Genomic DNA, 115,343 nt, shown 5'->3' with positions numbered 1-115,343 from the left:
TCAGCATGACTTTCCAAGTAAACAACTCTCCTTTTGCAGGTAAAGAAGGTAAATTTGTAACATCTAGACAAATCAAAGATAGACTAGAAAAAGAGTTAATTCACAACGTAGCATTAAGGGTTGAACAACTAGATGATCCTGATAAGTTCAAAGTATCAGGTCGTGGCGAGCTTCATCTTTCTATTTTACTAGAGAATATGCGTCGTGAAGGTTACGAAATTGCCGTTTCTCGTCCGCATGTAATTTTTAAAGATGTTGATGGTGAAAAACATGAACCATATGAACAGGCTATTATAAATGTCGAAGAAGAACATCAAGGTACTGTAATGGAGCGCATGGGCTTACGTCAAGGCGAGCTTAAAAATATGGAACCTGATGGAAAAGGTCGTGTAAAACTTGAGTTTATTATTCCATCGCGTGGTTTGATAGGTTTCTATACAGAATTCCTTACTATTACATCTGGATCAGGTATATTAAACAAAGTGTTCGATCATTATGGACCAATGAAGAAACAAACTCTAGAAACTCGCCAAAATGGTACTCTAGTTTCTATGGTACCTGGTAAAGCATTAGCATATGCTCTTTGGAATCTTCAAGAGCGTGGTAAAATGTTTATCGGTCATGGTACTGAAGTCTATGAAGGTATGATTATAGGTATTCATAGTAGAGATAACGATCTGGCTGTAAATCCTTGTAAAGGTAAGCAGCTAACTAACGTTCGTGCCTCTGGTAAAGATGATGCTCTTACTCTAGTTACTCCAATCAAATTGACTCTTGAATATGCTCTTGAGTTTATCGAAGATGATGAACTTGTAGAAATTACTCCAGTGTCTATTAGGTTAAGAAAAAAACATCTAACAGAATCTGATCGTAAAAAAGCATCTCGTGGTACGCTTTAATAAAATATATTCTTTCAAACTAATTCTTTTCTTTTTTACCTAAAGCTTTTATCCATAAGGAATTTAATATGCAAAGATTAGAAAATAAAGTCGCTTTAATAACAGGCTCTGCTAGAGGAATAGGTAAAGCCATTGCAGAACTATTTGCTAGTGAGGGAGCTAATGTCATTGTTTCAGATATAAATGATAGCTTAGGTAATCAAACTGTTAATGACATTAACTCATCAAATTGTGAATATAAACACTTAGATGTTAGTTTTGAAGATGATTGGATAAGTATTAGCAAATATATTATATCTAAATTTGGTAAACTTGATATTTTAATTAATAATGCTGGTATTACAGGTTTTATAGAGAGTTCAGGTCCTCATGACCCTGAAAATTTAGATATAAATTCTTGGCGAAAAGTCCATGCTGTAAACGCTGATGGTGTAGCCTTAGGGTGTAAATATGCTATCAAACTTATGAAAGAAAATGGCGGAAGTATAGTTAATATTTCTTCCCGCTCTGGACTTGTAGGTATACCTCAGGCTGTTGCATATGCTTCGAGTAAGGCATCTGTAAGGAATCATACAAAATCAGTTGCTTTGTACTGTGCTAATATGAATTATGGGATTAGGTGTAACTCAATTCATCCAGGAGCCATATTGACTCCAATGTGGGATGAGATGCTACCAAAAGATGAAGATCAAAAACAAGCAGCTATTAAAACTATTGCTCAGGATATACCTTTGAAGAAAATGGGTGAAGCAAAAGATGTAGCTTATGCAGCTTTATATCTAGCATCTGATGAATCAAAATATGTTACAGGGATTGAATTAAATGTAGATGGTGGAATACTTGCGGGAAGCTCAGCAACTCCAAATAAAAATGACTAGTATTAGTTGTGATTTAATAAGTACTAAATAATCTTTAGATATTATTGCTTACTTTTACATCCGGTTCTCCATCTATTTCATTTATACTATCAAAGCTTCTCCAGCCCTCCTCTGAATTAACAGTAATATCTACATGTATAGGCTGATATTCACTAATAACTTCTCCTTCTTCAACAGTAACATTTGTACCATCTGTAAGGTCATAACTAGAAACTAATTCATTATAATCTCCTCTAATACATATATTCTCAGCTCCAGATCTAAGCTTACTTTCACAAGGTTCATCTTCATTTATTTTTGTAAAACGTATATTTAAAAATTTTTTATTGCTATCATCAATCACCTGAATCCAATCGTATGCCTCACCTGGATGATCATTATCTGCCGTCTCAATTACAAACTTGAGATTCCCTCTAGATGATATCCACTCCCTAGCAGATGTTGTTTTCATATCACCACTTCCACCAGAGCCACTACGTATCTGATTTGATAAATTATTTGTTATAGACACTACTGCTTGACTACCAGCTTTTTCAGCATATATCGGACTAATAAAACTAAATAATAAAATCCATATAATTCTTCTTTTCATATTACTAATCTCCTTAAATAATTTCTTATACTTACATGTCATCATTAGGAGCCCATATTACATAGGATACTGTGCCAGGTAAAATACCATTAGTACATATACCATCTGGACAATTAAGAGTATTTGTTCCAGATAAATCTTTAGATGTAGATAATTGTAAAGTACTAGTAGGGTATGTCCCATTTCTCCAAGATCTATCTTCTCTATAATTAGCTATTCCTTTCCAAGCTTTAAGCTCATAATTATGACCAGCTGGTCCACCTGTTCCTAATGAGATATGCGCAATATTTTGTTTTACAGGAGCATCATAACTAACTCGCATATCTATAGTGATGCTATCATATTCTGAAGTTACACATCTGGCACTAAATATATCAGAAGTAGAAATATAAAAATGAATCCCTTTACCTCGACCATTCTCAAAATTAGTACAGTTTAGCCCTTTATCTTTAACCTGTATATTCGCTACAATATTTCCTTTTTGACCAGCTACAGGGAAAGTTATTACATAAGGATTATTATTTGGCGTATCAGCACACCTATACTCATTTTGTATTACTTGAACATTATACTCATGCTCAGGCTTATCTTTTGAATAAACACAAAAATTTAATCCTCCTTCTAAGTCAGCCCATGCTAAATTCACAAAAAATATTGAAAATAATAAAGTTAAACTAGTCCTCATTCGTAACACCTCTATTTAATGTGATTAATAAATTCCAATTTTCAACTATATTGTAAATAAGAGTTCTTTAGGGTTGTATATAGACAAAAATAAATAGCAGATATCTATTTTTGCATTAGTAAAACCTAGTTTTGTAAATTAAAGAGATTAATAAATGTAAAAATGTTTTAAACATTGACCTAAATGATAAGAGGTATATATAAGATTTTACTGTCCAAAAGTATTATTAACCAATTACGTTAAAAACATAAATATCACCTTTAGTTGCTACAGCAAAAAATTTAGAGCAAAAAGTCATAACACATACATTCTCATCTATAACACTATTTGAACTATATCCGTTCATATTATTACGAACATTTAATGCAATTAATGTACCCTCTCTCAAAGGTTCAAGAGTTTCGGCACTCATGTATCTGTCACCGATAATCTTAAGTTTTGCTTTCTCATATAAAATCAGAGGCTCTTTTGCTACTCTATAAACTACTTTAACTGGTACTCTGTCAAGAGATTCCTCTTCTTGAAGCTGCACAAAACCATCTAAGTTATATAATCTATAAACGCCATGTTCTTGATTATTAATCGAATCTACTTTTCTAATTCCTACAGCTAATTTAGCTTTTGTATCAGTATCTTCAGTAATATCAAAACTTTCGAGTACGCCATCATTGATAGATACAACTCTCTCACTTTTATTAATATCTTTTTTTAAGTCAAAACTATATCTATAAATCTCTTTATTACTTGATATATAAATATTATATTTGCCTAGCATCATCTCAATAGGTTTAAAATTTAGATATTCTTCAGAAATTTTGTCAAACTGTCCATTTTTATCAACTTTATAAGTTAATAGCTTCCCTGAACTTGAGTTTTCAGATGATGTAAGGACATAGATAAAATCTAAATTCATAGAAGGAATAACCTGAATAATATTCGAATCAATATGATAGTTAAACAATCTACCTTTGATCTTGTCTGAAATGGGTGAAATGTTATAAGCTGTAATATCATGCTTTGAAAATAAATAAAAAGCATTTCCAAACTTATTTATTAGCATATCAACAATATGATTGTCTTCACTATCAATACTATCAAAGCAGTTGCTATGAGTACTAGCTGAACTAATAGAAGCTGATAACTTAGTAATATTGACGCATAACTGACCAAAATTATAGTAAATTGAATATAGCTTTGTACTATCACTATTGATAGCCATAGCTTTGACATTTGGTTGGTGTATAGTAGCAATATAGTTGATATTATTTTCAGATAATGTAAGTTCTTTATCTACTTTTATAATATTTGAATATGATAATTGATAAAGAAATATTGACATGACTCCTATTACAACAACCCTAAAGATCGATGAACTAAGCTTATTAAATATCAATATACTTTCTCCTCTATTGAAAAACTAAGTCTAAATATAAGATTTTATTTATTTTTAACATGATATTTCGATCAATAACCTATCGCTAAAGCATTACCTCTACGTGGATCTGCAGCACCATAAACATACTGTCCATCAGACATTACAGACTCAGCAGCACCCATAGCAGCATAAAGAGTTACAGTATTACCCATTTTCTTAAGTAAATTGATAGTATCTACAGATATACCCTGCTCTACACCTATCTCTTCTGGCCATAGTTGACTATGCATACGAGGATTGTTAACTGCTGATTGCAAATTCATATTATAATCTATGATATTTAAAATCACCTGCAATGTTGTTGTAATAATACGACTTCCACCTGGTGAGCCTGTAGCTAAAAACGGCTTACCATATTTATCAAGAACAATTGTTGGAGTCATTGAACTTAATGGTCGCTTATTTGGAGCAACTGTATTAGCTTCACCTTGAACTAAACCAAACACATTTGCAACACCTACTTTTGCTGCAAAATCATCCATTTCGTTATTTAATAGAATGCCTGTTCCTGGTACAACAATACCATTCCCATAAGAGTAGTTAAGTGTGTAAGTATTAGATACCATATTGCCATCTTTATCAACTACACTAAATTGAGTAGTCTGAAGTTTTTCACGGTTTTCTGGATTAACTGTACTTATATCTTTACTTGGAATATGCTTGTCTGTAGTGATTTTTTGTGCAATCTGTTTTGCATATTTTTTAGATAAGAACTTAGCTAAATCCATCTTAACAAAATCAGGATCCCCTAAGTCAGAATTTCTATCATTATAAGCATAGCTCATTGCATTACTCATAAGATTAATAGTTTTAGCACTATTGTTACCATAATCAGCTAATGGGAAGTTTTCTAGAATATTTAATAACTCTATCAGGATCACACCACCTGAGCTTGGTGGAGGCATAGAATATATTGTATAACCACGATATGTCCCTTTAAGTGGCTTCATTTCTTCGACATTGTAATTTTTCAAGTCTTGTAATGTTATTAGACCACCATTTTTCGCCATACTATCTGCTATCTTATGAGCGATATCTCCCTCATAGAAAGCTTTTTTACCTTGTTTTGCTATTAGCTTCAGACTATTAGCAAGTTCAGGCTGTTTTAAGATTTCTCCAACAGCATAAGCAGAGCCATCTTTCTTGTAAAAAATTTTCATAGCCTCTGGTGATTTTTCAAGCCATGGTTTTGCAGTTATAAGCGACTGATTTAGGTCATAGCTTACTGGGATACCATCTTCAGCAAGCTTGATAGCTGGAGCAATAACTTGTGATAATTTCAATTTACCATATTTTTGTTGTACATCCACTAAACCAGCAACAGTGCCAGGAACACCTGAAGCGCTATATGAACCAGAAACTTTAGCATAATCAACATCTCCTTTATCATTTAAAAACATATCTTTAGATGCTTTTGCAGGAGCTTTTTCACGATAATTTACAGCTATGTTCTTATTGCCATTTTGTAAGTGGACAATCATAAAACCACCACCACCTATATTACCAGCTCTAGGTAATGTAACAGCCAAAGCAAAGCCAACCGCAACAGCTGCATCTACAGCATTACCACTTTGTTTTAGAATATCTAAACCGACTTGACTCGCTAAGGCCTCTTGAGAAGAAACCATACCATGGGTTGCAACAACTGGTTGAGCAATTTGCATCTCTTCTTGAATAGGGATAAAATCATAACCTGTTGGTACTGGAGCAGCAACCAAAACTAAATTTGGCAAAAAAATTACCAAACACATTAAACTTACAAATAGTTTTTTCACTAATGAACCTCAGTAACTATTTTTTAAACATATTACATATAAGATAACAAAAAACGATATTTTAAAAAAACCTTTTAAGCTAAACAAAAGATATTTTTTAAAACTTGTGTATAACTTTAGACTAGACTTCAGCAACCTTATTTACATTAGCAAGACTACTTTTTAGGACTGGTGGAGTATCTTGAGATGCCTGAACAAAACTCTCATCACTATAGGCAACCTCTGATTTAGCATTAGTGTTGTTGATACCCAAAACGCTTAGTATTGCTTTATCATTTTGAGATCCATCAAGTGAAGGATCTTTTTGTTTGAGAACTTTTGCCATACCATAATCATAATTTTGGATATAAGCATTTCTCATAGCTGTATATGGATCTACCGATACTTCTTCTAAATTTGAATATGCTGGCAGATATGAAACACCTTGATTTGTATAGTATAAGCCATAGACACTATAGTTTACAGCATACGCTGTAAATGTACCTACTCCTGGAGCTAAAAATAAATACGAAAGTGGATTAAACATAGCATCAACACCATCACTAACACCCTCTATAGTACCTGGTCCAAAAATTGGCCAAACAATATATGGTGATGCATATCCTTTTTTATATACACCCCATTTATGGAGGGTAACTGCAAAATCTTGATGATAGCGCATTGGCAATCCAAACCTACTACCAGCTACATCAAAAATACCTACCACTCCAAGAGTCGTATTTTCCAAAAATCTCATACTATCATCACCCGCATATCCCCACTCACCTTGGAAAAGATCATTAGCTACTCGACTAGGCTCAAAAAGATTTTGAAAAAAATTAAATATACCTGTTTGTGCTGCTTCTGGCATAATGAAATTATAAGCTTTTGCTACAGGAGTTAGATCCTCATATAATTCATTATTCCAATGAAACATCTTACGATTATAGTTCTCATAAGGATCTCTATCATTAACTGATGTCTCCCATTTAATTGAACAACCTGATAATGCTATGATAGTGGCGAGTAACAAAATACTCTTTTTTATTTTTAATTTCATGAACTTATTAAATTGATTTTAAAAAATCTCACAATTATAGCCAATAATCGCTATATAAACACAGACTGAAGTAATATTTTATGAAAATTTTATACCTTTTTTGAAGCTTCTAGCCCAAAAACGCTCTATAGCAAGTGCTTCTAATAATTTATCCGAGTATTTTTGATTTTGATTTGTTATGTATGCTGTGATAATTTTAGCCGCTAATAATGATGAACATAAACCTTTTGAGCCAAATCCTGAAGATACATATAAGCCTTCTTGATACTCAATCTTTGGCATTTTTGATTTTGGATAGCCTTTAGACAGAGGCTTATAAAAAACTTGTTCGAAACTATTATAATCTGCCAACCTACCAATAAGTGGTAAATGATCAGAAGTTACACATCTCGTAGCTACTCTTGAATTAACGATTTCAACATTGTAACTTTTATCATCAAATATTTGCTTAATTTGATTAATATTAAAAGTATTATCTTTTTGTCTTATATCTCCACTAGTATCATTATTATCTCGAAATGTTGCTCCAATAACTTGTAGATTATCTTTATAATTAGGGATTATATATCCTTTATCCATAATATTATTTGAGATATCAAAGCATCTTTTGATAACTGTTAACTGTCCTTGTGATGGATATACTGGAATATTTTGTAGCAGAGAAATATTTTTAAATAATGGATACCCTCCCGCAAACACTACAATATCAAAATCTTCAGTAAAATTATTAAATTCTAATCGCCAAGTATTACTCTCTAATTTCTTAATATCTAAAAGCTCATTATCTAATTTTAATTTAGCATTTGATAATTTAAGCCATAGCTGACAAATACTTTTAGGTACCACTGATACAGCATTAAGATAATATACAGCTTTGTTAGGAGTATTTTTACCAAGCAATTCTGAAAGCTCTTGAGGAGATATTAATCTAGCTAAATCATCATCTATCTCTCTTTTTGTAAAAATCTTTTGATATCTATTTAGTTCTTTTTCATCACTTAATATTTGCAAGACACCCTGATTACAAATTTCTATATCATTACGATACTGATTTATAAACTCTAATAATATACTATAACCTAGTGTATGAAACTGATCTGAAAAATTATTATCTGAAGTTAAATAAGGTTCTAAAATTCCCGCAAAGTTCCCAGAAGCTTCGATTGCAATATCAGAATTTTTATCAAATAAAGTTATATCAAAGTTAAGGATTCTACTTAATTCATAAGCTAATGAACAACCTGCTAGTCCAGCTCCTACAATAGCTATTTTTTTATTACGCACCAAAACCTCTGATGCCTTCTCTTTTACGCTTTTGTTCTGCTCTTAGCATACGGGCTTGTTTTGGATCAATAGTTAGATTTCTGTATATTTCAACTCTATCTCTAGCCTCAAGAACATGATCTAAATCGACTATTTGTCCATAGATACCAATTTTAAGATTTTCAAGACTCTCTAGTTCAAAATAAGTATCTAAGATTTTTGACTGAATAATCGCCCGTCTAACAGTCAGAGAATCATCAGATTCAACATAAAAAGACTTCTGCTCATTCGGTAAAGCATAAATGACTTCTACTTTCACTATTTATAAACCTCTTCTGCACGTTTACAAAATGCCCCTAACATCTTATCTGCCAGCCCACGAAATATTGGTCCAAGAGCCATTTCAACAAATTTATTTTCAAAGGTAAACTCCATGTCCAATGATACCTTACATGAATTTTCATCTTGAGGTTCAAATTTCCAATCACCTGTTAAACTTTTGAATGGACCATTCATAAGATTTAAATGAATATGCTGATCTTTAACCATTGTATTATGTGTAGCAAAATCCAATTTCACAAATCCAGATTTGATTTTTAGAGATGCTTTTGCTTCTGTTTCTGTATGCTCAAAAACTTCTATATCATAGCACATTGGTAAAAACTGAGGATAGCTTTCAATATCATTTACAAGATCATACATCTGTGAAGCAGTATAATTAACAATTGCAGATTTATTAACTTTATTCATTTATTTAATCTTTTGTGTTTTGCTGATAATATATAGCGTTACATTGTATATCTTTTACAAAAAATAATAAAGTTATGAGTAAACATAAGGTTTCTCCAGCAACTATTGCTAGAAATAAAAGAGCCTTCCATGATTATACTATTTTAGAGAAGTTTGAAGCTGGGATAGTACTACAAGGATGGGAAGTAAAAAGTATCAGAGCTGGTAAAGTACAGATGATAGATAGTCATGTGCATATCAAGCGTAGCGAAGCTTGGCTTTTTAATTGTCTAATAACTCCTCTATTGTCCGCATCCACTCATGTGGTAGCTGATGCTTCAGCAAATCGTAAACTGCTACTTAATCGCCGTGAGATAGACAAGATCATGGGACGAATTGAGCAAAAAGGATTTACATGTGTGCCTTTGGCTATGTATTGGAAAGGTCCTCGTGTAAAAGTTGAAATAGCTCTCGCTCAGGGTAAAAAAGTTCACGATAAGCGCCAAGCTGAAAAAGATAAAGATTGGGCTCGCGAAAAAGATAGAATCTTTAAGAAGGCGCATAGATAAAATGACTGAAATAAAAATAAGCAAAACTGAAAAAAAATTACGTCACTATATTACTAAGGCTATAGCTGATTATAAGCTTATCGAAAAAGGTGATAAGGTTATGCTATGTCTATCAGGAGGTAAGGATTCTTTCGGATTATTAAAAGTTTTGCATGGGCTAATCGAAGATAAAACTTATGATATAGATCTTCATGTGTATACATTAGATCAGTCTCAACCTGGTTGGGATGATAGTCAACTTAGAAAATATCTTGATAATCTAGGTGTATCCTATGAGATTGAAACAAAAAATACTTATGGTGTAGTGATAGATAAAGTTCCAGAGGGTAAGACTTATTGTTCATTATGCTCGAGGCTTCGCCGTGGTAACATCTATAGATATGCAAAAGAGCATAAAATGGATAAGGTCATTCTAGGACATCATCGCGATGATTTGATCGAATCATTACTAATGTCGATTCTATATCAGGGGCAAATTAAATCTATGCCTCCTAAGTTTATTACTCAAGATGGTGAAAATACTGTAATCCGTCCAATGGTATTAGTTCAAGAGCGTGATCTCATAGAGTTCGCTGAAGAAGAAAATTTCCCAATAATTCCATGTAATCTATGTGGATCTCAAGAAAATCTTAAAAGAAAGAAAGTTAAAAAACTTATCCAAGATTTAGCACATGAAAATCCAAAGGTACCAAGTAATATTCTAAACTCTCTATCAAATGTATTACCAAGTCATTTGATGGATAAAGATTTGATAAACAGTAGTTTATTGACTTAATATAACTATTCTGATTTACTTTTGGTTGTAATCAACAAGATCTTAATTTCAATGTATAAAACTTCAATCTCAATCATAATAGTACTCTTATTCTGTAATTTAGCTTTCGCAACTGAAAATAACAAAGAGCTCAAAGAGTTTATTAGAAATGCTGACAATATCTATTATAAGGTCAAAACTAAGCATACAGATATTAGTAATCCAGCAAAAGATACTTCTATATATACGGTATATTTTTGTAAAGAGCATTTATGGAACAGTAAACAAGATTGCTATTATACAAATTTAGAGGCTGGTAATAAAAATAAAGAAGTTTCTTCTGAAGACTTCTTGAACTTAAACTTTAAGAAATTACATATAATATCTCTCACCAAAGTAGATAAAATTACTGATAATATTCATTATGAATACATAGCAAAAACTCAAAAACAAAATAATATTTTGCTAAATACTACAAATAATACTCGTTATAATTATTATTACAATAAACCCTATAGTGTAGCTCTAGCTAATTTAGAAAAAAATGAAAGCATTAAAGCATACTTAGTTACCTCTGCACCAAAGCTAAATAACACTATAATTAACGTAAAATCTCTTTATCAAACTAAGTATATGTTTTATACCTTCAATGAATTAAATAATGAATCAGCATCTTTTTCTTATAAATTAAAGCGAATTGGAACAAGAATCATTCTAGTACCCTTTTTTGCACTTTTAATATTAAAGGAAATTACTGTTGGCTTATAATACTGTTCTTTTGAGAAAAAATGTTAATTATAACCTTATTTCAGAAAAACCTAACACTTGGTTTTATTTATTAATTAGACTAATTTATTGAAACAATTTTAATCTAAATACAAGAAAATCCAAAAAGAAAAAGGTTAAAAAGCTTATTCATAATCTAGCTCACGAGAATCCAAAAATTATAGAAAAAAATTATACTTTATCAATGGATATTACGGTCAAAGCCGTAGTATGACTAACAAGTTTGATTTCGGTCAAATACTTATTATGGATATTATAAGACAGTACAATGTGCTATCACTACAAAACTATAAAGATAATATTTTATAATAGAACTAATTCACACTAATGAGAAAAATTAGAAATTTTAAATGTATTTGGACATGTACTTTGGTTAGCATTTGGCGCATTAGCTAGCAAAACAGACAAATCTTTTTGGTTTGGCTCATCAGCATTTTTCGGTAACGATATATACACATCAACTAGCATACCATCTTTACAATTTAAATATACTTTACTACTAGTACCAACCCCAAAACTTTGATTAAAAGCATTATCAAACTGTTCAATAGTTATATCTTTACCAATATTTTGGCTAAATAACTGCTCTAATTTCGAATCATTTATTTGATTTACAAAAGTAGCTGCTTGAGTATAGTATTGGTTTTGATCATGTAATTGACAAGTTCCATGCTTATACCATTCATGGCGTTGTAAACATGAAGAGTCATTATATCCTGGCATCACACTATGCAGTAACTCTACAGTTTTATCATCTAAATTTAATGGAGCATAATTACAAAAATCAGATTGTTTCTGAGTACCACAAAAACCATAATTTGTACCACAAGTATCTTGATTTGGCCAAAATCCATGTAGCGAAAAACTCTTAGCCGCTACACTATCTACAGGTAGATTTTTACACTCTTGTTTTCCAGCATTTAAGCCATAAGTCTCACAAAATGCCGGCTGCCAACTTAAAGCTAATACATAGCTATCAGCAAGTCCAGGCTCTTGGACACATTGTTTAGCAGGAGTATCGCCTCCTTCTTCAATATCCGCTATACCGCAACTACTACTTACCCAGCGTGACTGACTTTCGCTAGCATTTGAAATAAATACTCTAAACCAATCTGAATTAGTATCTTTATTTTTTTCCTGAATAGAATAAGTTTGCCCTGCAATTACATAAGTATTATCAGGATTAGTCATTTTGTTTTTTGATATATATGCTTGACACGATGACTCTGCTGTAAATGTACCTTTAGCAGGCACTGCGTACACTGATGTAGTAATTAAAGCCAAAAGTGTAATCGTTAAGATACGAATTATTATTTTCATATAAGTAAATTTTGGGTTAGTTTCAAATAGCAATTATAACTTAATTAGAAGTATTTCGAGAAACCAACTTCTGACAAACTTGCTCTAATGAAATCTCTTTCTCCTTCAATAGAACTAATAAATGAAATAATAAGTCTGCTGTCTCAGAAATTAGTTCGTCTTCTGAATCTTGCTTCATTGCAGCAATTACAACTTCTACACCTTCTTCGCCAACTTTTTGAGCAATTCTTGGTAATCCTTTTTTAAATAAACTAGTTAAATAACTATTCTCAGGTAAATAGTCTTTTCTTTCAGCAATTAATTTTTCTAATTTATCTATTATATACAAAGAGCTATTTTCTTCATCTTGAGTAAAACATGATTTACTACCAGTATGGCAAGTTGGACCGTATGGTATAGCTTTTATAAGTATAGAATCATTATCGCAATCGACTGCTATATCTTTTAGCTCAAGAAAATTACCACTCTCTTCGCCTTTAGTCCATAAGCGTTTTTTACTACGGCTATAGAAAGTAACTTTGCCGATTTCTAAAGTCTTTTCTAAAGACTCTTTACTCATATAGCCTAGCATTAAGACACTATTATCAATTGCTGATTGAATAATAGCTGGAACTAAATTATCCATTTTTTGCCAAGCTATAGACTCTATAATTTTGTTATCCATTTTGTATCCTATTTTACTATTCTTGTAGGTATATTGTTTTTAAAAAGCTCTTGTTTTAATTCAGGTATAGCAATAATATCATCATGAAATACACTTGCTGCCAAAGCACCATCTATATCTGTGTACTTAAATACATCGATAAAATGCTGAATCTGGCCAGCGCCACCAGAAGCAATAACAGGTATTGAGACATTTGATTGGACTTCTCTGAGATGCTCTAGATCATAACCACCTTTAACACCATCTTGATTCATACAATTAAGAACTATCTCGCCAGCACCACGAGATTCTACTTCTTTTGCCCAGCTAACTGGATCTAATAATGTCTGTACAGTTTTATCAGCACTACCCGTATATTGGCAAACTTTAAATTCACCATCAATAAATTTACTATCTACACCAACCACTACACACTGTGTACCAAACTCATAAACTAACTCATCTATCAAATCAGGTCTAGCAAGTGCTGCAGAGTTGACAGATATTTTATCAGCTCCTTCATTTAGTATAGCTCGAGCATTCTCTACAGATTTAATTCCACCAGCTACACAAAATGGGATATTTATCTTTTTGGCTATCTCTTGTATCCACTTGATAGAAAGTAGCTTATTATCAGGACTTGCGCCAATATCATAAAATACTAGCTCATCAGCTCCTGCATCTGAGTATTTCTGTGCCAGCTCAATAATATCGCCAATAATTCTATGGTTTCTAAACTTTACACCTTTGACAACTACACCATCTTTGACATCAAGACATGGAATTATTCTTTTTGTTAACATTTTAGAGCCTCTTGTAGTGTAAATTTATTTTCATATAGAGCTTTACCAATGATAACACCATAAGTATTTTGCTCTTTTAGAATTTCTAAATCTTCTAAGCTACCAACTCCACCAGAAGCCATAAATTGAATATCTGGATATATAGATGAATAGATTCTATATAGCTCAAAATTTGGACCTTGTAGCATACCATCTCGAGAAATATCAGTACATAAGACATACTCAAGACCATCACCAAGATAAGTTTGTAATATCTCATCTAAAGTTGTTGTGCTTGATTCTTGCCAACCATGCGTTGCTATATAAGGTATTCCTTCTTTGATAAATACATCTAAAGCTAAAACTATCTTCTCAGCACCATATTTCTCAAAAAACTTCTTTGTTAATGCTATATCCTTAACAGCTAAACTACCAACAACTACCCTATCAACTCCGATTTCTAAAAGCTTCTCAATAGTCTCAAAATCTTTGACACCACCACCAACTTGTAGCGTCATATTACAGTTCTCTCTAATCTGCTGAATAGTTTCAAATTGACAAGTTTGACCTTTTTTAGCACCATCTAAATCTACGACATGGATAAACTCTGCACCAGCTTGTTGATATGACTTTGCAACATCTTTTGGCTCAAGTTCATAAGTAGTAGTTTTATTAAAATCACCTTTTTCTAAACGAACACATTTGCCATTTATTAGATCTATCGCTGGAAATATATTCATTTACAAAGCTCCTTGTATAAAATTCTCTAAAATCTTCATGCCAACCCTACCGGATTTCTCAGGATGAAATTGTATTCCATAAAAATTATCTTTATTTACCATCGCAGTGAAATCATTTATATAGTCATTAGTAGCTATGCTAAATTGATTAAGCTCAGCATAAAAACTATGCACAAAATATACATAATCATCTTCTGCAATATCTTTAAATAGAAAATGATCCTTATTTATCTTTTGTAAGCTGTTCCAACCCATGTGTGGAATGCTAAAACCTTGAGTTTTCTTAAAAGCTTTTACTTTTTCAGGAAAAATATTCAAACAATCTGTATTTCCTTCTTCAGAAAAACTATACATAATCTGCATTCCTAAACAGATTCCTAATACTGGTTGTGTCAGCTTTGGAATAAGCTTATCTAAATTGTATTTTTTTAGATTTGCCATTGCTGATTTAGCATGTCCTACACCTGGTAAAATTACGCAGTCTGATTTTTTGATAACTTCAGCATCATGTGTTAGGACTATTTCTTGCCCTAATTTCTCAAAGGCATATTTTATCGAAGCAAAATTACTCCCACAACAATCTATTATCGCTATCATAACACTCCTTTTGAACTAGGAATCTCATCTATACCATTTTTGGCAATTGCTTGTTTAAGTACTTTTCCTAAGCCTTTAAAACACGCTTCTATCATATGATGCGTATTCTCACCTGTTACTTTAATATGTAGTGTTGCTTTTAGACCTTCAGCAAAAGATACAAAAAAATGCTTCACCAACTCTACTGATAAATCCCCAACCATCTCTCGATCAAAATTCGCTTCAAATGAGCAATAATTTCTGCCACTTAAATCTAGAGCAATCTCAACTAAAGCCTCATCCATTGGTAGCAAAAATCCATAACGATTAATACCATATTTATCGCCAAGAGCTTGAGCTATTGCTTGTGAAAGAGTAATTGCAACATCCTCAACACAATGATGATCATCAATGTGAAGATCACCTTTTGCCTGAATTACAGCACTTATACCAGCATGTTTTACAATCTGATCAAGCATATGATCAAAGAAGCCAAGACCTGTATCGATTTCTCGAGTTCCAGGAGCATCTAGATTAACTTTTACGATAATATCAGTCTCATTAGTTACACGCTTGATTTCAGCTACTCTAGGTTTATTTAATATCGCTGTAGCAATATCATCCCAAGATTGATAATTTCCAACACCAAATTGAATAGGATTGACTTTTATATTGTGAGCCAACTGTACATCCGTTTCTCTATCTCCTATCACATAGCTATCTTTTAGAGAGATCTTTTGCTCTACTAAATAATCCATCAATAAACCAACTTTAGGTTTACGACAGTTACAATTCTCATGAGCGAAATGTGGACATATTAAAACATCCTCAAATTCTATCCCTTGAGATTTAAATATCTTCATCATCAGATCATGAGGAGCATCAAACTCTTCTTGTGGAAAAGACTCTGTGCCTAAGCCATCTTGATTTGATACCATTACAAGTTTAAAGCCTGCTTTTTGTAACTTTATAATAGCTTCAAAAACACCCTCAAAAAACTCAAGCTTCTCAATACTATCAACCTGCTTATCTATAGGTGGCTCAACTATTAAAGTACCATCTCTATCAATGAATAAATATTTATTTTGTTTCATATTCGCTACTTAATTTTTGTAATACTTCGATTAATCTTTTATTTTCAGATACTGTCCCAATGCTAATTCTTAGAACTTTTTCATCATTGAAAAAATGAGCCATAGAACGGACTACTATCTTATTACATATAAGTTTATTAAAGATACTCTCTCTAAATCTAACTAATATAAAATTAGCATCTGATGACCACAATTTATCAACAATCTTCATTTGTGATAATACTTGATATAGATGTTCTCTCTGCTCTTTTACTTCAGTAATTTGACTAGCTATATTTGCCAAATTCTCATCATCAAGCATTTTTAATATAGTATTTTCTGTAGTTTTTGGGATTGGATATGGTGCTAATATTTTTCTCAACCAAACTATTCTATCTGAATTAGTAATTACCGTCCCTAGCCTAAGACCTGCCATACCAAAAGATTTTGACAAGGTTCTTAGCACAACTAAATTTTCATATTTATTAATAATGCAAGAAACAGATTTTTCATTACTAAATTCAATATATGCCTCATCAACTACAACTACACACTTGCCAGCTAATTCACTTAAAATTTGCTCTATATCAGCTAATGGTATAGATTTACCCGTAGGATTATTAGGAGTACATAGAAATAATAACTTGCAGTTATCAGGAATATTTACTAAAAGCTCTGTAATATTAATCTCAAAGTTATTTTCTTCTTTTAGCTTAAGAGTCTTATAATCAACACCCTGTAATTGAGCAGCTATTTTATACATCCCAAAAGTCGGCTCAACTGCAAAAACAGAATCTTTTTGATACTCACAATATAATCTAAATAACAGATCAATCCCCTCATCACTACCTCTAGTAACTAATAGATTGCTTGCATCAACATTATATATATTTGCTAGCTTCTCCACTAATTTCCTTGGTTGTGGCTCAGGATAGCGATTATATAAATATTCATCATTATATGGTGATTCATTAGCATTTAACCAGATATCTCCATCTACTTTTAAAGAACGTGCAGATGAGTATGCACTAAATTTTTGTAAATCTTTACGAATAAGACTTTCTGTAGTTTGATTTTGCATAATGTTATAAACTCTCCAAACGAATAGCTATTGCATTTTCATGAGCTTTGAGACCTTCTATATCAGCTAATCTCATCGCTGTTTGTCCTATGTTTTTTATACCTTGTTTTGATACATTTTGAATACTTATCGCTTTCATAAAATCTATAGTTGCTAAACCGCTATAAGCTTTTGCGTATCCATAAGTAGGTAGTACATGATTAGATCCTGTAATGTAATCACCTAATGCTTCAGCCGCCCAAGGACCTACGAATACAGCCCCTGCATTTTCGATACTATCTATATAATTATCAGCATTTTCAATATTTAAAATAAGGTGCTCAGAAGCATATTCATTAGCTATATTAATTGCGTGGCTAAGTGTATCTACAACAATAATTGCACTATTTTCTAAAGATTTCTCAATAATAGCTTTTCTTTGGGCTATACTAGTTTGCTTAAAAACTTCATCTCTAACCTTATCAGCTAGAATTTGACTAGTTGTGATTAATAAAGCTTGTGAATCTATGCCATGCTCAGCTTGAGCTAACAAATCTGCAGCAACAAATCTAGGATCTGCGCTCTCATCAGCAACTACTAAAACCTCTGAAGGTCCAGCAGGCAAATCTATTGCTGCACCTTGGCTATCATTAGATACTTGTTGTTTTGCCTCTGTAACCCAAGAATTTCCAGGACCATAAATTTTATTAACTTTAGATACAGTTTCTGTACCATAAGCTAGAGCAGCTATAGCTTGAGCTCCTCCTAGCTTATAAATCTTTGAAACCTTACAAATATCAGCTGATATTAAAATTAATGGATGAACATTACCATTTTTATCACAAGGTGTAGCCACATAAGTTTCTTTACAACCTGCAATTTGTGCTGGAGCTGCTAGCATTATTAGTGTAGAAACTAAAGGAGCTGAACCACCAGGTACATATAAGCCAACCTTTTCGATAGGTTTATAAACTTTTTTACAAACCACACCATCATTAGTATCACAAACAGTAGTTTTTGGCTTCATTACTTGATGATAGTTAGATATACGCGCTATCGAATTTTTGATTAAATTAATATCATCTTGTGAGGCTAGTGAGTAAGCTTCTTTAATCTCATCTGCTGAGACTTCAATATTATCTAAATCAACACTATCAAACTTAGAAGTAAATTCAAAAAGTGCTTTATCACCGTTCTGCTTAACTTCATTTAAAATATCTCTAACACCTGCAACTAAGCTAGCTTTATTAGCAGAAACTGGGCGAGACAGAAGCTCTACTTGCTGAGTGGTGCTAAGCTCTTGCCAATTATATATTTTAATCATTGTTGCTACTTACTCCAACATCTTCTCAATTGGTAAAACTAATATAGAACTAGCACCAGCTGCTTTTAGCTTTTCTAAAGTTCCCCAGAAAACACCTTCTTTGGTAACTAAATGTATCGCAACTTTAGTATCACCATATATCGGCATAATAGTTTGACCTTCATGTCCTGGTAAAATATGGGTAATTGTATCAACAGCATTTTTATCTATATGGAACATAATATACTTACGCTCTTGAGCATGTTTGACACCTTCAATCCTTCTAAGTAATAACTGATAATACTCTTCAAGCTCTGCTCCAAAACTCTCATTTGAGCGAATTAAAATAGCTTGGCTTTTCATGATAGTATGAATTTCTTTAAGATTATTCTCTTCTAATGTTCGACCTGTAGAAACCAAGTCACATATTGAGCTCGACATCTGCAGGTTCGGAGCTATCTCAACTGATCCAGAAATAGATAATGGATCTAGATTTAAATTATTCTCATCTGAAAACTTCTGTACTAGATGAGGATATGATGTCGCAATACGAGTATTTTTAAGTGTCCCAATATCATCGCTAGCATCATTAGGAACTGCTATAGATAATCTGCAATAACCAAATCCTAATTTCTTAGTTTTAATAATGTCATTCTTCTTAGTGGTATTTTTGATACTTAATAAATACTCTTCTAAAACATTTTCGCCGACTATTCCAAAATCACAAACATTACCATTAACTAAAGTTGGAATATCATCATCTCTCACAAAAAGAAAATCAATTGGAGCATTTATTGAATGACATAATAAGTTACTCTTACTTGAAAACTCAACCTTAATACCTATTTTGTTGAATAATTCCATAGAATTGTCATATAGTCTGCCTTTTTTTTGTACAGCGACTCTTAATCTTTCTCTCATTTTAGCTCTCTTTATTGATTTTATTATAGATGATATTGTAACCATTAGTTCCATAACTAAGGCATCTTGCGACTCTACTAATAGTAGTTAAACTAACTCCTGTTTCAGCATGTATCTGCCTATAAGGTTTGTCTTTTTTTAGCTCTTTGACTACTCTCCAACGTGCAGCCATAGCCATTAAGTCTACAGGAGTGCATAAATCTTCCAAAAAAAGCTTAGCTTCTTCAGCAGACTCAAAGCTTTTGAAAACTTCATATAAGTTTTGAAGATTTTCTTCATTATTTTTTATTTCAGACATTAGGTGAAATAGAATAAACTAGTTTATTAATGTATTAACATATTAGTACATGATAACAATAAATACAAATAAAAATATTGTCTAAATTAATATATTTATTTATAGAGAAAAAATATTATAGAACTAAAACTTTATTCTTCTAACTCAATACCTTTAGTCTCAGGCATTGTTGCTATGATAATAACTATAACCACAGAAGCTATTAAAGCATAAAAACTAGGAGCAACATTACCAAAATACATAACTAATGCTGCTGATACCATTGGTACAGTTCCTCCTAATAAAGCATTACTTATATTATACCCAGTTGCTACACCACTAAATCTTAGATGTGTTGGAAATAGCTCATTGATTGTGACTACAAATGTCGCTGTAGCTGCCGATATTAACAACATTATCACAGTCATAACTAATGTTATAACAATTTGTGAATCTGTATTAGTCATAATATAAAATGCTGGTGTTATTAAAACTCCAATCCCAATACAAGATATTAACAATACTTTTTTTCTACCAACCTTATCAGATAAGCCACCCCATATTGGCGCTGTTGCAAAGTAGAAAAATGCTGCAACCATAGACATCAACATAGCTGTATGTACAGAATAACCTAAATCACTTTTTAGAAATGTTGGTATAAATCCAGAAACCATATAATATACAATTCCCAAATATCCAGCTAAAGCAAATACAATAAAGATTTGATACGGATATTCTTTAACTGCAGATACTACAGGAGTATCATCTAACATCCCATCTTCTTTTGATTTAAGATACTCAGGAGACTCATCTGATGCAAACTGAAGTATCAAAACGATAACAGCAAGTATCGCTCCAATAATAAAGCAAACTCTCCAACCATAAGCATGCATCTGATCAGAATTTAAAAAACTTGTTAAGATATACACTATAAACGTGCCTAAAAAAACACCTAAACCTGAGAAAAACGTACCAAAAGCAGTAATCAAACCACGCTTACTATCAGGAGCGCCTTCACTTAGTACTGCAAGTACACCGTTATATTCACCACCTATTGAGAATCCTTGAATCATTCTAGCTAGGAGTATAATTATTACTGAAGCTATTCCCAAGCTACCATAGCTAGGAGTAAATGCTATCATAGCTGTAGATATAAACATTAGTGCCACAGTAAATATCAATACATGTTTGCGCCCTTTTTTGTCGCCAAGATTTCCAAAGAAAATCCCACCCAAGGGCCTCATTAAGTATCCAGCAGCAAACAATCCAAATGTTTTTAATATAGCAACTGAAGAGTTATTATCTGGAAAAAATGTCGCAGATATATAAATAGTTACATAAGTAAATAGAGCAAAATCAAAATACTCTACTGTTGTTGCAAAACCTGCAAATATTATATTTTTTGGGGATACTATTTTTTGCATTTCATCAATTTTAAATTTATTTTTAACTATTATGATGAATAATAATTTAATTTGCAAAGATACTCTTATATTATTACCTTATAAAAACTTTTTATTTTTTATAAAAATGAAATACATAAATATAAAATTTACAATTATTATATTTGTCATATTAAGCACATTAAGTTTAAGTTTTGGTGATAAGATTACTCCCACAAGCATAGCAAGTATTAGTCTAAAACAGAAAGCTATTGAAAATGTTCAATATAGTGTTTTTCACCAACAATCCGCAGATACATATTTACATAATGCTATAGATGCTCTTGAATTAGCAATGAAGCAAACTGATCCAGATAGTAAGGAACTTTTACAATTGGGACTATCATTATTTTCTCTTCAAATAGAAACAAAAGAGTATAATCAGGCTGGCGAAACTTTAGATATGCTTGTAGAGAACTTCCCTGACAATCCTATTGTACAAATATATGATTCAGCATACTCATATATTTTTGATTTTAGTAACTTTAGGAAAGCATTTGCGAAATTAGAAACATCCAAATGGTCTGATATGCCCGTATATGTGAATGCTTTTGATATTATCAAAAGAAGTTTTAACTTACATATAAACACTAGTGCTAATCAAATACAACTCGAGCGAGGCTCTATACCCGTAATTGTAATTTTAGGATCTCCATTAAATTCTAATGCTAGTATGAATGAATATTTAATCAAAAGACTTTATAAAGGATTAGAAGCTTATTTTAGATTCCCAGATGCAACTATTATAGTAAGTGGTGGTCGAGTAACAGCTGGCAAAACTGAATCATATCAAATGAGACAATGGCTAATTAATAGTAGTGTGCCTTTGAACAAAATCATATTAGAAGATCAATCATTTAACATGGTATGGCAAGGTGTTAATACTTTTATGACAATAAAAAATATGAACCCTAAACCTACTGATATCATTTTAGTTACTTCAACAGCCGATATTAGAAGAGCTAATGCAATATTTAAACAAGAAGCTTTTGATAATAATATGATTGATATAAAAATTCATAACTTAGCTTCTGAGACTAAAGGATACAATATAATGTATCCTCTTACAGATTATGAAAAAGTAATGATTATCAAAGATACTCTTAGAGCTGCTGGTATATGGCAAATGCCAGGAATGATTTTTTAAATCTTATAAAGAGATTTAATTTATAGTAATTTTTTTATATTATCTTGTAATATTCGTTAACAAAAACATAGATATGAAAATCTCAAAAAAATTTGTCTTAAGTTTACTAATTATAGCTTTACCTATTTTAACATTTGCAGGTCGATCAAATAATTTCAATCTTGATATCCTCAATAACCAACAAACTGCAATAGCAAATATCCAGTATGATTTGAGTGTTTCGACTGATGATAAAAATGACGGTTCAATTACCCAAAGAGGTGACTTACAAGGCTCAATCAACTCTTTAAAGGATGCTCTTAAAGAGTCTAAGCCTAATAGTTATATCAATACACAGCTTATCCTTGCATTAGCATCTTTAGAAATATCTAATAATTCAGTAAATGATGCTAGAAAAACATTAAGCTCTCTTGGTACGATAAAATCTTATAATAATCCGATATTACAGATATTCTTAACTGCATATTCTCTGATTTGGAACCCTAATAATTTTGATCAAAATATTGCTATTCTTAAAGAATCTAAATGGTCAAAAATGCCTCACTTTATACAAGCGATACAAACTGCTAAAACTAACTTCAACTTAGGCATAAACTCAAAATTAGATCAGTTAAAAGATATTGATCAAAACTCTTTAGCAATAGTTACATTAGGATACTCATTAAATGATGACGGCTCCATGAGCAATATATTAGTTGATAGACTAAAAATAACCCTAGCAGCATATAAGAAATATCCTAATGCGATAATTATAGTATCAGGTGGAGTTGCTCATGAAGGTGTGACGGAATCATACCAAATGAAACAATGGTTAATTAAGCATAGTGTTTCTGCACAAAGTATAATACAAGAGGATCAATCAACTAGCACCGTCACCAATGCTATCAATACGATAAATATAATCAAAAAAATAAATAGACCTGTTAAAAATATTTTACTAATAAGCTCTGACTCTCATATCCGTAGAGCAAACTCTATTTTTGAGCAAGAAATTTACAATGCTAAACTACCTATCAAAATGTTTAACATAACTGCTAGAACAAATTATGATATTGATAAACCGGCACAGCAACAAGAAAAAATACTAATAATTAAAGATACTCTTAGAACGGCTGGAATATGGCAAATGCCAGGAATGGTTTTCTAGTCATTACCTTCAAATTCATCTATAAACTTCTGAGCTGCCGCGATTCTTTCTTTACATAACTGATAACTTTTTGAGGCTTGTTCTAGCATTGGTGCTAACTCATCTAACAGAGCAGGATTATCTTGTTGCTCTTGAAGTTTTTCATTAATTTCTTCTAATATTTGATAATTTTTTGCAAATTTTTTACTTTGAGTTGCCATTTTTTTTCACCTCTACTTGTATATGTCCATCGGCATAAACTATCTCTAAATCTGAGTATGCTTGTGCTTGTTTTTGAGTTGTTATATATTTGCCATCTGTTGTCTTTGTCAAACTAAAGCCTCTTTTAAGAGTTGGCTCTATTGATACTGATAATATTTGTTTATAAAGAGACTCACTAGTTTGATTATAATATTTTAAAATATTTTGAGCCTTATTAATTGATTGATTATATAAGTTATAAACATTATTTTCATAACTTCTCATCAAGCTTTTTGAACTTAGTAATATACTTTGATATACAGTATCCATAGATTTGGCATATAATTTAGAGACTCCTCTAGCTATAGAAGTTGATTCTTTATAGTTATGATCCACACTTTGATTCATCTGATAGAGATAATGTTCTAAACGTGTTTTAAAGTTATGATACAGATTATCTAATTGATGTTTATTTTGTCTAGCTAGATTTTTAGTGATTCGCACTATCGATTCATAATTATATTTAGCGTTTAAAGCATTATCAACAATTGTATTAGCTATATAATTTATAACCTTAGATGGTGTATCAAATCTTTTTGTACATATCTCATCTAAAACTGTAATATCTCTCTCATGTCCTATACCAACTAACACTGGAATTTTACTATTACAAATGCTTTCAGCTGGTAGTATATTATTAAACCAGTCAAGATCAGCTTGAGAGCCCCCTCCTCGGATTAATACTATTGCATCATATTTATCAGCGATTGCTGATATTTTAGTAAATGCTGTTGAGACACTTTTCGCACATTCTACACCTTGCATCTTTGCTTCATATGTATCAAAGTTACATAGATTTAAATCTTGTAATTTATCAGCCTCTTCGAAGAAATCTCCTTTACCTGCAGCAGTCATACTTGTGATTACTGCAACATTGGTAAAATCACTTGGCATATTAAGAACTTTATTTTTCTCTAGAATGCCTTTTTTAGATAAATTTTGTAGAATCTCAATTTTACGAGCTTGCCTAGCACCAAGTGTAAAAGCAGGATCTATATCTATTATATTTAGACTAAGACCAAAGCTAGTATGATAATTTACAGCAACTTTAAACAAGACTTTCATATCTGTTTTTAGAGTTTCACCAGTAGCTTGACTAAATTTACTATAGATATAATCAACTTTATTTGCCCAGCAATTACATCTAATTTTAGCTATAGGAAATTTACTAACCCCATCATGCTCTATAAGCTCACCATAGTAATGTTTACCAGATCTACGCCATTCAGATAACTCTGCAACTACCCAAAAGCCTTCATATCCAAAGCTCATTTCTATAGTACTTTTTATAAGCTCAAGAAATTCACTAAGTTTCAATGATTCTTGCATGATAATATTAACTAAAAATCTTGATTTTAATAAATTCTACATTTACAGAACTAATATACAACCGTTATTAACATTTATAATAGAAAGACAGGTTTTATAAAGAATTTGTTTTATAGTGCTGATCTTAATGCACCTCTAACTTTAAAACTACACTCCTGAACACTTGATTTTAGTTTTTCATAGTTTTCTTCTGAACAATTATCTGGCTTTTTTGATGGTAAACATGTTTTTATTTCCCCATGATGTTTTTGTTCCTGTAAACAATTTAAATCACCACTAGTTAATTGTTCATCTGCAGCATATACTGAAGCAGAAAAAATAATAAATACAAAAATAAAAATAAATTTTTTCATAGTAAACATCCTTAAGATTAACTTTAAACATACTTGCGATGAAACTTCAAAAAATCAAATAAATGGAGTTTGATCACATTTTCATTATAACACTTAGTTTGTACTATTTATCTATTTTAATATGTTTCATAAAAAATTTTAATTTTCATTAGACCTAACTATTTCATAGACATCTACACTATCTTTATTAGCCACTCCCATGAAATGAGTATCTGGACTAAATATAAACTGAAGAGGCTTATCTTTTAGATATAATGCTTGAGATAATACAAAGCCATCAAATACTTGTATTGCTGCCTCACTCATTACAGATGTGAGTTTATCACTATATTCTATATCCACAAGCGAAGCTTCAAAACCTCTTTGTAAAACAAGTTTATCTTCTATTGCATTCGTTTTTCTATTAATTGCTCTAATGTCAAAGCTATACTCATACGCTACCATAAACATTTCTTTCTCATCATATGCTTGTATTTTATATGGCTCTAGCTCTAGATTAACACTTGATGTTAATCTCACTCCCACACCATTAAGTATATATAGTTTCAAAGCACCTTGGCTAAGGCCAGAGTCACCATTTTTTAAAGCCACCACCATTCGTAGTGTTTTTTTATCACTATCTTTTAGTATTCCAAAATCCTTAATTGTATTACCTGGATAATCCACTAGCTTACTAGAACGATTAATTGTGCCATCATTCAAAATATCATATTTATATATCTGCTCTTTAGATCTAACATAAACATAGTCAAAGCCTGCATCTTCATAGAATTTAAATCCAGTTGGAGTATAGCTCAAAGACCTAGAGTCTGTCTTATCTAAAACACCATCATTTCCTATGGTAAATATAATTAAGGAACCTTTATTGCTATCTTCCTCATGTGTGAGAACATAAATTTTATTTTTAAACATCTCAACAGCTATAATATTTTGGGCTATATGCTCACTTGATATTTGCGAATTAACTTTGTTTGAGATTGGTGACATACTATATTCAGAAATAATATGCTTTGAGAATAAATATAAACGATCACCATTTTTAGAGGCGAGCGCTTTTATAACTTTACTTCCAACATTTGTTTCACTATCAAAACAGCTAGAAAACACAGCACTATTATTTATCGAATAGCCCAATTTTATAGCACTAATACAATATTGTGGACCATCACGATATATTGAATATAATCTAGAATTTTTTCCTTCGGATATAGCTAAAGCTTGAACATTTGATTCATTTATTGTGCTTATATATCCAGGTTGTGCCTTATGATTATCTTTGCTCGTACGAACAAAACTCGCTTGAGCATTAATACCAAGAAATATTAATAATACGCTTATACAAAAATTTTTTTTCACTAAATTCATAACTTGTAATATTTACATGATTTTATTAAATAGTATTTGCAAGTATACATGACTATGAAAAATATTTAAGTTTATGTAATAATTTAAGTTATAACTACATATAATAAAATACAAGATGATTAATATATCGAATAATGCCATTGAAGAACTTCAAAGAATTCGTCAACATATACATCAGCACCCAGAGCTTGGTTTCGATGTATATAATACAGCTGAATATATAACTAAAGAACTAGAGAAAATAGGTTTAAAGGTTCAAAAATCAATTGGAAAAACTGGATTAGTTGCTGATTTAATTGTTCCAAATGCAAGCAAAACCATTGCTTTTCGAGCTGATATGGATGCTCTACCAATTCATGAACAAAATAGCTGTCAATATAAGTCAAAAATAGAGGGTAAAGCACATATGTGTGGCCATGATGCTCATTGTGCTATGGTTTTAGTAACTGCGCAACAGCTTGTTAAAAATAAAACTATGCTAAATGTAAACATTCGGTTTATATTTCAACCTTCTGAAGAGATCTTGCCAGGTGGTGCTCCGGCAATGATTAAAGACGGTGCTTTAGATAATGTAAATGAAATATATGGTATTCATGTTTATCCTATTATCAATGAGGGATGTATACAAATATCAACTCCTGTAGCTATGGCTGGTGTTGATCTATTCGAAATAATATTTCACGGTAAAGGTGGACATGCTAGTACTCCCATAAAGGCTAATGACCCTATCATTATGGCTGCTCAATTTATCAATCAAGCTCAAACAATTGTTTCTAGAAATGCCGATAGCTTTGACCCAATAGTAGTTTCTGTAACTGCAATAGAATCTGGGGCAGCATTTAATGTAATTCCGGATCAAGCAAAACTAAAAGGCGCTGTTCGTTTTTTAAGTTCTTTTGGTCAAAATATTGCAAAAAAACGTATACATGAAATAGCTAAAGGGATTGCAGACACGTACAAAGGTAAGGCAGAAATTAACTACATTCATGGCTATCCTGAAACTAGAAATAATGAAAAAGTTGCTACTAAGTGCATAGCTAGTGCGAAACATGTATTTGGTGAAGATAATGTTATAAGAGCTAATCATCCATGGATGGCATCAGAAGACTTCTCTTATTTTGCTAAAAAAGTTCCTGCTTGTTACGCTCTTTTAGGAGTAAAAAATGAAGCAAAAGGTTTTACATCTATGGTACATGAACCAACTTTTGACCTCAGTAATGAGGCAATGCTATATGGAGTAAAATATTTTATAAATATCATAAATGATTTAGTGATACAGAAAGAATCATGAGCAAAATACTAATTAGCTTTGCAAACATAAACAATATAACTACGAAAGAGATTAATGATCTTGTAAAAATTATCAACGATGCTTACAAAACTGCTGAAGGAGATTTATGGATAAATTCAGCTAAAAGAGTAACTTTTGATGAGCTGCAGACTTTAATTAATCAAAATCAGATAATTATCGCAACAAATAATAATGAAATTGTTGGTTCTGTAAAAGTTGCGAGACTCTCAAAAGATGTTGCTGAATTTGGGATGCTTGCAACTAATTTTAACTATAGAGGTCTTGGCATTGGTACTAAGCTTGTCAATACCGCAGAAGATTGGGCAAAGAATAATGGCTTTAGGATAATGCAGCTTGAGTTACTCACGCCTAAGCATTACATTAATCCGAGCAAAGAAATCCTTAAAAAATGGTACACAAAATGTGGATATAAACATCACTCTATCGAGCCATTTAAAAGCTTATTCCCAAATACATACCATTTATTAGCTGTAGAATGTGATTTTAATATTTATCACAAGAATCTTTTTTAGATAAAACTATAATATCCCAGTAACATCAAAGACTTTAACATTTATGGATAAAGACTCTGTACCACCTCCACGATAAATTGTTCCGGCTGTTGGTGTAGCATCAATATATGTTCTGCCACAAGCAATACGCACGTGATCACTATTAACTTCACAACCATTTGTAGGATCATATCCTATCCAGCCAACCCAAGGTATATATACTTCAACCCAAGCATGAGTTGCATCACTCATTTCAGTATTGCTATAGTGACCGCCATTAAATATATAGCCTGAGCGATAACGAGCAGGCACACCCAAAAGCCTTGCTAAGCAAATAAATAAATTTGAGAAATCTTGACAAACACCCTGTCTAGTAATATAAACATCATAAGCGGTTGTAGCAAAATTAGTAGAGCCTGAGGCGTATTTATATTCGTAATAGATCGTTTTATTGATATCATCGAGCACCGCCATAATATCACTGTCATTTCTTTTGACAAAAGATACCGCATAATCCATCAGCTCCTCAAGCTGAGTCTGTGGTAACTCTACAGATAATAGATATGGTGTCATCATTTGTCTTTGCCATGGCATCCAAGAAATTGGCATAGTTGTCCGTGAGTTTATTGATCTCTTACGTACACTATGATCAGTACTTACAGCCACTTTAGTTTTCATTTCTATAGTAAACTCTTTATAAGACTCTTTAGTCTTCAGAAAAACAACATCATTACCGAAAACATCTGTATACTCCTCTTTTTCACACGCAACAGATATATTAAGATCATAATTAAGTATACGCTGCTTTGTATCTACAATCGGCCTCATCCGAATGTTATGTTTACTTAGATTAACTGGAATTTCATAAGTATATTTTGTAGTATGAATTATATCTAAAATTCTTTCTGAACTCTTAAATGTTTTAATTTCTGTTGGAACATTTAGCAGATCGGGCTGATAGGTATGACCACCATAATTACTACTATTCTTATCGCTATTCCATATAACTCGTCCATGAGAAACAGCCACCATCTGAGCTGGCAATAATTTTCTCCATGTATTATCTACATTAGTATTATTAGAGAATATTGTATAAGTTCTAAGCTCATCCTCATATAATCCTGTGGCTACATTTACATAACCGATATCAAGATTATTACTATTTGATGGAGGAAAGAACTTTTTATAATAAATCGGATTAAAATCATCCTTATCTTGATAAACTATTGTTACATCTCCATTAGAGAGAACTAAGTTCACTTGTCCAACCTGATTTATTTGTTTAAGTAGATCATATAAATAAAACAAATTATCATCATTTAACTCTCTGATATTTTTTTTTCTTAATTGAGAGAGAATCCAACATAATATGTATTCTGAATCAGTTTTACCAACAGGCTCATAGTCAGAGAAAGTTAAGGTCAATGTATTTTGATACATTCTATTTAAATCACCATTATGGACTATAGTCCATTCTTTGCCCGCATGAGGCTTCATAAATGGCTGAAGATTTAAATTAGTTTTATCAAATAAACTATGACTATAAATATGTCCAATGAAAGTACTTGAACAAAAATTTGGATTGCCATCGAATAAAGCGCGTAATGCCTCTAGATTTTCAACATGATTATCTTTCATAATTGATACAGCATTATGATTATCATGATACCATCCTATACCCCACATAAACTCTTGTAGAGTTGCGGTATCATCTGCTAAAAAGTTAATTCGTGGAGATATTGGACAATCTGAAGATATAGCCAAGATATTACTAAACATTAAATATTTTTCCTTTTTATTTCTACCCTTCTAACATTGCTATGTAGAAATCAACATCAGATATAAAGAATTCTTTTGAAATAATAGTTGTAAGTTCTGCCATTGATTCTATCAGATAAGTAATAAAATCATGATTTTTTTCTAGCAATGATTCTGTAGAATTACTTTCAAAGTATTTTATAATTTCCTCTACTTTTGTTCTAGACTGCATACCAACTCCTGTTGAGTGATATGACATCCTTTTTAACACTGCAAGACAATCATTTAAACAAAATGTAACAGTTCTAGGATAATCATCTGATTTTATCAAAAACTCTGCTACATCTTTCCTATTAACATCCAAATCTGCTTTGCGCATAAAAGCATCTTTAGACATTGTATTTAACAACATTTCTTGCCAATATTGTGATTCATCTGTAGTTTCATTCTTTGATGCAAGACTTATATGTCTATGATGATGGATATCTCCCAGCCTTAATGTAAAATCAACTCTCTCAATAAGCATACCTAACTTCATAAAATTATAAGTATCATTTCTTAAGATGAAATTGTGATAAAAACCTATCCATAAGAAACAAAACTTAATAATTTTCTTACAGAATCCATCCAAATTCACTACAGAAAACCTATGAGTTTCAGCTGAATTAATCCATAACCATAACTCATTAATTTCTTCCCACATATCTGCAGATATAAGATCTCTAATTATCCGAGCATTTTCACGTGCAAAAGATAGTGATGAATATATTGAGGATAGATTTTCTTTATCCCAAATTAGAAACTCTTGTATTTTTCTAGCATTAGATTTTGCACTATAGCCGTACTTTTTAATAAAAGCTTCTTTTCCACCCGCTACTACTACTAAAGGATACCAAATATCTTCAGCATCACCATATATTTCAAGTTCTACATTGTATGCTACATCTATAGCATTAGTTAGCATTTGAACTCTTTCAATATTTCTACTTAACCAAAAACAATTTTCTGCTGTACGAGATATCATCATTTTTTATCTCTCCCTAAAACCCAAGTATCTTTTGAACCACCACCTTGACTAGAATTCACAACATACGACCCCTCTTTAAGAGCCACTCTTGCGAGCCCACCAGGCAATATCCATGTATCTTTACCAGTAACTAAAAATGCTCTTAAATCAACTCTTCTTGGTAATACTTTACCATCTATAAATGTTGGACTTGTGGATAACTCTACTAGTGGCTGAGCAATGTATGCTCTAGGCTTTTCTTTTATCTTAGTTGCAAACTCTTGTAACTCTTCTGCATTAGCCTGAGGTCCAATCAACATTCCATAACCACCAGAGCCATTAGCTTCTTTAACAACTAATTTATCAAGATTACTCAAAACATAATTTCTATCATCTTCCTCACTACAGAAATATGTTTTTACTTGAGCTAATATTGGCTTCTCTTTGAGATAATATTCGATCATCTTATGAACATAAGGATATATCGCTTTATCATCAGCTATACCATTACCTACAGCATTTGCTAGAACTACATTACCAGCCTTGTAAGCTTCTATTATACCTGGCACACCTAACATACTTTCTGGATTAAAGAACTCTGGATCTAAAAACTTATCATCTATTCTTCTATAAACAACTGTTACAAGTCTAGGACCTTTAGTTGTTTTGAGATATACATAATTATTATGTACAAAAAGATCAGAACCTTGAACTAGTTCACATCCCATCTTACGCGCCAAATAACTATGCTCAAAATATGCTGAATTATATTGTCCTGGTGTTAAAACTACAGTTAAGCCTTTTTTTCCATCCACTACTGGAGAGATGCTTGAAAATGCTTTTCTCAATTCAGTTGGATAATCTACCACCTTTTTGATATTAGCATTTGCAAATGCTTCAGGAAGTACTTTCATTAGAGAATTACGATTCTCCAACACATAAGAAACACCTGATGGAGTCCTTACATTATCTTCTAGAACCATAAAACCACTTTCATCTTTGATAAGATCAAGTCCTGCAATATGGCAATATACACCATATGGAGGCTTTACACCTCTCATCTCAGGTAAATACTCCTCAGATGATTCTACAAGCTCTCTTGGTATTACACCATCTTCTAGTATTTTTTGCTCATCATATATATCGTTTAAAAAAGCATTCAGTGCTTTAAGTCGTTGTTTCAACCCCTTTTCAAGTTCTTGCCATTCCTTTTCTGAAATTATTCTTGGAATTAAATCAAAAGGGAAAATTTTTTCTGTGCCTTGACTATCACTATAAACAGTAAATGTAATTCCATTCTTCAAAAAAGAAGCATCAACAAATTTCTGCTTTTCATATAAAGATTCTACACTTAACTCATCTATGGTTTTGATTGCCTGAGAAACATCACTACGTACATGACCTTCATCAGAAAAAATTTCATCATACACTCCCGAATAAGGAGCATAGCCTGAAAAAATATTATCATTAGACATATATGAAAGACCTCCAAATAAAATAATCTAACAAATTCATAGTATAATAAATACTTATTTTTGTATATAAAAAACTTACTTTTACATAAACAATATATTAAATTTCAGCTAATCTTTATAGCTTAAAATTGAAAACCTTTGAGATCTACAACATGATAAAGATATATAGATTAGCTTTAATAGATTTAGATTTGGAAAATATTGACATTATCTTTATTACCAAATCCCATAAAAGATTTAGATACAAATGAGCTATTATCATCAATCTTAACCATTTCAGGCTTAAAGCTTAAAGTACTATTGAAATTTTCTTTAATGTACCTACAGGATTAATCTCGTAGATAAAAAGCTTACCACTTTGATTCGTATGACTAGCTGTTATAAGATACAGATACTTATCATTATCAACTAATTTTGCATCTATTACCTTCTGAGGGTAGTTCTAAATATACACTTTTGACTCAATACTCAATAGTATTAGTAGCTACTGAAATGTTATATCCGAGAATTTTATTATCAGATAAAGTATAAAAAGTTTTTCCTTTATCAGTCAGAATTATTTTTTTGACTTTATTCCCTACTGTATATTGATTATCAAAACAGCTAGTGAAAGAATCTGCTTTATTTATTATAGATGATAACCTTACAATTATGCTTTATAAGCTTTGTAAAAAAACAAACTTAGAAAAGTAAAAATTATATTTTTCATAACAAACTATCGAAATATGTCGTCTTTAAATATTTATACTAAAATAACGAGCCAATATTTCTTTTGTCAATTTTTGACAACTAATATCAAAAATTAAATACCTTAGTTATGTAATATTTTGTTTATAAAAACCTAACCTTAGTTTTTTATATAAGAAGATTGCAAATAACGCTAATACTAAGCAAATTAAACTAATAGTAACAGGGCCTAGCCAAATAACCCCAGTTTTAGAGATAACTGTTGAACTAATTATTGGACAAATACCTCCTACAAAAGCTGAATTTAAACTATAACTCAAAGCAACTCCTGACAACCTAAACTCTGTTGGAAAAATATCACACAAGAAAAATAATGTTGTGGATGCTCCTATTGAATAACAAATAATTAAAAAAATCATTCCCATAAAAACACTATAAGTATCTGACATCAAGTAGAATGTTATAGGAATAGCTATCAATAAAACAAAACAACCCAAAATATACATTTTACTAAGTCCGACTTTGTCTGACATATATCCGAATGTTATTACAGATATTAAAACTATTATCTGCACTGGAATCATTATCAAACTCGTATTGCTAGTATTTAGCAGTTTTGCAATATAAAAATTAGAATACTGAAGCAAAATTATTGCGCCAAGAGCAAATAGCATCGCAAAACAAAAACCAATAAATATATTTATGTAGTTTTGTTTGAAAAGAGCAATAACACTTTTTTTGTTTCTACTCACAATTTTTTTAAACAATGGCGTTTCCGTTAATTTTAGTCTAGAGTAGTAGCCAAATACTGCTAAAAAACCACCTAATACAAAACCAATTCTCCAAGCATAATCATCAAATAAATATTCAAGAATCAGACATACTGTTGTTGCAAATAAAAACCCTGATAAGACAAATGCAAACAAAATACTTAGTTTAAATCCTATATTCTTTGTACTTGTTTCATAAACAATCACATACGCTGCAGGCAACTCTCCGCTTAGAGCAAATCCCTGTAATATCCTAAATATCACAAAAGCTATACTTGCAAACACCCCAAAAGTAGCATAAGAAGGCATAATTCCCATTAGTAATGAGGATATTCCCATAAGAATTATTGTAAATGTAAATATTTTCTTCCTACCATATCGATCACCCAATATTCCTAAGGTAATAGCGCCTAAAGGTCTAACAATATATGTTAAAGAAAATATAGCTATAGCAATGAAACTTTTGATTACTGAATCATCAATTCCTACAAAAAATGTATTTATAATTTGTACCGAGAATAACACATATAATAAAAAGTCATAAACTTCTAAAACTGCGCCTATGCCTGCAATTGATACTACTTTAAAATCTTCTTTCATCACTAAAATCAGTTATAGTTTCACTATCATGTCTTTGTTATTCTTATGATATCCACCTCTTTTAGAATAAACATAAACACCTAGTAGCCCAATCACACCGCAAACAATACCAACAATAGATGGACCTAAAAAATTATATGCTGTCATTGTAATTATCGTTGTACTCACTAAAGGAGCAATTCCTCCAACTATAGCAAAAGCAAGATTATAACTGAGACCTACGCCTGATAATCTAACATCTGTAGGAAACAAATCACAAAGCAAGAATATAAAGGTAGCCGCAACTAATGAATAACAGAGCATGATAGCTATAGATGCAAAAACAATTGCAGATACACTACCTATATAACTCATCAAATAGAATACAGGCAATGCACAAACTACAACGAGCCCAGCACCTGCTATAAACATTTTTGCAATACCAACTTTATCAGATAGAAAGCCAAAGATAAATGTAAAACAAGTAAGTGTTAAAACACTTGGAATTAGAATCAAAGAAATCTGACCAGAATTATATCCAGTTAAAATATCTTCAACAAATTTATGTATATAAAGAGTCAACATTACACCACCAAAGGCTACTATAATAACTATACATATCCCAGCGAACAAATTTGGACCATAAATAGAGACTAAAGAACCAAAAGAATGTCTTTTCTGTTTATCAATACTTTCAAACTCTGGAGTTTCATGAAGATTACGACGCACATAATAACCAACAAATCCTAACAATCCACCAATAATGAATCCTGCTCTCCAAGCAAAATCACCAAACACATACTCAAGAGCAAAACCTACAAAATCAGAAAATAAAAATCCACCCGTTACAAATGTGAATAATATAGCAGTAGCAAAACCGATTTTACCCTTAACTGATTCATATACAATAACATAAGCCCCAGGCAACTCCCCACCCAAAGCAATACCTTGCATAATACGTAATAACACAAACACAAAGCTTGCATATAATCCCCATTGCGCATATCCAGGCATCAACCCCATACACAATGAACAGCTTCCCATTAGCAGTATTGTAAATAATAGTAGACGTCTTCGTCCTATTAAATCACCAACAATCCCCAAGATAGTTCCGGCGAATGGTCTGACAAGGTAAGCTATTGAAAATATTAAAACTGTTAAAAAAGTTTTAATTGTTGGATTTGTAATTTGAGCAAAAAAAGTTGCTGAGATTTCTTTAGAAAAAATCATATATAGAACAAAATCATAAAACTCAAGAATTGCACCAATTCCGGCTAATAAAATAACATTTCTACTATCTTTATCGTACATTTATAATACTTACTTTAAAAATTCAATTTAGCAAATCATACATTTTTTTAGCTTTATTTAGAAGAATATTTAAGCCATACAATAGACTTTTTAGTAATTGTCTAAACTAACTATTTCAAGATGTTGCATCTGAGTCTGTAAAAACATCTCTCCAACAGATCGAAACTTCAAAGGGATATCTGTAACATAAAACTTATACTCTGGATTAGAATTGTTTTTATTCAAAAGATTATTTTCAATTAGTAATTGCTCTAACATCTTACTAGCTTGTAATGAAGGGTCTATAAGCTCTACATTAAGAATCTTAGCTATACTATCTTTAATGATAGGATAATGTGTACAACCCAAAATCAGAGCTTGAATGTTTTTATCATTAAAATACTCAAGATATTGTCTAGCTACTAACTCAACAACTTCTCCTTCTATAAATCCTTCTTCAATCATGGATACAAAAAGGCCACATGAACTACTATAAACTTCTGTATCAGGATTATTTTTGTGTATTTGTAGTGCATATGCATTACTATTAATAGTAGCTGGAGTTGCGATGACACCAACGGTTTTAAGTCTATCGACTAAGCTAACTCCAGCGCTTATCACATCAATAACAGGAACTGTTTTTGCAATCTCTTGAACGATATCTTTTGCAATAGCTGATATTGTATTACAAGCAATAATTATTGCTTTGACTTCTTGATCAATTAGAAATTTAGCTGTTTGGGCTGCAAACTTTTGAATAGTCGCTCGTGATTTAGTTCCATAAGGTATTCTAGCAATATCACCAAAATATATAATATCCTCATTTGGTAATATATTCATCAAGTTCTTGACGACAGTTAAACCACCAATTCCTGAATCAAAAACACCTATAGGTCTATTATTGAGCATTATTTTTTCTCTATTTTACGAATTATCTTTCTACGTGAACGCGTAGGTATTTTCTCTAAATACTCTTCTTTTGCTTTGATAAAAGGTATTAGATTTCCTAATGATAAAACTGCTTGATTTGCATCATCTGCAATAAAATTTTCACTTAACTGTGCGTCATCATTAGCAAAAATAACTATCGTTACAACTGGGATACCTTTTATATATATTTTTTGTTTATAAAGATATGTTTGCAGTACTTTTTTCTGTGCAAATGTTTGTCTAATCGGATTTTTTATTGTTTTTGCATAGACTTTATTGTTTTGAGAAGTTTTTGAGACATTCCAACGTTCAGCCATATTTTCTACTTCAATATAGCCACGATTATTCTTAACTTCGATTATATATATACTTTTACGAGATATTGCAATAAAATCAATTTCTCTATTACCTACTGTAGATTTCTCATCTGGTAAAACCACTCGATTAAATAATACAAAATTATTATCTAATTTTTTTAGCTCATCTAAAACAGTAGTTTCGCCTTCTGCACCTGAAATAATTATATCTACAGGATTATCATCTTTTGTTATTAAGAAAAAAAATACAAATAATATAAATGCTAGAGTAAATCCAACCTCTAACGATTGAGTAACAAATTCAATATCTCCTAGATATAGATCAACACCAACTATTAAACCACATAGAATAATAGATGCATATAGACTTTTTTTTGCTCTAATTAGGTAGTTCCTTAACCTAGCCCATGTAAAGCGCAAAAAGAGCCTGTCTTTTTTTAATTTACTTTCAATAGCCATAATACCAATATACTTTGTTTAAAAATCGTAAAATTATAAATTAATAAACTTCTGCTTTATTTCAGTTATCTTATCTCTAATTGCTGTTGCCTGCTCGAATTCAAGCTCTTTTGCATAAGCCCTCATTCGTTTTTCTAGAGCTTTAATAACCTTCGAAGCTTCAGTCATACCTAGTATAGCCGAAACATCTACATCATCAACCTTTAAGCGCGAATTATTTTTATATGCACGTTTTTGCATCTCTGGAGAACTATCTAACATATCATCTATACTTTTGATGATTGTCTTAGGCGTAATATTGTTTTTCTTATTATGTTCATCTTGAAGTTGACGACGACGTAGAGTTTCATCCATAGCCTTTTTCATAGATTTTGTAACAACATCCGCATACAAAATAGCTCTACCATTTTGGTTTCTAGCCACACGTCCAATAGTTTGAATAAGAGATTTTTCAGAACGCAAAAACCCTTCCTTATCAGCATCAAAAATTAATAAAACTCCAACCTCCGGCATATCAAGCCCCTCTCTAAGAAGGTTAATACCTACAAGCACATCAAATACACCATGACGCAAATCATGAATAATTTGGACTCTCTCAACAGTATCAATATCAGAATGTAGATATCTGACATTAACGCCATGCTCAGATAGATACTCTGTTAAGTTCTCTGCCATTTTTTTGGTTAAAGTTGTTATCAAGATTCTTTCTTCTTTGGCTATAGCTTTATTTATCTCTGATAAAGCATCTTCTACTTGTATAGCTACAGGTCTTACAGAGACTTCAGGATCTAATAAACCTGTTGGTCTGATTACTTGCTCTACAGTGTTTTGAGACTTTTCAAGTTCATAATTAGCAGGTGTTGCAGATACATATATTGTCTGAGGTAACAAACTCTCAAACTCATTAAATTTCAAAGGTCTATTATCCAAAGCAGAAGGTAACCTAAAACCATAGTTAACGAGGTTTGATTTACGAGATAAATCCCCTTTATACATTCCGCCAAACTGTGGTAAGGTCACGTGCGACTCATCAACTATAACTAAGGCATTTTCTGGTAAGTAGTCAATCAATGTTGGTGGTGGATCACCAGGAGCTCTACCTGATAATAATCTTGAATAATTTTCGATACCTGTACAGTAACCAAGTTCTTGAATCATTTCAATATCATACTTAGTACGTTGCTCTATTCTTTGAGCTTCAAGTAATTTACCTTCTTCTTCAAAATATTTAACTCTTTCTTTCAGTTCTGCTTTGATCTCTTCTATAACTATATCTTTACGCTCTTTTGATGCAACATAATGTGTACTTGGGAATATTGTTGCTCTATGTAATGTTTTAACTTTTTTGGAGGTTAATGAGTCAATAACACTTATTGTTTCAATTTCATCATCAAAAAACTCTACTCTAATAGCATCTTTTTCAGAGTCTGCCGGGAATATATCTAATACTTCTCCTCTAACTCGAAAACTACCTCGACTGAAATCCATATCATTACGCGAATATTGCATTTCTACTAACTTAGTTTGAGCTTTTTTTAGCCCTAGCTCTTCGCCTACTTTTAGGTGCAAAAGCATCTGCATATACTGCTCTGGATCGCCTAAACCATAAATAGCTGATACCGTTGCGACTATAATTACATCATTACGCTCAAGTATTGCTTTTGTAGCTGACAAACGCATTTGTTCAATATGCTCATTTACAGATGAATCTTTTTCTATATAGGTATCTGATGCTGCTACATAAGCCTCTGGCTGATAATAATCGTAATATGACACAAAATACTCAACTGCATTATCTGGGAAATATTGCTTAAACTCTGAATATAATTGAGCTGCCAAAGTTTTGTTATGTGCAACAATCAAACATGGTTTTTGTGTTTGTTGAATCACATTTGCCATAGTATATGTTTTACCAGAGCCTGTAACTCCTAGCAAAACCTGATGCTGTAAGCCATTATTAACACCTTCAACTAAGCATTTAATTGCCTTTGGCTGATCTCCAGCTGGAGCATACTTTGTTACTAGGTTGAATTTATTCATCTAAAATAAATACTCCTCTAACTCATATAGCAAAGCTTGTTGTTCTTCTGTTAGATCACGATTCATGCGTAAATCTTGCATTTCTTGATAGATATCTTCCAAAGTTTTGCGAGTTCTACCTTTATGGTCAATCAAAAGCTCATCATTATCTAAGCTAACAATCTTATTTAGATAATCTTGAAACTCCATCTGTGCTTTATCAGGTAGTTTTGAAAAGTCTAATCTACCAATTATCCTAACTGCTCTGTTATAATAAGATTTTGGTAATTGATTTAGCATTTGTGCTTTTTGATAAATTTGTGAAGTATGAAATTTATCACAACCTCTTTCATCAGCAGCACTCATAAAGTCACTTTGATAAATTGCTGCATCTATATCAACATTTTCAATCTCTGGATACTTATATTCCAATATATAATCCACAAAATTAGCAAATATTTCTGGATTGTTTTTTATAAATTCCTTATTTGTCTTTATCAAATCTAGTCTATCTTTAGGCAATCTCCCCACAAAACGAGTTTTAGCAGGTAATATTAGCGGAATATCACCCCATTTTTTATTTACAGTCAAACGCCAATGCTCAGCTTTCAAACTGCCAAACTCTTCTATAAATTCACTAAATAGATAACTATCTAAGCGAAGAAATATCTCTTGATTTTTATAATGTCTATGCTGACCAATATCAAGTATTGCCGACATAAAATTATTTTTAAAGCCAAAAACTCCACTTACAGCAATTGCTTGTCTATACCCAATACCACCGACTTCTAAACCAATATCTAATTGTGCTAGAGTATTTTCATCATTTTGCTTATTAAACTTTGCTAATAGAAACTGCCACATTTTAGGATTAGCTATTCTTAATTTCTTTGCTAACTCTACTGTAACAATTACATCTGTAATAGCATCATGAGCTCTACCACCACTATAGAGATTGTTTTCAGTATTTAAATTTTCTAACTTCAAAGATATTTTTTGCTGTCCTTCTTCATCAAGAACTTTAGGCCACTTAAGAACATCATTACAAAATAAATAATAGCAAGTAACAATCGGAAACAAATCAGCCCTAGAACAGCCATTTTTAAACTGATGATTATAAGGAGGCAGCATATTCTTATAAAAAGCAAATCTCAAAAACTCATCATCAAAACCAAGGGTATTATAACCAATACTAATAGTCCCTGGAGTATTTATGATTTTATGAATTTTTCTAATTGCCTGATATTCTGACACACCCGTATTTGCTTGAGCAATAGAAATATGATGCGTTATCGTTGCAATTGGAGATGGAGTTGTATCAGGGTTTAGCTTCACAAAAAAATTAAACCTTTCAATTTCATTAAAGTCCAAATCTGTACGAATCGCAGCAAATTGTAATACTTGGTCAAAAGAATTATTAATACCAGTAGTTTCTAAGTCATAAAATAAAAAAGTTTGATTTTGAAACATTAAAGAATAAGCTCATATTTAATTAAATTATTGGCTTAGAATTTTAACATACCTTTATAATGATTAATAATTTTGAATATTACAAATAATTTTGATTTAAAAACTTGATAGAAGCTCTAAAGAATAATTTTTATATTTCCAAAGTAACATTATGCAGGCTGTCTAGTTGCAGCAATTACAACTTCTCGTATATTTATATTTTGTGGTTGGCTAAACATAAACATAGCTGTACGAGCAATATCATCTGCTGCTAAAACCCCACCCATAGACTCTTTCCAGTTTTCATAATCTGATTTAATTTGATCGGATGTTGTATGACTTAAAAGCTCAGTTTCTACAGCACCTGGACAAATTGTCATTATTCTAACATTATCATCAGCAACTTCTTCACGTATATTCTCACTCATTGAAGATACTGCAAATTTTGTACCAACATATGCAGCGTGATTAGGGAACGATTTCTTGCCAGCAATTGAGCTGATATTTATAATTGTCCCACTTTTTCTTGCTTTCATATCACCTAATACAGATTGAATACCATTCAATAATGCCAATACATTAACTTCGTACATCTTTTGCCATTCAATAGGGTCTTGTGTATCGATTTGACCAAGCAACATTAAACCTGCATTATTAACCAATAACTCAACTGGACCGTATTCAGCTTCAGCTTCTTTTATAGCACTTTTTAGAGCTTGAGCATCTGTCACATCTACTTTACGAATCATTGTGTTAGGTAAATTTAATTCTTGTATCTTTTCTATTCTTCTACCTATTAGCAAAAGCGAATGACCTGCTTCAGAAAATCTTTTTGCAATTGCCGCACCAATTCCAGAACTTGCTCCTGTGATTACCACTAATGATTTAGCCATGTTATTTCTCCTATATTTTTGTTTTAATTTTCACATCGTTTTAATGATTGTAAATTCTATATAAACTTATTAAACTGATAAATACCAACAATCATAAAACATTGTTATTAAATAATGAACAATATTCATTGGCGAGGTATTCACTGTTTCATTCACGTCGCTGAACAGCAAAGCTTCACAAAGGCAGCAGATATATTAGGAATGGCTAAATCAAACCTAAGCCAAAATATTAAAGACTTAGAAAACCATCTTAAAGTTCAACTACTATATAGAAGCACTAGACATGTTCGTCTTACTGAAATAGGACAAGACTATTATAAGAAATGTAAGAAGGCTCTCCAAGACCTTGATATAGCAACACAATTAACTAGCCAAGAACATAATGAAATAAGTGGTAATATAAAAATCAACTGTGTTGGAGGAATTATTGGTGAAGATGTTATTGCTCCTTTAGTTTTGAAATTCCAGCAACTACATCCTAAAGTTAGTATCCATTTGGATTTTTCTAGCAACAGAATCAGCCTTATAGATAGTGATTATGACTTAGTTATCCGGATGGGTAATCTGCCCGACTCAAATTTAATAGTCTCTCCTCTTCGAACAGTTTTTACTAAATATGTAGCTAGTAAAGATTTTATTGAGAAATATACCAAAATATCTGATCCAAGACAGCTTGAAGCTATGCCTCTAATTTACGGCAGTATCAAGCAATGGAATTTCAAATCTATAAATGATAAATATACTCTACATATTCATAATAATGGTTTTCATGCAACTAATGGTAGAGTTATGAAACAAGCTACTCTTTTAGGATTAGGAATCACAAGGTTAGTTGATATCTATGTAGATGCTGATATCAAAAATGGTAAATTAGTCGAAATACTATCTGAATATAGAGAGGAAACAAAACTTTCTGTTGTTTCACTACCTGTAAAATATCAACTCAAAAGAATCAGCTCATTGATAAGTTATCTCAAAACTAATTTCAATAAAGAATACACTAGTAAAAGTGAGCGAAACTAAACTTATTTTTGAGCTAATAATCTATCATATCTAATAGTTATTTTTTTAAAATTACTTTGAATTTGCTCTTTAGTAAAATGCACAAATTCCTTATATAAACTATCATCATGCTTTTTTTGTTGCATAAATAGAGTTCGATACGTTCTCAAGTTAATGAGCAATTCATCTATAAGTATCAATATTTTCTTATATTCATAATATTTTTTCGTATCAGAAAACTCATACTTAGCATTCACTAGCATTTCATTAAGTTTAATATTTTTTTCGATTAAAAAAATAATTTTTCTATTTTCAACACTACGATCAACTTTATTCACAAGATCTTTAAGTTCAGAATAAATTCTATACATATCTCTACTAAAAAGTACTTTATTTTTTCGTCCTCTAGTGAGGAAGGTTATCAGAACTATACTTAACGTCCCTATAGCTACACAAGTTACTCTAACAAAGAATAATTCTTTATCCCAGCCAATAAATAATCCAAAATACATTACTAAATAAACATGTATAAAAAAAACACTAGTCGCATAATTTAAAAACATAGTGTACACATACAATGCTAAAGCAAAGCAGCATAAACCAGCAACCAATGTAAAGTTATATGGTATATTTTTTTGGATTAGTAACAATACTACAGATCCTATTGAAGTACCTAATAATGAGAAAATAACAATCGCTTTAGCTCTAGTATAAACCACACTAGTACTCGTACTAGCGGCAACACTTACTACTGCGATAACTACCCAGTATATTCTATCCCTAAAGCCATCATCGCCACTTAAACTAAATATTAAATAACAAACTATTAACCCCACGATAGATGCCACAAAAACTCTTATAGCCAATAATGTTGTATCAGAGAGTTTATCTATATACCTATCTTTAAATAAGATCATAGTATGCCTCTCTAATATTTTCTAAACTAATCAGCATATCATCTAAAAATAATAAACTACTAAACAAAAGCTTCCTTTTTTGCTTATCATTTTGATATTTATGGATATAGTTCATTTCAAACTTATATTTAAGATGAGATATATCCTCTGACTTTTTTTCAAAAATCTCAGTAGACTTTTGTATATATAACATCAAAAACATTGTATTTTTATAAATTTTCTCCAAATCTTGTGATAGATTTTTTGCCTCATTTTCTTCAAATTCCAAACGGACATAATCAACAGTAAGTTTTTTATAAACTAATAGAAATTTTGATGTTAAACGATTAAAAACTATCAAATTATGACTTAAATAGCGCCACTGCTCCTGATGACTTTTACGCAAGAACATCAAACCATGATTTTTAAATGAATTTATATTTTGATATTTCAAATTACTTACTTCAACGATATTTGATTGAGTAAATCTTCTATATTTTGACTTTTCAAATGTATCAATATAGTTACGCACAAAATTTTTCAAAAACTCATTAAATACTTTACGAACATCATCAGCTTTCATTAACTTGTAGTTTCTGATAATCACTAGATAAACAATCAAACCAATCACAATAGCTGTAAGAGTAAAATGTAAGTGATTATCTTTTTCCAACGGATAACGCACAAAACAGATACAAGTTATAACAACAATCATCATAGGAAATACAGCAAATGCTTCTCCAAACCTTCTAAACCAAAATGCTATAAAAGCAACAAATACTATTAGCATAAAGTTAGTTTCAAAAAGAGGATGGACATATGGAGATATATTGACGATGACTATAGCTATAATCATATATAGTGCAAAGGCTAAACGTTTGGCTTGTATACTTCCTAATAGAATACTTCCAGCCAAATTAGCCATAAATAAGATAATTATAATAACAAGATTTTTGTCGATATCAAAAAATGCTGTAATACCTAAAAATGAAAAAAGTATAATTGCAGATTTGATAGCCCCATCTTGAAATACTTTCATAGGATCTTGGTCAACATATTTATGATATATTTCACTGATGCTAAGCACTTATAAATCAACTTTTAGGATACCTAATATGGTAAGAATTATATTGTAAAAGTTGCTTAATTAATATCATTAGAGTAGTTATTTTTGCTTTAAAATGTAGTAAAATTTAGTAGCATTTAAATAAAATACATACTTATATCTTTATGATTTATAACAACACTTATGATGTTATTGTTGTTGGTGGCGGTCATGCGGGCGTTGAAGCCGCGGCTGCTTCGGCACGTATAGGCGCAAAAACCCTATTACTTACTCACAATATTGACACAATTGGACAAATGTCTTGCAACCCTGCTATTGGTGGAATTGGTAAAGGCCACCTTGTTAAAGAGATTGATGCTATGGGTGGTATCATGGCAAAAGCTATTGATATGGCAGGTATCCAATTTAGAATTTTAAATTCTCGTAAAGGTCCAGCTGTAAGAGCAACAAGAGCTCAAGCAGATAGAATACTATATAAAAAAGCTATTAACTCTCTACTAAATGATCAAGAGAATTTAGATATTTTCCAAGACTCCGTAGACGATTTGGTCGTTGAGAATAATACAGTATGTGGAGCCGTAACTAAAACAGGCATCACTTTCAAGTCAAAAAAGGTTGTACTCACGGTAGGTACATTCTTAGGAGGTAAAATACATATCGGCAAAGTATCTAAGGAAGGCGGTCGTGCAGGAGATCAACCATCAAATGCATTAGCTGCTCGCTTAAGAGCATTGCCATTTAGAGTTGATAGACTTAAAACAGGTACCCCTCCACGTATAGACTGCCGAAGTGTCGATTTTAGCGTTATGGATGTACAACACGGTGATACTCCAACACCATATTTTTCATTTTTTTCAAAAGGAAAGATTGAGCACCCAAGACAAATACCTTGCTATATAACCTACACCAACTCAAAGACTCATGAGATTATTACAAATAATCTCGATAAATCGGCAATGTATGGTGGACTAATAGAAGGTATAGGTCCTCGTTACTGTCCATCTATTGAAGATAAAGTGGTCAGATTTGCAGAGAAAGACAGACATCAAATCTTTGTCGAACCTGAAGGGTTAAATAGCATTGAACTATATCCAAATGGTTTATCAACTAGCCTACCATTTGAAGTACAATGTGACTATATACGCTCAATTAAAGGCTTCGAAAATGCCTTTATTATGAGACCTGGTTATGCAATCGAATATGACTTCTTTGATCCTAGAGATCTCAAACCCACACTTGAAACTAAACATATCAAAGACTTATTTTTTGCAGGACAAATCAATGGCACTACAGGCTACGAGGAGGCAGGTGCTCAAGGTTTAGTAGCTGGAATTAATGCTGCAATTAGTATAGATAGTGACAAATCATGGTATCCAACGCGCTCAAATAGCTACATGGGTGTTCTAATAGATGATTTGATAACAAAAGGCACCAAAGAGCCTTATCGTATGTTTACATCTCGTGCCGAGTATAGACTAATTTTACGTGAAGATAATGCGGATTTAAGACTATCAGATAAAGCATGTGAACTAGGGCTGCTAAACAAGCAAGATCAAGAGTTTTTTATCAATAAAAAAACATCTATAGATGAAAATATAACTATGATGAAAAATACTTGGATAGGTCCTCAAACACAAAAAGCTCGTGATTTAGAAAAATTTTTAGATAAAAAAATGACTCGAGAAAGCACTCTTTTTGATTTGTTAAAACGTCCTGAATTAGACTATAAAAAATTACAGCAGATTCCTGATATAAACTTAAAGCTAGAGAATGAAGATATAATTGAACAAATAGAAATATCTGCCAAATATTCTGGCTATATAGAGCGTCAAAATAAAGATATAGCTAAAATTTCAACACTAGAATTAAAAGCGATACCAGAAAACTTCAATTATTCACAAGTTAAGGGTCTATCTAATGAAGTGCTTCAAAAATTAACAGAACAAAGGCCTACCACTCTTGGTGAAGCATCTCGAATTCCTGGAATCACCCCTGCAGCTGTGTCATTATTGACTATATACATGAAAAAAACTGGTTTTATAAAATAGGAAGTATTTATTATGATAAAAGACTTTTTTAAAATAGTAGTTTTAACAGTATTAGCATCAGCACTTCTTTCATGTGCTACAAAGCAAAAATATATAGATCAACAAAAAGCATGGATTGGTAAAAATATCTATTCCTATACCCAAGAGTTCGGCATGCCTAATAATGTAATTCAAGTCTCACCAGATCCTGATGTCGAGACTTATGTATATGTACGCAAAGCGGTTAACCCAAATACTCCTGCTTATGCTGGAAGCCCAATGAATAGCTTAATAATGGCAAACAGAAATCCTCATTTTGTTCAATTTGGGGCTTTAATGTGCACGACTTGGGTTTCATATAACAAAAACACTAAGCTGATCATAAACATAACATTCCGCGGTAACTACTGCGCTATCAACTAGCATCAAACAGGAAGATTTAATGAATATCAAACAGACTTCAACACCTCTAGTTACAGGACTTGTATCTGCCTCTATATGTTTCAGTTTTGGATTTTTTTCAAATGTTTTTAAATACAATGGATTAGAGTTTTTTTATGCCTATATAGCATTTTTAGTGCTACTATGCTATCCAATGAACCTAATAGCAATATATTTTCAAAAAGCTTATCCTGACTTAAATTCACATAGTAAATTAGTTTATAAAATTACTGGCAGCTCTAAATTTAGACCTATTAGTATATTATTAACCGGTATAATGATTATTCTTGTAGCTCTTGTTATGTTTAACATGTCTACTTATGTTTTAGATTTTTTTGATAATATACCTGCAATAGATAGATTAAGTGACCAGAGCCTTCAGTTTAGTAGTAATTTTCCAATATACACATCTCTACTCGCTGTATTTGCTGCCATTTTTTTGATGTTCATACTTGCTGATAAGCAAAAGATAAACCTGAATGAGACGCTAAAAACCACAGCTCATATATCACTATATTTAGTAACTATTCTAATGTTAATTGTAATATATACACCTCAAGGAATTATTGGAATAAAGGATTTTCTTTTTGATATAAATTATCAAAAAGTTGAGCAGCTTCGCTCCATGTTTGGACTAGCTTTAGTTTATGCAATACTAAGCAACTTTATCTCCATAGCATTTTATAAAAACATTATAAATATTGGTGACAATGATTTTGGTAAGTTAAAAACCAGTGCCTTTAAAAGTATATTCTACAATATAGTCTTTTCATTTATGATATGTATAACTATATATGCTATATTAGGCGACTATAGAAGTTATCTTCAACCTACAGAAGGTTTACAAATCACAACTATTTTCACAATAGTTAAAACAAACTATCCTATGTATTATCTACTACTTGAAGTAATATTTACAACTCTTAATCTTGTTGTTTTTGTTACATCCTTGAAGTATATTTTCCAAATTGGTACTAAGCTATATACTAAGCTACTAATTCTATTAATTCCTTTTATTATAACTACATTTTTTATAGAGTCAGGTATTGCTTATATTGATTTTTCTAACATGATTGCTCTCCACATCATCATCATTTTCATTTTCCTATTTGATGTATTTATCACTGGCTGGATTTATGATGCACAAAGACTTAGTTACGAGATACTCAAAAATACAAATACTAAATTATCACCTATATTTAATATAACACTAAGAATTCTCATACCATTTATATGCATCATTATAGCTATTGGCTATATATTTTTACCAATGCCTATTCTATGGCAGTTTATAGCAGCTATCGCATGTACTATTGTATATATAGTCAAAGGAAGTGTTTTTAGTAAAATATTTAACAAGAGAAAATTCTAAAATGTTTTTTAATAAAAAAAATAATCAAGATGAGTTAAAAAAAGCTGCGGCTATTGAAGCTGCTAAACATATAAAATCAGAAATCACTTTAGGTGTTGGTACAGGTAGTACAGTTGGCTTTCTTATACAAGAATTAGTCAACTATAAAGACAAAGTAAAGACCGTTGTATCAAGCTCTGAAGACTCAACAAAAAAGCTTAAAGAACTAGGTTTTGAAGTAGTTGATCTTAACTATGCTGGAGAAATTGATTTATATATTGATGGTGCTGATGAATGCAACAGCTATAAAGAGCTTATTAAAGGTGGCGGAGCAGCTCTTACACGTGAGAAAATATGTGTTGCAGCCGCAAAAAAATTCATCTGCATTATTGATGAGTCTAAAAAAGTAAATACTCTAGGGGAGTTCCCTCTTCCTGTAGAAGTTATCCCAATGGCTAGAAGCTATGTAGCTAGAGAAATAGTTAAATTAGGCGGCCAACCTGTATATAGAGAGCAAACTATTACAGATAATGGCAACATTATCCTAGATGTATATAATCTAAAAATAGACAACCCATTAAAGCTTGAAACTGAACTAAATCAAATAACAGGAGTTGTCACTAACGGCATTTTTGCTCTTAAGCCTGCTGACACTGTTATTATGGCTAAGAAAGATGGAGAGATTGAGAGTTTTTAATTTTTTTATTGCTTTTTTTAGCAAAAAGCTTATCTAATTTACTTTTCTGACCTTTATATAAAATGCGCGATAAGTAATTTTTCAAGTATTTTACTGTACTCTTAGCTTTAAGAATTAACTCTCCTCTATTATCATTATTTTTTTCACATTTAGGATTCCATTTATAATGAATGAAAGCATTTCTATTATCAGCTAGTTCTTGAATATTTTTTGCATGACTCCTATTAAAATAGGGTAAATCTAATACCTCCAATAACCACCCACATTTACCAGCAATATTTACAGATCTAATTAATTCATTTTTAGCTTTTTTACTTATATTCTTTTCTCTTAGCTGATAATCAATTAATTTATTTAATGAATGCTCAAAAAATATTACAAAAAACACTATTGATAAGTCTAAATCCCCAGATTTTTCAAAAGAATATGCTTTATCTAATATATATTCACTATGGTCAATTACAAAATCTATATCAATAGTCTCAGAGTCGAGAATTTCTTGCATTTTATCTATTAGAGTGTTTTTACTTTCTATATCTTTCTCATCTAAGTATCCATGAATAAAAAAAGATTCAGCTACTATTTCAATCATTCTTTCAGCAAATTTTATATCTATTTTCATCGAGAAACATCTAGTTTTTAACCTGACATATGACCAATAATATCAATCTAGCAATATAAAATATTCAATTTTGATAAAAAAATCAAAAAATAATGTATTCTTATTCAAAATTCAATCTTACTCTAGACATATTCTAAAAAAATTTTTAAGTATATAAGTAAGATTATGTAGCTATACTTTCAATAAACTCATCAACCTTTTCTTCAAGCGTAGCCCAAGAAGTAACTAGTCGTACCATAGAGCTTTGTTCATCAACTTCATTCATAACAAAAAATGTAAACCTCTCTTGAAGAGTTCTAATTAAAGTATTTGGAAAAATAGCAAAAACCTGATTACTTTGTGTAGGTTGCAATAATCTAAAACCAGCATCAATTATTGCTTGCGAAAGCTTTCCTGCCATTTTATTAGCATGACTAGCTAGATCAAAAAAAAGATTATTAGAAAATAATTCCCTAAATTGAAGTCCTAACACTCTACCTTTTGCTAATAGCGCTCCTCTTTGCTTAATATTAAAACCAAACTCTTCAGCTAGATTCTTATTTGGAATAACTATTGCTTCTCCAAACAAAATTCCAGCCTTAGTCCCACCAATCCAAAATATATCTGAAAACTCTGCAATATCAGCTAAACTTAAATCACTATCTTTAGCAGTCAATGCAGCACCCAATCTTGCACCATCAATAAATAATAATAAATTATTTTGTTTACAAACCTCTGATAGCTTCTGTAATTCTTCTTTTGTATATATAGTTCCTAATTCTGTTGAATTAGAAATATATACTAATTTAGGTTTTGCCATATGAGGAGCATGAGAGTTATTTTTAATCACTTCTTTGATATCATTAGATGTTAATTTACCATTATCAGAAAAAACTGAAATAATCTTATGTCCTGTAGCCTCAATTGCACCAGCCTCACGTAAAGCAATATGCCCACTACTAGCAGAAATTACAGCCTCATATGGCTTCAAAATACTTGAAATACATATCAGGTTAGCAAGAGTTCCTTCAGCAACAAAATATACCTCTACATTATCTTTATTAAGGTGTTTGCAGATTAACTCCCTTGCCTGACTAGAATATTCATCATTCCCATAAGCCATCTGTTGAATTAAATTTGTATCCTCTAATGCTTTAATTATCTTAGGATGACATCCTTCACTATAATCATCAAGAAAACTATATCTAAACATATAACACATCTCATTAAATTTAAAAGTAAACTTCCTTTTAGTATATGGTATATATATTTATTTTGAGATATCTTATTACATATTATTCAATTATTTCTAAAAAAGAAATTGAATATAAACAAAGATTCTATACTAACTTAGAAAAGTTGATATACCAGAATTTACGATAACTCATGAGACGAATTTAGGTAACTATATGATTTTTTTAGAAAAACAAAATGATAATGCAGAAACTTTAGCATATATTGGTCATGTTGATAATGTAATTCATGGTATTGTACCAGAAGAGCTAAAATACAGACGCTTTCTTGCTAGTGATTTTGATTATGGCTTTGAACTAGGATCACCACAAAGCATTTATAACCTTGGCGAATGTATTTTGCTCAATAACATGATTTATTCATCAAGAACAGATGTGAGTAGATCAGAAAGAGACCCCCTAATGTGGGGACCTGAATTTGTGACGACAGGCATATTCATTATTCCTAAAAACACTCCTGTAAGCTATATAGCAAAATATTTCTCATTTGATACAGAAAGTACTCTTGCAGATATCTATAAACAAATTTATACTCAACTTAAATCTCCTTTTGCTGTTGTAGGATGTGTTCAGTTTTCACAAGTGAATGCAGAAGCTATAACTAAAGCACCTATAAATAGTGAAAATATCTTTACAAATAGTCAAAATTATTATGATGAGAAAAAATATGAAGATACAGATGTAAACTTTGCTATTATGGGTGTAGTAAGCAATCCTTATGACAAAAAATTAGAAAAAATTAATCAAGAACTCTCATCTGTTTTATATCACAACCCTTTTGCAAATAAAAATAAGCTATTAACTCACACACATGGACTGATGCTTAATAAATCTATTATTGATATTGAAAAAGTACATCCGCGCAATGCTAAAGAAGTCTTGCACATACAAGACCGATCATTAGTTCGTTATATCAAGCTTAAAGTTTATAAAATAAAAGGACTTACTAAATATGCTTAAACTTATGAATAATAATCTAAGTACTTTTTTTCCGCTCTAAAATAAATTTAAATATAAAAGGAAATAATGCCAATATTAACAAGACTATAATGGCTATTATAAATTTGTAGTCAAATAAATTAGCTTGCCCCTGCTGAGAACTCTTAAAATGAACTCCAAACCATACATATATAAATGTTATGGGAATAATGCCAATCAAAGTAGTCAAAAAGAAGATACTGTTTTTAACTTTTAAAATTCCTGCCAGAATATTTGGAACAAAAAAAGGAATTGGTAAAATTCTAGAAATCAACAATATAGACACAGGATAATTTTCTACCAAAAATTTAAATCTTGAAACAATCTTAAATCTTGGGTTTGTCTGCACTTCTCCCCAATTGTATTTAATGATTAAAAAAGCCAACATAGCTCCTAATGTAGCTGAGAATAGACAAATAAAAAAGCCCAATACTAACCCAAACAAAAGTCCTGCAAGTATTTTTAAAAATGGTTTGATTGGAACAGAAAAGAACACTGTTAAAATATATATACAAGCATAACTTAAAGACGCAAGTACTATATGGCCATCTATATAAGAACTAGCATTATAGTATGCTGAATTAATCTTATCTATATCTAGATATTTATAACCATTAAAAATTAAAAACACAAAAATCCCCAGACTTAAAAAAAAGACTAAAAAAAGCCTTTTAACAAGTAAGGAATTTATAAATTTCACAAGATTTTATAAAGAAAAATTTGATTAGAATACTCAATTAAGCTAAAGCAGCTTTAGCTTTTTCAACTACTGCAGCAAATGCATCTTTGTTATATACAGCAAGCTCAGCTAATGCTTTTCTATCTAATTCAACACCAGCTTTATTTAAACCGTTGATTAATTGGCTATAGCTAATATCGTGTTGTCTAGCAGCAGCATTGATACGAACAATCCAAAGTGATCTGAATGTTCTTTTCTTAACTTTACGGTCTCTATAAGCATATTGACCTGCTTTAATTACAGCTTGTTTAGCTACTCTATATACTCTTGAACGAGCACCATAGTAACCTTTAGCTTGTTTTAAAACCTTCTTATGACGTGCGCGTGCTGTTACGCCTCTTTTTACTCTTGACATGATTTAGTCTCCACTTTAAAAATTGATAAACAAACTTATGCGTAAGGCATTTGTTGAACTAAACTAGCAGTATCAACTTTAGCTACTTGATTCATACCTCTTAAATGACGCTTTCTCTTAGTTGTCATTTTAGTATTGATATGAGCACGATTTGCACAACGGTGCTTGAAACCACCTTTACCAGTCTTTTTAAAGCGCTTAGCAGCACCACTCTTAGTTTTTAACTTAGGCATTTTTAAATACTCCGCATTGTATTTGTTGTTATTATTTTGATTTACTACTTTTTCTTTGGTCCTAAAACCATAATCATTTGACGACCTTCCATTTTAGGTTGGTGTTCCACCACACCATACTCAGCCGCATCAGTTGCCATACGCTGAAGCATTTGCATGCCTAGCTCGTTATGTGACATTTCTCTGCCTCTGAATCTTAATGTGACTTTTACTTTATCGCCTTTTTCAAGGAATTTTATCAGGTTGCGTAGTTTTACCTGGTAATCCCCTACATCAGTCACAGGTCTAAGTTTAATCTCTTTGATCTGTGTCTGCTTTTGGTTTTTTTTCGCTTGTGCTTTTTTCTTGCCTTGTTCAAACAAGAACTTACCGTAGTCCATCAAACGACAAACTGGTGGATTAGCATTTGCTACCATTTCAACCAAATCAACATTAGCCTCTTCAGCCAATGCTAAAGCTTCATTGATAGATACAACACCTATTTGCTGACCATCAACACCAACTAGGCGCACCTCTTTAGCTTTAATTTGCTCATTTATAGGTGCTTTTTTATCCGTTGTTTTAATAACTTTTTTCCTCCACAGAAATTATTATTTTTTAGCTTCAATTTGTTCATTCAAGAAAGCACAAAAATCACCTATAGACATCTGTCCTAGATCTTCACCATTATGTTTTCTTATTGTAACAATCTCTTGCTCCTGCTCACTTTTACCAAGTATAACAAGGTAAGGCACACGCAAAAGAGTATGCTCACGTATTTTAAACCCTATTTTCTCATTTCTCAAGTCTAATTTTGCTCGAATACCATTTTTTTCTAGGGTTTCAAAGACTTTTTGACAGTATTCATCTTGATGATTACTAATACCCATTACAGCAATTTGCACTGGAGTTAACCATAGTGGCATATTTCCTGCATAATGCTCTATTAGCATACCAATAAATCTTTCTAGCGACCCTACAATAGCTCTGTGTAACATTACAGGAACTTGCTTGTTACCATTCTTATCAATATACGTAGCTCCTAATCTATCAGGCATAGAAAAATCTAGCTGTATAGTGCCACATTGCCAACTTCTACCTATAGCATCTTTTAGATGAAACTCAATCTTAGGTCCATAAAATGCTCCTTCACCTGGTAGTAGCTCATAAGCAACATTGTTAGCATCAAGAGCATTTTTAAGCATTTGCTCAGACTTATCCCAAGTCTCATCATTACCTATCCTATTCTCTGGTCTAAGCGCAATTTTGACAGTAAAATCATTAAAACCAAAATCTTTGTATACTTCAAAACATTGTTTGACCATTAGGATCACTTCTTCTTCCACCTGTTCTGGAGCGCAAAATATATGCCCATCATCTTGTGTAAAACTTCTAACTCTCATCAAACCATGTAAAGAACCAGAAGGTTCATTTCTATGCACTATACCAAACTCTGCCATTCTAATCGGTAGATCTCGATAACTATGTAATTTAGTATTATAAACTTGTACACAAGTTGGACAATTCATTGGACGAATTGCAAAATCTCTATTTTCAGACTTTGTTGCAAACATATTCTCAGCATACTTCGAAGCATGTCCTGACTTTTCCCATAAACTAAAATCTGCTATTAATGGAGTACGAATTTCACCACAACCATATTTCTTGTTAGAAGCTCTCATATAATCTTCTACTTCACGCCAAATTCTCACACCATTATCATGCCAGAATGCAATCCCTGGCGAGTCTTCTTGGAAGTGAAATAGATCTAAAGCTTTGCCAATTTTTCTATGATCACGTTTCTCTGCTTCTTCTAACATATGCAGATATTGATCTAAATCTTCTTTAGTAGCCCAACAAGTACCATATATTCTTGTGAGCATTTCATTATTCGAATCCCCTCTCCAATAAGCACCCGCTAACTTCGTTAACTTAAATGCTTTAATAGCTGCTGTGCTTGGTACATGAGGACCACGACATAGATCACTAAAATCACCTTGAGTATAAATCTTGATTTTTTGATCTGCTGGAATACTATCAATTATATCAACTTTATAATTTTCTCCTTGTTCTTTAAAAAACGCTATAGCATCTTCTTTAGACACAACTCTGTAACTTATAGAAGTCCCTTTTTTAGCAATTTCTTTCATTCTCTTTTCTATGTTTGCTAAATCTGCTTCACCTATAGTCTCTTTAAATGAAAAATCATAGTAGAATCCGTTATCTATAACAGGCCCTATAGTTACTTCAGTATTTGGATATAGCTCTTTAACAGCATTAGCTAAAAGATGAGCACATGAATGCCTTAAAATTTCTAGACCTTCTGTATCTTTTGTAGTTATAAGTCTTAACTCACAATCATGATTTATAACATCTTTTGCATCAGATAACTGATTATCGATATAGGCACCGACTGTTATCTTAGCTAAGCTTGGAGAAATAGATTTTGCTATTTGTAAAGAATTAACACCACTTTCAAATTCTCGTATAGATCCATCTGGAAATTTAATATTTATCATACACACTAAGTCTTATTTATTTAATAAAGTTATCGAAATTTATACAGCGTATATTATATGTTATAGGCTATGTTATGTAAATTATTTATCATTTCAGGCACTGAAATATTTAATCTCAAAATATATAAACATATTCCATATAAAAATATTATTAAAATAAAATATCTAATAATATATAGTTATTATAAATTATAAAATTCAATTTCAAGTCAACAGATAATTTGTGAAATTATAAAACATTAAAAAAATATTAAAACAAAGATATATTTTTCTCCCAATCATTATTAACCATACATAAAACAGCTGTATTTATTAAATTTTTGTAAACTAAAATTAATAACTTTACTATGTTTTGATTTTGTAGAAACAATTGATAGGATTGTAGTTGCAGGTATTAATTTTAATAACTGTTTTATTAAAAAATATAGATAAGGAGCCTTATCATGAAACTAAATAAAATCACTTTAGCTACTGGATTAATCTTATTAGCTAGTACCCAAGCATATTCACACGGATATGTTGAAAGCCCTGCTTCTCGTGCCTTACTATGTAAGGAGGGAAAAAATAAAGATTGTGGCTCAAGAGCTCAATATGAACCGCAATCTATAGAACAAGTAGATGAACTATTTAACTTAGGTGCTTTAGATAATAATATAGGGAGTGCTGATGTTGCTGGTTTTGAAGCATTAGATGAACAGCAACAAAGTCGTTGGGCAAAAACTGTTGTCCAGCCAGGACAGCCATTAAAGATCAAATGGCAATTCACAGCTAATCATAAAAGTAAACATTTCAAGTTTTATATAACTAAACCTAACTGGAACCCAGATAAATTACTTACTCGTGATAGTTTTGAAGAACAGCCTTTGAACTGTTATGATCCACAACCTACATGGATAGCTCCTAATCAACCACCTCAAGATGGCTTAACGTTTACATGTACATTACCAAATAGATCAGGTTATCAAATCATAATGGCTGAGTGGGATGTGGATGATACTAGAATGAGCTTTTATAATCTATTAGACTTAGATTTTACAAATGATAAACCAGCTGGTACTGTTATCCTACCAAATGGTGATATTACTGATCCTAATAATGACTCGGAGGGATCTGGCATACCAGCATACGATGCTACTAAGTCATATCCAACTACGGGTACCAAAGTAGTATTTGAAAATAAGATATATCAAAATAAGTGGTATGTAAATCCAGGTCAGCAACCAGGAGCTGAGCAATGGGGACCTTGGGAGTATATTAAAGATGCAGAACAGCAAACTGATCCTACAGATAAATTTCCAGTAGAAGCAACTAAATTTACTATAAACCCGTTGAATATCAAAGAAGGTGATAAGATCACGTTACAATTATTCAAAGATGGTACCATGTATGAATATCCTCTACTAACAGTTCCAAAAGCAATAAGTACAAACGACTTATTCATTGAATTAACTAATAAAATAAATACTCTTAGCTCCTCTGATTTAGATAATCAAATAATTGCTGGAGTCAAAAATAATAATAATGAGGTCGTTCCAAATGGTAACTCTCTTTATATTTATCAAACTACTGATAAACCATATAGCCAAATTAGTTTTTACTATCAGCAAGCTAGTCAAAATATTAAAAATGAGCTACACCTAATGGACTTTGAAAATGAGTATTCTATCGATTCTAATGGTAAGCTATATATTAATGCTAAAATAATGTCTCATAGCTCAGCTAATGCCAAAGTATCTGTTGTACTACAAGATGAAAATGGTAATCAAGTTTATAGAAAATCTGATATAGAAATATCTCCTATGGATACATATGACTTGGCATTACAGCTTGAGAATATCAAAGCAGGAAACTATAAACTTATCATCTCTAGTGAAATTACTGGAGCAGAAGCTTGGCAGAAAGATCTAAATATTAAAGTATCTAACTCAACGCAGGATCCAGATAATCCGCCAATTGTTGACAAAGATATAAATGTAACAATTAATGCCAATACCCCTTTCTATCAAGTCAACTCAGATGACACTGTAACAGCAAGAGCTTGGTCTAGTAGTTTAGGTGATGTTAACCTAGCAAATAATCAAATAACTATCATACCATGGAGTAAGACTACTACAGCCAAAGGAAATGATAATTCAGCGTATGTAAAATGTCCTTTACCTACAAATAACCAGACAAGTGTTACATATTTAGTCAGTGGTGACCTAAACAGTATAAATTGTGTAATAAAATAATTTTCTCTTATAATTTCTTATTTATCTAACTACATTTATTATTAAATTAACTATATTTTGGATGAATCATATATCTCTTGTAACTATAAATCTAATTTGGTAACTTGATTATGTTAGCCTGATTATTATAATTCACTAGACCAAAATCAAAGTATTATCTATTTAAGCCCAAAAAATCTATTTCAACATACTCGATAACTCTTTTAAGATAAATTTAGTTATTTGAATTATCTAAATCATCACGATATATTACGTGCATTGTCGCTAATGCGTTATTTGTATTATACAGTCCTTGATAAGCATTCATCTTTGCATCACATTTATTATTGTATTTTTTATTACATATATCTAAATAATAAAGACAAAAATCTAATGATATCTTAGTATGAGTTTCATATTCTATACCTTTTTTAGGATTGTATATTTTACAGTAATTAAGGTATTTATCACTCGCATAACTAGATAATGAAAAGAGAAACAAAAATACAAATAAAAAATTTTTATTCAACATGGCTCCTATAATCTTCTGGTGTTAATAATTCTTTTATTTCTTCTTTTCTGCTTACTTCAATTTCAAATAACCACCCTTTTATGTAGCATGATTGATTGATCAGTTTTGGATTGTCTACTAGCTCTTTGTTTACGCTTACAATTTTTCCAGATAATGGTGCGTAAATATCAGAAGCTGTTTTTACAGATTCAATCACACAAATCTCATCTTCTTTAACATATTCATGATCTAATTTAGGTAAATCAACATAAACGATTTCTCCAAATTCGTTCTGAGAATAATCATCTATACCTACTCTTGCTATATCACCTTTAATTTCAACCCATAAATTAGAATCTGTATATAAGTAGTTTTGATTTATTTCAGCCATAATTCCTCTTCGACAAAACATGTTTATTTTTAGCTAATAGATGATAATAACATAAAAATCCTTTAAAATTAATTTGTTAAATCAAAAGTTAATACGTAGATATTTATGGACTTAAAAGATAAAAATATAATTATTACTGCTGGTGGTACAGGTGGACATATCTACCCTGCACTTGCAGTTGCTGAAATGCTAAGAGAGAATAATGCTAATGTCACGTGGGTTGGTACTCCTAATAGCATGGAAGCCAACATTGTACCTGAATATTTTAATATGCAATATATTAAATCTTCTGGTGTTAGAGGCAAAGGACTTAAAAGAAAAGTAGCATTCCCATTTACACTTATATCAAGTACACTAAAAGCGCGTAAGATACTCAAAAAACTAAAAATTGACTTAGTCATAGGTTTTGGCGGTTATGTATCTGGACCTATATGTCTTGCTGCTGTACAAAAGGACATACCTATAATAATCCATGAGCAAAATGCCAAAATAGGTTTAACAAACAGAATATTAGCCAAACTCGCTACAAAAGTATGCCTAGCATTTGATGTGGAAAATATACAAAAAAGACTTAATACTAAGCAATTAGCTAAAACACAGGTTGTAGGAAATCCTATCAGAAAAGAGATTATAGCTCTTAATGATAAAACAAAGAATATAACCGAGAAAGGTGAACTAAAACTTCTTGTCTTAGGAGGTAGCCAAGGAGCCAAAAGTATAAACAATATTATCCCTGACCTTATTATCGAAACAAATAAGCAAGGAATAAATATAAAAGTATGGCATCAAACAGGCAAGCTTTCTTTTGAAGAAACTAAAAATAATTACAATCAAGTACCCTCAACTCATATCAAAGATATATCAGCGTATATTACTGATATGACCGACGCTTATGAATGGGCTGACATACTAATTTGTCGAGCAGGAGCTCTAACGGTATCAGAATCAGCCACAGCTGGAGTTCCTGCAATATTTATACCATTACCGTCAGCTGTAGATGATCATCAATTTTTTAACGCACAAAATATGGTAAAAAATAATGCAGGATTTTGTATTAGGCAAGATCAAATGACTTTGGAGAATTTAATAGATATAATTAAACCTCTTTATGAAGATAGAGACAAACTTAAAGAAATATCACAAAAAGCAAAAAATACATTGATAAAAGACTCTAGTGAACAGATATTAAAAGCTGTAGAACAAATTTTGAACAAAAAATAAGGATTTAGAAATGAACTTTGATATGTCAAAGCTAATGCAACAAGCGCAAAAAATGCAAGAACAAATGAAAAAAGCTCAACAAGAGCGTGAAAATATGGAAGTAATAGGCGAGTCTGGAGCTGGACTTGTCAGCGTAACAATGACTGGCAAATATGATGTCAAAAAAGTTACTATAGATGATTCTTTAATGTCAGAAGATAAAGAAATGCTAGAAGATTTAATTGCTGCTGCTGTAAATAGCGCAGTTAAGAAAGTAGAAGATAGCTCATCCTCTGCGGATATTGGTAAAATGGCGAAAGAAGCTGGTATTGACTTACCTAATGGATTTAATTTTCCTTTTAAATAATGAACAATCAAATTTTCTCTCCCAAAATTACTGCTGTAATAGAATCTTTGCGTAAATTACCGACTATTGGTAAAAAATCGTCTCAAAGACTTGCATTATATTTGCTTGATAAATCTCCAGAAACTGCTATTACAATTGCTAACTCTCTGTTAGACGCAGCTGAAAATATTAAAAAATGTAAATATTGCCAATCTCTTACTGAAAAAGATATTTGTGATATCTGTAATAGCCAAAATAGAGATGAATCTAAATTATGCATAATTGAAAGTATGCTAGATTTAATAGCTATTGAAGAAGCAGGCTTTTTCAAAGGAAAATACTTCGTACTAAATGGCAGAATATCTCCGCTTGACGGTATAGGACCAAATGAACTAAAACTTAATATTTTAGAGCAAATAATTATAAATAGAGAAATAAGTGAGATTATATTAGCTATCAGTCCTACTGTAGAAGGAGAAACAACCGCTCACTTTATTTCTCAAATGATTGGTAAGGATATAAGAATCTCTAGAATTGGCTTTGGAGTTCCTTTTGGTGGCGAATTAGAATATTTGGATCAACAAACATTAATTCACGCTTTTAATGCTAGAACTAATATCAAATAATTTATTTATTTAATATTCTTTCGATATCAACACAAACATCTATTTTTCTAACTAAGCGAATTAATAAATATAGCTCTCTTCTATTTCTAACTACTACTACACAAGCAAGTTTTGCATGTTTATTATCTACAAACATCATATCAAAGCTTCTGATATTAACTCCCTCTCTTGCAAATGTAGCTGTTATCTTAGCAATTGCGCCCGGAATATTTTTGAGCATAATAGATAGCCTAGCTCTAAAACTAGGATCATCATCAGCATTTGTAAACCAATCAGCATTGATTTGTTTAATTTTTCCATCTTTAATTTTAGAGTACAGCTCATTACAACTTTTTCTATGAACCTCAACATTTCCTTCCTCATTAACGATGCCAACTATTTCATCATTCGGCAATGGCAAACAACAGTCTGCTATACGTGAATCATCTCCATAACGAATTTGTATTTTAGCCATTGCTGATTTCTTATAGGCACTACGCATATCATTGAAATTCTTAACAATAAAATCAATGAAGTTGTTAGGATCAATTAAACCAAGCCCAGTATCCAAATAAAAACGATTTATAGTATCTATACCTTCATAATTAAATAAAGCTCCATCAACAATCTCATTCGGAACTTCTTTTAAATCTACACCAAGTAGTCTGAGTTCTCCTTCTACAATATCTTTACCTCTGATATAATCAATATTTCTATATTGTTGCTTCAAGAAATCTTTGATAGCAGATTTTGCCCTACTGGTCTCAGCAAATTCTAACCAAACTGGATTAGGATCTGCAACTGCAGAGGTAATAATCTCGACATTATCACCTTGTTTTAGACGATAATTAAGTGGTACTGGCTTTCTATTGACTTTAGCTGATATACACTTATTACCAATATCAGTGTGAATAAAATAAGCAAAATCTATACATGTCGAATTAACAGGTAGTTCGACAATATCACCCTGAGGAGTAAAGACAAATACATCATTACTAAATATATCTGATTTAACATTTTCTAAAAACTCTACAGAACTAGCAGTATATACATTTATATCTGATATTTTTTTGAGCCATCTTTGCAATGCTTTGTCTGTTTTTTCACCTATTTTATAACTCCAATGAGCTGCAATACCATATTCTGCTTGGCAATCCATATGATCAGTTTTTATCTGTATTTCTAAAGGAATATTATATGGACCTAAAACAACCGTATGGATAGAGCGATAACCATTAGCTTTTGGTGTTGCGATGTAATCTTTAAATCTTTGAGGAATAGGCTTATACAACTCATGAACTTTGCCTAGAGCAATATAACAATCGATACGATTTGGAACAATAACTTTATAAGCATACATATCCATTATCTCATCAAATGATATTCCCTTTTTACGCATTTTATTATAAATACTATATAAAGTTTTCTTACGTGCTTTAATACCATCATCTATAACGATACCACTTAACTTATCAACCAGGGCATCTTTAACCTGCTGAAAGACTTTTTCTTTATTTTTCTCTACTCTCTTAACTTTTTCTTCCAAAATATGATATCGATATGGATTCATTCCTTCAAATGCAAGAGTCTCTAATTGCTCCTTGAGAGTGTTAATACCTAGCCTATGAGCTAAGGGAGCAAACACATCTAATGTTTCTTTAGATATCCTACGTTTTTTCTCTGGCTTTAAAGGAGCTAAAGTCCTCATATTATGTAATCTATCAGCTAATTTAATGAAAATAACTCGAACATCTTTAGTCACAGAAAGCAACATTTTTCTAAAATTTTCTGCTTGTTGTTCTATTTTATTTTTATGTCTAATCTGTGTAAGCTTAGTTACACCTTCAACTAGTTCTGCCACCTTATCACCAAAAAGAGTCGCAATATCTTCTGCTGTATGATCAGTATCTTCAACTACGTCATGCAATAAAGCAGCTATAATGGTATCAACATCCATATGAAGTTCTGCCAATATACAAGCTACAGCAATAGGGTGTGTAAAGTATGGCTCACCTGAACTTCTAACCTGAGTTTCATGAGCATCCGCACCAAATATAAATGCTTGGGCTATCTTAAGTCTTTCCTCTGCAGGTAAGTACTTAGAAATTAATTGATTTAAACTATAAAAACAAAACATATTTAATTAATATTTTTTACTAATATTTAATTAAATAATAAATTGAATTAAAGACCAAAGCAATTTATAACTACTTTGATTTGAAAGAAATTAGATATTTTCTTGAAATAAATGCCATAAATACTATTAGCGCAATATCTATAATAAGTAATGCAGCTGCTAAAGTTGTATTATACTTCTTTTGAGAGAAAACCGCACCCTGTCCAGGTGGTACAACTGTTGTCGGATTATAAGCCATGCCATATGTTTTAATAATACTAGAGTTTATATCTCTTACATTTACTACAGGAATATCTTCTTTTAAAAAGTTAACTGCAACAGAATTTACACTACTATATTCTGGAGGAAGTTTAGTAGTAACACCAGTAGGAAAACTATGTATTTTCAAAACTTGATCATTAGAAGCTACATTAGTTGCTTTTTTATCAGTTTTTAACTTCTTATCAGATTCTTCAACTTTGACTGTTGGTTGTTTCAAACCTATCGACGCCATATTACCACCGACATTTATATAGGCTTTTATAGTATCATCACCAGCAGCTTCTTTGTACATCTCTAAACGTTTTGCAACAGATGTATTTGTAGAGTCTTTATATGGAATATTGATTACTTTGAAGTTATTTCTTTTAATAGCGTCGTTTAATTTAAGTATAGCTCCTGGAGTCATTCCATAACCATTATCATGAGATCCTCCTAGAGTAATTCCTAAAACATCAAAATCAAATATTCCTTTTTCAACTAAGTTTCTATATATATCAGGCCATGTAAATCCTGGTCTATTTGCACCAAATTGTGAAGCCCCTGCTGAAAATATAATCAAAGGTTTAAGCTTTAATGTTTTGATAGCTGATAACATAGCTATATCTAATGCAGGGTAAGATCCTGTTTCTTGTACAGCAACAGTATCGCCCTCTTGAAGATTAAGCTGACTTAGCCATTGAACAAAAATAGCTGCCATATTTGGATTTACTGAAGATCTTTTTGCATATAAATCACCAGAATCTGTAGTTATCTCCGTCATCGACAAACCTATTAATCCAGTACAAGATACATCACCCATTGACTTACACAAATAACCTTTTGACATAAAATATTGTTGTGTCAGGTCGAATGCTTCTTCTGTCAATTCTGCTGCTTGTAACTTTTGTGTATAACCTTTAGTTTCAACAACTAGATTTTTCTCGACTATGTACAAAGATATAAGCATAAAAGCACTTAAAAACAATATGATATATCTAGATAAAAATTTACGGTGCCAATACATCGTTTTCATATTATATTCCTACTATTTGAGGTCCAATCAAAACTATTAGTAACAAACGTATAATAATAGAGGCGATTAATAAAGATCCTATTGTTTCTATAAGACCTTGTCTATCTATTGATAAAGTTATAAGTCCTGGAATAATATATCCAATGACCTGAATCTGGTTAGAGTAAAAGCTCGTAGTTAAGTATTGTGAAAACAACATATTACAAACTGTACCCAATATAAATGATAAAAGAACTGTTATAGCTATCCTTCTTCTACCATAGATAATCATAAATTTTGACATAAGCCTAACTATGCCAAATATTATGATCGAAATAATAATAGTTACTATAACTCTATCAGGAGCACCCATTTCTAGCGCAAAATAACCGGGTACAACCATACCACCAGTAGATAATCCTAACAGTGATACAAAAACCAAACCAACAATAAGACCAATGCCTATCGAGAGCGTTAATGGATCCATACTTTCTCCTATTTATTTAAAAACTATAAACCATGTTTTTGTTTGTGACTCTGATCACAATAATCAACTAAACTCATACCAATATCTTTAATATTACCAACACCTACCAGCATATATGTATCAGCAGGTTGAGTTACATTAATTTTTTCTAGAATCTCTAGCGGCTGCATATCTTCACACACTATAACTTGAGCTGGCTTAATCCCCAAAGATTTAGAATATTTTTTATAAAAAGACACAAACACATCTGTACCTGTGCCAATAAGAGTTACCAAATCAGGCTTCTCCCAGTTTAGTATAGCTTCAGCAATCTGCTTAGATCTATCTTCTCTATCGTCTCTACAATTAACAACTAATACTTTTTTATCACAATACTGATATTTGCTGTATAACTTATCCCATAGCATTTTCGTTGATACAGGATCATTAGCAGCAAAAGCATTAGCAAAATTCATCTCTGAATTATTAATGTCAAAGTTATACTCAGTCATAGCACCAGGATCTGGAGTCGCCTCCCACATGCCTTTAAGAGCAATATCTCTAGGAATTCCTAAATCATCAGTTACTTTTAGAGCTAAGGCAACATTTATCTTAAATTCAGAATATACAAATTTATTGATTTCATCATCTGAAACTAATTCAGCATCTGCTGCTGTAGCCACAAAAAGCTCTGTTGCTCTATCCTTACAAGCGTATTCAAAAAAATCAATATGTGTATCTTCTGCTGTGAAATACTTAGATTTTACAGGAACTGTACCTGCCAATGCCTTAGCAACATCTCGCTCTGTTGGTCCCATCACATCTAAATGATCTGGGCGAGCATTTGTCAAAACACCATGAGTCGCTTTAATCAATTTCAATTCACATAACGATTGAAGCAATGGTTGAAGAGCCATACATTCAATTATTATAGCATCTGCTTTCGCACGTCTTGCTTTGAACATTATTTTAACTTGTTCAGCAATATTGCTAAAACCAATTCTAAAAACCGGCGTTTCTGTTCCATCTACATCAATATATCTAGCCAATGTACCTGTAGTTTTTGCTACAGTCCTATACCCTCCAGCTCTAACTCCTGCAGCAATTAATCTTGCAACACTTGATTTACCTCTAGTGCCATTTACATGAATCCTAATAGGAATACTCTTGATACTAGCGTTATGTACAATATTTTCTACTATCAGATACAAACATAAAATTACAAATACTATTATGATTAACCAAAAATCCAAAACAGCTACCTCATTCGTAACACAAATCAACCATAATTATAACATCCATATTATTAAATATATACAGTAACCATGTTGAACTTAATTTTATTTAGACATCCATATACCTTGTCTCAGGCATAAAATATATTATAGGTATCATGATTATAGAAGCTACAATAAGGAGCCATGCAGGCGCTAGTAAACTGCCTGTAGATACAACTAATGATGTGGCTACAAATGGTATAGTCCCACCAAAAAAAGAATTACCAATATTATAACTCAGACCATTTCCACTATAACGATATTTTGTATTAAAGAGTTCAGGAGCTGCTGCCCCATATGCACCCCATATTGCCATCAAAGGCACGCTTAGAACAATCATTGCAAGAATAAGTGATGCAGTACCCATTCCCATAATCATAAAACTAGGATATGAAAAAATTAGATAAATAATAATAGAGAACTTTATTAATGGTTTTCTACCAAGACGATCACTTAAATATCCCCACAAAGGTGCAGAAAAAGAAAAAATTAGACTAAATATAGTTACTATTGCTAAAGAAAAAAATTCTGAATAATTAAGCTCAACAAAGTAACTACTCAGATATGAAAGTACTAAGTAATACATGATATTCGCATATGCCGATAAAGCAATCGCAAAAAACAAAGGTTTTTTTTGTATACTAAACATTTCTCTTACTGGCTTTGCTGAAACATCTCCCTGAGCTTCTAACTCCTCAAAAGAATAACTCTCAGGTATTAGCAATCTCATCACTAAAGCAAGTAAAGCAAGAATCAGACCGATTATATAACCAATTCTCCACCCCCATAAATCAAGGATTTCTTGACTAAAAACACCAAATAAAATCATCGCAACCAGTGATGCTAAAAAAACACCTGTACCAGAAGACATAGTAGCAAAACTTGCAATAAACCCACGACGATCAGGTTTTGTAGACTCGATCATAAAGACCATAACACCACCATACGATCCTCCGATAGAGAATCCTTGAAGTAATCTCATCAAAACTAATATAGTTGGTGCCAACACCCCAATACTTTGATATATTGGTAGTATAGCAATCACAAACATTGGTAATATCATCATAACTACAGAGATTACCAATGCTTTCTTACGACCAAAGCGATCACCAAAACTACCCATGATCACACTACCAATAGGTCCCATAAAAAAACCTGCAGCAAAAACACCAAAAGTCATCAATATAGCAGTATATTTACTAAAACTTGGGAAAAATACACTAGCAATAACAGGTGTTAAATATGCAAAGAGCATAAAGTCATACCATTCAACAATGGTACTTGCTGAAGCAAAAAAAACGTGCCTTTTTGAAAAACGATTCATTTATTATAAATAATTTACACAGTTGAGAATTATACTTTATATTTAAAAATGAGACATTTCAATCACAAAAATTGATTTTAAAAAATCAGATCAATAATAGGAAAATAATAATTGTGGTGCGGACGGGGAGACTCGAACTCCCACGGTTGCCCGCTGGAACCTAAATCCAGTGCGTCTACCAATTTCGCCACGTCCGCAATATTCTGGGGTGATTGATGGGACTTGAACCCACGACAACCGGAATCACAATCCGGGGCTCTACCAACTGAGCTACAACCACCATTACAAATTGCTATATTTTAACAATGTAATGGCACGTCTGGCAGGATTCGAACCTGCTACCCTCGGCTTAGAAGGCCGATGCTCTATCCAGATGAGCTACAGACGCATCAAAAAATGGTCGGAGCAGAGGGATTTGAACCCCCGACCCTCTGGTCCCAAACCAGATGCGCTACCAAACTGCGCTATGCTCCGACAATTTTAAATTAATGGTGGCCTGAGGCGGAATCGAACCACCGACACGAGGATTTTCAATCCTCTGCTCTACCGACTGAGCTATCAGGCCAATGACAGGTATTATACATACATATATATGCTTAAGTCAACACTTTTGTATGTATTTTATTACATTTTTTCTTCATAAAAAGTTTTTATATATTTACCATCTGCGTAAGCATACAATGTCTGTGCTACTGAAGTAGATTCTGAACAAATATTTCCTTGCTTATCAATAGCTATAAGGCCTACATAATCACCATGAACATCACTCTCTGCTATAGATTTATCTACTGCTTGTGATAATGACATTCCATCTTTAACTCTAGTTGCTATTTTTGCCGCTACTGCTTGGTTGATAATATGCTCGCCAATACCCGTACATGATATACCCATAGACTCATTAGCAAAATTACCTGCAACAGTTGGACTATCGCCGACTCTACCAGGATATTCAAAGCCTGCCCCTCCAGTTGAAGTAACTGCACAGATCTTACCCTTAGAATCAAGAGCAACAACTCCTATTGTTCCTGTATAACCCTTTTTAAGTTGTAAATATTCTTGGTATCTTTTTTCTGTCATTGGATTATATGTTGGCAATCCCATCACATCATGGGCAAATGTAGTTGCTTGATCTCCACCTAAAATACTATGATGTTGTTGCATTAATTTATTTGCAACTTCTATAGGGTTTTTTATATTTTGAATATTTATCACACCTGCAAACTTTTGTTTTTGACTATCGATTATAGATGCCGACATTCTGATTTGTCCATCTTGCTGTACCCTTGAACCTGTACCGGCATTAAATATCTCATCATCCTCAAGAAGTTTTGCTGCGAAAACTGCTGCCTCATTTGCATCATCTATATCTTTTAGGTAATTGTAGGCTTTTTGAATAATTGGTAATAAATGTTGATGATAATCGCCAAATGATGTGTTTTTATCCTCTCTAGCTCCACATCCGCCATGAATTATAATCTTTTGCATAACAGCTCCAATTTTAAATTAATATTGTGTATCTAAATATGATTATATCTAAGATGCTCAAAATCTCATACAACAAATATAGTTGAAGTTAATTAAATGATTAGGATGTAAACAGATTAAAAATAAAAAAATATTAGAACTCTACTAGACAAGTATTAAGATCAAATTTCTGACCTTCTAAAAGCATATGCATACGAATATCGATCAAACTAATAGGAGCATTATTACGAGCATTATGTAACGATGAATGCTTAAGGTGAGAGAAGTCTATAATGGTTACCATACCTGAGCCAACAACCTCTATCACATTCTCAGAATTTAGTAATGCTGATGTATCCTCATCAATACCAACACCGACCATATAAGGGTTGTACGATAACGCTGCTAAAAGTCTACCAAGTCTATCTCTTTGAGAGAAGTGCTGATCTACTAGTAACTTGTTAGTTAAACCCAACCCAGGAGCAAGGTTAACCATATTACATCTAGGCATAAGACCCGCTTGACCACCAGCAATCATAAAGCCAGAGATAAAAGCAGCTCCTGCTGATGTACCTGCAACATTAACGCCTTTTGCATTCAATCTACGAATAAGTTGCGCTATCGGAGTGCCTCCAAGGGTAGTAGAAAGTAAAAGTTGATTACCTCCTGTCATAAAGATACCCGTACTTTGTGCAAGTAAATCCTGATAATCTTTGTTAGTAGTCGCATCTAAGCGAGTTTCTATCTTTAGATTATAGACATCTTTGACTCCCATTTTAGAGAAAATATCAACATAGATATCACCTGTATCTGAAAGTTTTGAAGCTGTTGGAATAACAGCTATTTTTGCTTCGCTTCCACCTGAAAGCTCAACAAATTTTTCTAATACCGTAGGGCTTGCAAACTTATCTTCGCCACCACCAATTGGCATAATATAACCACGGTGATCTTTTTTCACTGGTTTAGAAGGCATCTTAGAAATCTCCTTTATAAAAAATTAATTATATATAGTAAATAATATTAGCAATAATATTTTGTTGAAATAATACTAATTAATTAGAAACATTTCTATAAAAAAGGTTTATTTTTAGCATATAAATTGATATGCAGTTAATATTATTTACCCTGATAGCAATTGATGATATGCTATGCGATAAATATTATTACTTAAATTAACTATCTTAAGATGAAAAATATCAAAGCACTGACAATTGGTGGGGCGACTCTTGACACTATCATAGAATATGAAGAAATGTTCACTATGAATATGCAAAAGAAAGATACCACTCAATCTTTTATGCTACTTGAAGAAGGTGCAAAAATTGAAGTAACTGAACAAAAATCTTTTTCTGGTGGTGGTGCAACTAATGCTGCTGTTTCTTTCAAAAAACAGGACATTGACGTTAGTTTCTTTGGCAAAATCGGTAAAGATATAGCTGGTGAACAGATAAGCAATGAGCTTAAAGACCTTGGAATTGATATCTCTAACATTCGCTACTCTGATAAATATGGCACAGCTACATCTTACGTAGTACCGACACTAAGTGGGGATAGAACAATTTTTGCATACAGAGGTGCAAACAAAGATATCCTGCAAGATGATTTGCCTTCTAAAGCAATTATAGAGAGTGACTTTATTTATATTACATCTTTGAGCAAATCTTCTGCTGCTAGACTACCCGAAATAGTTAAATTAGCAGCTGATAACAACACAAAAGTGGCTATCAATCCAGGTTCCAGCCAACTTAGCGTTGGAGAAAGTTTTATCAAAGATTCAATGTTTGGCATAGATATTCTTGTATTAAATTTTCAAGAAGCTCAAAAACTAATGTTATCGTTATTATCATCTAATGATAAGGATATTGTAGAATCTAAAGACAGACTTGAAACTCCTCTTGATGAAGGAAAAAGTGATTTTTTAAATGCTACTTTTAGATTGAAAGATTTCTTTAGAATCTGTTTAGATTTGGGTGTAAGAATAATTGTAGTGACAGATGGCGCTAATGGTGTATATGCTGCCTCTAAAGATAAAATATATCATAGTGAGTCTTTGAGAATTAATAACGTTGTCAACACTCTTGGTGCAGGTGACTCATTTAGCTCAACATTCTGTGCAAATATTTACAAAGGTAAACCTATAGAAGAAGCTATCAAGTATGCTCTGATTAATTCTAGCCATGTGATACAGCATTCTGATGCAAAATCTGGTCTACAAACATCTGAAAGTCTTGAAAGAATAAAGTCTAAAATGAATTGTGGGTTGGATAAAAAAATTACAGTTACACCGTGGTAACTTAATTTTAAAACTATTCACTCATCCCTCTATTTCGCTCCGTCATTCCCATGAAGATGGGAATCTCATTAACCAGAACCATCAACTAAAAGATACCCACCTGCGCTGGAGTGACAGCAGAATTATAAGCTGAAAACAATAATAACAAAATTATTTATTATTACCTCCTAGCTAAATAATCGCTCTCAAAAAATGACTCAACATCGGCAACATAATAATCAATCTCTTGATTATCATAAAAATTAGCCTCCGATTTATGATCATCTGCATGAACTAATACAGTTTGCATCCCTAAATGCTTGGCAGGTACTAAATTGTGTGATGAATCTTCAAAGAAAATTGCATTGGCAAAATCAATATCAAACCTCTCTCGTCCTATTTCAAAATATTTAGTCTTTGGCTTGGAAACTAAGCCTGTATCCTCTATGGTTAAGATACCATCAAAACTATCATCTAAACCTAACTGTTTTAAAACTCTATAAGTATGAAAATTAGAAGCATTAGTAAAAATATAAGTACGATTTCCTTTTCTTAGATCATTTATATAATTATTTAGTTTCTCGTTTGGTTTAAAGTGACTAATCTCAATATTATCAATATAATCAAGGAACTCTTTTGGCTCAATATTGTGATAACGCATCATCCCAAGCATAGTAGATCCAAACTCATAATATAGTTCATCACGAATTATATTAGCTTTGTCGGTATCTGAGATATTTAGTTTTAGTTTGATATAATCACTCATTCTCGCCATTTGGCTATCAAATAGACCATTTCTGTAAGAGTAAAGAGTATTATCTAAGTCAAATATGTAGGTTTTCATTATTCTAAAGCCTTTTTATAAACATTATCAAGTGATACTATCATCTTATCTAGAGTAAAGAAATTTTCTTCATCTAGATACTCTTTTGTATTCATTGCCTCTATTTTATCTGCTAAATCCATATAATCGTCTAAAGATAAGAGTTCGACATTTTTGCTATATCTAGCAACAGTTCTATTTCCGTAAGTATCAGAAAGTAGAAGCTTATTTTTTGCTCCCAAGGACTGTAATGCAGCTATTGACATCCCTTCCCATCTAGAAGGTAAAATGAATATATCTGATGCTTTTAATAGATTATAAATATCTCTTCTAGTACCTAAAAAAATAATATTTTCTATATTCCTAGATTTAACATAACGCTCTATCTCTAACTTAGTGTCCCCATCTCCGACAAAATAAAATATAAAATCTTTATATTTTGTATTTAAAAATTCTATGGACTTTACTAGAGAAAGATAATCTTTCTGAAAATCAAATCTTGAAATAGTAATACAGATTGTTTTATTTGGTAAAAAACCTAGTTCTTTTCTTAATAGCTCTTTAGGCTTAAGGCCATCTATCAAAGAATAGTCAATGCCATTATATATTTTTATTGAATTTAGCTTATATAGCTTGTGTAGTGTAACCTCATCTTCATCAGATGTAGTTATGATCTTGTCAGCTCTCTTATATAAGAAAGATTCTAATTTCTTTCGTAAAATGTAGCTAATTTTAGCAATTAGTCCTTTTTGAAATTCATACTTATGAACATGAAAACCATGAATGCTTATGAGCTTAAAAAATTGTAGTTTATACAAAGACAAAAAAGGCTTCATACTATGAAAGTGCACAATATCTGGCTCATATAATTCAATATCTTTCTTCGCATATCCATTGTTTATTTCTACGTTTTTCAAATCTTTGAATTTATCAAAGTTTACACCCCCCTTAGCAAAGATTTTAAAATCGTAGTGAGGCATGTTTTTACATATTTGAAAAAGATGTTCTGGACCACCACCAATTGATAAATGCTCTGTTACTAAAGCTATTTTCATCTAGATCTCTTCAGTACTTTTGTGAGCAATATTTTTACTATATTTACATACATAAAAAACTTACCTTTATTTGTATTTGTTATATTTTTAAAAAACTTATTTATTACATTACTAATTTTTTTTCTTTGCGCAAAAACAGCTTTATTAAAAACACAGCAACTACATGCTAAATAATATTTATATAAAACTGATGCTTGATATATATAAACAGCATCAGATAAACAGAAATCTTTTTCTATTAAAAATTTATTTTGTGAAACAAATATATCAATATAAGTATCGGATGTTTTAACAATATTTCTTATATTCTTAGCTGTCCCCATAATACTTGATTTTCTTTGAAAGTAAAAATACTTAATTGAACTATTTCTCACAATCTTGTTAGCTGATAAGAATAACTTGTACATAATATCTAAATCTTCAAAAATAATTCCTTCTCTAAATCTATTTTTTTTATATAAGAAGCTATTAAATAATTTACCCCAAGCAGATGTTTCTAATTTATTTAAAATAAGTTTATTAACAGCTTCTTTTTGAGAGAATATTTTAATTTTATTAGTATTAGAAATATCTTCTACATTAAAATCATATACATTTTCAAACCCTACTATTGAAATATCAGCATTATTATCGATAATATTTTGATATAAAGTATTAATGTAATCTAGAGCAACCCAATCATCACTATCAATAAAAGTAATATATTTACCTTTATAGATGTCTAATCCTGCATTTCTGGCACTAGACAGTCCACCATTCTTTTTATTTATTAAAATAATACGGCTATCTTTATTTATATATTGTTGACATATCTCTAACGAATTATCAGTAGAACCATCATTTACAAGTATAATTTCTAGACTTTTATAAGTTTGATTAATAACAGATTCTAAACATCTAACTAAATAGTCTTGAACATTATAAACTGGTATTATTACACTTATTAAAGCTAACTTATCATCCATCGCTATTCCTTAATCACTCTGTATTTACGTAGTAAAAAACTACAATACTTTCTAAAAAGAATATAGAAAACCCTGCAATTCCTATGTATAAAAAGCATTTTAAATACCTTGCTTAAGGTGAGAAATTCTCTATTATAATCATACAGGTGTGACTTTAAGATCTCAGATTTTTCTTTACCTAAATTATATTTCTTTACAAAATATTTATAGGTTTGATATGCTTTCTTAAATTTAGCTGTTGTTATTCTTTCATGAGGATGACTAATGTCAACAATATAGTTTGCTTTTTTTATATTTAATCCAATTTTATTATTATCTAAAAGCCTATACCAACAATCAAAGTCTTGCCACATTTTTAATTTGATATCAAAGAGATTATTTCTTAGATTTTCAACTCTAGTAAAAATTTGATTACCAATATAGTTTGTATGCATTATAGACCTTTTATCAACCACAGTGGGCATATTTGAAGGAGATGATATTCCAGAATTTTTTAAATAAAACCTTTCAGCAAATAGACAAACCACGTTTTTATCATTTATATTTTCTTGCCAATATTCAACAAAATCAGCAATTCTTGACTCTAGAAAATAATCATCATCATCTAAACCAGTGATATACTCTCCCTTAGCTTCAATAATTGCTTTATTTCTAGATACACAAGCACCACTATTTTTCTGATTTTGAAAAAACCTAACTCTAGCATCGGTTTCTGAAAGAGCTTTAAGATAAGATATTGTTTCATCTGTTGAACAATCATCAACAACTATTAACTCAATATTCTGATAAGTCTGTTCTCTAACTGAATTAACTGCTCTTTTCAATAGCTCTATTCTATTATATGAGGGGATATATACTGTTACTAAAGGGTTATTCTTCATTATTTAAAACTTAGTCACATTGAAATAAATCTCTTGTGTAGACTTTATGCTCTACATCAAGTAAATTTTTATCATTTCTGTTAGTGATAATTAAATCACAAAGACTTTTAAAAGTCTTTAAACAATCTACATTAACAAAGTTATTATCATCAGAATCTAGTATTGGCTCATATACTATGACTTTAATATTAGATTTAACTAACTTATCAATAATATCAAAAACTGCGGACTTTCTAAAATTATCACTTCCCTCTTTCATTACTAATCTATATATACCGACAACATTTGGTTTTTTATCTAATATTTGTTGTGTAATAAAGTCTTTGCGTGTTTCATTAGACTGTACGATCGCACTAATTAAATTATTAGGTATGTTTAAATAATTTGCTTTTAATTGCTTTGTATCTTTAGGTAAACAATAACCTCCGTAACCAAAACTAGGATTATTATAGTAATCGCCTATTCTAGGATCTAAACATACTCCTTTGATAATATCTTGAGTATTCAAATTATGTGGTTCAGCATAGGTATCAAGCTCGTTAAAATATGCTACTCGCATTGCTAAGTAGGTATTAGCAAAAAGCTTCACAGCCTCTGCTTCTGTAGAATCCATATACAAAATTGGAACATCTTTTTTTAATGCTCCTTTTTCTAACATCCTAGCAAAACTCTCTGCAGCTTTTGACTTCTCTCCTATTATAATCCTACTAGGATAAAGATTATCGTATAGTGCTTTACCTTCTCTAAGAAACTCTGGTGAGAATATAATATTACTTACACCTAACTCCCGCTTTAATAAGCTTGTAAACCCTATTGGAACTGTTGATTTAATTATAATAGTGGAGTTTAGCGATATCTCTATACAATCTTTGATAACAGCTTTCAGAATAGAAACATCAAAAGTATCTGTAATATCATCATAATCTGTAGGTACAGATATAACAATATATTCAGCATCTTTATAGGCTATACGCTTATCAGTAGTCGCTATATAGTTAAGCTCCTTTTCTTGTAAATACTGCTCTATATACTCATCTTTTATTGGTGATATTTTATTATTAAGTAAGTCAACTTTGGCTTGATCTACATCTAGAAGACAAATTTTATTATTTTGTGCTAGTAAAATACCATTACTCAGACCCACATAGCCTAAGCCTACTATTGTTATTTTCATTTCTTTCTCACAATCACATAATTAACATTGAGATGCCGCCAACTAACTTCTATCTAAATTATCAAAAGCCATACATAGGCTTCTATTAGTATGTTTTACACTATTTTTCATAAAATAGCTTTTCACAACATTTATAACAAAATCGGTATTTTCAAAACTCAAATCAAAATACATAGGCAACCTAACTATTTTTTCACTTTCAGATGTTGTAAATATATCATCTCCAAAAAAATTACCATATTTTTTACCCGCTATAGATGAATGTAATGGAATATAATGAAAAACTCCTAATATAGAATTTTCTTTTAAATATTTTAAAAATAAAGATCTTTCATTTAAATTACTTAACTTTATATAAAACATATGTCCATTATGTTTACAGCCTCTAGGAACAATTGGCAAATCTACGAATCCTTTATCTAGGAGAGGTTTTAATCCATTATAATATCTATCCCACAATGCAAGACGTTGATTATTAATCTTATCGGCTATTAGTAATTGGGTATATAGATAATAAGCTAAAATATCACTTGGTAAATATGATGACCCTATATCAACCCAAGTATATTTATCAACTTCACCTCTAAAGAATTGTGTTCTATTTGTACCTTTTTCTCTAATTATCTCTGCTCTTTCTATAAATTTTTCATTATTAATAATAATTGCTCCACCCTCACCCATGGAGTAATTTTTTGTTTCATGAAAACTATAACAACCTATATCACCTATAGTGCCTAATGCCTGCCCTTTATAGCTAGACATAACACCCTGAGCAGCATCTTCAACAACAAAGAGATTATGTTTTTTAGCAATTGTCATAATACTATCCATATCACATGCAATACCTGCATAATGAACTGGAACAATAACTTTAGTTTTTGATGTAATAGCAGCTTCTATTTTTGTTTCATCTATATTCATGGTATCTGGACGAATATCAACAAACACTATCTTCGCACCTCGCAATACAAATGCATTTGCTGTCGATACAAAGGTATATGAGGGCATAATTATTTCATCGCCTTCTTTTATATCAAGCAATATAGCCGCCATCTCTAAAGCATGAGTGCATGATGTAGTTAATAGAGCTTTTTTGCATTTAAACTTAGCTTCAAACCATTTATGACATAATTTAGTGTATTTATTATCACCACATGTTTCTATTTGTTTGAACAAATTATCAAACTGATATGGAGTATTAAATTTGATCATGATAATTTCTCAATTTCAATATATTTTTTTTCAAGCTCTAACAAATCTTTTTTTCTGTTTTTTAATTTTCTTGCTGGACATCCTATATATATTGCCCAAGCTTCGGTTGATTTATTAATTAGGCTCATAGCTCCAACAGAAGTACCTTCGTTTAAAACGACACCTGGCATAATTGTAGAGCCAGCCCCAATAATTGTATGTTTTTTCAATATTACTTTAGAAAATAATTCTTTTTTGTAAATTTTAGGAATAGTTGAGTTTGTCATGGTTTTTCCACTGTAATCATCTGATTGTGTGAAAATTTTAACTCCGTAAGCAACTGTAGTAAAATCCTCGAAAATAATCCCTTCGACTCCACCGGCAATTAAACATTGAGGTGTTATATGAACATTTTTACCAATTTGTAATTTTCCTGAGATAACACAAAAATCATCTATTCTTGAATTATCTCCCACTTCGATTTGATCATGATTATAGATACTTGCCTTATCACTAATTTTTACATTTTTACCAACATACTTAAAACCTAACTTGCCTAACTGTTCCTCTGTATAGTATGCCATATTAATCCTTAAATAAATTCCGTAGTTGCTTTATGTAGTTTTTCTTAGAAAAATATGCTTTTACCCTTATTTGATTCTCTTTTTTTATTTTATTATTTATAACGTTAATATTTATTTCATTAACATCAAATATTTTAATTCCTAAATCATTAAATAATTGCCATTGAGTCGTATTATTAGTTATATAAATTTTTTTTCCCAATCCCAATAATGTAATAATATTCCCCATAGCTTGCTGACGATTATTTGCAAATATTCCTATATCTATTTTTGATAAAAAGCTTAAGTATTTATCAAAAGGCAAAAATTCTGTAAGTGCTTCAAACTTTTCTCCAAAAAGCTCTTTTCCTCTGCTTATAACTCGTATAGCATATTGATCATCACCATATGATAATGGACAAAATATTTTTATATTCTCATTTTTATATTTATAAAGCTTTTCTAAAACATCTAAATGATCATTTGTTTCAGTCGCAGAATTCCCTAGTTGTATATTAACTGTGCTTAAGTCATCTTTTCTATCTTCAACATCACATTTTTTATAGAGATTACTAGGATAAACTAAACATTCATTGTATTTACCTTTTGCACCATACCATTTTTTCACAAGTAAATAATCACCATAAATATATGTCATTAGATTACGAATTTTTCTTATAACTCTTCCTCTTAAAAAACTCTGTTTCTCTGGGAAATAAAAGTCTCCTCCCCACATTACCCAATAACATTTTTTATATAACCATGGTTGCATAAAAAGAAGTTGATCAATTCTTGGTGAAAAAAGTCCATGTAAAATAATTTTATCTGCTTTATTCATTACAGCAATTAAAGAGATAACTTGCCTTTTACTATTTAAAAAAACTACCTTTTCTTTATTTTCAAAGCCTTTATCATCGCCAAACAAATAAAATTTGTGATCGTCAATATTAAAATGCTCTTTTAAGAAAGAGTAAAAAGGAGGCAAAAATTTACCCTCATTGACCCCTATATGCAATATCATTTTTAGTTAATAATCCCATCATCTAAGCTATAAATCTTGTCATACCCCTCTATAGTAGAAAGTCTATGAGCTATTGTTATTATAGTTATATCCTTTAACTCTTTTATCACATTTGTGACCTCTTTTTCTGTTTCAGTATCTAAAGCTGATGTTGCTTCATCCATCACTAATATTTGTGGATTTTGGTATAGTGCCCTAGCTATGCCAAGTCGTTGGCGTTGACCACCTGATAGTCTAATACCATTTTCGCCAACAAAAGTATCTAAACGTTTGTTTAAATTACTAACGAAATCATCAAGTTGCGCCATCTCTAAACACTTCCAAACCTTAGTTTCATCTATACTTGTCTTTGGCTCACCAAAAGCAATATTCTCTTTGATAGATGTATCATAGAGTATAATTTGTTGCGGAATATATGCAAATAACTTTTGTAAAGCTTGAACACTACTTGTCTGCTCATTTTTTTCAATCGGCACTTCGACTCTGCTCAGTGGCCTTGGATTATTGTTGCTGTATGTTACTTGTTTATTATCTATGTAAATACTGCCACTTTGTGGGATATAAAATCCCATTAGCAAATCAACTAAAGTACTTTTACCAGAACCTGAAGGACCTATAAAAGCTGTTTTTTTACCCTTTTCTATAGTTACAGAAATATCTTTTAGAGCTTGAGTACCATCACGATAGCTATAACTAACATTATCTAAGCAGATATTTTTTTCAAACTTTATATCCAAGTTAAAATTATCTTCTACACTATCTGAATAGCTTTGATATTTGCCTAACTCTTCATATATTACTTTTAAAGCTGGAAGAGAGTATCTGATACTGGTTATCGCTTGCATAATCCTATTAAGTGCTGGTAGTAGCTGTGTTGCAGCAACCCCAAATACAGATAATAATATAAAAATCGAATTTGTCGACTCACCAAAGGCTATTAAAGCTAACAAAGTAACCAAAACAAAGGTAATCGCTATAGCCTCTATAAAAAATCTTGGTAGAATTTGAAATATTTGATTAAATTGTAATGATCTATTAAGCATGGCCGCCTTTTCATCAAACTCATTTATAAATACTTTTTCTTTATTATAAAGTTTTATTTCCTTTATCCCTGATAAACCATTCATAGTTGTTTGAGTCATGCTTTTCCAAGCTTCTGCTCTTTGCTTACCGTATTTAGTTAAAATTCCTTTTATTCTTAACATGAAGATAAATAAAGAAACTCCTAAAATTAGCAAAGTAAAAAAGCTAAACAAAAAATTTATGTATAACAATAAAGCAACTATAAAAATACATGAAAATAAATCAGTCATTAATATACCCAAGGGATTAATAACTCCATTAGATAACTGATTAGTTTCCGCGTTTATATTACGTATAAGTGTTGGTGTACTTCTAGTTAAATGAGATTCATAATCCATCGATATATATAGTTTAAATAGCTTTTTTTGAATACTAAGAACTATAGAGTTTAAAAATTTGGTTTGAAACCAAAATAATACCACACCAATTATATTCTTTATCCAAAAAGCTAAGATCAATAAAGCTATGCTTATAAGCACTATTTGAAAATGGCTAAAACCACTCAGAAAATGTATATTATCAAACTGATTTGGATTAACTAACACACTCACAAAAGGAATAACAGCTCCAACACCTAGCATAGAAGATGTAGAACCTAAAAATAATAGAACAAGATATAAAAAAAACCTTTTTTTCTGAGTGGTATCTAAAATACCGAAGAAATATCTAAAAAATTGCTTCATTTCACACCACTATCTATCACTTCATCATAAGCTGATTTATAACTTTCAACCATTTTTTCTAGACTAAAGATATCATCAAATCTAGCTTTAGCATTTTTACCATATTCTTCAGCTTTTTGTTTATCTTGCCAAAGCTCTTTGAGTTTGTTAGCTAGATCTTGACTATCATTTGGCTTTGCTACTAATCCTGTTTGTTTATCAATATTTACAAAAGTTGTACCTGTGCCAATTTCACAAGTTATCATTGGTTTAGCAAACATGCTTGCCTCTAGCAGAACTAACCCAAAGGCTTCTGTTCTTATATTTGATGGTAACACCAAAGCATAACTTAATTTTAGTAATGATAATTTATCTTTATCATCTAATGCACCAACAAATTTTACATTTTGTAGATTATTTTGCTTAACTTTTTGCTCAAGCAACTCCCTTTGATCTCCATCGCCAACCATAACAAGTGGATAATCTTGCTCTTTCATAGCATCGATCAAGACGTCTAAGCCCTTATAATACCTCAGGCCTCCAATATAGATGAAGAATTTTTTGACATCAATATTATTTTTCCAATATAAATAGTTTTCCTCATCAATATTATAATCTGATTTATTCAAACTCATTGGAATAACTCTTTTACAAGCTTTAACTTGTTTGAGTATTTCACTACTCTCAAGATAATTAGGAGATGTTGGTAAAATATATTTTGCACCATTAAGAAATCTTTTCATTAAAGACTTATATAACATCATCAATCTTTTTTGCTTGATAATATCTGAGTGATATGTGATTATATATGGCTTATTTGGTCTACAAATAGCCTGCAACAAATCAGCATATGGATATGGGAAATGATAATGGATAATATCAACTTGCTTAGCTAATTTTTTGAATTTCTTAATTGCCGATAATGAAAAAGTAGTCGATGCAATATTTAGATTAGTTTTAGCAAAATGTAATGTATAAAAATCTTTATATATAGTTCGATTCTCTTTACCCATAGCTAGAATATGTATATCTAAATTATACTTTTTAGCCATAGCAACTGACAGCTCATGAATGAACTTCTCTATACCACCATAGGTATACGGATAAAATGACTTAAATACATGTAAGATCTTCATTTTTTAGATATCATTCTCTTTAGAATAGTTCTGCCATCTAACAATATCAACACATATATCATCTATAGTTTTTTTTGTTTCAAAACCAAGTTCTTGTTTTGCCTTTGTAACATTTGCATACATCTCTGCAATATCACCAGCTCTTCTATCAACTATTTGATATGGAATCTTTTTACCTAAAGCTTTCTCATACGCTGTGACAATCTCTAATACGCTACAACCATTACCTGAACCTAAATTATATGCTCGCCAATCAGGATTAGTTTTTGAGACATGCTCAAGTGCTAATATATGCCCTATCGCCAAATCTACGACATGGATATAGTCTCTAATACAAGTACCATCTCGAGTGTCATAATCACCACCAAATATACTAAGTTTGGATAATTTACCAGAGCCAACTTGCCCAACAAAAGGCATTAGGTTATTTGGGATACCTTGAGGATCTTCGCCAATCATACCACTACTATGAGCACCTACAGGATTGAAATATCTAAGACACGTGATATTAAAGTTATTATCAGCCTTTTGTAGATCTGCTAGGATATTTTCTATAATTAGCTTAGTCGCGCCATAAGGATTAGTTGTACTAAGAGGTAGATCCTCTGCAAATGGTGGTATATTAGACATACCATATACAGTCGCTGATGAACTAAATACAAAATTATAAACTTGGTACTCTTGCATTAACTCAAGTAAGTTTAGTGTACTTAATAGATTATTATGATAATAAGCTAAAGGCTTCTGTACACTCTCACCGACAGCTTTGAGACCTGCAAAGTGAATTACCGCATCTATATTATGTTCTTGAAAGACTTTTTGTGACTTATCTTTGTCTAAAAGATCTATCTCATAAAAATCAAAATTTTTGCTTGTGATTGTCTTGACTCTATCAACTACAGATAGCTTGCTATTTAAAAGATTATCAACCACTACAACTTGATATCCTCTATCAAGAAGCTCAACAACTGTATGACTGCCTATGTATCCCGTACCACCAGTTACTAATATTTTTTTACTCATATTTATACTCTATATAATTTGTATCTATTTGATTTAATGCTTTACTATCTACAATCTCTTTTTTTGATAAAAATATACTAAAAATCTTCATAAAAATAACTCTAACTGTCTCGATAATAATAAGTAAATCAAAAACAAAACTCCATCTTCTAATATATACAAGATCGAGCTTAAGCTTATTTTCCGGCAAAGTTGCATAACTTGTCAATACTTGAGCATATCCTGTAATTCCAGCTTTAACTTTAGTTCTATATAAAAACTCAGGGGTCTCTTTTGTAAATTGATCAATTAACTCTTGTCTTTCAGGTCTTGGCCCTACTATTGACATATCTCCTTTTAATACATTAAAAAACTGTGGCAATTCATCTAACCATATAGGACGAATTATTTTTCCAACCTTTGTAATCCTATAATCACTATTACTTGCCCATATAGCTCCAGTTTGGGTCTCTGCATCTACTTTCATACTACGAAATTTTATTAACTTAAATTTTTTACCATTCCTAGTAACTCTTTCTTGGACAAAAAAAGGAGAGCTTTTATCTTCGATATAGATTGCCAAAGCCGTTATAAGCATTATTGGTACGGTCAAACTAATAACAGCTAAACTAAAGACAATATCAAAAATTCTTTTTATAATTTTAGCTTCATAAGATAAACCAAAGTTTTTGATACTCATTGCAAGACTATCACCAAGGGGCACAAGAACAGCTCCCCACACAGATATTTCATATTTTCGCGGAATAATCACCATCTCAACATTACACTGACTTAAAAGTGATAAATCATTATCATCAAGTAACTTCAAAGCTTTATCTGAAACAAAAACCTTTGTATAACTTTTGATAATTTCAGCTAGCTTCAAACCCTTAACATCTATACTTAAGTAGCCATTAATCATTTCGTTAGGCAACTTTGAGCACATTGCTTTATCAAATAGCCAATCCTGCTCATTATCTTGACCTATGACTAATATATTATTATAAATAGTTTTTCTCATTAGTTTTCTAAAATAGATACGCAATAATGACAATATTGTAATCTGTATGATAAGACCTAAAATAATTACACTACGAGGAAAAGCAAAACCTCTTAGAAAAAATGCTAAAGAAGTAATCACTATTGCTAGTGTAAATGAGCATAATAATACTTTTAGTATATTTCTTGATTTTGAAGTCTTCTCACCATTGGTATATTCTGCAACAAGAAAAATTAATAATGCTACAATAGCTATAAATGAGGCTAAAAAATTAAAGCTACTAAAATTGCTAATATTATAGTCAAAAATATGTAGTGGTATAAAGTAGCTTAATAAAACAACTATTACAGATAATATAAGCTCTATAGTTTTAAGCATAAATACTGATAGACTAAATTTTCTTGAGTTCATCTCTCATCTTATCAATAGTTTGTTTGTAGCTATCTGAGTTAAAAATAGCTGACCCAGCCACAAAAGCATCAACTCCACAAGTTGCAATATCTGCAATATTATTAGGGTTAACGCCACCATCTATCTCTAGTAGAATATCTCTGCCAGTTGATTTAATCCACTGAGAGACTTCTTTAGCTTTATCTAGCATTGCTGGTATGAACTTTTGTCCTCCAAAGCCTGGATTTACAGACATGATAAGCACTCTATCAATATGACTTTCAACATACTTTAGACAATCTATCCCTGTCGCTGGATTCAAAGCAAGACCAGCATCTATACCAAAAGATTTGATTAGTTGTAAGCTTCTATCTATATGCTCACTAGCTTCTGGATGAAATACTATACTGCTAGCACCAGCATTGGCAAAACTCTCAATCAATGCATCCACAGGCTTAACCATAAGATGAACATCCATACCAGCTGAAATACCATAATCTCTCAAAGCCTTGAGAACCATCGGACCAAATGTAAGATTAGGTACATAATGATTATCCATCACATCAAAGTGAATATTATCAGCACCTGCTTCTAAAACTGCTTGGACATCATCTCCTAATCTTGCTAAATCTGCAGATAATATCGATGGATTAATCTGGAATTTTCTCATTACTATTTGTCTAAATATATAAAAATTAAAAATAATTTTAACATAACAATAAAAAATATTTGAGCTAATAAATCTCAAAAACTATAATATCTAATGCTAATAAACGCTTTTTATAATAGATAAGGAAAGAGAATCATATGGATCATATTCAAAATGCTCAACGAACATTTGAACTTGAAATACAAGCTTTAGAAAAGTTAAAAGATTCTATAGGTGATGACTTTAAGAAAGCTTGCGACATTATTCTAAATAATAAACAAGGTAGAGTAATTATAACCGGTATGGGTAAATCCGGACAAATTGGTAAAAAGATTGCAGCAACTCTTGCTAGTACTGGAACTCCTGCTTTCTTTGTCCATCCTGGTGAAGCTGGTCATGGTGATTTTGGTATGATTACAGATAAGGATGTTGTAGTTGCTATATCTAACTCTGGTAATTCCAGTGAGATTATGGGAATCATGCCAATGATTAAACACCTCGGTATACCAGTAATATCTATTACAAGTAACAAGAACTCATTAATGGCAAAAAACAGTGATGTAACACTTGATTTAGGTGTTAATAAAGAAGCCTGCCCTCTTAATCTTGCTCCAACATCTAGTACAACTGCCACATTGGTTTTAGGAGACGCTTTAGCAATCGCTTTACTTAAAGCTAAGAATTTCTCCGCTAGAGATTTTGCATTTTCTCATCCAAGTGGCGCTCTTGGTAGAAAGCTGATATTAAAAGTAGAAAATATTATGCGTAAAGATAATGAAATACCTAAAGTTGAATCAACAGATAATCTACGCAAAGCAATTCTAGAAATAAGTGATAAAGGAATAGGTAGTACATTAGTTGTTGAAGATAACAAACTCTTAGGTATATTTACTGATGGTGACTTAAGAAGAATGTTTGAAGCCGAGAGCTTCAATTCTCAGAAGACAATCAGTGAAGTTATGAGCAAAAACCCTAAAACTGTGTCAAGTGATGAAATGGCTATATCAGCTCTCGAGGAAATGGAGAGATTTGAAATTACCAGTTTAGCTGTAGTTGATGGTAAAAATAATGTAGAAGGTATAATAACCATGCATGACCTAGTTAAGTTAGGGCTTAGATAATAGTATAAGTTTTTTGATTTAACTATATTTCAGCACTGTAAATAGTAAATTTTCTCATAAAAATTACCATCCCTGTGCTTACATAGTGAGCTCTTAACTAGTTAAGAAACCCCCTCTTTCGAGGAAATAATACTAGATATTAAATTGACGATATTTAAAATTATTTCTTTATAAAAATCTTCTTCAGCCAATGGTCAGCACTTACGTATCTTCCACCACCGTATAAGAATAATGTAAATAACATAATAAAGTATGTAACAGAGAATTCCATACCACCATTAAGCATTACTGGATCACCTAGCGCAGTAACATAGTTATATCTATCTGGGAAATTCTGTGATAGCCATACAAATAGATCATTTAGTCTCTGCGTAGATTCTGCTGTTTTATCTGCGATCGCTGGCCAGCCATGAGCCCAATGTACCATAGCACCAGCAACTCCCATTACAAACATCATAGGAATTGAAATAATTCTAGTAAATAAACCTAAAGCAATACATATACAACCAAGAAGTTCTGTTCCTGTTGCTAGAAATGCCATTACTTCTGGAAAAGGCATTCCCAAGCCACCTTGAGAAGCAGGAGCTCCAAACCAAGCAACAGTTGTACTAAATCCTTCAATTTTTGACCTTGCTCCCACAAACATTGTAGGTACTAAGTAGAGTCTAATACTTAATAACAGTAAAAAATCAATGGACTGAAATTTAGTAATAGTTCTATAATACACATCATACATTCTATTTATCATAAATTGCTCCTTATATAGATAAAATTATCATATTTTGGTTATGCCAAGAGGCTAAACTCTTAATCAACCGTTCTTTATATTTATTGTCTATTTGTTGAAAATCTTCTAAATCAAAAGTGCTTACACCCTTTTCTAACACAGAACTTAGAACTGCAAATTCTAATGGTGTTAATCTTTGATATGAAGTTCTATGGTTTGTATTGCGATAAAGTGCATACATAATATTTTTATCTATGCTTATTTCCTCATCCAAATCATTTATATCAAAAGGAAGTAGTATAAAAGTTAATGTTGGATTTTCTTTTATATTTCGAATGTCTTTAAAACTTAGATCTTTAGTAATTTCTATATTCTCAAAAACTTTAGATTCATCTATTTCTATAGAGAAAAGTAACCACTCAAACTCTATTAACTTAGATAATTTTTCATTCATTTCTACAGACTTTGAAGATTTTAGTATCTCTGTAGCTATTTGATGAAATGCTGGCTCAGATGATATATTATCCTCAAAAAAAACTTTTAAAATCTTATCTTTAATCTCTTGAGAAGCATGTTTATTAAAGTAAGGAAAAGTATTTTCTAAAACACTTAAGACATTCCCAACGATAAATTCACGATACATCTGTACCTTCTCATCACTTGAATTATCATAACGAATAGCATGAGTAAAGTTTTGCATTTTAGTTTTTATAGATTCTGATATATTCATATTTTTCCCTCTATAACATTTGTTATGCTATTTAACTCATTCACTAGATCATCAAGCTTTGGTACAAAATGATCGCGTTCAAGTAACATTGGGTGCCAACCATGTTGCTCTACAGCAAACTTAGCTAGCTCCTTTACTTCCTGTATTACATCTTTGCCATGAGTATCTAAAATAAAATCATCTTTTTTATAGTGACCTGCAATATGGTAATAATTGACGCTACCTTTATTTATACTTTTTATAAATTCATAAACATCATAGTTGTGATTATGTCCATTAACATAAACATTATTTATATCAAGAAGCATTTTCGCACCACTTCTCTGTAAAATCTCATTGATAAAATCTAGCTCATTCATATCATTATCATATTGGTAATAATATGAGATATTTTCTAATGTAAGAGGTCTTTTTATAATCTCTTGAACCTGCTCTATGCGATTGCAAATATAAGAAATATTTTCTTTCTCTCTAGGGACTGGCAAAAGATCATACAAATATCCTTTTTCATCATCAGAAAAACATAAATGATCACTATATATCTCAATATTGTAATCATCTAAGAATGCTCTAATTTCATTCAGGAATTTCTTATTAAGCGGCTGAAATCCACCTATTGATAAGCTCAAACCATGAGCTATGATAGGATAAATACTAGCAACCTTGTCAAGGTAGTCTTGCTTAAACCCTCCTAAACCCATCCAATTTTCTGGAGAAAGCTCAAGAAAATCAATTCCATCAACTTTTTGTGTTGATAATATTGATTGATGTTCAGATCTTAGACCTATGCCTTGACATTTACCGATCATTGTCCACAAACTCCATTAGAGCATTTACCCAACTGCGCTATCTCTTTTTTATCTTGCTTACCATAACTTTTACACACTTTTGTACCACAGTTACCATCTCTTGCCCTGACAAGTTTTCCATCTTGCTCATCAGCATCAACATCAACTACACCAAATTTTTTAAGCGAGCCACATTTACCGCTAGCACATTTACCTTCACCTTGAGCTATTGGACTACTCTCAGATGAATCCTGAACCTGTGTAACTGGTGCTTTTGCTTCTTCTGCTAAAGCAATACCAAACGACATAGAAGCTGTTAAAGCAATTGTTAAAGGTATTTTTTTCATATTAAACTCTCCTATTTAACTCCATTAACTGGGAAACATGCTAAATCTCGACCTTCATAAACAGGTCCTTTATAATACTTTTTAACTATCTTTGTTGACTCGTCTTTAAGTACCAAACCTTTACCTAAGAAATGACTTAAAACTAATGCTTTTGGATTAACTGCTGCAGCAACTTGTCCAATGACTGATGGTTTAGCATGTAAGAAACTACCTGCTGCATCAGCACTTTCATCAATTGGCATCGGCATCATTAGAATATCTGCATTTTTTGCAAATTTAATAAACGCGTCTCTAAATTTATCATGCTCATTACTACCACCAGCACCAGTTACAACGATAGTACCTTTCTTAGACACAATCTTATATGCCAAAGTTGGAACATCACCTTTAGGAATACCTAAAGCCCAAACAGTAAATTCATCATTTGAAAAGACCTTAGTTGGTTCTAATTTTGTATAATCAACATTTGTTACAGGATCAAGCTTAAAAGGGAAACCATCTGTACCCGTAAGTATTCCATGTAAATATGCAAAAGCACCATGCTCTTTTCCAAATACTCTCTGAAGGAAGTCCGTCGCACTTGGGAAAAGACCTGAATGTGTAGGGCCTGAGAATGGAAGATTCTCTGTTCTTTTGGAGAAATATGCTCCTTTTAATATCGCTGGAATATCTGCTGAATGATCCGCATGGAAATGAGTCATATTGATTGAGTCTAAATCTTCTAATCTAGCTCCTGATTGACCAAATCTAAGATATGTACCACCACCAGCATCAATCAGAATTTTAGATTTACCATCAATCCATATCAATTCACCTGCAGATGCTCTAGCATCATCTGTAATTGGTCCACCAGAACCAAGAAGCTGTAAGGTGAAAGACTTATCTAAACACTGTGGATTTGTTTGTGCAACACCTTGAGATACTCCAAAAGCACACATTGAAGCAAACACAAAGTTAAAAGCTCTTTTTTTCATAAATAACCTTTATAGATTTGATTTTGTAAGGTTATTATCAATGATTAATATAAATAGTTAAAACTAATAATTTTTATAAAATATATCAATTTTTATTATATGAGATGTGTGAAATTAAATCAGATAAAATTGGATTAGGCTAATTTAAAAGAATTAAAGAACATTACCCATTAAAACACTATGGTAACCAGCATCAACGTGGATATTTTCGCCTGTAATACCAGAAGCCATATCAGAACATAAGAATGCAACTGTGTTACCAACTTCCATAATATCAACGTTTTTCTTAAGTGGTGATACTGTAGCATTATAATCTAACATCTTTTTGAAATTAGAAATACCTGAAGCTGCCAAAGTTTTGATTGGACCAGCAGAAACACAGTTTACATTAATTCCCTCTGGACCTAATGCAAGAGCTGTATATCTCATAGTAGCTTCTAAAGATGCCTTAGCAACACCCATAGTATTATAACTAGGCATAGCTTTTTCAGCACCAATATATGTAAGACCTACGATAGAAGCATTTCTTCCTTTCATCATCGCACGGCCTTCTCTAGCTAATGCAGCAAAAGAGTAAGCACTGATATCATGAGCAATAGCGAAACCTTCACGAGTAACAGTATCTATAAAATCACCACCTAACTGATCACGTGGAGCAAAAGCGATAGAGTGAATAAGTCCATCTAGACCATCCCAAACTTTACCTAGCTCAACAAACAAGTCTTTCATCTCTTGATCAGAAGTTACATCACAAGGTAAAACTGCAGCTGGATTAAACTCTTCACTTAATTTTTCAACTCTTTCTTTGAATTGACCAACATAAGTAAATGCAAGTTCTGCACCTTCTCTATGAAGAGCTTTTGCAATACCATAAGCGATTGATTTATTGCTTAACAGACCAGTAACTAGTATCTTCTTTCCTGCTAAAAAACCCATTTAATATCTCCTTTAGTAGATTAAATTAAAACCTTGCTTGATTAATTACAACCAGCATAAGCTGTATAGCAATATCCCAAGCTAATAGATATAATTATAATTAATAGTAATATAAAACACTAGCTTAATTTTAAGGTGATTACTCATGCATTGGAAAGAAAAAAAAATAGTCTCTGCACCATCTAGCGAAATGGGTTTTGATAAAGCTAAAGCAAGCTGGGATATTATGAAAATCTCATCTGAACTTGTTGAAGGATATGAGAGATTAGATAAGATATCTCCAGCAATTAGTATATTTGGTTCAGCAAGGATTTCTGAAGATGATAAATACTACAAAGATACTGTTGAACTAGCTAAATCTTTGTCAAATCACGGTTTTGCTGTTATCACAGGTGGTGGCCCTGGTATTATGGAAGCGGGAAACAAAGGTGCTCAACAGGGATCTTGCTCAAGTATAGGCTTGAATATAACACTACCTCACGAGCAAAAACCTAATAGCTATCAAGATGTCTTTTTGATTTACAGATACTTCTTTACGCGTAAAGCAATGTTTATCAAACATTCTATGTCATATATAGTCATGCCCGGTGGCTTTGGTACTCTAGATGAGCTTTTTGATATTACAACTCTGATACAAACAGGTAAAAAAGTCAAAATGCCAATTATCCTCTATGGTAAAGATTTCTGGGGAGGATTAATGGAATGGATAAAAACTACCTTAGTACAAAAAGGCGTGGTTAGTAAAGAAGACGTGAGTCTTCTAACTCTTGTTGACAGTATTGATGAAGTCTTAGAAATAGTAGCTGAACATTATATGAATACCTACAGTTCAAAAGCACATTCAAAAATTGTATTTTAAAGGTTTTTTGTACATGGATATAAATACTATTTCAGTAACTTTAATTAATAACTCACTTCCTATTATTACAGCTTTTACAGTTCTAATTCACATTTTTTGTGGTTTAGGTATAGCAAAAGACATTCCTAAAGTCTTAGACAGAAGACTTACTACGATAATTCTACCAAAAAATATTTGGATACTTGTTGGATTAGTCTTTGGTATATGGGGATTACTTATATACTGGTTATTTCATCATTCAACTATATCAAGAGGTTAACAAACCATGAGTAATAATAATTTATGGGAACCAAAATCATATAACTCAATAGGTAAGTTTGTCACAGAATATGGCAATGAAATTGTTGAGCTTCTAAGCCCTCAAAAAGATGAGAAAATTTTAGATATTGGATGTGGTACGGGTGAACTCACTAATAAAATAAAACTAGAAGGATCTAGCATAGTTGGTATTGATGTATCAAATCAGATGTTAAATCAAGCCAAGAAAAACTATCCAGATATAGAATTTATACAAGCAGATGCTCAACAGGACTTACCATTTGACTTAGAGAGTTTTGATGCTGTTTTTTCAAATGCTGCATTACATTGGATGCTAAAGCCAACAGCTGTCATAAAAAATGTAAACAAAATTTTGAAGAAAAATGGTAGATTTGTTTTGGAGATGGGCGGTAAAGGAAATATAAAAAATCTATTAGCAAGTCTAGATAAAGCATCTCAAAAATATGCTATCCAAGACTATGCTCTTGAGAATTTTTATCCGAGTATTTCAGAGTATACTTCTCTACTTGAAAGTAATGGCTTTTTAGTTAAATATGCCATCCTATTTGAAAGACCTACACTATTAGAAGGTCATGATGGCTTTAGAAACTGGACTATGACTTTTAGAAAGAATTTATTAAATAAAGTAACTAATACTAATGAATTCTTAGAATATGCTGAAAAAATTGCTAAACCAAATCTGTATAAAGATGATAAGTGGTATGCAGATTATGTCCGATTAAGAGTTATTGCCTATAAAGCATAATAGCTAACAGACTTCTCCACCAAAAACTTCTTTTCTTAAATTCTCAATATCTTTTCTGATAATATCTTCAATAACTTCTTTGGTAAGGGTATGATCTATTCCTTTGATTAAACCAACATTCCCCCAAGTACTTTCAAAGAATTTATTATCAACGACATTATCATGCTCAGCCAAGGTAACCTTTATTGCTTCATGAAATTTTCCAAGCTTGCCATTAAACAATAATAACAGATATGCTCCTAACATCTTTCTAATCTTAATCTTACCTAGGACTCTCATTGTTTTATGATGAATAAAAAACGGCGTAATTAAGTGAAGTCTTTGATACAAGGCTTCATCAATTAACGATGAAATCCCGGCAGACATGGATATTGCATAGATAAGATCATAATTATCAACACTAATCTTATATTTATTAATAATTCTCTTGAGCTTACGCTTTACAAATACTGGTCGGCCTAAAGCTACTGTTGTTATCTTAGCTTTGATACCATCAATATCAATATGCTCAACACTATCACCTTTACTATAATAGCCTCTTATTACTAATATATTTAACTTGTCTTTATTCATTAATCGATAAGCTCTATCTGATAACCATCTGGATCTTTTATAAATGCTATAACTTGAGTACCACCTTTTACAGGACCAGCTTCACGAGTTACAATACCGCCTTTTGCTTTGACATCTTCACATGCCTTATAGACATCATCTACCTGCATACATAGGTGACCAAAAGCATTACCATGATCATACACATGATCGCCCCAGTTATATGTCAACTCCAACACAGTATGATCTGAAATATCACCATAACCAAGAAATGCTAAAGTATATTTATACTCTGAATTATCCATTTTCTTTTGAACAGTCATACCCAATATATTTGTATAAAAATCTATGGACTTATCTAAATCTTTAACTCGCAACATTACATGAGCAAAACGCATTTTAACTCCTTTAGAAAGTTTATTTGTTATTGATAAACTATTTTGCTATATTATAGCAGATTTTTGATCCCCTGTTCGTAACTATCCAGGGTTAACAAAACTAAAGGAATATAAATGACAAACTTCGATATTTTAATACTATTTACTTTTGTAGACTTCTTTGTCTTATTTTTAGCATATAAACTTTTTGGCAAAAAAGGATTACATATATTTATAGTTGTTAGTGTGATTGCCGCAAATATACAAGTTAACAAAGGCGTTGCTTACGATATTGCTGGCTTTCATATTGTTGCAACACTTGGCAATGTAATGTTTGGTGGTATATTTACTGCCAATGATCTACTAAATGAAAAGTATGGTAGACAAGAGGCTCGCAAAGCAGTTCTAAAATCAATATTTTTTGGCCTATCATTCGTGCTTTTAATGTTTATCTCAACGCTATTTACAAGCTTAAATGATGATTTCTATAATGATGTAAATAACTCTTTAAATCTATTTTTCTCAATAAATGGTGGTGCTTTAAAAGCTGTAATTATTGGAAACCTAGTTTATCTTGTATCTCAACTATTTGATGTACTTATATACTCTAAGATAAAAAGCTTTAGTTCTGATATAAAATGGTTATGGCTAAGAAACACTGGTTCAACTTTGATATCACAAATTCTTGATACTACACTTATAACTTATGGATTTGCATTTGCTGGGATTATCCCGATGGAATATGTTTTTGAAGTCATAATTTCAACATTGGTTATTAAATATATAATTGCGCTTATTAATGCACCTCTTTTCTATATTTTAGCGTTTACAAAGCCTAGAGAATCATAACTGTAAGGATAATAAGCATAATTACTAAATACGCCCAATTTTGTAACTTCTGAGAGATTTTACCTGATAAATTAACTCCTATTGATACCCCTATGAATGATCCAATTATCAAACTAATCGCTACAGGTAGATATACAAATCCCAAGCAATAATCAGGTAGGTTTGATAATCCGTAACCAGCAATAATATATGAGATGGCTCCAAAAAGTGCTAAAAAAGGTACTATTGATGATGCGATTGCTGCCGCTGTTGTAAGCCTATAATTACGACCTCTTAAAAAAGGAACGATAATTATACTTCCTCCAATACCTAATACAACTGAAACAAAACCTGTAAAAAGTCCATAAATATACAATAATATCGGTAGAGGTTTACCTATATTATTACAATATTCATCAGCTTCTGATTTCGCACTATTCAACATTTTTAAGACTAGTTTAATAACTGTATATATCAAAAATATTATAAACAAAGATTCTAATAGACTACTAGAAAGATAACTGGCGATAGCCGCTCCTAAAACTGTACCTACTATTAATCCCATCTTTAGCTTTAGGGCAATACTCCAAATTATATTGTTAGCTTTATAGTGAGCATATGTTGTTTTTATAGATGTAAAAAACATAACAAATAAAGATGTTGCAACAGCAATGTGCATAGAATTAGATACAAACATTGGTTCATGAATAGAGATAAATGTTACGATTGCTGGAACAACAATTAAGCCTCCTCCAAAGCCAAACATACCTGCTAGCACACCCACCAAAATACCAACTAATACAAAACTCAAAACTATAACAAACATATTCAACACCCAAAACTAATCAATTAAACAAGATCTATATCAAGAGGCTATTTAGAAAAAATTAGACTGATTAAATTACTTTTTAGTAATTTTCTCAAGCAATAACGTATCGCCGTCGATATTTTCTGTAACCAAACCCACACCTTTGCAATAAATCTCATAATCTATTATATGATGACAACTCTTACTACTATCATCCTTATTCTTATAACAATTATTAACATCATTATCCATACGTATACAATTTTTATAAGTATTACCATTTATTACTATTTCTGGAATTACTTTAGTAAACACCGAAGTCCCTTGATTATCAGACATTTCATCAGAATAATTTATAGTATCAATCTTGTTAAGAATAATTTCTTTAGGAAAAAGTTCTTGTGGCTTACTATCAATATCTACTGTTGTGCCATCAGGTTTACCACCTTTAATAGATGAGAAATAAACCACGCCACCTTTAATTTCATATACTGACTCGTTCGCAAAATAAGGCTTATCACTACCCATTTCAGTTACCGTATCGTAAACACATTTCGTCTTAGACTTATTACAACCTTTAACAGTAAGATCAAATGCTGGAGTAAGTTTAGCAGGCTTATCTAAATGATTGTAAACATAAATATAAGTAGCTCCAACATCTGTTGTGATATAATCACTTCCCTTCAAAGGTACTTGTTGATCTAAGTCTGTAGCAAACACTAATAATGGCGCAATACCTAAAGTTAAAACTATAGCCTTTTTCATACTTTTTCCTTATTTTTAGTTATTGAATATAAAGATTGAACAATATCTTTTTGACCAAAAAGATGCTCTCCTTTGTTATTCAACATACTATATTTAATATAAACCTCACCTACTCCCTTACAATAGATTTTAATAGAATCATATCGAGTATTTCTATGTGGTTGATCTTTATAGTCCACATTTTGTTTTAACTCAGCTTGAATACAGTTTTTATAAGTGTTGTTATTAAGAGTGATTTCTGGAATTAATTTTGTATATTTTGACGCTTCTTTGATAGTATAATCATCATAAGTTTCTGAGCTAGTTGCAACTTTATTTAGTTCTATTTTTTGAGGAAATAACGGCGTTTCTTGAAGCTCTGAGTCTCCAAGTTTCACTGTACGAATAGCACCATCACTATCTTTAATCTTCATAGTGTTAGTTTGAAAAACTGCACCATCTTCAATAACATATGTATACTCACTATAACCATTTGGTTTGCCTTTTGCATCATAGTTTCTTAGTTGATAAATACACTCTGTTTTACTTTCATTACAGCTTTTAACAAGCTGATCATATTTCCTTGCTTCAGGGTACATTACATCTGGTGAAACATATGTATAAACAGACTCTACATTAGTTGATATTAAATCAGAGCCTTTTAAAGATGTTTGATTTTGATCTGTAGCTAATGCCAGTAGAGGTAAAAAACTTAAAGTTAATATAAGTGGCTTCTTCATTTATCTTCCTTTGTTTGTTAATTTTAGCCCCCACCACTAAACAAACTACAGAAGAATAAAGTCTAAATCAAGCCCAACTTTAACAAACCATAGTATACACCATCATTATAGTTTGCCTTAGTTATTAGACTTGCTTTTTCTTTTAATTGAGGTGAAGCATTATCCATGGCAACAGCAACATCTACTCGATCAAACATTTCTAAATCGTTATTACCATCACCAAATGCATAGGTCTCATACCCTTCAAGATCTAGATATTCTACAACCTTATCAATACCATCTGCTTTAGTATGTCCTGCTAAATAACAATCAACATAACCATTTTCATTATGCGGAGCTATCACACACTCATCTCCTAACGTATGTTCTAAAGCTACAGTATCAACATTCCTACCCAAAACTAAAGCATTATAAATTGTTACATTATATAAGTTATGTGTTGTAATGATCTTATCCTTACTTACTATAACGTTATCATAAAAATAATTAAGATCTTCTGATTCAAGGTTGTTCACATATGCAAATTCACCTTCAAAAAGCCAGTCATGATTGTGTTTTTCACAAAATTCTAAAACATTATCAATCGCACTTTGCGGAAATAGCTTCTCATAAACAAGTTTATCACCAACACTGACTACAGAACCATTTGCCGTAACATAACCATCCATAGGCAAATCAAGAACTGCTGAAGGAATGAAACTCGGTGATCTACCTGTAGCTATAAAAGTTTTATAGCCTTGCTTTCTTAATTTTTTGATTGCTTGAATATTTTTATCTGAGACAAAAAGTTCACCCTTATTTTCATGTACTAAAGTACCATCAATATCAAAAAAAAATGCTTTGTTCATTATTTAACTAACTTGATTTTCATTAATATTGATAATGATAAATTACTAAAAGCTAAAAGGATATAGCTATTATAAAGAAAAGATTTTAATTATCTTAAAGGTGTAAAAAAATGCTTAATTACCATCTACTATATTTCTTGAATCATGACCTATACTTCTAGTTACATCTCTAGCTGCGTGACCTATAGAATCACCCATATCTTTAAAGTTTCCTTTTATTGATCCATTATTGCTTGAACTATCACTACTATCAGAACACGCTCCTAATAGAGCAACTAACATAACACAACAAACCAACTTTAGACATTTCATTTTTAAGACTCCTTTATTATAACTATCAATTACCATCTACTATATTTCTTGTACCATGACCTATACTTCTAGTTATATCCCTAGCAGCTTCACCTATAGAGTCACCCATATTTTCAAAGTTTTCTTTAATAGATCCATCACCATTATCATCAACTATATTTCTCGAATCATGGCCTATACTTTTAGTTACATCTTTAGCCGAATCTCCAATAGAATCACCCATATCTTTAAAGTTACTTTTAATTGATGCATTGCTGCTAACACTTGAAGTATCTTGCTCATTTGAGCATGAACCTAGTAAAATAATTGACATTACACAAACTATTGTTTTTAAATACCTCATTTGAAACACTCCTTAATTTTTTTTAAAATATAAACATCGCATCACCATAACTAAAAAATCTATATTTTTCAGCTATAGCATGTTCGTATGCTTTCATTATTTTTTCTTTATCTGCAAATGCGCTAACTAACATAATAAGCGTTGATTTAGGTAGATGAAAATTTGTGATCATCGCATCGACCACATTAAACTTTTTCCCTGGATATAAGAAAATATCAGTCTCACCTTGATAGGGCTGAATTTCTCCACTTTGAGCAGCTGTTTCAAGTGAACGCACAGAGGTTGTTCCTATAGCTATTACCTTACCACCATTAGCTTTAGTTTGGCGAATTTTCTCACAAACAGCTTCAGATACAGATATTACCTCGGCATGCATCTTATGATTATTAACATCATCGACTTGAACAGGTTTGAAAGTTCCTGATCCAACATGCAAAGTGATATAAGCTATATCAACACCTTTAGCTTTTATTTGTTGCATTAGTTTTTCTGAAAAGTGCAAACCAGCTGTTGGAGCAGCAACAGAGCCTAAGTCTTTAGCATACACTGTTTGATATCTCTCTGCATCAAACTCCTCATCATCTCGTTTCATATATGGAGGTAGAGGAATATGTCCAAACTCTTCCATCAATTGATAAATATCTTTATTACCCTGCAGCTCAAGTAGATACATACCACCATCTTTTTCTAACACTTTTGCCAAAGTATCTTGAACATATATCTCGCTACCAACAGCTGGTGAACGATTTGCTTTAATGTGTGTTTCAAAAATTTTGGGTGTTTTAACTCTTTCTATGAGATATTCAAGCTTTGCACCTGTAGTTTTTTCACCATACAATCTAGCAAGCATTACCTTACTATTATTGAAAATAAGCAAATCTTTTGGATTTATAAAGTCAATAAAATCAGTAAATTTATGATCTATGATCTCACCTGTTTGCTTATTCAACTTTAACAACCTACTAGCATCACGATTTTCTAAAGGATAACTAGCGATTAACTCTTCTGGTAACTTATAATCAAAATCGTCTGTTTTCATTTAATAAATTTATTTTTAAAAAAATCTTTTGAGCAGAATATTATCATAACTTAGATAATAGATATAACAATTTAGGTCATTATCATCCTAATATGCTATTATCCATATATAACAATTTAAATATAAATATTTATGTTATTTTCAGACTTAAACTTAAGCCAAAACATCATAGAAATATTAGAAAATAAAAATATCAAAACACCTACAAACTCACAGATTTTAAGCTTTGAAAAAATCTCAAATGGAGAAAATATCTGGCTAAAATCACCAACAGGTAGTGGTAAAACACTTGCTTATATTTTGCCAATTATAAATAAACTATTAATAGATAAAAAACCTCTTACACAAGTTGTTTTTTTCACACCTACTCATGAATTAGCCATTCAAATTAGTAATTTTATAAATGAGACATTCTCAAGTATAGGCATTAAATCACTAGCACTAATTGGTAAAGCATCGATAGAAAGACAAAAAGAAAAATTAAAGAAAAAACCAAATATTGTTGTTGGCTCTGTTGGGAGAATCCTAGAACTTATCGATCAAAAAAAACTGAAGGCTGCTCAGCTACAATACTGTATTATTGATGAAGCAGATCGTATGCTTGAAGATGATAGTTTAAAGCTTTTAAAACAGATCATCTCTAAAACTACAAATCTACAATATATATTAGGTTCCGCTACTATCAAAAACCATGCTTTTGATATCGCTAATGGGTTTATTGAAAATTTAGAGCTTATTGATAACTCAAAAGAAAAAGAAACTATAGAACATAGCTATATCACAGCTGATGGTAATCGTAAAACCGATACCTTACGAAAATTACTAAACAAAATATCTCCTGCCAAATCTATAGTATTTCTACATAGAAATAATGATGTCGATTTCGTCACAAAAAAAATAGATAAACTAGAATGTGGGGTTGGTTCTATTCATGGCGAACAAAATAAAATTGATAGAGCTAATACCATCAAAAAATTCAAGAATGGACAAATCAAAGTTTTAGTTGCCTCTGATGTTGCAGCTAGAGGACTTGATATTAATGATGTCGATTTTGTAATAAATTATGATATCCCATCCAAAGCAGAAGATTACCAACATCGAGCAGGCAGAACAGGTCGTATGGGTAAATCCGGTAATAGCATTCTAATAATTAAGGAAACTGAGTTTTCTTATATTGAAAAACTACAAAAAAAGTTAGGAATTGATATTAAGAAGTTTTAATATTTGTAAATTCACCTATTTAAAAATCTAATTTATAATCGAAATCATCTGTTTTTTATATTTATAGCAATATAGAGTTTCTGTTAGAAGTGATAACTAAAGGATAAATTTATGAAGATTTACTCTTAACTAATATTTCCTATACATCTGAATATGTTAATATAATTTTCCAAAACTAATTTAATACCCCAAAAACTAACTATGAAAAAATTTCTATGCACTACAATTATTATATTTGCAACATTATCAGCCTCTTTCGCTAGCGACTGGCCTAATGGATATATACCAAAAAAACAAATCATAAATATAGATGGCATTATAGGAGCTCCTCCAAGTACAGACTCATTAGCATTTTCTAGTGACAAAGCGATATCAGAAGCAGTATTTAGCCAAAATAAAAATACTACTGACTATAAAATAGCGATTCATGATGCATCTAATGACCAAGATGTTCATATTGCTGATTTTAGCAAAACTTTTGGCCAAGAAATCACTAAAGACAAAACTCCCGCAATATACACTTTATTAAATAGATCAACAACTGATGTATCGAATATAAAACAATCAGCTAAAGAAAAATACAAGAGAATAAGACCCTTTGTGTTTTTTGACAGAAAACCTTGCGATCCTGATGAAGATCCTAGTAGCTACTCATACCCTTCTGGACACTCATCTAGAGCTTGGAATTACGCTATGATTCTAGCAGAGCTAAAACCACAAACAGCTAAACAGCTTTTTGAGTTAGCTGATAGAAAATCCCAAAGTCGAGTTGTTTGCGGAGTACATTGGAAAAGTGATATCCAAGCTGCTAAAACTGTAGCTTTAGCAAACTTTGCAATTTTAAATGGAAACCAAGATTTTCTAAAAGATTTAGAAAAAGCTCGACAAGAAATTAATCAATAAGTTTACAAAGCCTGTTTTACTACTAAACTTTTAACAATACTATTTTTATCAACAAGCTCAAATCCAGCTCTGCGAGCTTTTTTAATATAATCATTCTCACTACCAAAGACTTCTTTGAAAGCTTTCATAAGAGCTATCATCTTAGTATTATCAAGCTTTCTTTCGCGTTGGTATTTATCTAACGTTGAGATATGCCCAATCAATCTACCTTTGGCAAAAGCTTCACTTACAACTTTACTCAAAGCTATAACATCCTTAAAGCCAATATTTACACCCTGACCAGCTAGTGGATGGATTGTATGAGCAGCGTCACCGACTAGTACAACATTACTTTTGATGTAACTCTTAGCATGACGCTGAACTAGTTCGAAACTAAATCTTTTAGATAAAAGCTTAACTTCTCCAAGAGTATTATTAATTGCTTTTGCTAACTCTAATTCAAATTTTTCATCTGCTAAACTCATCAAGAAATCAGCATAATCAGTTTTTACAGACCAAACGATCGAAGCTCTATTAGGATTTTCTAACGGTAAAAATGCTAAAACTCCCTTATTATAAAACCTTTGGTATGCAGTTTGATTATGTTGTTTTTCAAGCTCAAGAGTTGCCACTATCGCAGTATGTTTATATGGTTTAACTTTAGTTTCAAAATTAAAATAATCTCTAACAAAAGAGTTAGCTCCATCTGCGCCGACGATCAAGCTAGTTTCGATAATTTTATCAGCTAAAACAACTAGTTCAGTATTGCCATTCTTTTGAATTTTTTCTATTTTCTGATTCGTAAAAATTTCAATACCCGTATTACTAATTTTAGTAATGAGAGCTTGTGTTATAATATCATTTTCTACAATATTACCCAAACTATGCTCAGATATCTCTTCTGCTGAAATAGTAATACTTTCACTAGGAACATCATCCCAAACACACATTTGATAATATGGTGATATACGATTGCTTTTAATGGTATTCCAAACACCCAAATCTTGTAGCAATCTCTTAGATGTATGATTAATCGCACTTACTCTAGTTTCTACTCTATCTGAATTGAGATGCTTATGATTTATTTCTCTTGCTTCTATTACAGCGACTTGTAGACCATTCTGATGCAAGGATAAAGCTAAACTAAGCCCAACCATACCACCACCAACAATCACTACATCTTTTTGGATATTTCTAATGTTCATCTTCAACCACCTTTCTCATTAGTGTTGAACCTTTTGTTAGCTTACCCATCATCACTCGAGATAGAACTTTTTTAGCTAGTCTACTTCTTTGTAACAAATGTAATCCAACATTTCTACTTGCAACAAATTTAAAATCATTTGAAACAAACCATTTCACAAATCCATGTGTAATATTAATTGTTCTATCATGATCTGGTTTTCTAACTTTGGCAAACTCTTCTAAAACTGCTGCTATAGAGCTTTGTGAAAAATCACTTTCAACAAGTAAATCATATAAAAAGCCGATATCTCGAATACTTAAATTCATGCCTTGACCAGATACAGGATGTAAAAAATGCAAAGCATTACCAAAAAATAATACATTATTTTTATATACCTCATTTGATTGAACAAGATATAAAGGGAAAATAGCAGGTTTTGTTGCAACCCTAATTTCACCTAATCTGTAACCAAATCTATCTTGAATCATCTCTTGAAATTTATTTTTGTCTAAATTTAGTTTTTCTTTTGAATTATCTCTATCAACAGTCCAAACACAACCCATTGTAGTTTTTGATTTAGGAAGCATTGCAAGCACACCATCAGTCATAAACCTTTCATATGCTGTATTTTGATTGTCTTGATCCGTCTGAATATCAAAAACAATCGCATCTTGTTTATAATCAGTAATTTTAGCACCTACATTTAGCATTTTACGCATACTTGAGTTTGCACCATCACAAGCGATTATCAGAGAAGCTTGTATTATTTTATTTTGTTGCTCTTGCTCAACAACTAGCGAATAATCATCAGCATTCTTTTGCAAACTAATCACATTAGTCTCAAAAGCTTTTTCGATGTTTTGATTTTCTGTAACACTTTGTAAAGCAACTGACAATAACTCCTGCATTGGAGCAATAGCACCAAGAAATGTCAGATTCTCATCCTTAGCAAAAATCTCAGCTCTACCATATCGTCCTTTATCAGAAACATGAACCTTTTTTATGGCTTGGGTTTTACTAGCAACTTTATCCCACAAGCCAAGAGTATTCAAAAATGCTATAGATGAATAAGACACAGCGATACTGCGGTTATCATTTTTGACTTCTAGTTCATCTTTTTCAATATGAATAATTGAACATCCCGTTCTAGCAAGCGCTAATGAAGTTAATAAGCCGACAATACCTCCACCAACAATCGCTATATCATATTTAGTATTCATATAAATACCTAAACTTTTTCACTATCAATTAGCAATACTGCAACTTTTGTATACTCAAGCAATTCAATGAAGTCTTGTTCGCAGTCATCATTATCTTCAAGAGCTTCATAATCCATATAAGATATTTTCATCAAATCACTTATTGCTTCTTTAGTTTCTCTATCTTTAGAATTTTCGTAGTCTAAACCAAATAAACCTACACCAGACAAAAAACCTCTGATCCAATAAGTTAATGCTTCAGCTTTATAGCTTAAAGGCTCATCATCTTCTGGTAAAAATAGATCAAAACTTAACCCTTTTTCATCAAACTGAGACTGAGTGTAGTCATAAAGTTTTTTCATAGTTTGCAAAGCTGAAACTGCTATTAAATCACCTTCTTCAATTGGTTTTGTCATCAAAGAATCTGACCACGCAGTGAATTTGACCTCCGCTCCAAAGCTAAATAATGCACAAAGTAGCCCATGTGCTTCTGAAGCTGTAGTTAAGGCTTGCATTACTTTTAGAGCTTCTGCGACATCTTCAAAATTAGGTTTTTCATTTTTCATAGATAGAATTTATTTTATATATTATTAACTGATATTTTACTGTATATAGATAATTAGTTATAGGTATTTTTTTAAAAGTATTAGCTTAATAAAATAACTTCTCGGCACGCGCTAAAAGTAGATAAGTCAAATCAAACAAAGTCAAGCAATATATCTACAAACTTTTTACGATAAATTGTTCAAAGAAAACATATAGTCGTTTATAATACACACGTATTCAAAAGTTTAGTTGTCTGGATTATTGGTGATTTAGTTACAATCTTGTACCGATACTACTTAGAATAGGGAGCTTGGTGTTTGAACTAGAGAGCAAGCTTTGATGCAATGCATTCACAAAGAAGCCCAACGTTGAAACTATGGCACCCAAACTTGATACCATAGGGATCAAGAACATTGAACTAAAGCGGTAATCTGGACAACTAATTATTTTATTGTTTTAGTCATGATTAAAGAGCATATACGCCGAGAACTTTTAAATATTAGGAACAATCTAAATGATAAAGATGAACGATCATCTAAAATCAGCTTTAAAGTCATAGATTATATTAAAAACAACTTCTCAAATCCAAAAATAGCTAGCTTTGTTTCTCTTAAAAATGAAGTTAATACCTTTTCAATCAATAACTACTTCAAAAATATTTATTTACCTATAGTTCATCCTTTTATAAAACATGGTTTATGGTTCGCAAAAGATTCAAAAAAGTATTATTTAAATAAATATAAGATTAAAGAACCTATATATTCAACAATTGATATCATTTCTGCTTGGGAGCTTGATATTATTATCGTACCAATTGTTGGTTTCAATAAAGATAAATTTAGAATGGGTATGGGGGGAGGTTTTTACGACTATACTTTAAGCTTCAAAAAAAACTGTAATTCCCCTTTAACTATAGGTATAGCCTTTGATGAACAGCAAAATGATGATATCATCATAGATATATATGATATTAAGCTTGATTTAATTATTACACCTACGAGGATATTATAGAATATGGATAGTACTACTGTAGCTAATGAAATTAAAAACAAAATACTATCCGAACTTGATCCCCTGGCAACAATTGAAATAATAGATGAAACACACAAACACGCAAAACATAGAGGATTTATAGAAGGCAAATACCACTATGTAATCAATATTTCATCTAAGAAATTAAGTGATATGGCAAAGATTAAAGCACATAAAGAAATATTCAGATGTACACAATCACTTATGCCACAAATCCATGCTTTATCAATAAAAATCAAACCGGAGTGAAGCAATGTTTGATTTTATTATCCATTTCAATGAGTATATAAATTACTTCATAGATATTTTAGGCATTTGGTTTTATATACTACTATTTTTTATAATTTTTTGTGAAACAGGGATTGTTCTTGGAATATTTTTTCCAGGTGACTCTTTACTATTTACAATCGGCATAACAGCTGCCGCTACAAGCATCAACATTCATTTAGCGGTTTTATCCATTTGCTTAGGAGCTATTGTCGGAGACTCATGTAATTATATTACCGGTAAATTTATTGGTGAGAAATTATTCAGCACACATGCTAGAATTCTCAAAAAGGCATATTTGATCAAAACTAAAGAGTTTTTGGACAAATATGGCACAAAAGCAATAATTTTTTCACGCTTCATAGCTTTTGTTAGAACAATTACTCCTTTTGTTGCTGGAGTTAGCAACATGAACTATGCAAAATTCGTTACATTAGGAGCTATATCAGCTGTTATTTGGTCTTTTTCAATTACATATACAGTATATTTCTTTAGTGACAATTATTTTGTTAAACAATATCTGAGCTTAATTATTGCCATTATTGTAGCTGTAGTAGTGATTCAAATGATTCTAAAAGGGATTATAAATAAAATAAAAGTAAAAAGAACTTAACCTTTAGATATTATTTTTTTATAATCTAACGACAAAACATTCAAAATGAATAATTTATGGATACGATTTCAGCATTATTTCATATTATCCTACATCTAGATCAATTTATTAGCACATATATTAATATACTTGGTGATTGGACTTATCTATTACTTTTTTTAGTAATTTTTTGTGAAACTGGGCTTGTGGTAACACCCTTTTTACCTGGCGACTCTTTACTTTTTGCACTAGGACTTACTGGAGCAGCGACTAGTTTAAATGTACATATATTAGCTCCAATACTTGTAGCTGCAGCTGTATGTGGTGACTCATGCAACTATTTCCTCGGCAGAATGGTCGGTAAACGGATTTTCAAAGATGATGCAAAAATCCTCAAAACAGCTCATCTACTTAAAGCACAAGATTTTTTTAACAAATATGGCGCCGCTGCAATCATATTGGCAAGATTTACACCACTTGTAAGAACATTTATGCCTTTCACAGCCGGTATGGCTCGCATGAGATATCCTAAATTTGTATTAATGGGTATTATCGGTGCTTTTATATGGGTTTATTCCATTGTCTACTTAGCATTTTTCTTTAGTAACAATGCTTTTGTCAAAAAATATTTCGGTTTATTTGTCATTTTAATTATTGTTGTATCTTTGATACCACCCACAATATCTTTCATCAAAGCATTTAAGAACAAGTTATCTAACAAAATATAATTACAAAGACTTATTTTTTACCCAAATTCAAATAATCTATCAAAAGCTTACGGCTCTTTAACTGCTTACCTGCTAAAGCATAATCAATATAGGTACGAGTAACTTTAGAAATGACTTTTAAATCTTCAGTTGTCCATGAGCTCACTGATTGATTGATTTTCAAGAGATTTTTGCCAGATATACTATTTGGAATAGCTGATAGATTTTTTTTAAAACCCGTGGCAAGTATCGAGTAATTCAGACTCTCATCAATAAGCATACCATCAATATCACAATCGACATAAACTCCCTGCCCAAGACTATCTAGCAACTCAAGCTCAAACATCCTCAACAAATATTTATAATTAATTTCATTTATATTTTTTAGAATAAAAGCATATTTCTCAAATAAAAACTCTTCTTCATGAGAGTAGCTTAGTAGCAGATATATCAACTCATTCATGTACTGCAATGATAGTAGATTGATATATGTGTTTTGATAAAATGACTCAACAAACTCTACGTTGTAAATTTTAGATAATCCATCTGACTTTTTCGCAAGACTAATTTGTCCTTTTAACTTAACTAAAGGTTGGTATAGATTTATCGTTTTTTTATTAACCCTTATTAATCCCGAAATCTTGCCAAACTCTCGAGTAAATATACTTACAAGTAGAGAATTTTCTTTATATTTACATTGATGCAATATATAAAAATCATACAACTGCTGCATTTATTTTCTCAATAAGTTCCATTATTTGCGAAGCATTTCTATATTTAAACTCTGGCAGATCAAACTCCTTCACAAGCTCTTGTAGTGTTATTTTCTTGATATCCGCTTTATGCTGTAATTTTTTTTGCAACCATTTTATCATTGCTAGCATATAAGCATCTCCATAAACTCTAAATGAGATTTTTTCTTCAGAAATATACATCTCTATAACCGAAAAATTATCAATCACAAAATACTTGACCTGCTCAGGCAAAATAACAGCGTCTTCAAAATTAACCTCAGTAAGGAGTTTCTTTACTAAATCGTTATACATCTTCCTCTCCTTGTGGAGACACGGCTCTCAAAAGCTTAACTTTTTCTATTAGTCTTTTAGCTGCCAATACAACCTGTTCTCTTGAAGTATGTAGACCAAATGAAATTCTTATTGTAGATTCTGCCTGATCAGCATTCAAACCAATAGCAACTAAGACATGAGATGGTTCAACAGCTTGAGAATTACATGCAGAACCCATAGACATACAGATGCCATCTAGCATTGCTAACAAAGTCTCACCTTTTACACCTACAAAAGTAATACTCAAAATCCCAGGATAACTATTATCCAGCTGTGTATTGATCTTTATATTATTAATTTCCCCAATAACGCTCAAAAAAGCATCTCGCAAATCCTGTATGTACTGCAGATTGTTCTGTCTATTAACAAACATCTCTTTTACAGCCTCAGCTAATGCAAATATCTGATAATTTGCTAATGTTCCTGCTCTTAGATTAAATTCCTGCGCCCCACCATGTATCTGTTTTTCTAACTTAACCTTCGGCCTTTTAGATCTCACATATAAAAATCCCACACCTTTTGGAGCATAAATTTTATGTCCGGATACCGATAACAAATCGATATTCATATCATTTATATCAATATCAATCTTGCCATATCCTTGAGCAGCATCGACATGAAAAACTATACCACTCTGCTTAGTTAGCTTACCTATCTCACGAAGATTATTTAAGGTTCCTAGTTCATTATTCACAGCCATTAAGCTTACAAGTATAGTCTCTTGTTTGATAGCTTTTTTAAGTTGCTCTAAATCAATCTGTCCAAATCCATCTACATCTAAGTATGTAACTTCAAATCCTTTGGCCTCTAAAAACTTACAAACATCAAGTACCGCTTTATGTTCAACTTTTGATGTAACTATATGCTTACCTTTATTTTGATAAGCGCGAGCAACTCCTTTTATTGCAAGATTATTTGACTCAGTAGCTCCTGATGTAAAAATAATCTCTCTAGGTAAAACAGACAAACTATCTGCTATAGATACCCTTGCTTGCTCAACTTTATCGCGAACTAATAAAGCCTGCTCATAAGTTGATGATCCAGAATTAAAAAAATCAGAGCCATCACTAATTAACTTTAACATTGTTCTTTTGACATTTTGACTAAGTGGAGTAGTCGCTGCATAATCTAGATATATAAGACCCATTAAAAATCAATAATTCTTTTAATTATTAGCTAATATTGATATTATATCAAATAATTGCGTACATAGTACTTTAACAAAATCGTTAACAAAATAGGCGCATGATTAAAGATGGTAAATTTAGTCAGTTTCATATATGAAATAGTCTATAAAAGCGATTTATTAAAAAGACCAAAAAGGTCTGAACTTAACGAGCTAGCTTATTAAACAGTTAGTTGTGAACATTATATTATTGAAGGAATTAACTAAAAAATGAAAAAAATACTAATAAATAGTAAAAGTAGTGAAGAAACAAGAATTGCTACTCTAGACAATGGAAAACTTATTGACTTAGATATCGAGAATGTTGATAGAGAACAAAAGAAAGCTAATATTTATAAAGGCTACATTTCTAGAATCGAGCCTAGTTTAAATGCGATATTTGTCAATTATGGTGAAGAAAAGAACGGTTTTTTACCATTCAAAGAAGTTTCTGAATATTATCTAAAAGACGTACCAAATGGTGAGAATATTGCGCATCTTCTTTCAGAAGGTCAAGAATTAATAGTTCAAATCGACAAAGAGGAGCGTGGTGATAAAGGTGCTGCTTTAACTACGTTTATTACACTTGCTGGCTCATATATGGTTTTACTACCAAACAACGCGGATGGTGGCGGTATTTCACGTCGCGTAGAAGGTGAGGATAGAGAAAGACTGAAGAAATATTTAAAGGATCTAAACATTCCTAAAAACATGAGCGTAATTGCTAGAACAGCTTGTGTTGAGTGTTCTTTTGAAGAGTTAAAACATGATTTCGACACTCTAGTTGAGTTATGGGATTCAATATTCAAGGCTTACCATAGAATTAAAAAGCCTGCCCTACTTCACAAAGAGAGTGACATAATTGTCAGAACAGTTAGAGATCATCTAAAAGAAGACGTCAAAGAAATTATTGTAGACTCTAAAGAATGCTTTGAAGATGTTAAAAGACAACTTGGTCTACTTAGACAAAGTTTTGATATAAACAAAGTAAAGTTATACAACGAAGAACTACCAATATTTGCTCAATTTGGCATAGACCAACAGATAGAAAATGCTTACAAAAGAGAAATTAGATTACCTTCTGGTGGATCTATTGTAATTGACACAACAGAAGCTTTAGTTGCCATTGATGTTAACTCATCTCGCGCTAACAAAGCTGAAGATGTTGAAACAACAGCTTTTAAAACAAACTTAGAAGCTGCTGAAGAAGTTGCTCGTCAACTTAGAATTAGAGATCTTGGCGGTCTTGTTATTGTTGATTTCATTGATATGTCATTCTATCCAAATAGAAAGCAAGTTGAAGAAAAGTTAATGGAAGCGCTTCAACAAGATAGAGCACGCATTCAGATGTCGCGTATATCCAAACTTGGACTTGTTGAAATATCTAGACAACGCTTAAGCTCATCAATTAATGAAAGTGTAATGCAAAAGTGTCCTCGTTGTGACGGTCATGGCTTTATTAAGACTACTCAAGCTACTGCGCTTACTATTTTACGCAAAATTAGAGCGGAAGCTATCAAAGAAGATACAAATGAGATACGTGTTCAAGTACCAGTTGATATAGCTGCATATATACTAAATGAGAAAAGAGATAGTATCGTTGAAATCGAAAGAATCTCTGAAGTCAAAGTTATGTTAATTCCTAACTTCAACATGGAATCTCCAAAGTTTCAAATGCAAAGAATTTGGGGTACAAGCTACAAATCAAATCGTACTAGTTCTGACTTAATAGAAGATGTATTTAACGTTGAAATCCCTAAAGCAGGAAAAAAGAAAATTGCTGCGGTTGAGCTAACCAAACCAACGTCTAACGATCAAAATTTAGATGCTAAAGAAGACAAGTCTCAAGAAAATAAGAGCATTGATGCCAATACTACTCAAGACAATAAAAAAGAAAGTAATACGCAACAAGAATCAAAGAAAAAAGGCTTCTTTAGCAAATTATTAACTAAGCTTACAGGTAGTACTGAAGATATCGCTGCTGAGAATGGGAAACCTCAAAATAAGCAAAACAACAATAAAGACAATACTCAAAAACCTCAAAAGTCTCAAGATAAAGGACCTCAAAAAGGTAATAATCAGCGTGACGATCGTAAAGGCAATAACAATAACAATGATCGCAACGATAATAAAAATAATAATAAAGGTCAAAAACCTCAAGTCCAAAAGTCTCAAGACAATAGACAAGAAAGAGATAATGGCCAACGTAACGATCGTAGAAATAATGATAGCAGAAATGATCGTAACAAGAATAAATCAGGTAATGATAAATTTGATAAAAAATCAAACAATCGTAACAACAGCAGAAGTAATAATCTAAATCTTAATAATGCTGAAGAGGTTGTAGATATTACTCAGCTTAAATATCAGAATCAAACAGCAGAAAAAACAGATAACATTAAGAAGGTAATATCTAAAAACCCTGAAGAGTTTATCTCTGTTATGGTTAAAGATGTTTTAGAAAACTATGATAGCTTAAAAGATGATGGAGCTACAAAAGTTGCTACCCAAGAGAAAGCAAAAACCAATAAATACTTAAAATTTGATACTGTTTCAGTGGATAAAGAAATAAATATTCTTAAAGAAGCTGCTAGACAAGCTGAAGAAACTGTGAAACTTGAAAGTATAGAAGCAGAAAGCAATAGTATTCATGAAGAAATAAAAGAAACTATTGAAATAGTAGATGAGGCTGTTGTAAAAGAACAACAACCTAAAAAAGCCAAATTAGATAAAGATGATAAAACATCTGAACAAAACAATACTAAGAAAGAAAAGGCTAAAACTGTTAAAAATAACAAAAAAGAAAAGACAGTAGAAAAAGTAACTAAACAAAATCAACCTGAACCAGAATATATAAGCTATTCTGCAGCTCTTGATTTTGAATCTCAGTCAATAATCTAAATAGCAAGGCTATCTAATGTTACATTACCCTCAAATTGATCCAGTTGCTCTACATCTGGGCCCAATAAAAGTCCACTGGTATGGCTTAATGTATTTATTTGGTATTTTTGCTGGCTGGTATTTATTAAGATACCGAGCAAAAGTTAAATCATGGGCTCCAATCAAACCTGAACAAGCTGGCGATTTAACCTTTTATATTGCATTAGGTGTTATATTAGGCGGTAGAATTGGCTATATAATCTTCTACAATCTACCTTACTATTTTCATAATCCGCTACAAATGTTTTTCTTATGGGATGGTGGTATGTCATTCCATGGAGGGTTTATTGGCGTTTTAGTAGCATTTGCGTTATATGCACGCAAACTTGGAGTCAACTTCTTTGACCTTGGTGAATTTGTAGCTCCAGTTGTGCCTATAGGCTTAGGTGCTGGTAGAATTGGTAATTTCATAAACGGCGAACTATGGGGGAAGGTCACAAATTCTCCAATAGGAATGATTTTTCCTACAGGAGGGCCATTACCTAGATACCCTTCTCAACTGTTTGAATTCTTTTTAGAGGGAGTTGTATTATTTACAGTCTTATGGCTAGTTAGTATCAAAAAAAGACCACGCTACTTAATATTAGGATTGTTTATGTTCTTGTATGGTAGTGCTAGATTTATCTGCGAGTTTTTCAGACAACCAGACCCTCAATATGGTTATATATTCTTTAACTGGATGACTATGGGACAGATACTATCTATTCCCATGATCGTGTTAGGGGCAATAATTCTTATCATGGTGTTTATAAAAACAAGGAAGAATAAATGCGAGAATATCTAAGCTTTCTAAAATATATCAAAGACAATGGGACTGAAAAAGGCGATAGAACAGGCACTGGTACAAGAAGTATTTTTGGCTATCAAATGCGCTTTGATTTACAGAAAGATTTTCCACTAGTTACCACAAAAAAAATTCATATCCCAAGCGTGGTTCACGAACTATTATGGTTTTTAAGTGGCAGTACTAATGTAAAATATCTAAATGATAACAAAGTCAGAATTTGGAACGAATGGGCTACAGAAGATGGCGAGCTTGGACCTATATATGGTAAGCAATGGCGTAACTTCAATGACGAAGGTGTAGATCAAATTGCTGAAGTAATTCAATTACTAAAGACCAACCCAAATTCTCGTAGAATATTGGTATCAGCGTGGAACCCTTGTGTAGTTCCATCAGAAAAAATCTCTCCACAAGAAAATATTCTACAGGGTAACTCTGCTCTACCTCCATGTCATGCCATGTTCCAATTTTATGTTGCTGAAAACAAATTATCGTGCATGCTTACTCAACGAAGTGCAGATGCTTTCCTAGGTGTTCCATTTAACATTGCAAGCTACTCTTTACTAACACACATGATTGCTCAGCAATGTGACCTTGCTGTTGGTGAATTTATTTGGTCTGGTGGTGACTGTCATATTTATAACAATCATATAGAGCAAGTAAATGAGCAGCTTAGTAGAGAGCCTTTAGACTTACCAACGCTTAAAATCTTAAGAAAACCAAGTTCTATATTTGATTACAAATATGAAGACTTTGAATTTCAGAATTATAAACATCATCCAGCTATAAAAGCAAAAATTTCTGTATAAGGATATTATAAAAATGAATCAATTATCTCTTAATAAAAAGAAAATCCCTATTCTACTTTTAGAAGGTATTCATTTAAATGCTCTTGAATCATTTAAAGCTGCTGGATACGAAAATATTGAACTATTGAATACAGCACTAGAAGGTCAAGAGCTTGTAGATAAGCTTAAAGATTTTAAAATCGTTGGCTTACGCTCACGTACACAGCTTACTAAAGAAGTACTAGAACAGTCTTCTCATTTGACTGCTATAGGTTGCTTCTGTATTGGTACAAACCAAGTTGACCTTAAGACAGCTCAAAATCTAGGAATACCTGTATTTAACGCCCCATTTTCAAATACTCGTAGTGTTGCTGAGCTTGTGTTAGCTGAAGCAATTTTATTGATACGTAATGTAATTGATAAAAATGCTAAAACTCATCGTGGCGAATGGCATAAATCAGCTGATAATGCTAATGAAGTGAGAGGTAAAACTCTTGGAATTATTGGATATGGTCATATTGGTATGCAGCTTGGTATTTTAGCAGAAAGTATAGGCTTAAATGTCATATTTTACGATATAGAAGAAAAACTTCCTTTAGGAAATGCTAGCGCTGTAGAAAGTTTAGAGACTCTACTTAAAAATTCTGATGTTGTCTCACTACATGTACCTCAACTACCTACAACTGCAAATATGATTTCTGCTAAAGAACTTAGTTTTATGAAAGAAAACTCAGTACTAATTAATGCTTCTAGAGGAAATGTTGTTGATATTGATGCTTTAGTTGAAGTTTTGAAAAATGGCAAACTAAAAGGTGCTGCTATAGATGTTTTCCCTAAAGAACCATCTGCTAAAGGCGAAATATTTGAAAGTCCACTAAGAGGTTTTGATAATGTTTTCTTAACGCCTCATATTGGTGGTAGTACTATTGAAGCACAGGAAAATATTGCCAATGAAGTCGCTGCTAAGCTTATTAAATATTCTGATAATGGTTCTACTCTAAATGCTGTAAACTTCCCAGAATTATCACTACCTAGCCATACTGAGACACATAGAATATTACATATACACCAAAATATACCTGGTACCATGAATGAGCTAAACAAAATATTAGCTACAAAAAATATT

120 protein-coding genes, 5 tRNA genes and 1 other RNA gene (2 of these 126 cut by a window edge) are annotated in these 115,343 nt (G+C 31.5%); 36 read left to right on the top strand and 90 right to left on the bottom strand.

Translation table 11 applies throughout. The annotated features are described in order from the left end of the window. Together typA and ACKTR7_RS09230 are read left to right on the top strand one after the other, a co-directional pair. Positions 1-899, top strand: the 3' portion of a protein-coding gene (gene typA, locus ACKTR7_RS09235) for a translational GTPase TypA (protein WP_407878023.1). Its footprint begins 919 nt before the window's first position; the window shows 899 of its 1,818 coding nt (coding positions 920-1,818); its start codon lies beyond the left edge, outside the window; its stop codon occupies positions 897-899. A gap of 68 nt (positions 900-967) precedes the next feature. Then, positions 968-1,777: an SDR family NAD(P)-dependent oxidoreductase gene (locus ACKTR7_RS09230; protein ID WP_407878022.1), complete on the top strand. Its 810-nt coding sequence runs from the start codon at positions 968-970 to the stop codon at positions 1,775-1,777. Positions 1,778-1,811: 34 nt separating this feature from the next. Here the strand turns inward: ACKTR7_RS09230 and ACKTR7_RS09225 are convergent, their stop codons facing one another. The 8 genes from ACKTR7_RS09225 to ACKTR7_RS09190 form a co-directional block, all read right to left on the bottom strand. After that, a complete protein-coding gene (locus ACKTR7_RS09225) occupies positions 1,812-2,369 on the bottom strand; it encodes a hypothetical protein (RefSeq protein WP_407878021.1) in 558 nt (185 codons plus the stop codon). 31 nt (positions 2,370-2,400) lie between these two features. Next, entirely contained in the window at positions 2,401-3,054 is a 654-nt protein-coding gene (locus tag ACKTR7_RS09220) for a hypothetical protein (RefSeq protein ID WP_407878020.1), read from the bottom strand. A gap of 226 nt (positions 3,055-3,280) precedes the next feature. Further along, entirely contained in the window at positions 3,281-4,393 is a 1,113-nt protein-coding gene (locus tag ACKTR7_RS09215) for a hypothetical protein (protein WP_407878019.1), read from the bottom strand. A gap of 125 nt (positions 4,394-4,518) precedes the next feature. Next, on the bottom strand, positions 4,519-6,240 hold the full coding sequence (gene ggt / locus ACKTR7_RS09210; protein WP_407878037.1) for a gamma-glutamyltransferase: 1,722 nt from the start codon (positions 6,238-6,240) through the stop codon (positions 4,519-4,521). 145 nt (positions 6,241-6,385) lie between these two features. Continuing rightward, positions 6,386-7,303 (bottom strand): MlaA family lipoprotein, encoded by a 918-nt coding sequence (locus tag ACKTR7_RS09205; RefSeq protein ID WP_407878018.1) that lies wholly within the window; start codon positions 7,301-7,303, stop codon positions 6,386-6,388. 78 nt (positions 7,304-7,381) lie between these two features. Further along, positions 7,382-8,590, bottom strand: a complete 1,209-nt coding sequence (gene mnmC / locus ACKTR7_RS09200) for an FAD-dependent 5-carboxymethylaminomethyl-2-thiouridine(34) oxidoreductase MnmC (RefSeq protein WP_407878017.1) — start codon at positions 8,588-8,590, stop codon at positions 7,382-7,384. After that, a complete protein-coding gene (locus tag ACKTR7_RS09195) occupies positions 8,580-8,885 on the bottom strand; it encodes an RnfH family protein (RefSeq protein WP_407878016.1) in 306 nt (101 codons plus the stop codon). Before ACKTR7_RS09195 ends, mnmC begins: the two co-directional genes overlap by 11 nt. Then, entirely contained in the window at positions 8,885-9,316 is a 432-nt protein-coding gene (locus ACKTR7_RS09190) for a type II toxin-antitoxin system RatA family toxin (RefSeq protein WP_407878015.1), read from the bottom strand. The genes ACKTR7_RS09195 and ACKTR7_RS09190 overlap by 1 nt, the downstream gene beginning before the upstream one ends. A gap of 74 nt (positions 9,317-9,390) precedes the next feature. Between ACKTR7_RS09190 and smpB the strand changes: the two genes are divergently transcribed. The 3 genes from smpB to ACKTR7_RS09175 are packed head-to-tail and all read left to right on the top strand — an operon-like array spanning position 9,391 to position 11,386. After that, positions 9,391-9,864: an SsrA-binding protein SmpB gene (smpB, locus tag ACKTR7_RS09185; RefSeq protein ID WP_407878014.1), complete on the top strand. Its 474-nt coding sequence runs from the start codon at positions 9,391-9,393 to the stop codon at positions 9,862-9,864. 1 nt (position 9,865) lies between these two features. Next, on the top strand, positions 9,866-10,639 hold the full coding sequence (ttcA, locus tag ACKTR7_RS09180) for a tRNA 2-thiocytidine(32) synthetase TtcA (RefSeq protein WP_407878013.1): 774 nt from the start codon (positions 9,866-9,868) through the stop codon (positions 10,637-10,639). Between the two features lie 51 nt (positions 10,640-10,690). Next, positions 10,691-11,386, top strand: a complete 696-nt coding sequence (locus tag ACKTR7_RS09175) for a hypothetical protein (protein WP_407878012.1) — start codon at positions 10,691-10,693, stop codon at positions 11,384-11,386. Between the two features lie 342 nt (positions 11,387-11,728). Here ACKTR7_RS09175 and ACKTR7_RS09170 read toward each other — a convergent pair whose 3' ends face one another. From ACKTR7_RS09170 to ACKTR7_RS09120, 11 genes are all read right to left on the bottom strand, one after another. Then, on the bottom strand, positions 11,729-12,724 hold the full coding sequence (locus ACKTR7_RS09170; protein WP_407878011.1) for a ribonuclease T2 family protein: 996 nt from the start codon (positions 12,722-12,724) through the stop codon (positions 11,729-11,731). A gap of 40 nt (positions 12,725-12,764) precedes the next feature. Then, positions 12,765-13,388 (bottom strand): bifunctional phosphoribosyl-AMP cyclohydrolase/phosphoribosyl-ATP diphosphatase HisIE, encoded by a 624-nt coding sequence (gene hisIE / locus ACKTR7_RS09165; RefSeq protein ID WP_407878010.1) that lies wholly within the window; start codon positions 13,386-13,388, stop codon positions 12,765-12,767. An 8-nt stretch (positions 13,389-13,396) separates the two neighbouring features. Further along, a complete protein-coding gene (gene hisF / locus ACKTR7_RS09160) occupies positions 13,397-14,170 on the bottom strand; it encodes an imidazole glycerol phosphate synthase subunit HisF (RefSeq protein ID WP_407878009.1) in 774 nt (257 codons plus the stop codon). Next, a complete protein-coding gene (gene hisA, locus ACKTR7_RS09155; RefSeq protein ID WP_407878008.1) occupies positions 14,164-14,889 on the bottom strand; it encodes a 1-(5-phosphoribosyl)-5-[(5-phosphoribosylamino)methylideneamino]imidazole-4-carboxamide isomerase in 726 nt (241 codons plus the stop codon). Before hisA ends, hisF begins: the two co-directional genes overlap by 7 nt. Further along, positions 14,890-15,486: an imidazole glycerol phosphate synthase subunit HisH gene (hisH, locus tag ACKTR7_RS09150; protein ID WP_407878007.1), complete on the bottom strand. Its 597-nt coding sequence runs from the start codon at positions 15,484-15,486 to the stop codon at positions 14,890-14,892. Continuing rightward, positions 15,483-16,559 (bottom strand): bifunctional histidinol-phosphatase/imidazoleglycerol-phosphate dehydratase HisB, encoded by a 1,077-nt coding sequence (gene hisB / locus ACKTR7_RS09145; RefSeq protein WP_407878006.1) that lies wholly within the window; start codon positions 16,557-16,559, stop codon positions 15,483-15,485. Before hisB ends, hisH begins: the two co-directional genes overlap by 4 nt. Next, positions 16,546-17,619 (bottom strand): histidinol-phosphate transaminase, encoded by a 1,074-nt coding sequence (gene hisC, locus ACKTR7_RS09140; protein ID WP_407878005.1) that lies wholly within the window; start codon positions 17,617-17,619, stop codon positions 16,546-16,548. Before hisC ends, hisB begins: the two co-directional genes overlap by 14 nt. A 4-nt stretch (positions 17,620-17,623) precedes the next feature. Continuing rightward, the gene (hisD, locus tag ACKTR7_RS09135; protein WP_407878004.1) at positions 17,624-18,922 is read right to left on the bottom strand and encodes a histidinol dehydrogenase; all 1,299 of its coding nucleotides are present in this window, start codon (positions 18,920-18,922) and stop codon (positions 17,624-17,626) included. Positions 18,923-18,931: 9 nt separating this feature from the next. Continuing rightward, positions 18,932-19,822, bottom strand: coding sequence for an ATP phosphoribosyltransferase (hisG, locus tag ACKTR7_RS09130; RefSeq protein WP_407878003.1), 891 nt, complete (start codon positions 19,820-19,822; stop codon positions 18,932-18,934). Position 19,823: 1 nt separating this feature from the next. After that, complete coding sequence (locus ACKTR7_RS09125) at positions 19,824-20,120, bottom strand: YerC/YecD family TrpR-related protein (protein WP_407878002.1); 297 nt, start codon at positions 20,118-20,120, stop codon at positions 19,824-19,826. 131 nt (positions 20,121-20,251) lie between these two features. After that, positions 20,252-21,523 (bottom strand): MFS transporter, encoded by a 1,272-nt coding sequence (locus tag ACKTR7_RS09120; protein ID WP_407878001.1) that lies wholly within the window; start codon positions 21,521-21,523, stop codon positions 20,252-20,254. A 106-nt stretch (positions 21,524-21,629) separates the two neighbouring features. On the opposite strand from ACKTR7_RS09120, the gene ACKTR7_RS09115 reads away from it, so the two are divergent. Next, positions 21,630-22,688: an ElyC/SanA/YdcF family protein gene (locus tag ACKTR7_RS09115; RefSeq protein WP_407878000.1), complete on the top strand. Its 1,059-nt coding sequence runs from the start codon at positions 21,630-21,632 to the stop codon at positions 22,686-22,688. Positions 22,689-22,761: 73 nt separating this feature from the next. Further along, positions 22,762-23,835: a YdcF family protein gene (locus ACKTR7_RS09110; RefSeq protein ID WP_407877999.1), complete on the top strand. Its 1,074-nt coding sequence runs from the start codon at positions 22,762-22,764 to the stop codon at positions 23,833-23,835. Here the strand turns inward: ACKTR7_RS09110 and xseB are convergent. From xseB to ACKTR7_RS09090, 4 genes are all read right to left on the bottom strand, one after another. Next, positions 23,832-24,035, bottom strand: a complete 204-nt coding sequence (xseB, locus tag ACKTR7_RS09105; protein ID WP_004287964.1) for an exodeoxyribonuclease VII small subunit — start codon at positions 24,033-24,035, stop codon at positions 23,832-23,834. The two genes, ACKTR7_RS09110 and xseB, sit on opposite strands and share 4 nt — an antisense overlap. Continuing rightward, complete coding sequence (xseA, locus tag ACKTR7_RS09100; protein ID WP_407877998.1) at positions 24,019-25,404, bottom strand: exodeoxyribonuclease VII large subunit; 1,386 nt, start codon at positions 25,402-25,404, stop codon at positions 24,019-24,021. The genes xseB and xseA overlap by 17 nt, the downstream gene beginning before the upstream one ends. 110 nt (positions 25,405-25,514) lie before the next feature. After that, on the bottom strand, positions 25,515-25,757 hold the full coding sequence (locus ACKTR7_RS09095; protein WP_144402364.1) for a hypothetical protein: 243 nt from the start codon (positions 25,755-25,757) through the stop codon (positions 25,515-25,517). Positions 25,758-25,895: 138 nt separating this feature from the next. Then, positions 25,896-27,122 carry a hypothetical protein gene (locus tag ACKTR7_RS09090; protein ID WP_407877997.1) on the bottom strand — a complete coding sequence of 409 codons (1,227 nt, stop codon included), beginning with the start codon at positions 27,120-27,122 and terminating at the stop codon, positions 25,896-25,898. Between the two features lie 115 nt (positions 27,123-27,237). On the opposite strand from ACKTR7_RS09090, the gene ACKTR7_RS09085 reads away from it, so the two are divergent. Both ACKTR7_RS09085 and ACKTR7_RS09080 read left to right on the top strand, forming a co-directional pair. Continuing rightward, positions 27,238-28,413, top strand: coding sequence for a M20 metallopeptidase family protein (locus tag ACKTR7_RS09085; RefSeq protein WP_407877996.1), 1,176 nt, complete (start codon positions 27,238-27,240; stop codon positions 28,411-28,413). Further along, the gene (locus tag ACKTR7_RS09080) at positions 28,410-28,946 is read left to right on the top strand and encodes a GNAT family N-acetyltransferase (protein ID WP_407877995.1); all 537 of its coding nucleotides are present in this window, start codon (positions 28,410-28,412) and stop codon (positions 28,944-28,946) included. Before ACKTR7_RS09085 ends, ACKTR7_RS09080 begins: the two co-directional genes overlap by 4 nt. A gap of 6 nt (positions 28,947-28,952) precedes the next feature. Here ACKTR7_RS09080 and ACKTR7_RS09075 read toward each other — a convergent pair whose 3' ends face one another. From ACKTR7_RS09075 to ACKTR7_RS09030, 10 genes are all read right to left on the bottom strand, one after another. Next, on the bottom strand, positions 28,953-30,704 hold the full coding sequence (locus ACKTR7_RS09075) for a class II glutamine amidotransferase (RefSeq protein WP_407877994.1): 1,752 nt from the start codon (positions 30,702-30,704) through the stop codon (positions 28,953-28,955). A gap of 22 nt (positions 30,705-30,726) precedes the next feature. Further along, positions 30,727-31,707, bottom strand: a complete 981-nt coding sequence (locus ACKTR7_RS09070) for an alpha-E domain-containing protein (protein ID WP_407878036.1) — start codon at positions 31,705-31,707, stop codon at positions 30,727-30,729. After that, positions 31,707-33,164 (bottom strand): circularly permuted type 2 ATP-grasp protein, encoded by a 1,458-nt coding sequence (locus tag ACKTR7_RS09065; RefSeq protein WP_407877993.1) that lies wholly within the window; start codon positions 33,162-33,164, stop codon positions 31,707-31,709. Before ACKTR7_RS09065 ends, ACKTR7_RS09070 begins: the two co-directional genes overlap by 1 nt. Before the next feature lie 815 nt (positions 33,165-33,979). Beyond that, positions 33,980-35,221, bottom strand: coding sequence for an MFS transporter (locus ACKTR7_RS09060; RefSeq protein WP_407877992.1), 1,242 nt, complete (start codon positions 35,219-35,221; stop codon positions 33,980-33,982). 12 nt (positions 35,222-35,233) lie between these two features. Further along, complete coding sequence (locus ACKTR7_RS09055; RefSeq protein WP_407877991.1) at positions 35,234-36,511, bottom strand: MFS transporter; 1,278 nt, start codon at positions 36,509-36,511, stop codon at positions 35,234-35,236. Between the two features lie 90 nt (positions 36,512-36,601). Then, on the bottom strand, positions 36,602-37,399 hold the full coding sequence (gene murI, locus ACKTR7_RS09050) for a glutamate racemase (protein WP_407877990.1): 798 nt from the start codon (positions 37,397-37,399) through the stop codon (positions 36,602-36,604). After that, entirely contained in the window at positions 37,399-38,196 is a 798-nt protein-coding gene (locus ACKTR7_RS09045) for a nuclease-related domain-containing protein (protein ID WP_407877989.1), read from the bottom strand. Before ACKTR7_RS09045 ends, murI begins: the two co-directional genes overlap by 1 nt. Before the next feature lie 33 nt (positions 38,197-38,229). Beyond that, positions 38,230-40,236 carry an excinuclease ABC subunit UvrB gene (gene uvrB, locus ACKTR7_RS09040; protein WP_407877988.1) on the bottom strand — a complete coding sequence of 669 codons (2,007 nt, stop codon included), beginning with the start codon at positions 40,234-40,236 and terminating at the stop codon, positions 38,230-38,232. Beyond that, positions 40,237-41,685 carry an exonuclease domain-containing protein gene (locus tag ACKTR7_RS09035; RefSeq protein WP_407877987.1) on the bottom strand — a complete coding sequence of 483 codons (1,449 nt, stop codon included), beginning with the start codon at positions 41,683-41,685 and terminating at the stop codon, positions 40,237-40,239. Positions 41,686-41,834: 149 nt separating this feature from the next. Next, entirely contained in the window at positions 41,835-42,557 is a 723-nt protein-coding gene (locus tag ACKTR7_RS09030; RefSeq protein WP_407877986.1) for an SDR family oxidoreductase, read from the bottom strand. Positions 42,558-42,671: 114 nt separating this feature from the next. On the opposite strand from ACKTR7_RS09030, the gene ACKTR7_RS09025 reads away from it, so the two are divergent. Then, complete coding sequence (locus ACKTR7_RS09025) at positions 42,672-43,580, top strand: LysR family transcriptional regulator (protein WP_407877985.1); 909 nt, start codon at positions 42,672-42,674, stop codon at positions 43,578-43,580. A 2-nt stretch (positions 43,581-43,582) separates the two neighbouring features. On the opposite strand, the gene ACKTR7_RS09020 is transcribed toward ACKTR7_RS09025, so the two are convergent. Further along, positions 43,583-44,476, bottom strand: coding sequence for an FUSC family protein (locus tag ACKTR7_RS09020; protein ID WP_407877984.1), 894 nt, complete (start codon positions 44,474-44,476; stop codon positions 43,583-43,585). Beyond that, a complete protein-coding gene (locus ACKTR7_RS09015; RefSeq protein WP_407877983.1) occupies positions 44,463-45,542 on the bottom strand; it encodes a hypothetical protein in 1,080 nt (359 codons plus the stop codon). Before ACKTR7_RS09015 ends, ACKTR7_RS09020 begins: the two co-directional genes overlap by 14 nt. A 143-nt stretch (positions 45,543-45,685) precedes the next feature. Between ACKTR7_RS09015 and mnmG the strand changes: the two genes are divergently transcribed. Genes mnmG through rpiA form a run of 4 tightly spaced genes read left to right on the top strand, consistent with a single transcriptional unit; the run spans position 45,686 to position 50,037 of the window. After that, positions 45,686-47,569, top strand: coding sequence for a tRNA uridine-5-carboxymethylaminomethyl(34) synthesis enzyme MnmG (mnmG, locus tag ACKTR7_RS09010; protein WP_407877982.1), 1,884 nt, complete (start codon positions 45,686-45,688; stop codon positions 47,567-47,569). A 12-nt stretch (positions 47,570-47,581) separates the two neighbouring features. Next, complete coding sequence (locus ACKTR7_RS09005) at positions 47,582-47,971, top strand: hypothetical protein (protein ID WP_407877981.1); 390 nt, start codon at positions 47,582-47,584, stop codon at positions 47,969-47,971. Between the two features lie 19 nt (positions 47,972-47,990). Then, the gene (locus tag ACKTR7_RS09000) at positions 47,991-49,361 is read left to right on the top strand and encodes a hypothetical protein (RefSeq protein ID WP_407877980.1); all 1,371 of its coding nucleotides are present in this window, start codon (positions 47,991-47,993) and stop codon (positions 49,359-49,361) included. A gap of 1 nt (position 49,362) precedes the next feature. Next, entirely contained in the window at positions 49,363-50,037 is a 675-nt protein-coding gene (rpiA, locus tag ACKTR7_RS08995) for a ribose-5-phosphate isomerase RpiA (RefSeq protein ID WP_407877979.1), read from the top strand. On the opposite strand, the gene ACKTR7_RS08990 is transcribed toward rpiA, so the two are convergent. Further along, positions 50,006-50,659 carry a hypothetical protein gene (locus ACKTR7_RS08990; protein ID WP_407877978.1) on the bottom strand — a complete coding sequence of 218 codons (654 nt, stop codon included), beginning with the start codon at positions 50,657-50,659 and terminating at the stop codon, positions 50,006-50,008. The two genes, rpiA and ACKTR7_RS08990, sit on opposite strands and share 32 nt — an antisense overlap. 163 nt (positions 50,660-50,822) lie before the next feature. Beyond that, positions 50,823-51,851, bottom strand: coding sequence for a threonine aldolase family protein (locus ACKTR7_RS08985; protein WP_407877977.1), 1,029 nt, complete (start codon positions 51,849-51,851; stop codon positions 50,823-50,825). A gap of 196 nt (positions 51,852-52,047) precedes the next feature. On the opposite strand from ACKTR7_RS08985, the gene ACKTR7_RS08980 reads away from it, so the two are divergent. Beyond that, positions 52,048-52,851: a hypothetical protein gene (locus ACKTR7_RS08980; protein ID WP_200151105.1), complete on the top strand. Its 804-nt coding sequence runs from the start codon at positions 52,048-52,050 to the stop codon at positions 52,849-52,851. A gap of 16 nt (positions 52,852-52,867) precedes the next feature. Here ACKTR7_RS08980 and ACKTR7_RS08975 read toward each other — a convergent pair whose 3' ends face one another. From ACKTR7_RS08975 to thrS, 5 genes are read right to left on the bottom strand one after another with little or no spacing between them, the layout of a single operon-like run. Then, the gene (locus tag ACKTR7_RS08975; protein WP_407877976.1) at positions 52,868-53,569 is read right to left on the bottom strand and encodes a TVP38/TMEM64 family protein; all 702 of its coding nucleotides are present in this window, start codon (positions 53,567-53,569) and stop codon (positions 52,868-52,870) included. 37 nt (positions 53,570-53,606) lie between these two features. Beyond that, on the bottom strand, positions 53,607-53,963 hold the full coding sequence (rplT, locus tag ACKTR7_RS08970; protein WP_004287992.1) for a 50S ribosomal protein L20: 357 nt from the start codon (positions 53,961-53,963) through the stop codon (positions 53,607-53,609). Positions 53,964-53,998: 35 nt separating this feature from the next. After that, positions 53,999-54,196, bottom strand: coding sequence for a 50S ribosomal protein L35 (gene rpmI / locus ACKTR7_RS08965; RefSeq protein WP_003034330.1), 198 nt, complete (start codon positions 54,194-54,196; stop codon positions 53,999-54,001). Between the two features lie 44 nt (positions 54,197-54,240). Continuing rightward, a complete protein-coding gene (gene infC / locus ACKTR7_RS08960; RefSeq protein WP_159184965.1) occupies positions 54,241-54,780 on the bottom strand; it encodes a translation initiation factor IF-3 in 540 nt (179 codons plus the stop codon). A gap of 6 nt (positions 54,781-54,786) precedes the next feature. Beyond that, complete coding sequence (gene thrS, locus ACKTR7_RS08955) at positions 54,787-56,694, bottom strand: threonine--tRNA ligase (protein WP_407877975.1); 1,908 nt, start codon at positions 56,692-56,694, stop codon at positions 54,787-54,789. A 443-nt stretch (positions 56,695-57,137) separates the two neighbouring features. On the opposite strand from thrS, the gene ACKTR7_RS08950 reads away from it, so the two are divergent. Continuing rightward, positions 57,138-58,925 (top strand): lytic polysaccharide monooxygenase, encoded by a 1,788-nt coding sequence (locus tag ACKTR7_RS08950; protein WP_222829878.1) that lies wholly within the window; start codon positions 57,138-57,140, stop codon positions 58,923-58,925. Positions 58,926-59,139: 214 nt separating this feature from the next. Here the strand turns inward: ACKTR7_RS08950 and ACKTR7_RS08945 are convergent, their stop codons facing one another. Beyond that, on the bottom strand, positions 59,140-59,436 hold the full coding sequence (locus ACKTR7_RS08945) for a hypothetical protein (protein ID WP_012279664.1): 297 nt from the start codon (positions 59,434-59,436) through the stop codon (positions 59,140-59,142). Further along, entirely contained in the window at positions 59,426-59,806 is a 381-nt protein-coding gene (gcvH, locus tag ACKTR7_RS08940; RefSeq protein WP_407877974.1) for a glycine cleavage system protein GcvH, read from the bottom strand. Before gcvH ends, ACKTR7_RS08945 begins: the two co-directional genes overlap by 11 nt. A gap of 105 nt (positions 59,807-59,911) precedes the next feature. Between gcvH and murG the strand changes: the two genes are divergently transcribed. Genes murG through recR form a run of 3 tightly spaced genes read left to right on the top strand, consistent with a single transcriptional unit; the run spans position 59,912 to position 61,978 of the window. Beyond that, positions 59,912-61,027: an undecaprenyldiphospho-muramoylpentapeptide beta-N-acetylglucosaminyltransferase gene (murG, locus tag ACKTR7_RS08935; protein ID WP_407877973.1), complete on the top strand. Its 1,116-nt coding sequence runs from the start codon at positions 59,912-59,914 to the stop codon at positions 61,025-61,027. A 10-nt stretch (positions 61,028-61,037) separates the two neighbouring features. Then, positions 61,038-61,373, top strand: coding sequence for a YbaB/EbfC family nucleoid-associated protein (locus ACKTR7_RS08930; RefSeq protein ID WP_004288003.1), 336 nt, complete (start codon positions 61,038-61,040; stop codon positions 61,371-61,373). Next, a complete protein-coding gene (recR, locus tag ACKTR7_RS08925; protein ID WP_407877972.1) occupies positions 61,373-61,978 on the top strand; it encodes a recombination mediator RecR in 606 nt (201 codons plus the stop codon). Before ACKTR7_RS08930 ends, recR begins: the two co-directional genes overlap by 1 nt. Position 61,979: 1 nt before the next feature. Here the strand turns inward: recR and ACKTR7_RS08920 are convergent, their stop codons facing one another. From ACKTR7_RS08920 to ACKTR7_RS08865, 12 genes are all read right to left on the bottom strand, one after another. Next, complete coding sequence (locus ACKTR7_RS08920) at positions 61,980-64,094, bottom strand: RelA/SpoT family protein (RefSeq protein ID WP_407877971.1); 2,115 nt, start codon at positions 64,092-64,094, stop codon at positions 61,980-61,982. 70 nt (positions 64,095-64,164) lie between these two features. Beyond that, positions 64,165-65,367, bottom strand: a complete 1,203-nt coding sequence (gene pgsW, locus ACKTR7_RS08915; protein WP_407877970.1) for a poly-gamma-glutamate system protein — start codon at positions 65,365-65,367, stop codon at positions 64,165-64,167. A 1-nt stretch (position 65,368) separates the two neighbouring features. Then, positions 65,369-65,833 (bottom strand): poly-gamma-glutamate biosynthesis protein PgsC, encoded by a 465-nt coding sequence (gene pgsC, locus ACKTR7_RS08910; RefSeq protein ID WP_407877969.1) that lies wholly within the window; start codon positions 65,831-65,833, stop codon positions 65,369-65,371. Between the two features lie 23 nt (positions 65,834-65,856). After that, complete coding sequence (gene pgsB, locus ACKTR7_RS08905) at positions 65,857-67,065, bottom strand: poly-gamma-glutamate synthase PgsB (protein ID WP_407877968.1); 1,209 nt, start codon at positions 67,063-67,065, stop codon at positions 65,857-65,859. Between the two features lie 91 nt (positions 67,066-67,156). Beyond that, positions 67,157-68,413, bottom strand: coding sequence for an MFS transporter (locus ACKTR7_RS08900; protein WP_407877967.1), 1,257 nt, complete (start codon positions 68,411-68,413; stop codon positions 67,157-67,159). Positions 68,414-68,527: 114 nt separating this feature from the next. Next, a tRNA-Leu gene (locus ACKTR7_RS08895) sits at positions 68,528-68,610 on the bottom strand. A 7-nt stretch (positions 68,611-68,617) separates the two neighbouring features. Continuing rightward, positions 68,618-68,693: transfer RNA gene (locus ACKTR7_RS08890), tRNA-His, on the bottom strand. Between the two features lie 31 nt (positions 68,694-68,724). Next, positions 68,725-68,801 (bottom strand) — tRNA-Arg (locus ACKTR7_RS08885). Positions 68,802-68,810: 9 nt separating this feature from the next. After that, positions 68,811-68,887, bottom strand: a tRNA-Pro gene (locus ACKTR7_RS08880). Between the two features lie 15 nt (positions 68,888-68,902). Next, positions 68,903-68,978, bottom strand: a tRNA-Phe gene (locus tag ACKTR7_RS08875). A gap of 59 nt (positions 68,979-69,037) precedes the next feature. Next, a complete protein-coding gene (locus ACKTR7_RS08870) occupies positions 69,038-69,898 on the bottom strand; it encodes an isoaspartyl peptidase/L-asparaginase (protein ID WP_407877966.1) in 861 nt (286 codons plus the stop codon). A gap of 133 nt (positions 69,899-70,031) precedes the next feature. Then, on the bottom strand, positions 70,032-70,850 hold the full coding sequence (locus ACKTR7_RS08865) for a cyanophycinase (protein WP_407877965.1): 819 nt from the start codon (positions 70,848-70,850) through the stop codon (positions 70,032-70,034). Between the two features lie 213 nt (positions 70,851-71,063). Here ACKTR7_RS08865 and ACKTR7_RS08860 point away from each other — a divergent pair, with 213 nt between their 5' ends. Continuing rightward, positions 71,064-72,170, top strand: coding sequence for a carbohydrate kinase family protein (locus ACKTR7_RS08860; RefSeq protein WP_407877964.1), 1,107 nt, complete (start codon positions 71,064-71,066; stop codon positions 72,168-72,170). A gap of 160 nt (positions 72,171-72,330) precedes the next feature. Here ACKTR7_RS08860 and ACKTR7_RS08855 read toward each other — a convergent pair whose 3' ends face one another. The 13 genes from ACKTR7_RS08855 to rpe are packed head-to-tail and all read right to left on the bottom strand — an operon-like array spanning position 72,331 to position 85,765. Next, entirely contained in the window at positions 72,331-72,993 is a 663-nt protein-coding gene (locus tag ACKTR7_RS08855; RefSeq protein ID WP_407877963.1) for a pyrimidine 5'-nucleotidase, read from the bottom strand. After that, a complete protein-coding gene (locus tag ACKTR7_RS08850) occupies positions 72,993-74,027 on the bottom strand; it encodes a glycosyltransferase family 4 protein (protein ID WP_407877962.1) in 1,035 nt (344 codons plus the stop codon). The genes ACKTR7_RS08855 and ACKTR7_RS08850 overlap by 1 nt, the downstream gene beginning before the upstream one ends. Then, positions 74,024-74,992: a glycosyltransferase family 2 protein gene (locus ACKTR7_RS08845; RefSeq protein WP_407877961.1), complete on the bottom strand. Its 969-nt coding sequence runs from the start codon at positions 74,990-74,992 to the stop codon at positions 74,024-74,026. The genes ACKTR7_RS08850 and ACKTR7_RS08845 overlap by 4 nt, the downstream gene beginning before the upstream one ends. A gap of 2 nt (positions 74,993-74,994) precedes the next feature. Then, entirely contained in the window at positions 74,995-75,873 is an 879-nt protein-coding gene (locus ACKTR7_RS08840) for a glycosyltransferase (RefSeq protein WP_407877960.1), read from the bottom strand. Between the two features lie 10 nt (positions 75,874-75,883). After that, complete coding sequence (locus ACKTR7_RS08835; RefSeq protein ID WP_407877959.1) at positions 75,884-77,047, bottom strand: nucleotide sugar dehydrogenase; 1,164 nt, start codon at positions 77,045-77,047, stop codon at positions 75,884-75,886. Between the two features lie 42 nt (positions 77,048-77,089). Continuing rightward, positions 77,090-78,259 (bottom strand): dTDP-4-amino-4,6-dideoxygalactose transaminase, encoded by a 1,170-nt coding sequence (rffA, locus tag ACKTR7_RS08830; RefSeq protein WP_407877958.1) that lies wholly within the window; start codon positions 78,257-78,259, stop codon positions 77,090-77,092. Next, positions 78,256-78,822, bottom strand: a complete 567-nt coding sequence (locus ACKTR7_RS08825) for an acyltransferase (protein WP_407877957.1) — start codon at positions 78,820-78,822, stop codon at positions 78,256-78,258. The genes rffA and ACKTR7_RS08825 overlap by 4 nt, the downstream gene beginning before the upstream one ends. 1 nt (position 78,823) lies before the next feature. Further along, a complete protein-coding gene (locus ACKTR7_RS08820; protein WP_407877956.1) occupies positions 78,824-79,822 on the bottom strand; it encodes a TDP-N-acetylfucosamine:lipid II N-acetylfucosaminyltransferase in 999 nt (332 codons plus the stop codon). 2 nt (positions 79,823-79,824) lie between these two features. Then, complete coding sequence (locus ACKTR7_RS08815) at positions 79,825-81,588, bottom strand: ABC transporter ATP-binding protein (protein ID WP_407877955.1); 1,764 nt, start codon at positions 81,586-81,588, stop codon at positions 79,825-79,827. Continuing rightward, the gene (locus tag ACKTR7_RS08810; protein ID WP_407877954.1) at positions 81,585-82,703 is read right to left on the bottom strand and encodes a glycosyltransferase family 4 protein; all 1,119 of its coding nucleotides are present in this window, start codon (positions 82,701-82,703) and stop codon (positions 81,585-81,587) included. Before ACKTR7_RS08810 ends, ACKTR7_RS08815 begins: the two co-directional genes overlap by 4 nt. A gap of 3 nt (positions 82,704-82,706) precedes the next feature. Continuing rightward, entirely contained in the window at positions 82,707-83,726 is a 1,020-nt protein-coding gene (galE, locus tag ACKTR7_RS08805) for a UDP-glucose 4-epimerase GalE (protein ID WP_407877953.1), read from the bottom strand. Beyond that, on the bottom strand, positions 83,719-85,116 hold the full coding sequence (locus ACKTR7_RS08800; RefSeq protein ID WP_407877952.1) for a sugar transferase: 1,398 nt from the start codon (positions 85,114-85,116) through the stop codon (positions 83,719-83,721). Before ACKTR7_RS08800 ends, galE begins: the two co-directional genes overlap by 8 nt. Next, positions 85,097-85,765, bottom strand: coding sequence for a ribulose-phosphate 3-epimerase (gene rpe / locus ACKTR7_RS08795; RefSeq protein ID WP_407877951.1), 669 nt, complete (start codon positions 85,763-85,765; stop codon positions 85,097-85,099). The genes ACKTR7_RS08800 and rpe overlap by 20 nt, the downstream gene beginning before the upstream one ends. A gap of 137 nt (positions 85,766-85,902) precedes the next feature. Here rpe and ACKTR7_RS08790 point away from each other — a divergent pair, with 137 nt between their 5' ends. Next, the gene (locus ACKTR7_RS08790) at positions 85,903-86,865 is read left to right on the top strand and encodes a KpsF/GutQ family sugar-phosphate isomerase (protein ID WP_407877950.1); all 963 of its coding nucleotides are present in this window, start codon (positions 85,903-85,905) and stop codon (positions 86,863-86,865) included. Positions 86,866-87,025: 160 nt separating this feature from the next. On the opposite strand, the gene ACKTR7_RS08785 is transcribed toward ACKTR7_RS08790, so the two are convergent. The 6 genes from ACKTR7_RS08785 to ACKTR7_RS08760 form a co-directional block, all read right to left on the bottom strand. Next, positions 87,026-87,613, bottom strand: a complete 588-nt coding sequence (locus ACKTR7_RS08785) for an HvfX family Cu-binding RiPP maturation protein (RefSeq protein ID WP_407877949.1) — start codon at positions 87,611-87,613, stop codon at positions 87,026-87,028. 10 nt (positions 87,614-87,623) lie between these two features. After that, a complete protein-coding gene (locus ACKTR7_RS08780; RefSeq protein WP_407877948.1) occupies positions 87,624-88,322 on the bottom strand; it encodes an HvfC/BufC family peptide modification chaperone in 699 nt (232 codons plus the stop codon). Continuing rightward, on the bottom strand, positions 88,319-89,131 hold the full coding sequence (locus ACKTR7_RS08775) for a DUF692 domain-containing protein (RefSeq protein ID WP_407877947.1): 813 nt from the start codon (positions 89,129-89,131) through the stop codon (positions 88,319-88,321). The genes ACKTR7_RS08780 and ACKTR7_RS08775 overlap by 4 nt, the downstream gene beginning before the upstream one ends. Continuing rightward, a complete protein-coding gene (locus tag ACKTR7_RS08770; RefSeq protein ID WP_407877946.1) occupies positions 89,128-89,457 on the bottom strand; it encodes a hypothetical protein in 330 nt (109 codons plus the stop codon). Before ACKTR7_RS08770 ends, ACKTR7_RS08775 begins: the two co-directional genes overlap by 4 nt. A gap of 11 nt (positions 89,458-89,468) precedes the next feature. Beyond that, positions 89,469-90,431: an MBL fold metallo-hydrolase gene (locus tag ACKTR7_RS08765; protein WP_407877945.1), complete on the bottom strand. Its 963-nt coding sequence runs from the start codon at positions 90,429-90,431 to the stop codon at positions 89,469-89,471. Positions 90,432-90,584: 153 nt separating this feature from the next. Beyond that, positions 90,585-91,367, bottom strand: a complete 783-nt coding sequence (locus tag ACKTR7_RS08760) for an enoyl-ACP reductase FabI (protein WP_044526488.1) — start codon at positions 91,365-91,367, stop codon at positions 90,585-90,587. Between the two features lie 145 nt (positions 91,368-91,512). On the opposite strand from ACKTR7_RS08760, the gene ACKTR7_RS08755 reads away from it, so the two are divergent. From ACKTR7_RS08755 to ACKTR7_RS08745, 3 genes are read left to right on the top strand one after another with little or no spacing between them, the layout of a single operon-like run. After that, on the top strand, positions 91,513-92,226 hold the full coding sequence (locus ACKTR7_RS08755; protein WP_044526489.1) for an LOG family protein: 714 nt from the start codon (positions 91,513-91,515) through the stop codon (positions 92,224-92,226). Between the two features lie 13 nt (positions 92,227-92,239). Then, the gene (locus tag ACKTR7_RS08750; protein ID WP_012280797.1) at positions 92,240-92,485 is read left to right on the top strand and encodes a hypothetical protein; all 246 of its coding nucleotides are present in this window, start codon (positions 92,240-92,242) and stop codon (positions 92,483-92,485) included. A gap of 6 nt (positions 92,486-92,491) precedes the next feature. After that, on the top strand, positions 92,492-93,250 hold the full coding sequence (locus tag ACKTR7_RS08745; protein WP_407877944.1) for a class I SAM-dependent methyltransferase: 759 nt from the start codon (positions 92,492-92,494) through the stop codon (positions 93,248-93,250). Positions 93,251-93,253: 3 nt separating this feature from the next. Here ACKTR7_RS08745 and ACKTR7_RS08740 read toward each other — a convergent pair whose 3' ends face one another. Beyond that, the gene (locus ACKTR7_RS08740; RefSeq protein WP_044526491.1) at positions 93,254-93,823 is read right to left on the bottom strand and encodes a hypothetical protein; all 570 of its coding nucleotides are present in this window, start codon (positions 93,821-93,823) and stop codon (positions 93,254-93,256) included. After that, positions 93,823-94,200 (bottom strand): lactoylglutathione lyase, encoded by a 378-nt coding sequence (gene gloA / locus ACKTR7_RS08735; RefSeq protein ID WP_044526492.1) that lies wholly within the window; start codon positions 94,198-94,200, stop codon positions 93,823-93,825. Before gloA ends, ACKTR7_RS08740 begins: the two co-directional genes overlap by 1 nt. Before the next feature lie 114 nt (positions 94,201-94,314). On the opposite strand from gloA, the gene ACKTR7_RS08730 reads away from it, so the two are divergent. Further along, positions 94,315-95,028 (top strand): queuosine precursor transporter, encoded by a 714-nt coding sequence (locus tag ACKTR7_RS08730; RefSeq protein WP_044526493.1) that lies wholly within the window; start codon positions 94,315-94,317, stop codon positions 95,026-95,028. Here ACKTR7_RS08730 and ACKTR7_RS08725 read toward each other — a convergent pair. From ACKTR7_RS08725 to queA, 7 genes are all read right to left on the bottom strand, one after another. Next, on the bottom strand, positions 95,015-95,833 hold the full coding sequence (locus ACKTR7_RS08725; RefSeq protein WP_407877943.1) for a sulfite exporter TauE/SafE family protein: 819 nt from the start codon (positions 95,831-95,833) through the stop codon (positions 95,015-95,017). The genes ACKTR7_RS08730 and ACKTR7_RS08725 overlap by 14 nt on opposite strands. Positions 95,834-95,908: 75 nt before the next feature. Continuing rightward, positions 95,909-96,580 (bottom strand): hypothetical protein, encoded by a 672-nt coding sequence (locus tag ACKTR7_RS08720; RefSeq protein WP_407877942.1) that lies wholly within the window; start codon positions 96,578-96,580, stop codon positions 95,909-95,911. Then, positions 96,577-97,299: a hypothetical protein gene (locus tag ACKTR7_RS08715; RefSeq protein WP_407877941.1), complete on the bottom strand. Its 723-nt coding sequence runs from the start codon at positions 97,297-97,299 to the stop codon at positions 96,577-96,579. Before ACKTR7_RS08715 ends, ACKTR7_RS08720 begins: the two co-directional genes overlap by 4 nt. A gap of 62 nt (positions 97,300-97,361) precedes the next feature. Next, positions 97,362-98,147 (bottom strand): Cof-type HAD-IIB family hydrolase, encoded by a 786-nt coding sequence (locus ACKTR7_RS08710; protein ID WP_407877940.1) that lies wholly within the window; start codon positions 98,145-98,147, stop codon positions 97,362-97,364. A gap of 114 nt (positions 98,148-98,261) precedes the next feature. Next, on the bottom strand, positions 98,262-98,459 hold the full coding sequence (locus tag ACKTR7_RS08705) for a hypothetical protein (RefSeq protein WP_407877939.1): 198 nt from the start codon (positions 98,457-98,459) through the stop codon (positions 98,262-98,264). 25 nt (positions 98,460-98,484) lie between these two features. Then, positions 98,485-98,802 (bottom strand): hypothetical protein, encoded by a 318-nt coding sequence (locus ACKTR7_RS08700; RefSeq protein ID WP_407877938.1) that lies wholly within the window; start codon positions 98,800-98,802, stop codon positions 98,485-98,487. 22 nt (positions 98,803-98,824) lie between these two features. Beyond that, positions 98,825-99,841 (bottom strand): tRNA preQ1(34) S-adenosylmethionine ribosyltransferase-isomerase QueA, encoded by a 1,017-nt coding sequence (gene queA, locus ACKTR7_RS08695; protein ID WP_407877937.1) that lies wholly within the window; start codon positions 99,839-99,841, stop codon positions 98,825-98,827. A gap of 132 nt (positions 99,842-99,973) precedes the next feature. On the opposite strand from queA, the gene ACKTR7_RS08690 reads away from it, so the two are divergent. Beyond that, positions 99,974-101,062, top strand: coding sequence for a DEAD/DEAH box helicase (locus ACKTR7_RS08690; protein ID WP_407877936.1), 1,089 nt, complete (start codon positions 99,974-99,976; stop codon positions 101,060-101,062). Between the two features lie 201 nt (positions 101,063-101,263). Then, positions 101,264-101,965, top strand: a complete 702-nt coding sequence (locus ACKTR7_RS08685) for an acid phosphatase (RefSeq protein WP_407877935.1) — start codon at positions 101,264-101,266, stop codon at positions 101,963-101,965. Positions 101,966-101,967: 2 nt separating this feature from the next. Here the strand turns inward: ACKTR7_RS08685 and ACKTR7_RS08680 are convergent, their stop codons facing one another. The 3 genes from ACKTR7_RS08680 to ACKTR7_RS08670 are packed head-to-tail and all read right to left on the bottom strand — an operon-like array spanning position 101,968 to position 104,895. After that, positions 101,968-103,149 (bottom strand): UbiH/UbiF/VisC/COQ6 family ubiquinone biosynthesis hydroxylase, encoded by a 1,182-nt coding sequence (locus ACKTR7_RS08680; protein WP_407877934.1) that lies wholly within the window; start codon positions 103,147-103,149, stop codon positions 101,968-101,970. Next, positions 103,139-104,350, bottom strand: coding sequence for an FAD-dependent monooxygenase (locus ACKTR7_RS08675; RefSeq protein ID WP_407877933.1), 1,212 nt, complete (start codon positions 104,348-104,350; stop codon positions 103,139-103,141). Before ACKTR7_RS08675 ends, ACKTR7_RS08680 begins: the two co-directional genes overlap by 11 nt. 8 nt (positions 104,351-104,358) lie before the next feature. Next, positions 104,359-104,895 (bottom strand): UPF0149 family protein, encoded by a 537-nt coding sequence (locus ACKTR7_RS08670; protein WP_407877932.1) that lies wholly within the window; start codon positions 104,893-104,895, stop codon positions 104,359-104,361. Positions 104,896-105,122: 227 nt separating this feature from the next. On the opposite strand from ACKTR7_RS08670, the gene ssrS reads away from it, so the two are divergent. The 5 genes from ssrS to ACKTR7_RS08645 all read left to right on the top strand — a co-directional run bounded on the left by ssrS (position 105,123) and on the right by ACKTR7_RS08645 (position 107,494). Next, positions 105,123-105,317, top strand: a non-coding RNA gene (gene ssrS, locus ACKTR7_RS08665) — 6S RNA. Between the two features lie 20 nt (positions 105,318-105,337). Beyond that, positions 105,338-105,886, top strand: a complete 549-nt coding sequence (locus ACKTR7_RS08660) for a 5-formyltetrahydrofolate cyclo-ligase (protein WP_407877931.1) — start codon at positions 105,338-105,340, stop codon at positions 105,884-105,886. Positions 105,887-105,889: 3 nt separating this feature from the next. Then, positions 105,890-106,156: a BolA family protein gene (locus tag ACKTR7_RS08655; RefSeq protein ID WP_044526506.1), complete on the top strand. Its 267-nt coding sequence runs from the start codon at positions 105,890-105,892 to the stop codon at positions 106,154-106,156. Positions 106,157-106,160: 4 nt separating this feature from the next. Next, positions 106,161-106,787, top strand: coding sequence for a VTT domain-containing protein (locus ACKTR7_RS08650; protein ID WP_044526507.1), 627 nt, complete (start codon positions 106,161-106,163; stop codon positions 106,785-106,787). 56 nt (positions 106,788-106,843) lie between these two features. After that, positions 106,844-107,494 (top strand): VTT domain-containing protein, encoded by a 651-nt coding sequence (locus ACKTR7_RS08645; protein WP_044526508.1) that lies wholly within the window; start codon positions 106,844-106,846, stop codon positions 107,492-107,494. Positions 107,495-107,504: 10 nt separating this feature from the next. Here ACKTR7_RS08645 and recO read toward each other — a convergent pair whose 3' ends face one another. The 3 genes from recO to ACKTR7_RS08630 are packed head-to-tail and all read right to left on the bottom strand — an operon-like array spanning position 107,505 to position 109,687. Continuing rightward, positions 107,505-108,206 (bottom strand): DNA repair protein RecO, encoded by a 702-nt coding sequence (recO, locus tag ACKTR7_RS08640; RefSeq protein ID WP_407877930.1) that lies wholly within the window; start codon positions 108,204-108,206, stop codon positions 107,505-107,507. Then, the gene (locus ACKTR7_RS08635) at positions 108,190-108,519 is read right to left on the bottom strand and encodes a hypothetical protein (protein WP_407877929.1); all 330 of its coding nucleotides are present in this window, start codon (positions 108,517-108,519) and stop codon (positions 108,190-108,192) included. Before ACKTR7_RS08635 ends, recO begins: the two co-directional genes overlap by 17 nt. Further along, entirely contained in the window at positions 108,512-109,687 is a 1,176-nt protein-coding gene (locus ACKTR7_RS08630; RefSeq protein WP_407877928.1) for a cysteine desulfurase family protein, read from the bottom strand. Before ACKTR7_RS08630 ends, ACKTR7_RS08635 begins: the two co-directional genes overlap by 8 nt. A gap of 249 nt (positions 109,688-109,936) precedes the next feature. Here ACKTR7_RS08630 and ACKTR7_RS08625 point away from each other — a divergent pair, with 249 nt between their 5' ends. The 4 genes in view from ACKTR7_RS08625 to serA are tightly spaced (at most 16 nt apart) and all read left to right on the top strand, a layout consistent with a single transcriptional unit that may run on beyond the window. After that, positions 109,937-112,606 carry an Rne/Rng family ribonuclease gene (locus tag ACKTR7_RS08625; RefSeq protein WP_407877927.1) on the top strand — a complete coding sequence of 890 codons (2,670 nt, stop codon included), beginning with the start codon at positions 109,937-109,939 and terminating at the stop codon, positions 112,604-112,606. A 16-nt stretch (positions 112,607-112,622) separates the two neighbouring features. Then, entirely contained in the window at positions 112,623-113,429 is an 807-nt protein-coding gene (gene lgt, locus ACKTR7_RS08620; protein ID WP_014715483.1) for a prolipoprotein diacylglyceryl transferase, read from the top strand. Continuing rightward, entirely contained in the window at positions 113,414-114,238 is an 825-nt protein-coding gene (locus ACKTR7_RS08615; RefSeq protein WP_407877926.1) for a thymidylate synthase, read from the top strand. Before lgt ends, ACKTR7_RS08615 begins: the two co-directional genes overlap by 16 nt. 13 nt (positions 114,239-114,251) lie before the next feature. After that, positions 114,252-115,343: the 5' portion of a phosphoglycerate dehydrogenase gene (gene serA, locus ACKTR7_RS08610; protein ID WP_407877925.1), read on the top strand. The gene runs 144 nt beyond the window's last position; 1,092 of the gene's 1,236 nt are visible here — the first part of the coding sequence; the start codon lies at positions 114,252-114,254; its stop codon lies off the right edge, out of view.

Origin of the sequence: Francisella sciaenopsi (genome assembly GCF_045862875.1) — a bacterium.
Lineage (GTDB): Bacteria > Pseudomonadota > Gammaproteobacteria > Francisellales > Francisellaceae > Francisella > Francisella sciaenopsi.
Note: the sequence above shows the minus strand (reverse complement) of the source record. Positions and strands in the feature narration are given on the sequence as shown.

Excerpts from the sequence above, each read along its gene's own strand:
- ACKTR7_RS08700 (WP_407877938.1), bottom strand. The coding sequence starts at position 98,802 with ATGAGGTATTTAAAAACAATAGTTTGTGTAATGTCAATTATTTTACTA.
- rffA (WP_407877958.1), bottom strand. The coding sequence starts at position 78,259 with ATGATCAAATTTAATACTCCATATCAGTTTGATAATTTGTTCAAACAA.
- thrS (WP_407877975.1), bottom strand. The coding sequence starts at position 56,694 with ATGATAAATATTAAATTTCCAGATGGATCTATACGAGAATTTGAAAGT.
- ACKTR7_RS08985 (WP_407877977.1), bottom strand. The coding sequence starts at position 51,851 with ATGTTTAGATATAGTTTTCTTGATGATTATAGTGAAGGATGTCATCCT.
- ACKTR7_RS09000 (WP_407877980.1), top strand. The coding sequence starts at position 47,991 with ATGAATATCAAACAGACTTCAACACCTCTAGTTACAGGACTTGTATCT.
- recR (WP_407877972.1), top strand. The coding sequence starts at position 61,373 with ATGAACAATCAAATTTTCTCTCCCAAAATTACTGCTGTAATAGAATCT.
- ACKTR7_RS08635 (WP_407877929.1), bottom strand. The coding sequence starts at position 108,519 with ATGTATAACGATTTAGTAAAGAAACTCCTTACTGAGGTTAATTTTGAA.
- queA (WP_407877937.1), bottom strand. The coding sequence starts at position 99,841 with ATGAAAACAGACGATTTTGATTATAAGTTACCAGAAGAGTTAATCGCT.
- ACKTR7_RS08860 (WP_407877964.1), top strand. The coding sequence starts at position 71,064 with ATGAAAAATATCAAAGCACTGACAATTGGTGGGGCGACTCTTGACACT.
- ACKTR7_RS09220 (WP_407878020.1), bottom strand. The coding sequence starts at position 3,054 with ATGAGGACTAGTTTAACTTTATTATTTTCAATATTTTTTGTGAATTTA.
- ACKTR7_RS08930 (WP_004288003.1), top strand. The coding sequence starts at position 61,038 with ATGAACTTTGATATGTCAAAGCTAATGCAACAAGCGCAAAAAATGCAA.
- ACKTR7_RS08720 (WP_407877942.1), bottom strand. The coding sequence starts at position 96,580 with ATGAAAAAGGCTATAGTTTTAACTTTAGGTATTGCGCCATTATTAGTG.
- ACKTR7_RS08800 (WP_407877952.1), bottom strand. The coding sequence starts at position 85,116 with ATGAACTCAAGAAAATTTAGTCTATCAGTATTTATGCTTAAAACTATA.
- hisIE (WP_407878010.1), bottom strand. The coding sequence starts at position 13,388 with ATGGATAACAAAATTATAGAGTCTATAGCTTGGCAAAAAATGGATAAT.
- ACKTR7_RS08660 (WP_407877931.1), top strand. The coding sequence starts at position 105,338 with ATGATTAAAGAGCATATACGCCGAGAACTTTTAAATATTAGGAACAAT.
- hisB (WP_407878006.1), bottom strand. The coding sequence starts at position 16,559 with ATGAAACAAAATAAATATTTATTCATTGATAGAGATGGTACTTTAATA.
- xseA (WP_407877998.1), bottom strand. The coding sequence starts at position 25,404 with ATGCAAGAATCATTGAAACTTAGTGAATTTCTTGAGCTTATAAAAAGT.
- galE (WP_407877953.1), bottom strand. The coding sequence starts at position 83,726 with ATGAGTAAAAAAATATTAGTAACTGGTGGTACGGGATACATAGGCAGT.
- hisC (WP_407878005.1), bottom strand. The coding sequence starts at position 17,619 with ATGCAAAATCAAACTACAGAAAGTCTTATTCGTAAAGATTTACAAAAA.
- ACKTR7_RS08780 (WP_407877948.1), bottom strand. The coding sequence starts at position 88,322 with ATGAATATATCAGAATCTATAAAAACTAAAATGCAAAACTTTACTCAT.
- ACKTR7_RS08710 (WP_407877940.1), bottom strand. The coding sequence starts at position 98,147 with ATGAACAAAGCATTTTTTTTTGATATTGATGGTACTTTAGTACATGAA.
- rplT (WP_004287992.1), bottom strand. The coding sequence starts at position 53,963 with ATGTCAAGAGTAAAAAGAGGCGTAACAGCACGCGCACGTCATAAGAAG.
- murG (WP_407877973.1), top strand. The coding sequence starts at position 59,912 with ATGGACTTAAAAGATAAAAATATAATTATTACTGCTGGTGGTACAGGT.
- ACKTR7_RS08650 (WP_044526507.1), top strand. The coding sequence starts at position 106,161 with ATGTTTGATTTTATTATCCATTTCAATGAGTATATAAATTACTTCATA.
- ACKTR7_RS09205 (WP_407878018.1), bottom strand. The coding sequence starts at position 7,303 with ATGAAATTAAAAATAAAAAAGAGTATTTTGTTACTCGCCACTATCATA.
- ACKTR7_RS08950 (WP_222829878.1), top strand. The coding sequence starts at position 57,138 with ATGAAACTAAATAAAATCACTTTAGCTACTGGATTAATCTTATTAGCT.
- ACKTR7_RS09045 (WP_407877989.1), bottom strand. The coding sequence starts at position 38,196 with ATGGCTATTGAAAGTAAATTAAAAAAAGACAGGCTCTTTTTGCGCTTT.
- ACKTR7_RS08840 (WP_407877960.1), bottom strand. The coding sequence starts at position 75,873 with ATGAAGAATAACCCTTTAGTAACAGTATATATCCCCTCATATAATAGA.
- ACKTR7_RS08630 (WP_407877928.1), bottom strand. The coding sequence starts at position 109,687 with ATGGGTCTTATATATCTAGATTATGCAGCGACTACTCCACTTAGTCAA.
- xseB (WP_004287964.1), bottom strand. The coding sequence starts at position 24,035 with ATGGCAACTCAAAGTAAAAAATTTGCAAAAAATTATCAAATATTAGAA.
- ACKTR7_RS08730 (WP_044526493.1), top strand. The coding sequence starts at position 94,315 with ATGACAAACTTCGATATTTTAATACTATTTACTTTTGTAGACTTCTTT.
- hisF (WP_407878009.1), bottom strand. The coding sequence starts at position 14,170 with ATGTTAACAAAAAGAATAATTCCATGTCTTGATGTCAAAGATGGTGTA.
- ACKTR7_RS09060 (WP_407877992.1), bottom strand. The coding sequence starts at position 35,221 with ATGAAAGAAGATTTTAAAGTAGTATCAATTGCAGGCATAGGCGCAGTT.
- recO (WP_407877930.1), bottom strand. The coding sequence starts at position 108,206 with ATGCAGCAGTTGTATGATTTTTATATATTGCATCAATGTAAATATAAA.
- ACKTR7_RS08685 (WP_407877935.1), top strand. The coding sequence starts at position 101,264 with ATGAAAAAATTTCTATGCACTACAATTATTATATTTGCAACATTATCA.
- ttcA (WP_407878013.1), top strand. The coding sequence starts at position 9,866 with ATGACTGAAATAAAAATAAGCAAAACTGAAAAAAAATTACGTCACTAT.
- ACKTR7_RS09025 (WP_407877985.1), top strand. The coding sequence starts at position 42,672 with ATGAACAATATTCATTGGCGAGGTATTCACTGTTTCATTCACGTCGCT.
- murI (WP_407877990.1), bottom strand. The coding sequence starts at position 37,399 with ATGCTCAATAATAGACCTATAGGTGTTTTTGATTCAGGAATTGGTGGT.
- ACKTR7_RS08900 (WP_407877967.1), bottom strand. The coding sequence starts at position 68,413 with ATGAATCGTTTTTCAAAAAGGCACGTTTTTTTTGCTTCAGCAAGTACC.
- ACKTR7_RS08835 (WP_407877959.1), bottom strand. The coding sequence starts at position 77,047 with ATGAAAATAACAATAGTAGGCTTAGGCTATGTGGGTCTGAGTAATGGT.
- ACKTR7_RS09085 (WP_407877996.1), top strand. The coding sequence starts at position 27,238 with ATGATTAATATATCGAATAATGCCATTGAAGAACTTCAAAGAATTCGT.
- ACKTR7_RS08775 (WP_407877947.1), bottom strand. The coding sequence starts at position 89,131 with ATGATCGGTAAATGTCAAGGCATAGGTCTAAGATCTGAACATCAATCA.
- gloA (WP_044526492.1), bottom strand. The coding sequence starts at position 94,200 with ATGCGTTTTGCTCATGTAATGTTGCGAGTTAAAGATTTAGATAAGTCC.
- ACKTR7_RS09095 (WP_144402364.1), bottom strand. The coding sequence starts at position 25,757 with ATGAAAAAATTTATTTTTATTTTTGTATTTATTATTTTTTCTGCTTCA.
- ACKTR7_RS08745 (WP_407877944.1), top strand. The coding sequence starts at position 92,492 with ATGAGTAATAATAATTTATGGGAACCAAAATCATATAACTCAATAGGT.
- ACKTR7_RS08625 (WP_407877927.1), top strand. The coding sequence starts at position 109,937 with ATGAAAAAAATACTAATAAATAGTAAAAGTAGTGAAGAAACAAGAATT.
- ACKTR7_RS08705 (WP_407877939.1), bottom strand. The coding sequence starts at position 98,459 with ATGAAATGTCTAAAGTTGGTTTGTTGTGTTATGTTAGTTGCTCTATTA.
- ACKTR7_RS09125 (WP_407878002.1), bottom strand. The coding sequence starts at position 20,120 with ATGTCTGAAATAAAAAATAATGAAGAAAATCTTCAAAACTTATATGAA.
- ACKTR7_RS09055 (WP_407877991.1), bottom strand. The coding sequence starts at position 36,511 with ATGTACGATAAAGATAGTAGAAATGTTATTTTATTAGCCGGAATTGGT.
- ACKTR7_RS08810 (WP_407877954.1), bottom strand. The coding sequence starts at position 82,703 with ATGAAGATCTTACATGTATTTAAGTCATTTTATCCGTATACCTATGGT.
- ACKTR7_RS09225 (WP_407878021.1), bottom strand. The coding sequence starts at position 2,369 with ATGAAAAGAAGAATTATATGGATTTTATTATTTAGTTTTATTAGTCCG.
- rpmI (WP_003034330.1), bottom strand. The coding sequence starts at position 54,196 with ATGCCTAAGTTAAAAACTAAGAGTGGTGCTGCTAAGCGCTTTAAAAAG.
- ACKTR7_RS08690 (WP_407877936.1), top strand. The coding sequence starts at position 99,974 with ATGTTATTTTCAGACTTAAACTTAAGCCAAAACATCATAGAAATATTA.
- hisA (WP_407878008.1), bottom strand. The coding sequence starts at position 14,889 with ATGAATATATTTCCAGCGATAGATCTAATAAATGGCAAATGTGTTCGT.
- ACKTR7_RS09065 (WP_407877993.1), bottom strand. The coding sequence starts at position 33,164 with ATGTCTAATGATAATATTTTTTCAGGCTATGCTCCTTATTCGGGAGTG.
- ACKTR7_RS08725 (WP_407877943.1), bottom strand. The coding sequence starts at position 95,833 with ATGTTTGTTATAGTTTTGAGTTTTGTATTAGTTGGTATTTTGGTGGGT.
- rpiA (WP_407877979.1), top strand. The coding sequence starts at position 49,363 with ATGTTTTTTAATAAAAAAAATAATCAAGATGAGTTAAAAAAAGCTGCG.
- ACKTR7_RS08680 (WP_407877934.1), bottom strand. The coding sequence starts at position 103,149 with ATGAACATTAGAAATATCCAAAAAGATGTAGTGATTGTTGGTGGTGGT.
- ACKTR7_RS09070 (WP_407878036.1), bottom strand. The coding sequence starts at position 31,707 with ATGATATCTCGTACAGCAGAAAATTGTTTTTGGTTAAGTAGAAATATT.
- ACKTR7_RS08760 (WP_044526488.1), bottom strand. The coding sequence starts at position 91,367 with ATGGGTTTTTTAGCAGGAAAGAAGATACTAGTTACTGGTCTGTTAAGC.
- mnmG (WP_407877982.1), top strand. The coding sequence starts at position 45,686 with ATGATTTATAACAACACTTATGATGTTATTGTTGTTGGTGGCGGTCAT.
- ACKTR7_RS08920 (WP_407877971.1), bottom strand. The coding sequence starts at position 64,094 with ATGTTTTGTTTTTATAGTTTAAATCAATTAATTTCTAAGTACTTACCT.
- ACKTR7_RS08770 (WP_407877946.1), bottom strand. The coding sequence starts at position 89,457 with ATGAAAAAAATACCTTTAACAATTGCTTTAACAGCTTCTATGTCGTTT.
- ACKTR7_RS08655 (WP_044526506.1), top strand. The coding sequence starts at position 105,890 with ATGGATAGTACTACTGTAGCTAATGAAATTAAAAACAAAATACTATCC.
- ACKTR7_RS09035 (WP_407877987.1), bottom strand. The coding sequence starts at position 41,685 with ATGTTTCAAAATCAAACTTTTTTATTTTATGACTTAGAAACTACTGGT.
- ACKTR7_RS09170 (WP_407878011.1), bottom strand. The coding sequence starts at position 12,724 with ATGAAAATAATAATTCGTATCTTAACGATTACACTTTTGGCTTTAATT.
- pgsW (WP_407877970.1), bottom strand. The coding sequence starts at position 65,367 with ATGAAAACGATGTATTGGCACCGTAAATTTTTATCTAGATATATCATA.
- ACKTR7_RS09190 (WP_407878015.1), bottom strand. The coding sequence starts at position 9,316 with ATGAATAAAGTTAATAAATCTGCAATTGTTAATTATACTGCTTCACAG.
- ACKTR7_RS08670 (WP_407877932.1), bottom strand. The coding sequence starts at position 104,895 with ATGAAAAATGAAAAACCTAATTTTGAAGATGTCGCAGAAGCTCTAAAA.
- ACKTR7_RS08820 (WP_407877956.1), bottom strand. The coding sequence starts at position 79,822 with ATGATATTGCATATAGGGGTCAATGAGGGTAAATTTTTGCCTCCTTTT.
- ACKTR7_RS08945 (WP_012279664.1), bottom strand. The coding sequence starts at position 59,436 with ATGTTGAATAAAAATTTTTTATTTGTATTTTTGTTTCTCTTTTCATTA.
- uvrB (WP_407877988.1), bottom strand. The coding sequence starts at position 40,236 with ATGAATAAATTCAACCTAGTAACAAAGTATGCTCCAGCTGGAGATCAG.
- ACKTR7_RS08740 (WP_044526491.1), bottom strand. The coding sequence starts at position 93,823 with ATGAATAAAGACAAGTTAAATATATTAGTAATAAGAGGCTATTATAGT.
- ACKTR7_RS09090 (WP_407877997.1), bottom strand. The coding sequence starts at position 27,122 with ATGAATTTAGTGAAAAAAAATTTTTGTATAAGCGTATTATTAATATTT.
- smpB (WP_407878014.1), top strand. The coding sequence starts at position 9,391 with ATGAGTAAACATAAGGTTTCTCCAGCAACTATTGCTAGAAATAAAAGA.
- ACKTR7_RS09230 (WP_407878022.1), top strand. The coding sequence starts at position 968 with ATGCAAAGATTAGAAAATAAAGTCGCTTTAATAACAGGCTCTGCTAGA.
- ACKTR7_RS08765 (WP_407877945.1), bottom strand. The coding sequence starts at position 90,431 with ATGAAAAAAAGAGCTTTTAACTTTGTGTTTGCTTCAATGTGTGCTTTT.
- hisG (WP_407878003.1), bottom strand. The coding sequence starts at position 19,822 with ATGAGAGAAAGATTAAGAGTCGCTGTACAAAAAAAAGGCAGACTATAT.
- ACKTR7_RS08855 (WP_407877963.1), bottom strand. The coding sequence starts at position 72,993 with ATGAAAACCTACATATTTGACTTAGATAATACTCTTTACTCTTACAGA.
- ACKTR7_RS08790 (WP_407877950.1), top strand. The coding sequence starts at position 85,903 with ATGGATCATATTCAAAATGCTCAACGAACATTTGAACTTGAAATACAA.
- lgt (WP_014715483.1), top strand. The coding sequence starts at position 112,623 with ATGTTACATTACCCTCAAATTGATCCAGTTGCTCTACATCTGGGCCCA.
- ACKTR7_RS08870 (WP_407877966.1), bottom strand. The coding sequence starts at position 69,898 with ATGCAAAAGATTATAATTCATGGCGGATGTGGAGCTAGAGAGGATAAA.
- ACKTR7_RS09020 (WP_407877984.1), bottom strand. The coding sequence starts at position 44,476 with ATGATCTTATTTAAAGATAGGTATATAGATAAACTCTCTGATACAACA.
- ACKTR7_RS08845 (WP_407877961.1), bottom strand. The coding sequence starts at position 74,992 with ATGGATGATAAGTTAGCTTTAATAAGTGTAATAATACCAGTTTATAAT.
- rpe (WP_407877951.1), bottom strand. The coding sequence starts at position 85,765 with ATGAGAAAATTCCAGATTAATCCATCGATATTATCTGCAGATTTAGCA.
- ACKTR7_RS09110 (WP_407877999.1), top strand. The coding sequence starts at position 22,762 with ATGAAAATCTCAAAAAAATTTGTCTTAAGTTTACTAATTATAGCTTTA.
- ACKTR7_RS08850 (WP_407877962.1), bottom strand. The coding sequence starts at position 74,027 with ATGAAAATAGCTTTAGTAACAGAGCATTTATCAATTGGTGGTGGTCCA.
- ACKTR7_RS09120 (WP_407878001.1), bottom strand. The coding sequence starts at position 21,523 with ATGCAAAAAATAGTATCCCCAAAAAATATAATATTTGCAGGTTTTGCA.
- ACKTR7_RS08675 (WP_407877933.1), bottom strand. The coding sequence starts at position 104,350 with ATGAATACTAAATATGATATAGCGATTGTTGGTGGAGGTATTGTCGGC.
- ACKTR7_RS09005 (WP_407877981.1), top strand. The coding sequence starts at position 47,582 with ATGATAAAAGACTTTTTTAAAATAGTAGTTTTAACAGTATTAGCATCA.
- ACKTR7_RS08750 (WP_012280797.1), top strand. The coding sequence starts at position 92,240 with ATGGATATAAATACTATTTCAGTAACTTTAATTAATAACTCACTTCCT.
- hisH (WP_407878007.1), bottom strand. The coding sequence starts at position 15,486 with ATGATAGCGATAATAGATTGTTGTGGGAGTAATTTTGCTTCGATAAAA.
- ACKTR7_RS09175 (WP_407878012.1), top strand. The coding sequence starts at position 10,691 with ATGTATAAAACTTCAATCTCAATCATAATAGTACTCTTATTCTGTAAT.
- pgsC (WP_407877969.1), bottom strand. The coding sequence starts at position 65,833 with ATGGATCCATTAACGCTCTCGATAGGCATTGGTCTTATTGTTGGTTTG.
- ACKTR7_RS08815 (WP_407877955.1), bottom strand. The coding sequence starts at position 81,588 with ATGAAGCAATTTTTTAGATATTTCTTCGGTATTTTAGATACCACTCAG.
- gcvH (WP_407877974.1), bottom strand. The coding sequence starts at position 59,806 with ATGGCTGAAATAAATCAAAACTACTTATATACAGATTCTAATTTATGG.
- ACKTR7_RS09075 (WP_407877994.1), bottom strand. The coding sequence starts at position 30,704 with ATGTTTAGTAATATCTTGGCTATATCTTCAGATTGTCCAATATCTCCA.
- ggt (WP_407878037.1), bottom strand. The coding sequence starts at position 6,240 with ATGTGTTTGGTAATTTTTTTGCCAAATTTAGTTTTGGTTGCTGCTCCA.
- ACKTR7_RS09115 (WP_407878000.1), top strand. The coding sequence starts at position 21,630 with ATGAAATACATAAATATAAAATTTACAATTATTATATTTGTCATATTA.
- ACKTR7_RS09080 (WP_407877995.1), top strand. The coding sequence starts at position 28,410 with ATGAGCAAAATACTAATTAGCTTTGCAAACATAAACAATATAACTACG.
- ACKTR7_RS09030 (WP_407877986.1), bottom strand. The coding sequence starts at position 42,557 with ATGGCTAAATCATTAGTGGTAATCACAGGAGCAAGTTCTGGAATTGGT.
- ACKTR7_RS08645 (WP_044526508.1), top strand. The coding sequence starts at position 106,844 with ATGGATACGATTTCAGCATTATTTCATATTATCCTACATCTAGATCAA.
- ACKTR7_RS09215 (WP_407878019.1), bottom strand. The coding sequence starts at position 4,393 with ATGTCAATATTTCTTTATCAATTATCATATTCAAATATTATAAAAGTA.
- ACKTR7_RS08990 (WP_407877978.1), bottom strand. The coding sequence starts at position 50,659 with ATGAAAATAGATATAAAATTTGCTGAAAGAATGATTGAAATAGTAGCT.
- ACKTR7_RS08615 (WP_407877926.1), top strand. The coding sequence starts at position 113,414 with ATGCGAGAATATCTAAGCTTTCTAAAATATATCAAAGACAATGGGACT.
- ACKTR7_RS08865 (WP_407877965.1), bottom strand. The coding sequence starts at position 70,850 with ATGCCTTCTAAACCAGTGAAAAAAGATCACCGTGGTTATATTATGCCA.
- hisD (WP_407878004.1), bottom strand. The coding sequence starts at position 18,922 with ATGATTAAAATATATAATTGGCAAGAGCTTAGCACCACTCAGCAAGTA.
- ACKTR7_RS08980 (WP_200151105.1), top strand. The coding sequence starts at position 52,048 with ATGATTTTTTTAGAAAAACAAAATGATAATGCAGAAACTTTAGCATAT.
- ACKTR7_RS08755 (WP_044526489.1), top strand. The coding sequence starts at position 91,513 with ATGCATTGGAAAGAAAAAAAAATAGTCTCTGCACCATCTAGCGAAATG.
- ACKTR7_RS08825 (WP_407877957.1), bottom strand. The coding sequence starts at position 78,822 with ATGGCATACTATACAGAGGAACAGTTAGGCAAGTTAGGTTTTAAGTAT.
- ACKTR7_RS08715 (WP_407877941.1), bottom strand. The coding sequence starts at position 97,299 with ATGAAGAAGCCACTTATATTAACTTTAAGTTTTTTACCTCTACTGGCA.
- ACKTR7_RS08785 (WP_407877949.1), bottom strand. The coding sequence starts at position 87,613 with ATGATAAATAGAATGTATGATGTGTATTATAGAACTATTACTAAATTT.